Origin of the sequence: Aeromicrobium sp. Leaf245, from assembly GCF_942548115.1 — a bacterium.
Taxonomy (GTDB): Bacteria; Actinomycetota; Actinomycetes; order Propionibacteriales; family Nocardioidaceae; genus Aeromicrobium.
This window is the reverse complement of the sequence record NZ_OW824151.1, coordinates 224433-336363: the sequence shown is the minus strand read 5'-3', so window position 1 is coordinate 336363 and position 111931 is coordinate 224433. Positions and strand designations below refer to the sequence as shown.

The 111931-nt window shown below is 72.1% G+C and carries 105 protein-coding genes and 3 tRNA genes (2 of these 108 only partly in view); 51 read left to right on the top strand and 57 right to left on the bottom strand.

Translation table 11 applies throughout. From position 1 onward, the window contains the following. The 3 genes in view from NBW76_RS01630 to NBW76_RS01620 are tightly spaced (at most 4 nt apart) and all read right to left on the bottom strand, a layout consistent with a single transcriptional unit that may run on beyond the window. On the bottom strand, positions 1-1130 hold the 5' portion of the coding sequence (locus NBW76_RS01630) for a PP2C family serine/threonine-protein phosphatase (protein WP_082482080.1). 172 nt of this gene lie to the left of the window's left edge; only the first 1130 of its 1302 coding nucleotides appear in the window; its start codon is at positions 1128-1130; the stop codon falls past the left edge of the window. Positions 1131-1134: 4 nt separating this feature from the next. Beyond that, positions 1135-1623, bottom strand: coding sequence for an FHA domain-containing protein (locus tag NBW76_RS01625; protein WP_055962090.1), 489 nt, complete (start codon positions 1621-1623; stop codon positions 1135-1137). Continuing rightward, complete coding sequence (locus NBW76_RS01620) at positions 1623-2345, bottom strand: DUF3662 and FHA domain-containing protein (protein ID WP_055962086.1); 723 nt, start codon at positions 2343-2345, stop codon at positions 1623-1625. The genes NBW76_RS01625 and NBW76_RS01620 overlap by 1 nt, the downstream gene beginning before the upstream one ends. 292 nt (positions 2346-2637) lie before the next feature. Here NBW76_RS01620 and NBW76_RS01615 point away from each other — a divergent pair. Further along, positions 2638-2720 (top strand) — tRNA-Leu (locus NBW76_RS01615). A gap of 243 nt (positions 2721-2963) precedes the next feature. Beyond that, positions 2964-3134 (top strand): hypothetical protein, encoded by a 171-nt coding sequence (locus tag NBW76_RS01610; RefSeq protein ID WP_156364908.1) that lies wholly within the window; start codon positions 2964-2966, stop codon positions 3132-3134. A 142-nt stretch (positions 3135-3276) separates the two neighbouring features. Here the strand turns inward: NBW76_RS01610 and NBW76_RS01605 are convergent, their stop codons facing one another. The 5 genes from NBW76_RS01605 to NBW76_RS01585 all read right to left on the bottom strand — a co-directional run bounded on the left by NBW76_RS01605 (position 3277) and on the right by NBW76_RS01585 (position 5386). Beyond that, entirely contained in the window at positions 3277-3438 is a 162-nt protein-coding gene (locus NBW76_RS01605; protein ID WP_156364909.1) for a hypothetical protein, read from the bottom strand. A 69-nt stretch (positions 3439-3507) separates the two neighbouring features. Next, positions 3508-3816, bottom strand: coding sequence for a hypothetical protein (locus NBW76_RS01600; RefSeq protein WP_056557068.1), 309 nt, complete (start codon positions 3814-3816; stop codon positions 3508-3510). A gap of 12 nt (positions 3817-3828) precedes the next feature. Continuing rightward, positions 3829-4221: a universal stress protein gene (locus NBW76_RS01595; RefSeq protein WP_055961890.1), complete on the bottom strand. Its 393-nt coding sequence runs from the start codon at positions 4219-4221 to the stop codon at positions 3829-3831. Then, positions 4218-4874 (bottom strand): class I SAM-dependent methyltransferase, encoded by a 657-nt coding sequence (locus NBW76_RS01590; protein ID WP_056557071.1) that lies wholly within the window; start codon positions 4872-4874, stop codon positions 4218-4220. Before NBW76_RS01590 ends, NBW76_RS01595 begins: the two co-directional genes overlap by 4 nt. 41 nt (positions 4875-4915) lie before the next feature. Continuing rightward, a complete protein-coding gene (locus NBW76_RS01585) occupies positions 4916-5386 on the bottom strand; it encodes a DoxX family protein (RefSeq protein ID WP_082480630.1) in 471 nt (156 codons plus the stop codon). Positions 5387-5540: 154 nt separating this feature from the next. Here NBW76_RS01585 and NBW76_RS01580 point away from each other — a divergent pair, with 154 nt between their 5' ends. Then, positions 5541-6161, top strand: a complete 621-nt coding sequence (locus tag NBW76_RS01580) for a LysE family translocator (RefSeq protein ID WP_055966039.1) — start codon at positions 5541-5543, stop codon at positions 6159-6161. 3 nt (positions 6162-6164) lie between these two features. On the opposite strand, the gene NBW76_RS01575 is transcribed toward NBW76_RS01580, so the two are convergent. Continuing rightward, positions 6165-6638, bottom strand: a complete 474-nt coding sequence (locus NBW76_RS01575; protein ID WP_056557073.1) for an NUDIX domain-containing protein — start codon at positions 6636-6638, stop codon at positions 6165-6167. An 85-nt stretch (positions 6639-6723) separates the two neighbouring features. On the opposite strand from NBW76_RS01575, the gene NBW76_RS01570 reads away from it, so the two are divergent. The 3 genes from NBW76_RS01570 to NBW76_RS01560 all read left to right on the top strand — a co-directional run bounded on the left by NBW76_RS01570 (position 6724) and on the right by NBW76_RS01560 (position 8363). Continuing rightward, complete coding sequence (locus tag NBW76_RS01570; RefSeq protein WP_200914466.1) at positions 6724-7644, top strand: NADP-dependent oxidoreductase; 921 nt, start codon at positions 6724-6726, stop codon at positions 7642-7644. Between the two features lie 121 nt (positions 7645-7765). Beyond that, positions 7766-7933 carry a hypothetical protein gene (locus tag NBW76_RS01565; RefSeq protein WP_156364910.1) on the top strand — a complete coding sequence of 56 codons (168 nt, stop codon included), beginning with the start codon at positions 7766-7768 and terminating at the stop codon, positions 7931-7933. 118 nt (positions 7934-8051) lie between these two features. Beyond that, positions 8052-8363, top strand: a complete 312-nt coding sequence (locus NBW76_RS01560; RefSeq protein ID WP_055966037.1) for a DUF4235 domain-containing protein — start codon at positions 8052-8054, stop codon at positions 8361-8363. Between the two features lie 85 nt (positions 8364-8448). On the opposite strand, the gene NBW76_RS01555 is transcribed toward NBW76_RS01560, so the two are convergent. Then, positions 8449-9009, bottom strand: a complete 561-nt coding sequence (locus tag NBW76_RS01555) for a DJ-1/PfpI/YhbO family deglycase/protease (RefSeq protein ID WP_056557076.1) — start codon at positions 9007-9009, stop codon at positions 8449-8451. 31 nt (positions 9010-9040) lie between these two features. Next, positions 9041-9337, bottom strand: a complete 297-nt coding sequence (locus NBW76_RS01550; RefSeq protein WP_055961873.1) for a WhiB family transcriptional regulator — start codon at positions 9335-9337, stop codon at positions 9041-9043. Between the two features lie 183 nt (positions 9338-9520). Here NBW76_RS01550 and NBW76_RS01545 point away from each other — a divergent pair, with 183 nt between their 5' ends. From NBW76_RS01545 to NBW76_RS01535, 3 genes are all read left to right on the top strand, one after another. Beyond that, positions 9521-10501, top strand: coding sequence for a MerR family transcriptional regulator (locus tag NBW76_RS01545; RefSeq protein WP_200932699.1), 981 nt, complete (start codon positions 9521-9523; stop codon positions 10499-10501). Positions 10502-10538: 37 nt separating this feature from the next. Continuing rightward, positions 10539-11342 (top strand): crotonase/enoyl-CoA hydratase family protein, encoded by an 804-nt coding sequence (locus tag NBW76_RS01540; protein ID WP_055961864.1) that lies wholly within the window; start codon positions 10539-10541, stop codon positions 11340-11342. 89 nt (positions 11343-11431) lie between these two features. After that, positions 11432-12193: a class I SAM-dependent methyltransferase gene (locus tag NBW76_RS01535; RefSeq protein ID WP_055961861.1), complete on the top strand. Its 762-nt coding sequence runs from the start codon at positions 11432-11434 to the stop codon at positions 12191-12193. A gap of 78 nt (positions 12194-12271) precedes the next feature. Here the strand turns inward: NBW76_RS01535 and NBW76_RS01530 are convergent, their stop codons facing one another. After that, positions 12272-13402: a glycerophosphodiester phosphodiesterase gene (locus NBW76_RS01530; RefSeq protein WP_056557083.1), complete on the bottom strand. Its 1131-nt coding sequence runs from the start codon at positions 13400-13402 to the stop codon at positions 12272-12274. A gap of 62 nt (positions 13403-13464) precedes the next feature. Beyond that, positions 13465-13992 (bottom strand): TetR/AcrR family transcriptional regulator, encoded by a 528-nt coding sequence (locus NBW76_RS01525; protein WP_055961854.1) that lies wholly within the window; start codon positions 13990-13992, stop codon positions 13465-13467. A gap of 206 nt (positions 13993-14198) precedes the next feature. On the opposite strand from NBW76_RS01525, the gene NBW76_RS01520 reads away from it, so the two are divergent. Together NBW76_RS01520 and NBW76_RS01515 are read left to right on the top strand one after the other, a co-directional pair. Beyond that, the gene (locus NBW76_RS01520) at positions 14199-15713 is read left to right on the top strand and encodes an MFS transporter (protein ID WP_250246810.1); all 1515 of its coding nucleotides are present in this window, start codon (positions 14199-14201) and stop codon (positions 15711-15713) included. A gap of 19 nt (positions 15714-15732) precedes the next feature. Further along, entirely contained in the window at positions 15733-17322 is a 1590-nt protein-coding gene (locus NBW76_RS01515; RefSeq protein WP_056557086.1) for an FMN-binding glutamate synthase family protein, read from the top strand. Between the two features lie 20 nt (positions 17323-17342). Here the strand turns inward: NBW76_RS01515 and NBW76_RS01510 are convergent, their stop codons facing one another. Then, on the bottom strand, positions 17343-18236 hold the full coding sequence (locus NBW76_RS01510) for a LysR family transcriptional regulator (protein WP_056557301.1): 894 nt from the start codon (positions 18234-18236) through the stop codon (positions 17343-17345). Positions 18237-18308: 72 nt separating this feature from the next. Between NBW76_RS01510 and NBW76_RS01505 the strand changes: the two genes are divergently transcribed. After that, positions 18309-19205, top strand: coding sequence for an EamA family transporter (locus NBW76_RS01505; protein ID WP_082482083.1), 897 nt, complete (start codon positions 18309-18311; stop codon positions 19203-19205). Between the two features lie 37 nt (positions 19206-19242). Here NBW76_RS01505 and NBW76_RS01500 read toward each other — a convergent pair whose 3' ends face one another. Continuing rightward, positions 19243-19791 carry a TetR/AcrR family transcriptional regulator gene (locus tag NBW76_RS01500; protein ID WP_056557304.1) on the bottom strand — a complete coding sequence of 183 codons (549 nt, stop codon included), beginning with the start codon at positions 19789-19791 and terminating at the stop codon, positions 19243-19245. Between the two features lie 46 nt (positions 19792-19837). On the opposite strand from NBW76_RS01500, the gene NBW76_RS01495 reads away from it, so the two are divergent. Genes NBW76_RS01495 through NBW76_RS01480 form a run of 4 tightly spaced genes read left to right on the top strand, consistent with a single transcriptional unit; the run spans position 19838 to position 25785 of the window. Further along, a complete protein-coding gene (locus tag NBW76_RS01495; protein ID WP_056557090.1) occupies positions 19838-21478 on the top strand; it encodes a carboxyl transferase domain-containing protein in 1641 nt (546 codons plus the stop codon). Between the two features lie 7 nt (positions 21479-21485). Further along, the gene (locus tag NBW76_RS01490) at positions 21486-23348 is read left to right on the top strand and encodes a biotin carboxylase N-terminal domain-containing protein (RefSeq protein WP_056557093.1); all 1863 of its coding nucleotides are present in this window, start codon (positions 21486-21488) and stop codon (positions 23346-23348) included. Next, the gene (locus NBW76_RS01485) at positions 23345-24304 is read left to right on the top strand and encodes a hydroxymethylglutaryl-CoA lyase (protein ID WP_200932700.1); all 960 of its coding nucleotides are present in this window, start codon (positions 23345-23347) and stop codon (positions 24302-24304) included. The genes NBW76_RS01490 and NBW76_RS01485 overlap by 4 nt, the downstream gene beginning before the upstream one ends. Positions 24305-24360: 56 nt before the next feature. Then, complete coding sequence (locus NBW76_RS01480) at positions 24361-25785, top strand: NAD(P)/FAD-dependent oxidoreductase (RefSeq protein ID WP_056557096.1); 1425 nt, start codon at positions 24361-24363, stop codon at positions 25783-25785. Here NBW76_RS01480 and NBW76_RS01475 read toward each other — a convergent pair. Next, positions 25782-27356: an FAD-dependent oxidoreductase gene (locus tag NBW76_RS01475; protein ID WP_056557099.1), complete on the bottom strand. Its 1575-nt coding sequence runs from the start codon at positions 27354-27356 to the stop codon at positions 25782-25784. The genes NBW76_RS01480 and NBW76_RS01475 overlap by 4 nt on opposite strands. 65 nt (positions 27357-27421) lie before the next feature. Between NBW76_RS01475 and NBW76_RS01470 the strand changes: the two genes are divergently transcribed. Beyond that, positions 27422-27991 carry a helix-turn-helix domain-containing protein gene (locus tag NBW76_RS01470; RefSeq protein ID WP_056557102.1) on the top strand — a complete coding sequence of 190 codons (570 nt, stop codon included), beginning with the start codon at positions 27422-27424 and terminating at the stop codon, positions 27989-27991. 18 nt (positions 27992-28009) lie between these two features. On the opposite strand, the gene NBW76_RS01465 is transcribed toward NBW76_RS01470, so the two are convergent. Continuing rightward, positions 28010-29008, bottom strand: a complete 999-nt coding sequence (locus tag NBW76_RS01465; RefSeq protein ID WP_056557105.1) for a DMT family transporter — start codon at positions 29006-29008, stop codon at positions 28010-28012. Positions 29009-29047: 39 nt separating this feature from the next. Between NBW76_RS01465 and NBW76_RS01460 the strand changes: the two genes are divergently transcribed. Both NBW76_RS01460 and NBW76_RS01455 read left to right on the top strand, forming a co-directional pair. Further along, a complete protein-coding gene (locus tag NBW76_RS01460; protein WP_055961822.1) occupies positions 29048-29587 on the top strand; it encodes a CGNR zinc finger domain-containing protein in 540 nt (179 codons plus the stop codon). Then, positions 29584-30204, top strand: coding sequence for a GyrI-like domain-containing protein (locus NBW76_RS01455; protein ID WP_056557108.1), 621 nt, complete (start codon positions 29584-29586; stop codon positions 30202-30204). The genes NBW76_RS01460 and NBW76_RS01455 overlap by 4 nt, the downstream gene beginning before the upstream one ends. 101 nt (positions 30205-30305) lie before the next feature. On the opposite strand, the gene NBW76_RS01450 is transcribed toward NBW76_RS01455, so the two are convergent. Next, positions 30306-30986: an EcsC family protein gene (locus NBW76_RS01450; RefSeq protein WP_055961816.1), complete on the bottom strand. Its 681-nt coding sequence runs from the start codon at positions 30984-30986 to the stop codon at positions 30306-30308. Positions 30987-31063: 77 nt separating this feature from the next. Between NBW76_RS01450 and NBW76_RS01445 the strand changes: the two genes are divergently transcribed. From NBW76_RS01445 to NBW76_RS01435, 3 genes are all read left to right on the top strand, one after another. Then, a complete protein-coding gene (locus NBW76_RS01445) occupies positions 31064-32023 on the top strand; it encodes a phosphotransferase (RefSeq protein ID WP_056557111.1) in 960 nt (319 codons plus the stop codon). 17 nt (positions 32024-32040) lie between these two features. Further along, positions 32041-32730, top strand: a complete 690-nt coding sequence (aat, locus tag NBW76_RS01440) for a leucyl/phenylalanyl-tRNA--protein transferase (RefSeq protein WP_082482085.1) — start codon at positions 32041-32043, stop codon at positions 32728-32730. 85 nt (positions 32731-32815) lie between these two features. Next, positions 32816-33088, top strand: a complete 273-nt coding sequence (locus NBW76_RS01435) for an HU family DNA-binding protein (RefSeq protein WP_200914486.1) — start codon at positions 32816-32818, stop codon at positions 33086-33088. A 111-nt stretch (positions 33089-33199) separates the two neighbouring features. On the opposite strand, the gene NBW76_RS01430 is transcribed toward NBW76_RS01435, so the two are convergent. Further along, positions 33200-33505 carry a rhodanese-like domain-containing protein gene (locus NBW76_RS01430; RefSeq protein ID WP_235493094.1) on the bottom strand — a complete coding sequence of 102 codons (306 nt, stop codon included), beginning with the start codon at positions 33503-33505 and terminating at the stop codon, positions 33200-33202. 117 nt (positions 33506-33622) lie between these two features. On the opposite strand from NBW76_RS01430, the gene NBW76_RS01425 reads away from it, so the two are divergent. Together NBW76_RS01425 and NBW76_RS01420 are read left to right on the top strand one after the other, a co-directional pair. Continuing rightward, a complete protein-coding gene (locus NBW76_RS01425) occupies positions 33623-34066 on the top strand; it encodes an ATP-binding protein (RefSeq protein ID WP_162239236.1) in 444 nt (147 codons plus the stop codon). A 47-nt stretch (positions 34067-34113) separates the two neighbouring features. Next, positions 34114-34959: a DUF5926 family protein gene (locus tag NBW76_RS01420; RefSeq protein WP_055961796.1), complete on the top strand. Its 846-nt coding sequence runs from the start codon at positions 34114-34116 to the stop codon at positions 34957-34959. A gap of 9 nt (positions 34960-34968) precedes the next feature. Here NBW76_RS01420 and NBW76_RS01415 read toward each other — a convergent pair whose 3' ends face one another. Together NBW76_RS01415 and NBW76_RS01410 are read right to left on the bottom strand one after the other, a co-directional pair. After that, positions 34969-35436 carry a hypothetical protein gene (locus NBW76_RS01415; RefSeq protein WP_055961793.1) on the bottom strand — a complete coding sequence of 156 codons (468 nt, stop codon included), beginning with the start codon at positions 35434-35436 and terminating at the stop codon, positions 34969-34971. A 36-nt stretch (positions 35437-35472) separates the two neighbouring features. Beyond that, positions 35473-35928 (bottom strand): hypothetical protein, encoded by a 456-nt coding sequence (locus NBW76_RS01410; protein WP_055961790.1) that lies wholly within the window; start codon positions 35926-35928, stop codon positions 35473-35475. A gap of 134 nt (positions 35929-36062) precedes the next feature. Between NBW76_RS01410 and NBW76_RS01405 the strand changes: the two genes are divergently transcribed. Continuing rightward, positions 36063-37565, top strand: a complete 1503-nt coding sequence (locus NBW76_RS01405; RefSeq protein ID WP_056557114.1) for a cytosine permease — start codon at positions 36063-36065, stop codon at positions 37563-37565. Then, positions 37562-38083 carry a cysteine hydrolase family protein gene (locus NBW76_RS01400; RefSeq protein ID WP_056557117.1) on the top strand — a complete coding sequence of 174 codons (522 nt, stop codon included), beginning with the start codon at positions 37562-37564 and terminating at the stop codon, positions 38081-38083. The genes NBW76_RS01405 and NBW76_RS01400 overlap by 4 nt, the downstream gene beginning before the upstream one ends. Before the next feature lie 3 nt (positions 38084-38086). Here NBW76_RS01400 and NBW76_RS01395 read toward each other — a convergent pair whose 3' ends face one another. The 7 genes from NBW76_RS01395 to glgX (NBW76_RS01365) all read right to left on the bottom strand — a co-directional run bounded on the left by NBW76_RS01395 (position 38087) and on the right by glgX (NBW76_RS01365) (position 50382). Further along, positions 38087-39277 (bottom strand): arginine deiminase, encoded by a 1191-nt coding sequence (locus NBW76_RS01395; protein ID WP_056557119.1) that lies wholly within the window; start codon positions 39275-39277, stop codon positions 38087-38089. 194 nt (positions 39278-39471) lie between these two features. Next, a complete protein-coding gene (locus NBW76_RS01390) occupies positions 39472-40806 on the bottom strand; it encodes an HNH endonuclease signature motif containing protein (protein ID WP_250246809.1) in 1335 nt (444 codons plus the stop codon). 163 nt (positions 40807-40969) lie between these two features. Continuing rightward, the gene (gene glgB / locus NBW76_RS01385; RefSeq protein WP_082481829.1) at positions 40970-42874 is read right to left on the bottom strand and encodes a 1,4-alpha-glucan branching protein GlgB; all 1905 of its coding nucleotides are present in this window, start codon (positions 42872-42874) and stop codon (positions 40970-40972) included. Between the two features lies 1 nt (position 42875). Further along, entirely contained in the window at positions 42876-44303 is a 1428-nt protein-coding gene (locus NBW76_RS01380; RefSeq protein ID WP_162239207.1) for an aminoglycoside phosphotransferase, read from the bottom strand. Beyond that, positions 44300-46033, bottom strand: a complete 1734-nt coding sequence (gene treS / locus NBW76_RS01375; protein ID WP_200931209.1) for a maltose alpha-D-glucosyltransferase — start codon at positions 46031-46033, stop codon at positions 44300-44302. Before treS ends, NBW76_RS01380 begins: the two co-directional genes overlap by 4 nt. 136 nt (positions 46034-46169) lie before the next feature. Beyond that, positions 46170-48140 (bottom strand): maltotransferase domain-containing protein, encoded by a 1971-nt coding sequence (locus NBW76_RS01370; protein WP_056553565.1) that lies wholly within the window; start codon positions 48138-48140, stop codon positions 46170-46172. Positions 48141-48243: 103 nt separating this feature from the next. Then, positions 48244-50382, bottom strand: a complete 2139-nt coding sequence (glgX, locus tag NBW76_RS01365; protein ID WP_055961760.1) for a glycogen debranching protein GlgX — start codon at positions 50380-50382, stop codon at positions 48244-48246. A 59-nt stretch (positions 50383-50441) separates the two neighbouring features. Here glgX (NBW76_RS01365) and glsA point away from each other — a divergent pair, with 59 nt between their 5' ends. After that, complete coding sequence (gene glsA, locus NBW76_RS01360) at positions 50442-51374, top strand: glutaminase A (RefSeq protein WP_056553568.1); 933 nt, start codon at positions 50442-50444, stop codon at positions 51372-51374. Positions 51375-51380: 6 nt separating this feature from the next. Here the strand turns inward: glsA and NBW76_RS01355 are convergent, their stop codons facing one another. The 7 genes from NBW76_RS01355 to malQ all read right to left on the bottom strand — a co-directional run bounded on the left by NBW76_RS01355 (position 51381) and on the right by malQ (position 61436). Continuing rightward, the gene (locus tag NBW76_RS01355) at positions 51381-51983 is read right to left on the bottom strand and encodes a hypothetical protein (RefSeq protein ID WP_056553571.1); all 603 of its coding nucleotides are present in this window, start codon (positions 51981-51983) and stop codon (positions 51381-51383) included. A gap of 12 nt (positions 51984-51995) precedes the next feature. Next, positions 51996-52151: a hypothetical protein gene (locus tag NBW76_RS01350; RefSeq protein ID WP_156364729.1), complete on the bottom strand. Its 156-nt coding sequence runs from the start codon at positions 52149-52151 to the stop codon at positions 51996-51998. 3 nt (positions 52152-52154) lie between these two features. Beyond that, positions 52155-53849: a malto-oligosyltrehalose trehalohydrolase gene (gene treZ / locus NBW76_RS01345; RefSeq protein WP_056553574.1), complete on the bottom strand. Its 1695-nt coding sequence runs from the start codon at positions 53847-53849 to the stop codon at positions 52155-52157. Between the two features lie 2 nt (positions 53850-53851). Then, a complete protein-coding gene (locus NBW76_RS01340) occupies positions 53852-54856 on the bottom strand; it encodes an aldo/keto reductase family protein (protein WP_055961746.1) in 1005 nt (334 codons plus the stop codon). A 177-nt stretch (positions 54857-55033) separates the two neighbouring features. Next, positions 55034-57328 carry a malto-oligosyltrehalose synthase gene (treY, locus tag NBW76_RS01335; RefSeq protein WP_056553577.1) on the bottom strand — a complete coding sequence of 765 codons (2295 nt, stop codon included), beginning with the start codon at positions 57326-57328 and terminating at the stop codon, positions 55034-55036. Continuing rightward, complete coding sequence (gene glgX, locus NBW76_RS01330; RefSeq protein WP_056553580.1) at positions 57325-59436, bottom strand: glycogen debranching protein GlgX; 2112 nt, start codon at positions 59434-59436, stop codon at positions 57325-57327. Before glgX (NBW76_RS01330) ends, treY begins: the two co-directional genes overlap by 4 nt. A 38-nt stretch (positions 59437-59474) precedes the next feature. Next, positions 59475-61436: a 4-alpha-glucanotransferase gene (malQ, locus tag NBW76_RS01325; RefSeq protein ID WP_056553672.1), complete on the bottom strand. Its 1962-nt coding sequence runs from the start codon at positions 61434-61436 to the stop codon at positions 59475-59477. A 141-nt stretch (positions 61437-61577) separates the two neighbouring features. Between malQ and NBW76_RS01320 the strand changes: the two genes are divergently transcribed. From NBW76_RS01320 to NBW76_RS01305, 4 genes are all read left to right on the top strand, one after another. Further along, positions 61578-62288: an HAD family phosphatase gene (locus NBW76_RS01320; protein WP_055961735.1), complete on the top strand. Its 711-nt coding sequence runs from the start codon at positions 61578-61580 to the stop codon at positions 62286-62288. Next, positions 62288-64840, top strand: coding sequence for a glycoside hydrolase family 65 protein (locus NBW76_RS01315; RefSeq protein WP_082481831.1), 2553 nt, complete (start codon positions 62288-62290; stop codon positions 64838-64840). The genes NBW76_RS01320 and NBW76_RS01315 overlap by 1 nt, the downstream gene beginning before the upstream one ends. Positions 64841-64918: 78 nt before the next feature. Beyond that, positions 64919-65347, top strand: coding sequence for a hypothetical protein (locus NBW76_RS01310; protein ID WP_156364731.1), 429 nt, complete (start codon positions 64919-64921; stop codon positions 65345-65347). Next, the gene (locus tag NBW76_RS01305; RefSeq protein ID WP_056553584.1) at positions 65344-66399 is read left to right on the top strand and encodes an adenosine deaminase; all 1056 of its coding nucleotides are present in this window, start codon (positions 65344-65346) and stop codon (positions 66397-66399) included. Before NBW76_RS01310 ends, NBW76_RS01305 begins: the two co-directional genes overlap by 4 nt. Before the next feature lie 16 nt (positions 66400-66415). Here the strand turns inward: NBW76_RS01305 and NBW76_RS01300 are convergent, their stop codons facing one another. Next, entirely contained in the window at positions 66416-68020 is a 1605-nt protein-coding gene (locus tag NBW76_RS01300; RefSeq protein WP_082481834.1) for a diacylglycerol kinase family protein, read from the bottom strand. A gap of 141 nt (positions 68021-68161) precedes the next feature. Between NBW76_RS01300 and NBW76_RS01295 the strand changes: the two genes are divergently transcribed. Next, the gene (locus tag NBW76_RS01295; protein ID WP_056553587.1) at positions 68162-69562 is read left to right on the top strand and encodes an LPXTG cell wall anchor domain-containing protein; all 1401 of its coding nucleotides are present in this window, start codon (positions 68162-68164) and stop codon (positions 69560-69562) included. 74 nt (positions 69563-69636) lie between these two features. Here the strand turns inward: NBW76_RS01295 and NBW76_RS01290 are convergent, their stop codons facing one another. Both NBW76_RS01290 and NBW76_RS01285 read right to left on the bottom strand, forming a co-directional pair. Beyond that, positions 69637-70743, bottom strand: a complete 1107-nt coding sequence (locus tag NBW76_RS01290; RefSeq protein WP_055961716.1) for an inositol-3-phosphate synthase — start codon at positions 70741-70743, stop codon at positions 69637-69639. 58 nt (positions 70744-70801) lie between these two features. Next, positions 70802-71371 (bottom strand): PadR family transcriptional regulator, encoded by a 570-nt coding sequence (locus NBW76_RS01285; protein ID WP_055961713.1) that lies wholly within the window; start codon positions 71369-71371, stop codon positions 70802-70804. Between the two features lie 273 nt (positions 71372-71644). On the opposite strand from NBW76_RS01285, the gene NBW76_RS01280 reads away from it, so the two are divergent. Continuing rightward, positions 71645-73804, top strand: coding sequence for a transglycosylase domain-containing protein (locus tag NBW76_RS01280; RefSeq protein ID WP_056553592.1), 2160 nt, complete (start codon positions 71645-71647; stop codon positions 73802-73804). A 483-nt stretch (positions 73805-74287) separates the two neighbouring features. On the opposite strand, the gene NBW76_RS01275 is transcribed toward NBW76_RS01280, so the two are convergent. Both NBW76_RS01275 and NBW76_RS01270 read right to left on the bottom strand, forming a co-directional pair. Continuing rightward, the gene (locus tag NBW76_RS01275) at positions 74288-75334 is read right to left on the bottom strand and encodes an alanine racemase (RefSeq protein WP_055961707.1); all 1047 of its coding nucleotides are present in this window, start codon (positions 75332-75334) and stop codon (positions 74288-74290) included. 115 nt (positions 75335-75449) lie between these two features. Further along, positions 75450-76598 carry a peptidoglycan bridge formation glycyltransferase FemA/FemB family protein gene (locus tag NBW76_RS01270; RefSeq protein WP_056553595.1) on the bottom strand — a complete coding sequence of 383 codons (1149 nt, stop codon included), beginning with the start codon at positions 76596-76598 and terminating at the stop codon, positions 75450-75452. Positions 76599-76722: 124 nt separating this feature from the next. Here NBW76_RS01270 and NBW76_RS01265 point away from each other — a divergent pair, with 124 nt between their 5' ends. Further along, on the top strand, positions 76723-77646 hold the full coding sequence (locus NBW76_RS01265; RefSeq protein ID WP_056553598.1) for a siderophore-interacting protein: 924 nt from the start codon (positions 76723-76725) through the stop codon (positions 77644-77646). A gap of 48 nt (positions 77647-77694) precedes the next feature. Here NBW76_RS01265 and murJ read toward each other — a convergent pair whose 3' ends face one another. Next, the gene (gene murJ / locus NBW76_RS01260) at positions 77695-79458 is read right to left on the bottom strand and encodes a murein biosynthesis integral membrane protein MurJ (RefSeq protein WP_082481839.1); all 1764 of its coding nucleotides are present in this window, start codon (positions 79456-79458) and stop codon (positions 77695-77697) included. Then, complete coding sequence (locus tag NBW76_RS01255) at positions 79451-81541, bottom strand: DUF6049 family protein (RefSeq protein WP_055961698.1); 2091 nt, start codon at positions 81539-81541, stop codon at positions 79451-79453. The genes murJ and NBW76_RS01255 overlap by 8 nt, the downstream gene beginning before the upstream one ends. Before the next feature lie 146 nt (positions 81542-81687). Here NBW76_RS01255 and NBW76_RS01250 point away from each other — a divergent pair, with 146 nt between their 5' ends. From NBW76_RS01250 to NBW76_RS01240, 3 genes are all read left to right on the top strand, one after another. After that, entirely contained in the window at positions 81688-83094 is a 1407-nt protein-coding gene (locus NBW76_RS01250) for a CCA tRNA nucleotidyltransferase (protein ID WP_369814974.1), read from the top strand. A 483-nt stretch (positions 83095-83577) separates the two neighbouring features. Next, positions 83578-84522: a DUF808 domain-containing protein gene (locus NBW76_RS01245; RefSeq protein ID WP_056553607.1), complete on the top strand. Its 945-nt coding sequence runs from the start codon at positions 83578-83580 to the stop codon at positions 84520-84522. 99 nt (positions 84523-84621) lie between these two features. Then, complete coding sequence (locus tag NBW76_RS01240; RefSeq protein ID WP_055961691.1) at positions 84622-85299, top strand: hypothetical protein; 678 nt, start codon at positions 84622-84624, stop codon at positions 85297-85299. 168 nt (positions 85300-85467) lie between these two features. On the opposite strand, the gene NBW76_RS01235 is transcribed toward NBW76_RS01240, so the two are convergent. The 6 genes from NBW76_RS01235 to NBW76_RS01210 all read right to left on the bottom strand — a co-directional run bounded on the left by NBW76_RS01235 (position 85468) and on the right by NBW76_RS01210 (position 92367). Continuing rightward, positions 85468-86754, bottom strand: a complete 1287-nt coding sequence (locus tag NBW76_RS01235; protein ID WP_055961688.1) for an ABC transporter substrate-binding protein — start codon at positions 86752-86754, stop codon at positions 85468-85470. Positions 86755-86830: 76 nt separating this feature from the next. Continuing rightward, entirely contained in the window at positions 86831-87979 is a 1149-nt protein-coding gene (locus NBW76_RS01230) for a branched-chain amino acid ABC transporter permease (RefSeq protein WP_055961685.1), read from the bottom strand. Then, positions 87976-88872 (bottom strand): branched-chain amino acid ABC transporter permease, encoded by an 897-nt coding sequence (locus NBW76_RS01225; protein WP_055961682.1) that lies wholly within the window; start codon positions 88870-88872, stop codon positions 87976-87978. The genes NBW76_RS01230 and NBW76_RS01225 overlap by 4 nt, the downstream gene beginning before the upstream one ends. Continuing rightward, positions 88869-90710, bottom strand: coding sequence for a long-chain fatty acid--CoA ligase (locus tag NBW76_RS01220; RefSeq protein WP_056553610.1), 1842 nt, complete (start codon positions 90708-90710; stop codon positions 88869-88871). Before NBW76_RS01220 ends, NBW76_RS01225 begins: the two co-directional genes overlap by 4 nt. Continuing rightward, complete coding sequence (locus tag NBW76_RS01215) at positions 90707-91591, bottom strand: ABC transporter ATP-binding protein (RefSeq protein ID WP_056553613.1); 885 nt, start codon at positions 91589-91591, stop codon at positions 90707-90709. The genes NBW76_RS01220 and NBW76_RS01215 overlap by 4 nt, the downstream gene beginning before the upstream one ends. Continuing rightward, positions 91588-92367 (bottom strand): ABC transporter ATP-binding protein, encoded by a 780-nt coding sequence (locus NBW76_RS01210; protein WP_056553616.1) that lies wholly within the window; start codon positions 92365-92367, stop codon positions 91588-91590. Before NBW76_RS01210 ends, NBW76_RS01215 begins: the two co-directional genes overlap by 4 nt. 107 nt (positions 92368-92474) lie before the next feature. On the opposite strand from NBW76_RS01210, the gene NBW76_RS01205 reads away from it, so the two are divergent. Then, complete coding sequence (locus NBW76_RS01205) at positions 92475-93089, top strand: TetR/AcrR family transcriptional regulator (protein WP_056553619.1); 615 nt, start codon at positions 92475-92477, stop codon at positions 93087-93089. A 95-nt stretch (positions 93090-93184) separates the two neighbouring features. On the opposite strand, the gene NBW76_RS01200 is transcribed toward NBW76_RS01205, so the two are convergent. Next, entirely contained in the window at positions 93185-94162 is a 978-nt protein-coding gene (locus NBW76_RS01200; RefSeq protein WP_056553622.1) for a hypothetical protein, read from the bottom strand. 240 nt (positions 94163-94402) lie between these two features. On the opposite strand from NBW76_RS01200, the gene serS reads away from it, so the two are divergent. After that, the gene (serS, locus tag NBW76_RS01195; protein ID WP_056553625.1) at positions 94403-95674 is read left to right on the top strand and encodes a serine--tRNA ligase; all 1272 of its coding nucleotides are present in this window, start codon (positions 94403-94405) and stop codon (positions 95672-95674) included. Next, a complete protein-coding gene (locus NBW76_RS01190) occupies positions 95671-96453 on the top strand; it encodes an HAD family hydrolase (protein WP_055961666.1) in 783 nt (260 codons plus the stop codon). The genes serS and NBW76_RS01190 overlap by 4 nt, the downstream gene beginning before the upstream one ends. Positions 96454-96567: 114 nt before the next feature. Here the strand turns inward: NBW76_RS01190 and NBW76_RS01185 are convergent, their stop codons facing one another. Together NBW76_RS01185 and NBW76_RS01180 are read right to left on the bottom strand one after the other, a co-directional pair. Continuing rightward, positions 96568-97131: an HTH domain-containing protein gene (locus NBW76_RS01185; protein ID WP_055961664.1), complete on the bottom strand. Its 564-nt coding sequence runs from the start codon at positions 97129-97131 to the stop codon at positions 96568-96570. 35 nt (positions 97132-97166) lie between these two features. Continuing rightward, entirely contained in the window at positions 97167-97733 is a 567-nt protein-coding gene (locus tag NBW76_RS01180; RefSeq protein WP_055961663.1) for a bacterial proteasome activator family protein, read from the bottom strand. Positions 97734-97812: 79 nt separating this feature from the next. Between NBW76_RS01180 and NBW76_RS01175 the strand changes: the two genes are divergently transcribed. Next, positions 97813-98970 (top strand): acyltransferase family protein, encoded by a 1158-nt coding sequence (locus tag NBW76_RS01175; protein WP_056553629.1) that lies wholly within the window; start codon positions 97813-97815, stop codon positions 98968-98970. 4 nt (positions 98971-98974) lie between these two features. On the opposite strand, the gene NBW76_RS01170 is transcribed toward NBW76_RS01175, so the two are convergent. Further along, positions 98975-99946: an NAD(P)H-quinone oxidoreductase gene (locus NBW76_RS01170; RefSeq protein WP_056553633.1), complete on the bottom strand. Its 972-nt coding sequence runs from the start codon at positions 99944-99946 to the stop codon at positions 98975-98977. 111 nt (positions 99947-100057) lie between these two features. Between NBW76_RS01170 and NBW76_RS01165 the strand changes: the two genes are divergently transcribed. From NBW76_RS01165 to NBW76_RS01145, 5 genes are all read left to right on the top strand, one after another. Further along, positions 100058-101527, top strand: a complete 1470-nt coding sequence (locus NBW76_RS01165) for a cryptochrome/photolyase family protein (RefSeq protein WP_056553636.1) — start codon at positions 100058-100060, stop codon at positions 101525-101527. 76 nt (positions 101528-101603) lie between these two features. Beyond that, the gene (locus NBW76_RS01160) at positions 101604-102398 is read left to right on the top strand and encodes a carbon-nitrogen hydrolase family protein (RefSeq protein WP_056553639.1); all 795 of its coding nucleotides are present in this window, start codon (positions 101604-101606) and stop codon (positions 102396-102398) included. Next, complete coding sequence (locus NBW76_RS01155; protein WP_055961651.1) at positions 102395-103474, top strand: hypothetical protein; 1080 nt, start codon at positions 102395-102397, stop codon at positions 103472-103474. The genes NBW76_RS01160 and NBW76_RS01155 overlap by 4 nt, the downstream gene beginning before the upstream one ends. A gap of 50 nt (positions 103475-103524) precedes the next feature. After that, a tRNA-Ser gene (locus NBW76_RS01150) sits at positions 103525-103612 on the top strand. 280 nt (positions 103613-103892) lie between these two features. Beyond that, on the top strand, positions 103893-104297 hold the full coding sequence (locus NBW76_RS01145) for a hypothetical protein (RefSeq protein WP_056553642.1): 405 nt from the start codon (positions 103893-103895) through the stop codon (positions 104295-104297). An 88-nt stretch (positions 104298-104385) separates the two neighbouring features. Here the strand turns inward: NBW76_RS01145 and NBW76_RS01140 are convergent, their stop codons facing one another. Continuing rightward, complete coding sequence (locus NBW76_RS01140; protein ID WP_056553645.1) at positions 104386-104838, bottom strand: DUF5994 family protein; 453 nt, start codon at positions 104836-104838, stop codon at positions 104386-104388. Positions 104839-105096: 258 nt separating this feature from the next. On the opposite strand from NBW76_RS01140, the gene NBW76_RS01135 reads away from it, so the two are divergent. Both NBW76_RS01135 and NBW76_RS01130 read left to right on the top strand, forming a co-directional pair. Further along, positions 105097-106221: a glycosyltransferase family 4 protein gene (locus NBW76_RS01135; RefSeq protein ID WP_055961642.1), complete on the top strand. Its 1125-nt coding sequence runs from the start codon at positions 105097-105099 to the stop codon at positions 106219-106221. Continuing rightward, entirely contained in the window at positions 106218-107345 is a 1128-nt protein-coding gene (locus NBW76_RS01130; RefSeq protein WP_082481843.1) for an acyl-CoA desaturase, read from the top strand. Before NBW76_RS01135 ends, NBW76_RS01130 begins: the two co-directional genes overlap by 4 nt. A 376-nt stretch (positions 107346-107721) precedes the next feature. On the opposite strand, the gene NBW76_RS01125 is transcribed toward NBW76_RS01130, so the two are convergent. Beyond that, positions 107722-107808 (bottom strand) — tRNA-Ser (locus tag NBW76_RS01125). A 70-nt stretch (positions 107809-107878) separates the two neighbouring features. Further along, positions 107879-108313, bottom strand: coding sequence for a VanZ family protein (locus NBW76_RS01120; protein WP_056553648.1), 435 nt, complete (start codon positions 108311-108313; stop codon positions 107879-107881). A 17-nt stretch (positions 108314-108330) separates the two neighbouring features. On the opposite strand from NBW76_RS01120, the gene NBW76_RS01115 reads away from it, so the two are divergent. Together NBW76_RS01115 and NBW76_RS01110 are read left to right on the top strand one after the other, a co-directional pair. Next, positions 108331-109188 carry an MBL fold metallo-hydrolase gene (locus tag NBW76_RS01115; protein WP_056553651.1) on the top strand — a complete coding sequence of 286 codons (858 nt, stop codon included), beginning with the start codon at positions 108331-108333 and terminating at the stop codon, positions 109186-109188. Next, on the top strand, positions 109188-109484 hold the full coding sequence (locus NBW76_RS01110) for a Dabb family protein (RefSeq protein ID WP_055961631.1): 297 nt from the start codon (positions 109188-109190) through the stop codon (positions 109482-109484). Before NBW76_RS01115 ends, NBW76_RS01110 begins: the two co-directional genes overlap by 1 nt. On the opposite strand, the gene NBW76_RS01105 is transcribed toward NBW76_RS01110, so the two are convergent. After that, entirely contained in the window at positions 109460-110872 is a 1413-nt protein-coding gene (locus tag NBW76_RS01105; RefSeq protein ID WP_056553653.1) for a CDP-glycerol glycerophosphotransferase family protein, read from the bottom strand. The genes NBW76_RS01110 and NBW76_RS01105 overlap by 25 nt on opposite strands. 41 nt (positions 110873-110913) lie before the next feature. Here NBW76_RS01105 and NBW76_RS01100 point away from each other — a divergent pair, with 41 nt between their 5' ends. Beyond that, positions 110914-111381 carry an adenylyltransferase/cytidyltransferase family protein gene (locus tag NBW76_RS01100; protein WP_055961626.1) on the top strand — a complete coding sequence of 156 codons (468 nt, stop codon included), beginning with the start codon at positions 110914-110916 and terminating at the stop codon, positions 111379-111381. Positions 111382-111397: 16 nt separating this feature from the next. Here the strand turns inward: NBW76_RS01100 and rfbA are convergent, their stop codons facing one another. Then, positions 111398-111931: the 3' portion of a glucose-1-phosphate thymidylyltransferase RfbA gene (rfbA, locus tag NBW76_RS01095; RefSeq protein WP_055961624.1), read on the bottom strand. The gene runs 330 nt beyond the window's last position; only the last 534 of its 864 coding nucleotides appear in the window; its start codon lies off the right edge, out of view — the gene reads right to left on this strand; it ends in the stop codon at positions 111398-111400.

Sequence of the window (111931 nt, the reverse complement as noted above, 5' to 3'; positions counted from 1 at the left end):
AGGGTGTCGAGCTCGATGTCGGTGACCTCGTCGACGCGCTGCAGCGTGACGAGCGGGATGTCGGCCTGCACACCGCGGTAGATCGTGACCTTGCCGTCGGACGCGGCCACGTAGTACTGGTCCTGCGTCCACTGGTAGGCGTAGAAGAGACCCGCGGCGATCGCCCCGACGACCACGGCGAGCGCCACGAGCCGACGCACCCAGCGCCACTTGCTGGGCGGGACCGGTGCGTAGCGCAGCTCCTCGGGGTCGGGCTCACGCTCACGCTCGCGCTTGGCCTCGCCGCGGGTGCGGGACTTGCCGGTGCCGCCGGAGGCCTGGCCGGTCCGGGGTCGCGGACCGCCGGACGCCGCGCCGACCAGCTGCGGCTGGCCGTCGGACGACGACAGGTTCTCGTCGGGCTCCCCGTCGTCCTCCACGAGCTCGCCGATGACGACCGTGACGTTGTCGTACCCACCGTTCTCGAGGGCCGTGCGGACCAGCTCGGAGGCGGCGGCGTCGATGGTCTCCGAGGACAGGAGGCGCTCGATCGTGGCGTCGTCGACCATGTCGGACAGGCCGTCGCTGCACAGCAGGAAGCGGTCGCCCAGCTGGCCCTCGAACCAGTCGAAGTCGGCCTCGTTGTCGTCGCGGCCGAGCATGACGCGCAGCAGGAGCGAGCGGTGCGGGTGCACACGCGCCTCCTCGGGCGTCAGCTTGCCCTCCTCCACGAGGCTCTGCACGAAGGTGTGGTCGGTGCTGATCTGGGTGAGCTCGCCGTCGCGCAGCAGGTAGGCGCGGGAGTCGCCGATGTGGGCGGTGGCGAAGCGCTCGCCGTCCCACAGCATGGCCTCGAGCGTGGTGCCCATGCCCTCGACCGAGGGGTCGTCCTGCACCAGCTCGCCAAGTCGGTGGTTGGCGTGGGCGACGGCCTTCTCGAGGGCCTCGAGCGGGTCGATGTCGGGCAGCTCGCGGTCGAGCTGGCGGATGACGTTCATGGCTTCGGCGGAGGCGAGGTCGCCGGCCGCTGCGCCACCCATGCCGTCGGCGACGGCGATGAGCCGGCCGCTCGCGTAGCCGGAGTCCTGGTTCATCGAGCGGCGCAGGCCGACGTCGGTCAGCGCGACGTAGCGCAAGGTCAGGGAGGTCATCGCCCTACTTCCGCAGCTCGACGATCGTCTTGCCCAGGCGGACCTGCAGTCCGAGGCCGACGGGCGTGGGTGAGGTGATGCGCTGGCTGCCCAGGTAGGTGCCGTTGGTGGAGCCGAGGTCCTCGACGAACCACTGCTCGCCGTTGGTGGCGAAGCGTGCGTGGCGCGTGGACACGTAGTCGTCGTCGAGGCGGATGGCGGCGTCGGTGCCGCGGCCGAGCAGCACCGGGCCCTCGCCGAGGGGGACGCTCTGGCCGGAGTTGGGACCCGACACGACCTGCAGCTTGGTGGGCGCGCCGCGCGGGGTGCGCTGCTTCTTGCCGCCCTTGGTCGGCTTGGGCGCCGCCGCGGCCTTGGGCTGGCGCTTGGCCTTGGCCGCGGGGGCCTTCGCGCCGAAGATGTCGGAGCGGATGACGGAGACGGCCGACAGGACGAACAGCCACAGGACGGCGAGGAAGCCGATCTTGATGAGGGTGAGGGTCAGGTCCGACATCAGGCCTCGCTCGTCGTGATGCGGATGGTGAGGGTGGTGTTGCCGAGGCGGATCTCGGACCCGTCGCGGACCGACGCGGTCTGCACGCGCTGCCCGTTGAGGATGACACCGTTGGTGGACTGCAGGTCGGTGACCGTGACGCTCGTGTTGCCGCCGGACTCGTGGACCTTGATGTCGGCGTGCCGGCGCGAGATGCCCGGGTCGTCGATGCGCAGGTCGGCCTCGCTGCCGCGCCCGACGACCACGCCGGGCGGGGTGAGGGGGTGCTTGAGGCCGTTGACCTCGAGCACCACCTGCGAGCTGCGGACGGCGGTCTCGGTCATCCGCTGGCCCTCGACGGGGCGGACCGACGCGTTGGTGCGGCTGCGGACGCGGAACCGGCCGGTGCCGAGCTCGGTCGCCATCACCAGTTGGATGCTGAGCGGGCCTGCCAACGTGTACCGCTGCTCGGTCACGTGCTCCTGGACGAGCGTGGCCAGCTCCGTGGTGAGCGTGTCGCCGAAGGGAGAGAGCCGCTCGTGGTCGACGGCGGACAGCTCGACCGTGAAGTCGTTGGGGACCAGCATCCGCTGGCGCGACAGCACGTGGGCGGAGTTGTCGACCTCGCGCTGGATGGCGGCGGCGATCTCGACGGGCTGCACGGCGCTGCGGAACGCGCGGGCGAACGCACCGGTGACGGCGCCTTCGAGTCGCTGCTCGAAGCGGCTCAGCACTCCTGCCATCAGGTGTCGCTCCTGCCGGTCGGGTCGCGGGTGTCGTCGGTGGTCCCGACGATCGTATCGGCAGGGCCGCAGCACGCGAACTCGCACGCGAACGCGTTCCACCCCGTCATCGGTGGATTCGCAGCATCAGGCCCTCGGGACGGCCCCCATCGGTGGATGTTCGACCCCGGCGGCGCCTCTGCAGTCGAGGATCCACCGATGACGGCGACGGTGGGCGGGTGCTCCGCGCCCCGCGGGCGATCGGCCCGCACGCCTCCTGTTAGACTCGGCGATCGGTTCCTCCGGGAACCATGCGCGAGTGGCGGAACGGCAGACGCGCTGGCTTCAGGTGCCAGTGTCCGCAAGGGCGTGGGGGTTCAAATCCCCCCTCGCGCACACCGAACGACCGAGCCCCGGCAGCACTGCTGCCGGGGCTCGATCGTTGAACGGGCCCGGTCGTTCGGTGTGCATCGGCGGTGTCGGGGATTTGAGGAGGAGGTCGCTCAGCGACCGACGGAGTCCCCCCTCGCGCACACCGAACGACCGAGCCCCGGCAGCACTGCTGCCGGGGCTCGGTCGTCGCTGGGGCCCGAGTAGACCGGACTCGTGCGCGGTGAGGGCTGAACTACCGTGGCGGGCATGGGAGTCTTCTCGCGGACCAGCGCCTTCTTCGGCGTCGATCGGGTGGCAGTTCTCGCGGGCTTCCGCCTGACGACGCGCGGGGTCAGGATGCCCACCTGCCTCACCTGCGGTGCGGTCGTCGCCTACGAGTCGCAGGCCGAGCACTCCGAGTGGCACCAGCGTTCCTGAGGTCGTCGGCGAGCTGACGTGGCGAGCGGGCCCGGGGGGCCGTCCACGGGCGCTCGGCACCGGACGTCACCGAGCCTTTCGGCGACGTGCTGGACGGCTGAGGCTCTCCGCGAGGGCGGTTGCCCGGGTGGGCGGTGATCGACTACTTCCGCCGGCGGCTGTTGTTGTAGCTCGGGACGGACAGCGACAGCAGGCCCGCGGCGAGGAGAAGCAGGGCGATGGTCGTGGTCCCGCTCACGAGGCTCACGATGCCGGCGACCACGAAGAGGAGTCCGGCCACGTACCAGAGGGTGGGGCTGTTCATGGCGTCACGCTAGGACCGGGTGCCGGGGGGCGCCACACGACGACGTCGCTCGTGCAGCGGGCGCACTCGTCAGTCGTCGAGTGCGTCGAGCTGCTCCAGCGCCTCGCGGGCCCGGGCGCGACGGGCGTCGGGGTCGTCCTCCCACCAGCGCGGGCCGCGCTCGCCGAGGCCGTGCTTCGCGAGCCCGACGCGACGACGCGCGGCGGCCACGGCCTCGTCGTCACCGTCCTTCTTCGCCACGCGGACTCCGGAACGGCCGCGGCCGAGGTGCGACGTGAGCGCCTCGACCACGTCGTCGGGCAGGCAGGGGTCGGTACGGCGCCACCGCCGGCCCTTGACCACGAAGAAGTGGTCGTCCTCCACCGGTCCGTCACCCACGGCCGCGTCGTCTCAGTGCGGGACCTTGACCGCCACGACCGGGGCGTCGGCCTCGAGCAGGATGCGCTGGGACGTGCTGCCGAGCACCAGCTTGCCCACGGGGGAGCGGCGACGCTGCCCGATGACCACGAGCGAGACGTCGTCGGCCTTCGCGTGGTCGAGGATCGAGTCGGCGGCCCCGCCGGCGCCGCGGAAGTGCACGACCTCACCGGTCACGCCGTCCTCGGCCAGGCGCGACTCGAGCGCGTCGATCTGCTGCTCCTCGGAGATCGCCTCGTCGGTGTCGGCGCCGGGCGTGGCCACCACGACCACCCGCGAGCCGTCCCTCTTGGCCTGGGCCAGGGCCCACGCCAGCGCGGCCTCGCCCTCGGGGGTCGGGACATATCCCGCCACGATCGTGCTCATGTCATCTCCTCGTCGTCGACGTCCCCCACCGTAGTCGCCGTGGCCACGGCGGTCGTGACGAAAGCCCACGGGCGTCCCATCGGCGGGACCGGGAGGTAGCCCTGGTCGAGCCGGTTCGTCGCGAACCCGGCGCGCTCGAGTATCTCGACGGGGTCGCGCGTCAGGTGGCAGCCCCCGAACGACCGCTGCTGCACGCCGTCGAGCCGACGCTGCCAGCGCACGACGCCCGCGTCGGGAGCGAGCCCGTGCTCGGCCAGGTGCAGGGCGCCGTCCGGGCGCAGCACACGACGAGCCTCGGCCAGGACGGCGGCCGGGTCCTCGACGGTGCAGAGCGTGAACGCGAACAGGACCGCGTCGACCGACCCGGTCCCGACGTCGACCCGGGATCCGTCGATCCCCACACGCCGGACCGCCGCCGAGCAGTCGCCGCGCCGCCCGGCGGACAGCTCCCACGCCACGTCGGAGGGCTCGACGGCCAGCAGCTCGTCCACCGCCGGGGGCAGGAAGCGACAGCTGGTGCCCGAACCGAAGCCGATCTCGAGCACACGGCCGCGCAACCCGCGGGCGACCCGCACGCGGACGTCGTCGAGCTGCGCGTCACCGCAGGCGCGGTCGACGATCCGTGGCACCACGTGCCGGTCCCACCAGCCCATGGGCCACCGTAGGCCGCCGCGGGAGTCAGGCGGGACGGGAGTCAGGCGGGGCGGGGGCGCGCGAGCAGGGCGTCGACGCTCCAGCGTCCGGGCCCGACGAGCGCCAGCAGGAAGGCCGCGGCCGCCAGCACGATCACGAACTCGGCGCCACCGTCGGCGACGAGGAACGCGTCGCGGTGGGCGAACCAGGCCGCGCCCAGCATGGCCACGCCGAGCAGCGGTGCCACGACCGTGGTCAGTGCGCCGGCGACGAGCAGGACGCCGCCCGCCACCTCGAGCGTGGCCAGGAGCACGGCGGTGACGTCGGCCAGCGGCACGCCCATCTGAGCGAACCCGTCCTGCGTGCCACCGATCCCGGCCGACCACTTCTGCCAGCCGTGCACGACGAAGACGACGCCGACGACCACCCGCCCGAGGAGCAGACCGGCGTCGCGGGCGACGGCGGGCCGGTGGTGGTCGAGCGTGCGAGCGAGGCCGGACGTGGCCCGGGTCGATGTGGACTGAGTGGACATGGGACCCCCGAGGTCGTGTGGACGGTACGAGCGGTGGGACGAACGGCCCGCCCCGACCGTTCCGGGGGCCGGTGTGAGCCGGGTCGCGTCGACGCAGGCCTCAGCCCCCTCGGAAGCGGTCACGACCACGGTCGCGGGGCCCTACGCTCTTCCCGTGGCCACGTACCTCTCCTTCCTGGCGTTCGCGGCGCTGCTCGCCGTCGCGCCGGGACCCGACACGTTCCTGACCCTGCGCGCCAGCGTCGTGGGCGGACGTCGGCGCGGGATGTACACGGCCGCCGGCATCACGGCCGCCGGTGCGGTCCAGGGACTCCTCGCCGCGATGGGACTGGGTGCGGTGCTCGCTGCCTCCGAGCCGGTGTTCCTCACGATCCGGTGGGCCGGGGTCGTCTACCTCACGTGGCTCGGGGTCACGGCCCTGCGCTCGGCCCTGCGCCGCGACGGGAGCGCCTGGGCCGTCGGCTCGGGCCGTGCCCAGGTGCGGCGTCGCACCGCCGTGCGCCAGGGCTTCGTCTGCAACATCACGAATCCCAAGGTGCTCGCCTTCAACCTCGCGGTGCTGCCGCAGTTCGTGGGCCGCGACCAGGGCGTGGCCGTGCTCGCTGCCTATGCGCTGACCCTCGTGGCGGTGGGCGCCGTGGTGCTGCTCGTGGTCGTGCACGGGGCGTCCGCCGCCGCGTCACGGATCGCCCGTCCGGGGTTCCGGCGCGGCATCGACGGCGGCACGGGCGTGGTCATGCTCGGCTTCGCGACCGCCCTGGCCGCCGAGTCCTGAGGCTCAGGCCCCCGACCAGCCGAAGGTCGTCGGACCGTCCTCGAGGGCGGCGGCCACGCGACCGCGCATGTCGGCGGTCATGTCCGGCAGGTCGTCGAGGGCGAACCAGCGCGCCTCGGTGTTCTCGCCGTCGGCGGGGTGCGGCTCGCCCGAGACCCACCGCAGGCCGAAGGTGATGTCCGTGTACTGGGTCCGGTCGCCGTTGGCGTAGACGACGACGTCGGTGACCCCCACGCGCGCGACGCGCACCGGCTCCGCCGCGACGCCGGCCTCCTCGAGGGTCTCCCGCACCGCGGCGTCGGCAGGCTCCTCGCCGGGGTCGATGATGCCGGTGACCGGTGTCCACGTGCCGTCGTCGGCCCGGCGGACGAGCAGGACGTCGTCGCCGCGCGTGGTCACCGCCGTGACGCCGGGGAGCCACAGCGGGTCGGTCCCGATCTTCTCGCGAAGGGCGAGGATGAAGTCCGGGGTGCTCATGGGACGAGGGTAGGCGGCACGACTCCCTCCGGGGCGCGGATGGAATGGTCCGCCGCCGTGGTCCGTTGACCATGACATGCGTGCCATGACCTATGCCCAGTACGGAGACGACGACGTCCTCGAGCTCACCGACCAGCCGACCCCCAAGGTCGGACCGGGTGAGCTGCTCGTGGAGGTGCGAGCGGCCTCCGTGAACCCCGTCGACTGGAAGCTCATGAGCGGTGGCCTCGACGCCCTCATGGACGTCCGGTTCCCCGTGGTCCCGGGCTGGGACGTCGCCGGTGTCGTGGCCCAGGTGGGCATCGACACGCCCGAGTTCTCCGTGGGCGACGAGGTCGTGGCCTACAACCGCAAGGACTACGTCCACGGCGGGACCTTCGCCGAGTACACGACGGTCCCGGTGCGTGCCGCCGCCCGCAAGCCGGTCGACGTGTCGTGGGAGGAGGCCGCGTCGCTCCCGCTCGCCGGCCTGACCGCCTTCCAGGCGCTCGAGCGGCTCGAGGTCGGCCCGGAGGACACGGTCCTCGTGCACGGTGCCGGCGGAGGCGTCGGCTCGTTCGCGGTGCAGCTGGCCGCGCGGGCCTTCCGCGCCCGGGTGATCGGATCGGCGTCCAGCAGCCAGCACGACCGCATCCGCGAGCTCGGTGGGGAGCCGGTCGAGTACGGCGACGGCCTGGTCGAGGCCGTGCGCGGGCTCGCCCCCGACGGCGTCTCCGTGGTGCTCGACCTCGTCGGCGGCGTCGTGGACCAGACCACGGCGCTGCTCGAGGAGGACGGCCGTCACGCCTCCATCGCCGACGACGCCGTGCTCGGTGCCGGCGGCGCCTGGTTGTGGGTGCGCCCCGACGCCGACGACCTGGGTCGGCTCGTCGGGCTGGTCGACGACGGCACGCTGCGCATCGAGGTGGAGGACACCTACCCCCTCGAGGAGCTTCCCGCGGCCTTCGCCCGCAGCCAGGAGGGTCACGTGCACGGCAAGCTCGCCGTGCGCGTCAGCACCGACTGACCCCTTCGGCTCCTTCCCGTGCGCCGGGTGGGCCCGCAGGCCCACGTCGGTTGAGCCGCTCGACCCTCGCATCGTCCTGTCCGGGCGCGACACAGTGGATGCGACGACGAGAGGAGACACCGTGGAGCGCATCGCCGCACCTGCCCACCGCAGGTCCGAGATCGAGCGACGCCGACGCCAGGTGCGCCGCGTCGTCGCCACGGCCGCGCTCGAGGCCGCCCTCACCCATCCGGCGACGGCGGGACACCGTCGCCGGCCGACCGTGCTCTCCGGACACGGTCGTTCCTGAGGCCGCGTCGTCGCCCTCCTCCAGGGGGCGGCGACGCGTCCGGTCCGCGACGCCCGTCCGCATCGGGGGGACGGGCGTCGTGATGCGGATCGAGGCGTCCGTGGCTACCGTCGGGACCATGCCGTCCAGTGCCCCGCAGAAGAAGCCCAGCACCTCCGCCAAGGTCCTCTACCGGCCCGTCGGGCTCGTGAGCTCCATCCTCGGCGGCCTGTTCGCCAGCATGATCTTCAAGCAGGTCTGGAAGCGGGTGAGCCCCTCGACGGACGCCAGCGGCGACGTCCCCGGTCCGCTGCAGAGCGAGTACCCGTTCAAGGAGATCATGCTCGCCGCCGTGCTCCAGGGGGCGATCTACGCCGCCGTCAAGGCCGTCATCGACCGCCAGGGCGCGCGCACCTTCGAGAAGGTCACCGGGGAGTGGCCCGGCTCCTGAGGCCCGACCGACCCGCACGACGAGGCGCCACCCGCTCCACGGAGCAGGTGGCGCCTCGGTGCTGTCCGGGTGGGCGTCGGGGGCGTCAGCCCGCGAAGACCTCGACGAGCTTCGCGTCGAACGCGGGCAGGTCGTCGGGGTTGCGCGAGGTGACGAGGTCCCAGCCGTTCGTCGGGCAGTGCACGACCTCCGCGTCCTCCCACGTGCCGCCCGCGTTGCGGACGTCGGTGGTCAGCGACGGGAACGACGTGAGCGTCTTGCCCGGCAGCACGCCGGCCTCGACGAGGATCCAGGGCGCGTGGCAGATCGCCGCGATCGGCTTGCCCGCGTCGACGAACGCCTTCACGAGCGCGACGGAGTCGGCGTCGGCACGCACCTTGTCGGCGTTCACGGTGCCACCGGGCAGCACGAGCGCGTCGTAGTCGGCCGCCGAGGCGTCGGCCACGGCCACGGTGGCCTCGAAGGTGGCGTCCTTGTCGACGTCTCCGACCATGGACTGCACCGTCGAGGCCTCGGGTGCCACGTGGACCGGAGTCCCGCCGGCGTCGAGGACGGCCTGCCACGGCTGCTCGAGCTCGGGCTTCTCCACCCCGATCTGGGCGGTGAGGAAGGCGACGGTCTTGCCGTTCAAGGACGTGTCGGACATGTCTGTCCTCCTGTTCGTTGGGGGCGACGTCTCAGGCGACGTCGGTGGTGCGGGGGCGACGCTCGAGGATCTCGCGGCGCTCGGCCTCGCTCAGTCCGCCCCAGACGCCGTACGGCTCCTGGACGGTGAGCGCGTGCTCGCGGCACTGCTCGATGACCGGGCAGCGGGCGCAGAGCGCCTTCGCCGCCTCCTCGCGTCGGGCCTTCGGTGTGCCGCGCTCGGCCTCGGGGGAGAAGAACCCCTCCGGGTCGACATCGCGACAGAGGCCGTCGTACTGCCACTCGTAGGTCTCCTGCAGTGGCATGGGGAGTCGTTTGATGCTGACCATGATCGTGCCCCTTCTCGGCGGACGTCGGAAGCTCCGACCTGTCTCACCTCGATGGGCCCGAAGCGGTGTGCTCCACCTCGAACGCAACTTCTTCACAACCTATCCAGGTGGCTCCCCGAATGGCAACCCTGCGCAAGAGGCCTACAGTGGCAGCAAGGCCCGACGCGGCCGGGAGGTGACGTGGTGAAGGACTCGCCGGGACGTCCCGACGAACCGCGCCCGACGGCCGGGGAGTGGGTCGACGTCGCTCACGCCGGAGGCGATCTCACGTGGGGCGTCGGCGCCGTGGCGTCGCGTCTGGGCGTTGCCGCCTCCACGCTCCGCACGTGGGAGCGCCGCTACGGCATCGGTCCCAGCCATCGCACCCACGGTGGTCACCGTCGCTACACCGAGCGCGACATCAGTCGGGTCGAGCTGGTGCGACGCATGGTGGCCCGAGGGGTCTCCGCCCAGGACGCCGCCCGCGTGGCGCGCCACCTCGACCGCGACGACCTGTCGTCGGCCCTGCGGGGCGAGTCGCCCAGCCAGACCGACCTGGCGACCGACGACCTGCTCGACTCGTTGCTGGCCGCCGCCACGGCGGCGGACGAGCAGCGGCTCCACGACCTGCTGCTCGCCATGCTGGCCGGCACGCCGGTGCTGGAGGTCTGGCGTGACGTGCTGTCGCCGACCCTCGGCCGACTGACCCACGAGGTCTCCCGCGGTGCGGTCACGCCCGAGTCCCAGACCCTCGCCCGGAAGGCCGTGCTCGAGCACCTGCACGACGTCCGCGGCACCCAGGACGCTCATCGCCGCAACGGCGTCAAGGCGCAGGTGCTGCTCGCGACGTTCGTCGACGAGGCGAAGGCCCTGCCGTTCGTCGCCTGGGGGGCGGCGCTCGCCCAGGCCGACATCGGCCTGCGGATCGTTGGCCCCGACGTCGACCTGCGCGAGGTGCTCGACCTCGCCACGCACCTGTCGCCGTCCGTCGTGGTCACGTGGGGCGCCCCCGCGGAGTCCGCGTCGCTCGTCCGTCGTCACCTCGACGCCGGCCAGTCCGGCTCGTTCATCCGGGCGTCCGGCGCGTGGCCCGACGAGATGAGCATCCGGTTCGGGCTGGAGGCCCCCGAGATCCCCACCGACGTCCACGGTGCGGTCCGGCAGGTCCTCGACCGCGTCCGCTGACGGTCGGCCCGGCACTACCGGCGGGTAACCTGAGGTCATGACCAGTGCCGCCGTCACCACCCGCATCGAGGGCCACCTCGCCTACGTGAGCCTCAACCGGCCCGAGAAGCTCAACGGGGTCGACTTCGAGGTGCTCGACGGGCTGCTCGAGGCCGCGGCCGAGCTGCGCCGCAACCGCGAGGTCCGCGCGGTCGTGCTCCAGGGCGAGGGCAGCTCCTTCTGTGCCGGACTCGACTTCGCGACGGTCAGCCCGCAGAGGAAGAAGGTCGCCGCGTTCTTCCTCACGCCTCCGTGGCGGGCGACGAACGGGTTCCAGCAGGCGCTCTGGGCGTGGCGGGAGCTCCCCGTGCCGGTCATCGCCGTGACGCGCGGCCACGTGTTCGGGGCGGGGATCCAGCTGGCCCTCGCAGCCGACTTCCGGTTCACGACGCCCGACGCGCAGTGGTCCGTGCTGGAGGCCAAGTGGGGCCTGGTGCCCGACATGAGTGGGACGGTCCCCCTCGTCGAGCTGGTGGGCGCCGACGTCGCCAAGCGGCTCGCCATGACGGGCGAGGTCGTGAGCGGGTCGGAGGCGGTCGAGATCGGCCTGGCGTCCGGCGTGGCCGACGACCCGCTGAAGCCGGCGCTCGAGCTGGTCGACGCGATCGTCGCCCGCTCGCCCGACTCGGTCGCCGCGACGAAGAAGCTGCTGAACGGTGTGCGGCTCGGTGGTCTGCGGTCGGCGTTCCGGCGTGAGCGGGTCTACCAGCTGCGGATGTTCCGCTCGCCCAACACGGCCATCGCTCGCCGTGCCGGGATGAAGCGTGAGACCCCCGAGTTCGGCCCCCGCACGTTCGACTGAACCCGACCGAGCACAGCAACCCAGCGGTTCGGGTCCTGCACCCGTCGGCGCCGGTCGGGCCGCTGGCTGCCGTTGTTAGGCTGACGCGCGTGACGGACGAGAAGCGCAAGAAGGTCGCCGACCAGTACGACCGCGGCTACGACTACACGACGTACTGGGACAACCGCGACTACGAGCACGCTGCCGAGGAGGCCGCGATCCGACGCCTGCTCGACGGCCGGCACTTCGGTCGCGCGGCCGACGTGGGCGGCGGCTTCGGCCGTCTCTGCCTGCTGCTGCGCGAGTACGCCGACCACGTGACGCTGGCCGAGCCGAGCCGCACCCAGCTGGAGGCCGCCGAGCGCGTCCTCGCCGGCACCGACATCGCCCAGGTGCAGATGCAGGCCGACGACCTGCAGTTCGACGACGCCTCGCTCGACCTGCTGACGATGGTCCGGGTCATGCACCACATCCCCGAGCCGTCGACGGAGTTCGGCGAGATCGCGCGCGTGCTCAAGCCCGGCGCGACCGCGCTGATCGAGGTCGCGAACTACGGCCACTTCCTGAACCGTCGCCGGTTCAAGAAGCAGGGCACGCCGCTGCCGAAGGAGCCGGTGAGCATCCGCACCGCCACGGCCGAGGAGCCCGACGCGATCGCCTTCGTCAACCACAACGTCGACACCGTGGTCGCCCAGCTGTCCGACGTCGGCCTCGGTCTCGAGCGCAAGCTGTCGGTCTCGAACCTGCGCAGCGAGAAGCTCAAGAAGGCTCTCCCCACGCGGCTGCTCGTGTCGGTCGAGAAGGCGCTGCAGGAGCGGCTCGCCGCCAACGACTTCGGCCCCAGCATCTTCCTGGAGCTGCGCCGCCGCTGAGCGGCACCACCCGACGCGCACGACGACGGGCCGGTCCTTCCTCGGAAGGGCCGGCCCGTCGTGCGTCTCGGTGAGGTGTCAGCGGCGCTTGACCCAGGCGGCGCGAGCCGCGACCGCGGTGTCGGGGTAGTCGGCGAAGACCCCGTCCACGTCGGCCTCGAAGTAGCGGCGCAGCTCGGTGGCCACGTCTCCGCGGGCGTTGGGGTCGGACCCGGTGCGCAGGTCCGTCGGCAGGAACCGGTTCTCGTCGCGGATCGTGTAGACGGCCACCTTGAGGCCGGCGCGGTGCGCGTCGTCCACGAGCGACGTCGGCTCGGTGTGGGCGCCGGAGGCGTCGCGGGGGATGACCTGGCTCTTCTCCGGGCCGATCCACCGGGCGTAGCGGGCCACGTCGCGCAGGCCCTCGGGCGTCAGGAGGTCCGCGTAGGTGGTGCTCCTGCCCTGCGCGACCAGGTCGTACGGAGCGCCGGACCCCGACGTGAGCTGCACCAGGGGGACCCTCGTCCAGCGAGCCAGCTCGCGGAGGTTCGACGTCTCGAACGACTGGATGACGACCGGGGCGTTGCGGCGGTCCCACCCGGCCTGGCGCAGCGACCGCACGAGGGGCTTGGAAAGGTCGAGGCCGATGGAGCGGAAGTACGTGGGGTGCTTGGTCTCCGGCGCCACCGAGATGGTGCGGCGTCCGCGGCTCTCGCGCCGGGCCAGCTCGATCACCTCGTCGAACGTGGGGACCTCGTAGCGGCCGTCGTAGACCGTGTTGCCGGGACGGACCTGGGGCAGGCGCTCGATGGCGCGCAGCGTCTTCAGCTCGGCCAGGGTGAAGTCCTCGGTGAACCAGCCGGTCACGTCCACGCCGTCGATGACCTTCGTGGTGCGCCGGTCCGCGAACTCCGGGTGGGAGGCGACGTCGGTGGTGCCGCTGATCTCGTTCTCGTGGCGGGCGACGAGCACGCCGTCCTTCGTGCTGACGAGGTCGGGCTCGATGACGTCGGCGCCCTGACGGATGGCCAGCTCGTAGGCGGCGAGGGTGTGCTCGGGCCGGTAGCCGGAGGCACCGCGGTGCGCGAACACCGTGATGCTGCGGGTGGGCTTCTTCGGTCCCTGCGTGGTGGTCGGCTTGTCGACGACCGGAGCGGAGGGTGCGGCGACGGCCACGCTCGGCGTGGCGATGATGCCGGCTGCGGCGATGCCGATGGCGAGGAGCTTCATGACTCCAGGGCAACCGCTGCGGGTGAACGCCGGGCGACGTGCGTCCGCCGGGCGCGTGACGGTCAGAGGGCGTCGAGGCGGCGCAGCACGTCGCGCACGTGCCCGAGGGCGTTCTTCTCGGCCAGGCCCGTCGTGTCGTCGAAGTACAGCCCGTCGCCGATCAGCTGGATGGTGCGGGCCAGCGACTCGTCGCCGAGGTGCTCGCGCAGGACGACGAACCAGCCCTCGCGCAGGTCGGCCAGCGCGTCGGAGGCGCGTGCGTCGTTCTCCTGGGCGATGCGTCCGGCTGCGATGAGGGCGCGGTCGAAGTCGCTGCCGGAGTCGACCGAGGTCTCGAGGTAGTAGTCGACCGGACCCTTCGGAGCACGGCTCATGGCGTCGGCGTCGCGGGCTCCCTGCTCGCGCAGGCGGGTCAGCATGCCGTCGACCAGCTCGTCCTTGCTGTGGAAGTGGTAGAGCAGGCCGCCCTTCGACACCTCGGCGAGCGCGGCGACGGCGTCGAGGGTGGCTGCGCGGCTGCCCTGCGTGACCAGGAGCGTCTCGAAGGCGTCGAGCACGCGGTCACGGGTGGAGCGTTCGGCCGACGGCATGGCGCGAGCCTACCTGCGGCGGTGCGACGAGGATCACCGCCGCGCAGCACCGGAGAGGGTGGTGACTGTACCGGCTGGACGGTATAGTGGTGCTCGGCCCGGACGACCGTCCGGGCCGTTCGCCGTCCGCCGGAAGGAGGCCCGCCATGACCACCATCGATCCCCGCTCGAGCTCGACTGCCCCGTCATCTGCACCACTGCCCGAGGTGCCCCCCGTCCGTGCGGGCCTGCGCGAGTGGTGTGCCCTCGCCGTCCTGATGATCCCGGTGCTGCTCGTCTCGGTCGACAACACCGTCCTCAGCTTCGCGCTGCCCTCCATCAGCACCGAGCTGCGCCCGACCGGCAACCAGCTGCTGTGGATCGTCGACGTCTACGCACTGATGCTCGCCGGTCTGCTCATCGCGATGGGCAGCATCGGCGACCGCGTGGGTCGGCGCCGTCTGCTGGTCATCGGCGCGGTGGGCTTCGGCGCGGCCTCGCTGGTCGCGGCGTACGCGAGCAGCGCCGAGACGCTGCTCGTCGCCCGTGCGCTGCTGGGCTTCTTCGGCGCCACGCTCATGCCCTCGACGCTGTCGCTGATCCGCAACGTCTTCCACCACGCCCAGGACCGGCGTCTGGCCATCGCAGCCTGGGCCGCCATGTTCTCCGGTGGCGCCGCCCTGGGCCCGGTGCTCGGCGGGTACCTGCTCGAGCACTTCTGGTGGGGCTCGGTCTTCCTCATCAACGTGCCGCTCATCGTGCTGCTCGTCCCGCTGGCCCTGTGGCTCGTGCCCGAGTCCAAGGACCCGAGCCCCGGCCCGCTCGACCCGACCTCGATCGTGCTGGCGGTCGTGGCGATGCTGCCCGTCGTCTACGGGATCAAGCACCTCGCCAAGGCCGGCATCGACGACGTGACGCTCGGCTCGTTCGCCCTGGGCATCGCTGCCGGCGCGCTGTTCGTGCGTCGCCAGCAGCGCAGCGCCTCGCCCATGCTCGACCTGTCGCTCTTCCGCAACCGGGTCTTCAGCGGTGCGCTCGCGGCCAACCTGCTCAGCCTGATGGGTCTGACCGGGTTCCTGTTCTTCGCCGCGCAGCTGCTGCAGCTGGTGCTGGGCATGTCGCCCATGGACTCGGCCATGGTGCTCCTCCCGGGTCTCGTCGTGACGATGGCCGCCGGCTTCCTGGCCGTGCGTCTCGTGCGCCGCTTCCCCGTGCGGGTCCTCGTGAGCCTCAGCTTCGTGGCGTCCTCGGCCGGCTACGCCGTGGCGGCCTTCACCGGCCACCCGACCGTCGCGACCGTGCTCGTCGCCTTCGTGGTGATGGGGGTGGGCATCGGCCTGGCCGAGACGCTCACCAACGACCTCGTGCTCGCGGCGGTGCCCCCGCACAAGGCGGGGTCGGCGTCCGCGATCTCCGAGACCGCCTACGAGATCGGCGCCGTGCTGGGCACCGCCGTGCTGGGCAGCATCCTCACGGCCACCTACCGCGCCGAGCTGACCGTGCCGGCCATGCTGCAGCACGGCGAGCGCGACCACGCCTTCGAGACGCTCGGCAGCACGCTCACCATGGCCGAGCGCTACCCCAACGAGATGGGGGCGGCGCTCGCCGAGTCGGCACGGGCTGCCTTCGACCTCGGGGTCCAGCGCACGTCGGGGCTCGCGATCGGCATCGCCCTGCTCGCTGCGCTGGTCTCGTGGCGCACGCTCAAGCACGCGCCGGCGGTCGAGGGCGTCCAGCACTGATCCGTGCCAGCATGACGGCATGATCCGGTGGCTCGCGGTCCTCGCGCTGGTGGTGGCGGCTGCGGTCGGGTGGGTGCTCGCACTCGGGACGTCCGCGCTGTGGTGGTGGGCTGCGGCCCCGCTCGCCGTGCTGGCGGCGACGGGGCTGCACGACCTGCTGCAGCGTCGGCACAGCATCCTGCGCAACTACCCGGTGCTCGGGCACGCCCGCTTCGCGATGGAGCGGCTGCGGCCCGAGATCCAGCAGTACTTCATCGAGTCCAACACCGGTGGCACGCCCTTCGACCGCGAGACCCGGGACCTCGTCTACGACCGGGCCAAGGGCAACCACGGCGAGGAGCCGTTCGGCACCGAGCGCGACGTGAACGCCGTGGGCTACGAGTTCGTGGCCCACTCGATGCGGGCCCGCACCAAGCCCGACGTCCGCCCGACCGTGCGGCTCGGTGGGCCGGAGTGCACGCAGCCCTACGACATCGCCCTGCTGAACGTGTCGGCCATGAGCTTCGGGTCGCTGTCGGGCAACGCGATCGAGGCGCTCAACGGCGGTGCGGCGCTGGGAGGCTTCGCCCACGACACCGGCGAGGGTTCCATCTCCCGGTACCACCGCAGGCGCGGCGGCGACCTCATCTGGGAGATCGGGTCGGGCTACTTCGGGTGCCGGACCGAGGACGGTGGCTTCGATGCCGCGAGGTTCGCCGAACGGGCGGTCGACCCACAGGTGAAGGCGATCTCGATCAAGGTGTCGCAGGGCGCCAAGCCGGGCCTGGGCGGTCTGCTGCCCGGCGCGAAGGTGAACGACGAGATCGCCGAGGCGCGAGGCGTCGCGATCGGCACCACGGTGGTCTCCCCGCCCACGCACCGTGCGTTCGACACGCCCCTCGGGCTGGTCGACTACGTCTCTGAGCTGCGTCGGCTCAGCGGCGGCAAGCCGGTGGGGTTCAAGCTGTGCATCGGCTCGCGGCGGGAGTTCCTGGCGGTCTGCAAGGCCATGGTCGAGCGCGACAGCACTCCGGACTTCATCATCGTCGACGGCTCCGAGGGCGGGACGGGGGCCGGGCCGGTCGAGTTCGAGGACCACGTGGGCATGCCGCTCACCGAGGGCCTCATGTTCGTGCACAACGCCCTGGTCGGGACCGGGCTGCGCGACCGGGTCAAGATCGGCGCGAGCGGCAAGGTCGCGACCGGGATCGACATCGTGAAGCGGATCTGCCAGGGCGCCGACTTCACGCTGGCGGCCCGCGCCATGATGTTCGCGGTCGGGTGCATCCAGGCCCAGACCTGCCACACCAACACCTGCCCGGTGGGCGTCGCGACGCAGGACCCGTGGCGCGCCCGGGCCCTCGTGGTCGACGACAAGGTGCACCGGGTGCGCGACTTCCAGGCCAACACGGTCAACAGCGCACAGCAGATCGTCGCGTCGATGGGGCTGGACTCCTTCGACGACCTCACCCCGCGCAAGCTGTTCCGGCGCGTCGACCCGCAGGTGACCCAGACCTACGCCGAGCTCTTCGAGTGGCTCGAGCCCGGCGCCCTGCTCGCCACGCCGCCGGAGGGCTGGGTGAGGGACTGGACCACGGCCTCGCCGGAGACGTTCGAGCCGAAGCTCTAGCGCCGCCGCGGATCGCCGGTTCAGCCCACGACGTCGACGAGGAGGTCGTGGAGCAGTCGTCGTGCGGGGTGGTCGGTGGTGGCGCGCCGCCAGACGAGCTGGACGCGTCGCTCGGGCACCGGGTCGACGACGGGCACCGTGACGACCTCCGGGGGCAGGGGCCCGCGACCCATCCGTGGGACGAGCGCGACGGCCACGCCCGCAGCGGCGAGCGCGAGGTGCGAGGCGTACTCGTGGTCGATGTAGCGCAGCTCGGGCCGCAGCGCGTGACCGGCGAACATGGCCACGAGCCAGTCGTGGCAGATGCTGCCGGCAGGCGTGCACACCCACTGCTCCCGCACCAGGTCGCGCGGGGTCACCGACGTCCGGGTGGCGAGCGGGTGGTCGCGGTGGACCACGAGGTCGGCCCGGTCGGTGAGCAGGAGCGCCGCGTCGACGCCCGGGGGGATCTCGAGGTGGACGGACTCCCAGTCGTGCACGAGCCCGGCGTCGGCGGTGCCCCTGGCCACCTGGAGCACGACGTCGCGCGGGTCCGCCTCGACCACCGTGACCCGCAGCTCCGGCGCCTCGACGGCCAGGCGCGCGAGCAGGGGTGCCACGAGCCCGCGGTTCGCCGTCGCGAACGTGGCCAGGTGGAACGGACCCTGGGGGCGGCTGCCGTCGCGCCCGAGGTTCGACAGCGACTCCAGCTCGTCGAGCACCGCCGACCCACGCTCGGCGAGCAGTCGGCCGACGTCGGTGAGCACGACGCCGCGTCCCACTCGTTCCAGCAGGGGGCGGCCCTGCTGCCGCTCCAGGCGCTTGACCTGCTGGGAGACCGCCGACGGCGTGTAGCCCAGGGCGTGGGCCGCGGCCACGACGCTGCCGTGCTGGTGCACGGCGAGCAGGGAGCGGAGGGCGCTCAGGTCGATCATGCAGGAACCGTACATGGAATCGTGAAGAAAGCATCGCTGGACGTACACGGTCTCGACCACCAGACTGGCTCGGTGACCCGCCGTGACAGCCTCCTCGCCGTGCTCGTCGCCGTCCTGTGGGGCGGCAACTTCGTGGCCATCCACCTCGGCCTCGAGGGCGGTGACGGTGAGGACTTCCCCCCGTTCCTGTTCCTGGCGATCCGCTTCGTGCTGGTGGCCCTGCCTCTGGTGTTCCTGGTCCCGCGGCCGAAGGCGTCGTGGCAGGCCGTGGTCGCCGTGGGCGCGTTCATGAGCCTCGGCCAGTTCGGCCTGCTGTACCTCGCGCTCGCCACCGGCATGCCGGCCGGTCTCGCCTCGCTGGTGCTGCAGGCCCAGGTGGTGCTGACCATCGTCATCGCGGCGGTCGCCCTCGACGAGCGGCCGAGCCGGCGCCAGGCGGCCGGGGCCCTGGTCGGCACGGCGGGGCTGGTCGTCGTGGCGGTCGGCTTCGGCGCCGGTGCGTCGATCGTGCCCCTCGTCGTGACGGTGGGCGCCGCGCTGTCATGGGCGATCGGGAACGTCGTCGCCCGTGCGGCCAAGGTCGAGTCCGGACTCTCGCTCGTGGTGTGGTCGGCGCTCGTGGTCCCCCTGCCGTGCCTGGCGGTCTCGTGGGTCGTCGACGGCCCCGACGTCATGGTCGAGGCGATGGCCGGTTTCGGCTGGGCGGCGCTGCTGAGCACCCTGTACACCGTGGTCGGCGCGTCGCTCGTGGGCTACACGATCTTCAACGGCCTCATGGCGAAGCACCCCGCGTCGTCGGTGGTGCCGTACATCCTGCTCGTGCCCCCGGTCGGGATGCTCAGCGCCTGGCTCGTGCTGGGGGAGGTGCCGAACGTGCTCGAGGCGGTGGGTGCCCTGGTCATGCTGGTGGGCGTGACGGTCGCGGTGACGTCGAGCCGGCGACCCGCCGTGGTGGCGGCCCCTTCCTGATCGCCCCCTCCTGACGGTCCAGCGGCGCGACCGGGCGTCAGCCGAGCAGCGCGGCCCGCGCCATCCGTGCGAGCAGGACCCGCAGGTCGGCCTCGGCGATGCGTGCGCTGTGCGGGGTGGAGTTGAGCAGACCGAACGTCGCCTGCACGGCGGCGCGGGCGGCGGTACGGGTGAGGTCGTCGCGGAGCGTGCGCACGACGTCGACCCACACGTCGACGTAGGCCAGCTGGAGGGCTCGCACCTCGGCACGGGCGTCGGCGTCGAGGGAAGACCACTCGCGCTCCTGCACCACGATGTAGGCGGGGTGGGTGACGGCGAAGTCGATGTGCCAGTCGATGAGAGCGTCGAGCCGACCCGGTCCGTCGGGTGCGGCGGACACGCGTGCCCGACCGGTCTCCAGCAGCTCCGTGCTGATGTCGACCAGCGCCTGGGCGAGCACTGATTCCTTGCTGCGGAAGTGCTTGTAGATGGCCGGGCCCGAGATCCCCGACGCCGCGCCGACGTCGCCGACGCTGACGCCGTGGAAGCCGCGGTCGGCGAACAGCTCGACCGCGCTGCGGGCGATCTCGCGACGGCGGTCGGACATGGCACGACCGTACCGCATCTGGTTAATGGGTGTTAACCTCAGGCGCATGAGCACCGGCTCCCCCTCCACGCTGCGCGACCTCGTCGACGAGCTGCACGAGCGCACCGCCCGCGTCCGCCGCGGCGGCAGCGACGCCTCGCGCGAGCGGCACGTCGCCCGCGGCAAGCTCCTTCCGCGTGACCGGGTCGACCGGCTGCTCGACCCGGGCTCGCCGTTCCTCGAGATCGCGCCCCTGGCGGCCTACGGGATGTACGGGGGCGACGGGCCTGCGGCTGCGGACGAGTACGCCGTGCCGAGCGCGTCGATCATCACCGGCATCGGCCGCGTGGCCGGCCGTGACGTGATGGTGGTGGCCAACGACGCCACCGTGAAGGGCGGCACCTACTACCCGCTCACGGTCAAGAAGCACCTGCGCGCCCAGACCGTGGCGCTGCAGAACCGGCTGCCCTGCGTCTACCTCGTCGACTCCGGGGGCGCCTTCCTGCCGATGCAGGACGAGGTGTTCCCCGACCGCGACCACTTCGGCCGCATCTTCTTCAACCAGGCGCAGCTGTCGGCGCGCGGCATCGCGCAGGTGGCGGCCGTCATGGGCTCGTGCACGGCCGGCGGTGCGTACGTGCCGGCGATGAGCGACGAGTCGGTCATCGTCAAGGAGCAGGGCACGATCTTCCTCGGCGGGCCGCCGCTCGTGAAGGCCGCGACGGGCGAGGTCGTGACGGCCGAGGACCTCGGTGGCGGCGACGTGCACGCCCGCACGTCCGGCGTCGTGGACCACCTGGCCGACGACGACGCGCACGCCCTCGACATCGTCCGCTCCATCGTCGGCACCCTGGGTCCGGCCCGCACCCACCTGGAGCCGCAGCCGGCGCTGCCGCCGCGCGAGGACCCCGAGACGCTGCTCGACGTCGTGCCCGTCGACGGACGCACGCCCTACGACGTGCGCGAGGTGATCCGCCGCGTCGTCGACGACTCGCGCCTGCACGAGTTCAAGCCCCTCTACGGTGACACGCTCGTGTGCGGGTTCGCCCACGTGGAGGGCTATCCCGTCGCCATCGTCGCGAACAACGGCATCCTGTTCAGCGAGTCGGCCCTCAAGGGTGCCCACTTCGTGGAGCTGGCCAACCAGCGCGGCATCCCGTTGCTGTTCCTGCAGAACATCACGGGCTTCATGGTCGGCCGCGAGTACGAGAACGGCGGCATCGCGAAGGACGGCGCGAAGCTCGTCACCGCCGTCGCGTCCAGCGTCGTGCCGAAGCTGACCGTGATCATCGGTGGCTCGTTCGGTGCGGGCAACTACGGCATGTGCGGCCGGGCCTACGACCCCCGCTTCCTCTGGACCTGGCCCAACGCGCGCATCTCGGTGATGGGCGGCGAGCAGGCCGCGTCGGTGCTCGCAACCGTGCGTCGCTCTGCCATCGAGGCGGGGGGCATCGAGCAGAAGGGCGGCGCGTGGTCCGCCGAGGACGAGGAGGCGTTCAAGGCGCCGATCCGCGACCAGTACGAGGAGCAGGGCAACCCCTACTACGCCACCGCGCGCCTGTGGGACGACGGCATCCTCGACCCGCGCGAGACCCGCCGCGTGCTCGGGCTCGCCCTCCAGACCTGCGCGAACGCGCCCGTGCCGTCGTTCGCCGACCGACCCGATCTCGACGGTGGAGCCCCCGGCTTCGGCGTCTTCCGGATGTGATCCCCGCATGACCACCCTCCAGACCGTCCTGATCGCCAACCGCGGCGAGATCGCCCGCCGCGTGGTCCGTGCGTGCCGGACCGCCGGCCTGCGCAGCGTCGCCGTCTTCACCGACCTCGACGCGCACGCGCTCCACGTGGAGGAGGCCGACGAGGCCGTGCGCATCGGCTCCTACCTCGACGTCGAGGAGGTCGTGGCCGCTGCCGTGTTCTCAGGTTCCGACGCCGTGCACCCGGGCTACGGCTTCCTGTCCGAGAACGCCGCCTTCGCGCGTGCCGTGGAGGCCGCCGGGCTCGTGTTCGTGGGTCCGTCGCCCGACGTCATCGAGCTGATGGGTCGCAAGGACCGGGCCCGCGAGGTCGCCGAGCGGGCCGGCGTTCCGGTGACCCCGCGGTACGAGACCGACGACGTCCCCGCCGACGCCTACCCGGTGCTCGTGAAGGCCGCGGCGGGCGGTGGCGGCAAGGGCATGCACGTGGTGCGCCGCCCCGAGGACCTCGCCGACGCCGTGGCCACCGCTCGTCGAGAGGCGGCGTCGTCGTTCGGCGACGACACCCTGCTCGTCGAGGCCTACGTCGAGGGCGGCCGCCACGTGGAGGTGCAGGTCTTCGGCGACGAGCACGGCACCGTCGTGCACCTCTTCGAGCGCGACTGCTCCGCGCAGCGTCGCCACCAGAAGGTCGTCGAGGAGGCGCCGGCCCCGGGTCTCGATCCGGCGCTGCGCACGTTGCTGCACGACTCGTCCTTGGCGCTGTGCCAGGAGGTCGGCTACGTCGGCGCGGGCACCGTCGAGTTCCTCGTCGCGGACTCCCCCGAGGGGCAGACCGCCTACTTCCTCGAGATGAACACGCGCCTCCAGGTGGAGCACCCCGTGACCGAGCAGGTGACGGGCCTCGACCTCGTGCAGTGGCAGCTCGACGTCGCGGCGGGCCTGCCGCTGCCCCTCGCGCAGGACGAGGTCACGTGCACCGGCCACGCCGTGGAGGTGCGCGTGTACGCCGAGGACCCGTACACCGGGTTCCTCCCGCAGGCCGGGCACGTGCTCGACGCGCGCTGGGGCTCTGTCGATCTGCCGCCCACGGCCCGGCACCCCCGCCGGGCCGAGGTCCACGCCTCGATCGAGGGGGAGGCGGTCGTCTCGTCGGCGTACGACCCGATGCTGGCCAAGCTCGTCGCCCACGGGCCCGACCGCGACGCCGCGGTCGACGCGCTGCTCGACGTCGTCGACGCCTCTGCGGTGGAGGGCATCGAGACGAACCTCGGCTGGGTGCGGCGGCTCGTCGACTCGCCGGAGTTCCGCGCCGGCGAGGTGCACACCGGCTGGCTCGACGCCTACGAGGGCCCGCTGCTGGAGCGGCCGTCGGTCGCGCCCGAGGCGCTGCGATCCGCGGCGCTGCTGCTCGGCGAGGCCGACGACGAGTCGCCGTTCGGTCGCGGCGACGGCTGGCGCTCGGCCGGTCCTCCCGTGCCGCTGACGGTGCACGTCGCCGAGCCCGACGGCACGACGCACGACGTCGTCGAAGATCCCGGTCTCGCGCATGCCGACGCGACCGCGCGGGGGCGCCGCGTCTGGGCCACCTGGCAGGGGCAGACGTGGGTGCTCGAGGCCGCCGACGCCATGCGACGCTCGTCGGTGGCGGCCGCCGGCACCGCCGACGTCGTCTCGCCCATGCCCGGTGCGGTCGTGGCGCTCGACGTCGCGGTCGGCGACGCGGTGACGGCGGGTCAGCGGCTCGGCGCCGTGGAGGCCATGAAGATGGAGCTCGCACTCGTCGCCCCCCACGACGGCACCGTCACGCACGTGGGAGCCGCCGTCGGCGACCAGGTGGCGATGGGCCACGTCGTTCTGCACGTGGAGGAGGACGCATGACGCTCCCGGAATCCCCTGCCGCCCAGGGCCCGGCACCCCTGCCGATGGTCGTGCCAGAGCCGGGACTCCCCGACCGCGTGACGATCTACGAGGTCGGCCCTCGTGACGGCCTCCAGAACGAGAAGGCCGTGGTCCCGCTGGAGGTGAAGGCCGCGTTCGTGCGTCGCCTCGTCGCAGCCGGGCTGTCCGTCGTCGAGGCCACCAGCTTCGTCCACCCACGGTGGGTGCCGCAGCTGGCCGACGCCGCCGACCTGGTCGAGGCCCTGCGAGAAGGGCCTCGGTTCGAGCACCCGGTGCTCGTGCCCAACGAGCGCGGCCTCGACCGAGCGCTGGAGGCCGGGTGCAGCCACGTGGCCGTGTTCGCCAGTGCCACCGAGACCTTCGCGGCCAAGAACCTCAACAGCGCCCTCGACGCCCAGATGGCGATGTTCGAGCCCGTGGTGCGACGTGCCCGCGAGGCCGGCGCCGACGTCCGTGCCTACGTGTCGATGTGCTTCGGCGACCCCTGGGAGGGTCCGGTCGACCCCGACGTGGTCGTCCGCGTGGGCAGCGACCTGCTCGAGCTGGGTGCGGTGCAGCTGTCGCTCGGCGACACGATCGGCGTCGCGACCGCCGGCCAGGTGGGCGACCTCGTGCGTCGGTTCGGGGCGGCCGGGGTGGGGCCCGAGCGGCTGGCCCTGCACTTCCACGACACCTACGGCCAGGCCCTCGCCAACGTCCACGCCGGGCTGCAGGCCGGCGTCACGACCTTCGACGCCGCGGCCGGTGGCCTGGGCGGGTGCCCGTACGCGCAGAGCGCGACCGGCAACCTGGCCACCGAGGACCTGGTGTGGTTCCTGACCGGTCTCGGCATCGAGCACGGCGTCGACCTCGACGCGCTCGTGGCCACCAGCTCCTGGATGGCCGAGCAGCTGGGCAAGCCCCCGGCCAGCGCCGTGGTCCGCGCCCTGTCCTGAGCCGTGCGGCCTTGCGGCCGGGCTGCGGGCGTCTGGGGCGGTGACAGGATGGAGCCATGACGTCGGCGGTGGTGGTGGGCAGTGGACCCAACGGGCTCGCGGGCGCCGTGCGCCTGGCGCAGGAGGGTCTCGACGTGACCGTCCTCGAGGCCGCCGACCGCGTCGGCGGTGGGACGCGCACCAGCGAGCTGACCGTGCCCGGGGTGCTGCACGACGAGTGCTCGGCGTTCCACCCGATGGGCGTCGCCTCGCCCTACCTCGCGTCCCTGGAGCTCGAGCGGAACGGCCTGCGCTGGCTCTGGCCCGAGGTCGACCTCGCGCACCCGCTCGACGACGGTCGCGCCGGGGTGGTCAGCCGCGACATGGAGCGCACGGCAGCCTCGCTCGGCGCCGACGCGCGCTCGTGGAAGAAGCTGTTCGGCCCGATCACGCGAGACTTCGACGACCTGCTCGCCGACGTGCTGCGTCCCGTCGTGCACGTGCCGTCGCACCCGCTCACCCTCGCCCGCTTCGGGCTCCAGGCGGCCCTGCCGGCGAACGTGCTGGTCCGTCGCTTCGACGACGAGCCCGCCCGCTCCCTGTTCATGGGCGTGGCCGCGCACGTGTTCGGTCGGCTCGACACGCCGCTCAGCGCCTCGGTGGGCCTCATGCTCGGCGCCGCGGGCCACCGCTACGGCTGGCCGGTCGCCGAGGGTGGCTCGGGATCGATCGCAGCAGCGCTGGTCGCCCGTCTGGAGGAGCTCGGAGGCACCGTGCGCACCGGCGTCGAGGTCACGAGCATGGGCCAGCTGGCCGAGGAGATCGGCACCCGACCCGACGTGATCCTGCTCGACACCTCGCCGCGCGGCGCCCTGGGCATCGTCGGCGACGCGATCCCGCCCCTCGTGGCCCGGCAGCTGCGGGGCTACCGCTACGGTCCGGCGGCGTTCAAGATCGACGTGGCGATCGACGGCGAGATCCCGTGGACCAACGACGAGGTCCGCCGCGCCGGCACCGTCCACGTCGGCGGGTCCGCAGCCGAGATCGTCGACGCCGAGGGACGCACCGCGCGGGGAGTCATGCCGGACCGTCCCTTCGTGCTGCTCGGCCAGCAGCACCTCGCCGACCCCAGTCGCTCGCGCGACGGGATCAACCCGATCTGGGCGTACGCGCACGTCCCGCACGCGTGGCCGGGTGACGCGACGGACCTGATCCTGGGCCAGGTCGAGCGTTTCGCCCCCGGCTTCCGTGACCGGGTCGTGCAGGTGGTCTCCAAGGGCACGGCGCAGCTCGAGGCCGGCAACGCCAACTACGTGGGTGGCGACATCGGCACCGGCGCCAACACGTGGCGCCAGATCCCCCTGCGCCCCCGCCCCACGCTCGACCCGTACTCGCTCGGCGTCGACGGCGTGTACCTGTGCTCCGCCGCCACCCCGCCCGGCGGCGGCGTGCACGGCATGGGCGGCTTCAACGCCGCCGAGGCCGCCCTGCGGCGCCTCTAGGTCGCCCGCGTCGCGACGAGGATGCTGTCGCGGACGGTGTGGGCGCCCATGCCGGTGTGGGTGCGCTCGACGACCTCGGTGCGTGCGTCCCACCCGTCGCCGAGGGCCGGCAGCAGCGCCTCGGGCACGAAGAGGTCGTCGCGGTCGCGGATGCCCGCCGGCACGTCGCCCGGGTGGTGCCCCACGACGAGCAGCGTGCCGCCCGGCGCCACCGCCGCCGAGAGCCGGCGCACGACGTCGAGCATCGGCTCGGGCGGCAGGTGCACGTAGTGCGCGGTCACGAGGTCCCAGCGCTCGTCGCCCGGCTCCCAGGTGCGGATGTCGCCCACCCGGAACGACGTCCGCTCGGCCACCCCCGCCTCCTCGGCGTGCTGCCGCGCCCGGTCGAGACCGGTGGGCGAGAAGTCCATGCCCGTCACGTCCCACCCGTGCTGGGCCAGCCAGATGACGTCGGCACCCTCGCCGCAGCCGACGTCGATCGCGCGGCCCGGCGTGAGCTCCGACGCCTTCACCGGGACCTGCGGGTTCACGCGACCGCTCCAGACCGGAGCCGCCTCGCCGTACCGCTCCTCCCACGCCTCGGGCTCGCGCATCGCGGCGCGCGCGGCCTCCACGGCGGTGTCGGTGTCCTCGGCGACGAGCTGGGCGTTGAGGAGGGCGCCGGTCTGCATGCCGGCCGCGGCCGCGCCGATGACGGTCGCCATCGGTGCGGCGGCGTTGCCGACCGCAAGAACGCCGGGCACGGGGGTCGCCCCGGTCGCGTCGACCTCGAGACCCACGGCCATCGGGGTCCCGTTCATCTCGACCTGCGCCGTCGGCACGCCGAGCAGGTCGGCGACGTCGGTGCGGGCGCGTGGGAACGACGCGACGGCGATCGCGTCGAGCTCCACCACGGTGCCGTTGGCGAGCCGCACGCCCGAGAGTCGGTCATCGGTCACCAGCACCTCGACCACGACGTCGTCGACCACGCGGTGGCCCTTGGCCCGCAGCGGCTCACGCTGCCCGTGGTCCAGTGCGACGCCGTTCGCCAGGACGGTCAGCTGGTCGGTGAGCTGGCCGAACAGGCCGGCCTGGTGCAGGCCCAGGGGGCTGGTCAGCAGCACGCCGACGCGCTGGTCGCGCACCTCCCAGCCGTGGCAGTAGGGGCAGTGCAGCACGTCACGCCCCCACCGCTCGGCCAGGCCGGGGACGTCGGGCAGCTCGTCCACGACCCCGGTGGCCAGCACCACGCGGCGCGCCACGAACCGGCTCCCGTCGTCGACGGCGATGGCGAACGAGGGAACCGCTCCGGGGAGCGCCTCCGCGCCGGTGACGCGACCGCGCACGACGGTCGCACCGTAGGACTCGACCTCCTCGCGACCGATCCGGGCGAGCTCGAGCGGCGGGGTGCCCTCGCGGCCGAGGTAGTTGTGCATGTGGTCGGCCGGGGCGTTGCGCTGCTCGCCAGCGTCGACCACCACGACGGAGCGTCGCGAGCGGGCGAGGACCAGCGCGGTGCTCAGACCGGCGGCACCTCCGCCCACCACGACCACGTCGACGGCGGTGGTGTCAGGAGTGGAGTTCAGGCTCATGGGACGAGCCTGCCCCGCGCGTGCTGACTTGACAAGCAGTGTTGCCGCAATGGCAAACTGGTCCGATGGAAGCCTCGGACCTCGGCGACGTGCTGGCCGGCGTCGGCCCGCGCCTGCGCCAGCTCCGCCTCGAGCAGGAGGCCACGCTCACCGACCTGGCCGATCAGACCGGGATCTCCGTGAGCACCCTCTCGAGGCTGGAGTCCGGGCAGCGCAGGCCGACGCTGGAGCTGCTCCTGCCGCTGGCCGCCGCCCACGGCGTGGCCCTCGACGAGCTGGTCGACGCACCCGAGACCGGCGACCCGCGGGTCCGTGCCCGCCCGGTCGTGCGGCACGGGCGCACCTTCGTGCCGCTCACGCGACGCCCCGGCGGGCTCCAGTCCTACAAGATCGTCATGCCGCCCGAGCCCGGCGCGGAGCCGACCCTCCAGACGCACGAGGGCTACGAGTGGATGTACGTCCTGTCCGGGCGGGTGCGCCTCGTGCTCGGCACCCGTGACCTGACGATCGGGCCGGGAGAGGTGGTGGAGTTCGACACCCGGACCCCGCACTGGGTCTCCTGCCCCGGGCCCCACCCCGCCGAGGTGCTGGCCATCTTCGGCCCCCAGGGCGAACGGATGCACGTGCGCACCTGAGTCGGTCGACGTGGAGGGTCAGGCGCCGGGCGGGACCGGCTCGACGGTCGGACCGACCGACGTCGCGACGCTGCGCTCGCCCAGCTTCACGAGCACCACGCCGGCGAGCACCAGTGCGCCACCGACCAGCTGGGCCGGACCGGGCAGCTCGCCGAGCAGCAGCCAGGCGAAGACGACGGCCAGCAGCACCTCCGACAGCGCCACGAACGACGCGACCCGCGAGCCGAGCCGCCGACCGGCCGCGATGCCGGTGACGTAGGCGAGGGCGGCGGTCACCACGCCGAGCAGCAGCACCGGCACCCACCAGTCGACGGTCGCGCCACCCAGGGCCACGTCGCGGGTGGAGGCCGTCATGGGCAGCACGCCGACGAGGCCCCCGAGGCCGAGCACCGCGGTGCCCACCATCAGCCCACCGCCGGCGAGCGCGAGCGGCGGCACCGCCACGCGGTCGTCGGCCGAGACCAGGAAGTAGGTGGCGGCGCCGACCGTCGCGCCGAGCGCCCAGAGCACGCCGATGCCGTCGAGCGAGACTCCGGAGACCACGCCGAGCACGAGGGCCAGGCCGCCCATGGCCACCACGGCGCCGGCCACCGTGAGCCGACCCGGGCGCTCGCCCCGCGCCACCCACAGGAAGAGCACGACGGCGACCGGTGCCATGTACTCGACGAGCAGCGCCACGCCCACCTGGAGCGTCTGCACGGCGTAGAAGAAGCACAGCTGGGCTCCGGCGACGGCGAGGATCCCGTAGACCACCACGGCGGGCCCGGCGGCCCGGGCGCGGTGCCACCGTCCGCGCATCGCGAGGGCGGCGGGCACGGCCACGACGAGCGCGGCCACGCCCATGCGGATCGTCGCCGCGGCGCCCGCGCTCCAGCCGGTGTCGAGCAGCCCGCGAGCGAGCGACCCCGAGAGCCCGAAGGCGGCGGCCGAGACGAGCGCGAAGACCAGGCCGCTCGAGGTGTGGCCGGACCCGGAGGTCGACGACCGTCGAGTCCCGTCAGGAGCGTAAGTGGTCATGGCTCATGACGGTAGGGCGTCGTGGCATAAGGTGTCAACATGGTTTTCGCTCCTGACACCGAGGCGAACCTCGTCGCGGCCGTCGAGCTCGTGAACACGGCGTCGGATCCCGACACGCTGACCTCGGTGAGCGCGCTCGACGCGTACTACGCCCGGCACGGCTACACCGGCCGGCACGACCGCGACCGCGCGGAGCTCGACGCCGTCCGTGCTCTGCGTGCCGACCTCCGTGCGCTGTTCACGGCCTCCGTCGACGACGCCGTCCGCCGGGTCAACGCCCTGCTCGACGAGCATCCTGCGCGGCTCCGGCTGGTCAACCACGGCCGCCTCGGGCACCACCTGCACGTCGCCGACGACGACAGCCCGCTCCCGTCCCGCATCGGCGTGGAGACGGCCGTGGCCTTCGCCGACGTCGTCAGCGCCGGCGAGCTGTCGCGGTTCGGCGTGTGTGCGGACGACGGCTGCGACGGCATCGTCCTCGACCTCACCCGCAACCGGTCACGGCGCTTCTGCAGCACCACGTGCGGCAACCGGTACGCGGCCGCGGAGTACCGGGCCCGGCAGCGGGAGCAGGAGTGAGCCTCGACCGGAAGTCCGAGCTCGACTGCTACCGCGCCCGGAAGGGCGAGTTCCGTGTGGTCGACGTCCCGTCGCTGACCTACCTCGCGGTCGACGGCCGGGGCGACCCGAACACCTCGCCCGCCTACGCCGAGGCGCTCGGCGCGCTCTACCCCGTCGCCTACACGCTGCGGTTCGCCGGCAAGGCGCTCGGCCACGACGAGGTGGTCATGCCGCTCGAGGCGCTCTGGTGGTCCGACGACATGGCCACGTTCACGACCTCGCGGGACAAGAGTCGATGGAGCTGGACGGCGATGATCCTGGCGCCGACCTGGGTCGACGACTCCGCCCTCGCCGACGCCGTCGCCGCGGTGACGCGGAAGAAGGATCGGCCGGTCGGGCTGGAGCGGGTCACGCTCCGGACGCTCCACGAGGGCCCGTGCATGCAGACGCTCCACGTCGGTCCGTACGACGACGAGGGACCCGTGCTCGCCCGCATGCACGACCACGAGATCCCGGCCGCCGGACTACGGATGACGGGCCACCACCACGAGATCTACCTCGGTGACCCGCGGCGCACCGCGCCGGAACGGCTTCGCACCATCCTGCGTCAGCCCGTGGAGCGCGGCTCGGGCTGATGGGACGGTGCGGATTCCACCGTCTCGGCGGCCTGAGGGTGGAATCTCCACCTCCCGATGCACGTGGGGCTCGTTCGGTGGAGAAGTCACCGCGCGGGGGGCTAGGCGGAGCGGATGTTGCGGTCGCGCAGCTCGCGGGCGGCGTACTGCCCGATCTGGCGCGTGGCCCAGCCGTCGCTGCCGGCGCCCACGGCGCCGCCGATGAGCGGGACGCGCCGCGCGACGAGGGTCACCGCCCGACGTCCGACGGTGCGCGTGACCAGCTCGGCCGTGACCTCCTGGGAGATGATCCGGTCGAGCTCGGGAGAGTGCATGGGCGACGTCGCGAGCGTCATCGGCGCCGAGGGCAGCTTGCCCGAGCGCAGCAGGTCCTTGACGGCGTCCTCGCCGAGCATGCAGACCAGGATCGCGTTGCGGACCCGCGGGTCCTCGAGGTCGTAGCCGCGCAGCGCCGCGATGCCGGCCACCATGTGGGCCTGGACGAGCGTCACGCCGACGACGTTGGCCGGGACGGCGACCGCCACGGCAGCGATGCCGCCGAGGTTGGTCACGAAGCCCTGGGCACCCGCGAGCGCCGTGTGGCGACGGACGTGGCGCGCGATCGCCTGCTCCACGTCGCCGTCGCTGTCCACGAGGTGCGCGTCCGCGGCCTTGCGCGCCGACGGGAGCGGTCCGAGACCGTCGATCGCCCGGTCCAGCACCTGGCGGACGAAGCCGCCGGCGACCTGGGGTGCGATCTTGTTGGTGGCGGCCACAGCCGCCTTGCCACGTAGTCCTGCCATGCCCTCATCCTAGGGACGCGGGCCGCGGCCGCCCGCCGAACGTGGGCGTGGACGGCGGGTGGCCCTACGCTCACCCCATGTACCAGGCGTTCAGCCAGCGGGTCACCTCGCGCGGCTGGCTCGACGAGGCGCACGCCTGGGTGCACGAGCGCGCCGAGGAGGCGGGGCACGTGCTCGCCGGACCCATCCAGCAGCCCCGCGTGCGGCCGTGGTCCACCCAGCTGGTCGTGCCGACCGACCGTGGACGGCTGTGGTTCAAGGCGAACTGTCCGTCGATGGCCTTCGAGCCCGCCCTGCACGAGCTGCTGGCCGGGATCGCCCCCGACCAGGTCGCGGCGCCACTCGCGATCGACCCGGGCCGCGGCTGGATGCTCACGGTCGATCGTGGCGAGACCCTCGGCGACTCGCGCGAGCCCACGCTCGCCGACTGGCGGGGTGTGCTGATCGCCACCGCGCGCCTGCAGCGCCGCCTCGCCGACCACCGCGACGACGTCCTCGCCACCGGCGTCCCGGACTGTGCCCCCGTCACCGTGCCCGACCGGTTCGACGCGCTCCTCGACCTGCTCCGGTCGGTGCCGGCGGACCACCCGTCCTTTGTCGATGCCGAGACCGCCGAGCGGCTGGCCGCGCGACGCGACGAGCTGGTGGAGGCCGTCGCCCGGCTGGCGACGTCGGCGATCCCCGTGACGGTCCAGCACGGCGACGTCCACCCCTGGAACGCCTTCGCCGACCTGCGCGTCTTCGACTTCGGCGACCTGCAGTGGGCGCACGCCCTCGAGGTCCTGAGCGTCCCGTACGGCTGGATCACCTCGCGTACCGACATCGCGTGGGACGAGGTCATGGCCACCTACGCCGAGATGTGGTCCGACGTGGCGAGCCCGCGTGACGTCGCCGAGCTGTACGCGGCCACGGCGTTCACCCAGGCCGTCAACCGCGCGCTCACCTGGTGGGAGTCCCTCGAGACCGCGACGCCCGAGGAGTGGACCGAGTGGGGCGACGCCCCGCGGCACCACCTGCTCCGGGTCCTGGAGGCCTGACCGATGGGCCCGGCCCGATGAGCCCGACACCCCTCCCGCGGTCGATGTGGGAGTTCCACCCCGACGAGTGGCCCGACGGCGACTGCGTGGCCGCGGGCGCCGACCTCGACCCGTCCACCGTGGTGGAGGCCTACCGGTGCGGAGCCTTCCCGATGCCCCACGACGACCGCCTCTACTGGTGGTCGCCGACGGAGCGTGGCGTCCTGGAGCCGTCGGCCCTGCGGGTGTCGCGGTCGTTGCGCCAGTCGGTCCGGCGCTACGAGGTCACCGTCGACACCGCCTTCGCCGAGGTCGTCGACGCGTGCGCCGACCCGAGCCGGCCCGGGGCGTGGATCGACCAGGGCGTCCGCGACGCGTACGTGCGCCTCCACGAGCTGGGCTGGGCCCACTCGGTCGAGACGCGCGACGACGACGGCGCGCTCGTGGGCGGGCTGTACGGCCTGTCGGTGGGGCGGCTGTTCGCGGGGGAGTCGATGTTCCACCGCGCCCGAGACGCCTCGAAGGTGGCCCTCGTCGCGCTGGTCGACCTGGTAGGGCCCGACGCCCTCGTCGACGTGCAGTGGTCCACCCCGCACCTGGAGTCGCTCGGCGTCGTCACGTGGCCGCGCGAGCGCTACCTCGACGCCCTCCCGGCGCTCGTGGACGCCCCCGGACCGGCCTGGGAGTCGCTCCGAGGCCCGATATCACGGGGACGAGGCACGCCGTAGGGCCCGGGGTGCCGCGGAATGTCGGTGTTTCCTCCCTAGACTGACAAGCGCACAACATCCGAATCTCCTAGGAGTCCCCGTGGCTATCTCCCGCAGCGACCTCGTCTCGGCTCTCGCCGAGAAGGCCGACACCACCAAGACGACCGCCGACGACGTGCTCAGCGCGCTCGCCGACGTTCTCATCGACGCCGTCAGCAAGGGCGAGAAGGTTGCCATCCCCGGCATCCTCTCGGTCGAGCGCGTCTCCCGTGCCGCGCGCACGGGCCGCAACCCCGCGACCGGCGAGACCATCGACATCCCCGCCGGCTTCGGCGTGAAGGTCAGCGCCGGCTCGAAGCTGAAGGCTGCCGCCAAGTGAGCTAGGGCGTGCACCGCACGCCCGGCAACGCCACGGCGAGGCCCCCGGACCACACGGTCCGGGGGCCTCGCCGCGTCCGGGCCCTGGCGTGGGCCGAGACGTGGAGCCGGGTCAGGTCGTCGGCCGCCCTGCGGCCTCCCACGCGTCCATGCCGCCGGCGAGGTTGACGACGTCGTGGCCCTGCTGGGACAGCCAGGCCGTCGCGCGGGCCGAGCGTCCACCCAGGTGGCAGACCACGAGCGTGCGGGCCTGCGGGTCGAGCTCGCCGACGCGCGTCGGCAGGTCGCCGAGCGGCACGTGCGTCGCGCCGTCGACGTGCCCGGCGTCCCACTCGTGCTGCTCGCGCACGTCGAGCACCACGAGGTCGTCGGGCAGGGGGTCGGGCAGGTCCTCGACGGTCGTCGTGGGGACGTCCACAGGTCTCACTCCTCGTCTGGTGGGGCGTCCCGCCCGTCCCACCGGCATCGTCCGTCTCGGGAGGCGAGTGGGGCCAGGGGGTGGAAAACCAGGGGGGACATGGTTACTTTGGACTATATGCGTGCAGACGGAGAGAGCGGAGCCGGCGCCACACCGGCGTCGTCACGCCCCTCCGCGACCGTGCGACTGCCGTTCGAGCCGTCCACGCCGAGCATGGCGCGCACCAAGCTCGCGGGCTTCCTGACCGTCCATCGCGCCAGCCCCGGCACCATCGACGACGCCCTCATCGTGCTGAGCGAGATGGTCGCGAACGCCGTGGCCCACGGCCGGCCCGCCGCCGACGGCACCATGGAGATCGGCTGGACGATCGACGTCGATCGCCAGCTGCTCGAGATCAGCGTGCACGACGGCGGCGAGGGCGCCTCGCTCGAGCCGATCGACTTCGACGAGGACTCCCTCAGCGGTCGTGGCCTGTCGATCATCAACCGGGTGGCCGACCGCTGGTGGGTCGACATGTCGGCCGGCACGCGCGTGGGCGCCGAGCTCGCCCTCGACCACTGACGACCCTCTCCTCCGCAGACCTCGGCCCCGCTCGTTAGGGTGCGGCCATGGGAAAGAAGTCGCGCCGCACCAAGGCCCCGAAGCCTGCCCGCATGCCGTTCGTGGCCCGCACGTTCGAGGGACTGCCCGGGGAGGGTGACTGGATCGCGCTGCGCGAGTTCGTGCCCGCAGCCACGGCCACGGTCACGCTCAACGACGGCGAGCAGGTGCGCGTGTGCTCCCTGCTCCCCGGCAGTGGGGCCGGCATCCGCCGTCCCGACGGCGAGATCTGGCTCGGTCTGCAGGTGCTGCACAACCACGGCGACGTGAGCCGCGACCTCGCCGGCACCATCGAGACCGCCCGCGAGACCGAGCCCGGCAACCCCGTCCCCGTGCGCGACCCCGGCGTGGGCGACCGGCTGCAGCAGGTCGTGGACCCGGCGTCGTCGTTCGACGTCGAGGTGCACGACGGCTTCGACTTCTGGGTGGAGGGCACCGATGCCGAGGGCTCCGACGCGCTCGCCCAGGCCAACGAGTCGGTCTCGCCGACCGAGCGTCTGACCTCCGTCGAGGCCGCCTACTGGGTGCGCATGGCCGACAAGCGCTACCTGCGCTGGGTGGTCACCAAGAACGAGGACACGGTGCTCGACGGCTTCGCCCGGCTGGCCGCCGCCGGTGAGGAGACGCTGGGCGAGGGCACCAAGCTCATCGGCATGTTCCGCGCGCACGGCCTGCTCGTGCCGGTGTGGGAGATGGACCCCGCCGTGGTCGACGACGGCGCTGCGGCCCTCGACGCCCCCCTCGCGGCGCTGTCCGAGCGTCTGGACGCCGCCATCGCCGACGACGCCCCGCTCACGTCGGAGCAGCGCAACGCCCGCTCCAACTTGACGAGCCGCCAGCTCACCATCCGCTGAGCCGGGCGGTCAGCAGGCGCCGACGACGCCGGTCTTCAGTCGCTTGGCCACGATCGTGCCGTTGACGCGCGTGGAGAACTTGCCCGAGGCGTACCACTGGACGCGGCCGCTGCCCTGGGCTGCGGACGTCTGGGCGACGTCGCGCTGCTCGCCGAACCAGCCGTCGGCGTCGGGGGCGTAGGCCACGCGTGTCCAGCTGCCGCCGCAGGGGCGTCGGAAGAGCGCCAGCTGGGTGACGGCTCCCTGGCCCGGCTCGGGGCGGGACAGCCCCTTGGCCGTGCCTCGCTTCGCGGTGCGGTCGAACTCGACGAAGACGCACGGCTTCGACGCGAGCATGGCGACGTACTGGGAGGCGGTGAGCCCGCTGCCGTCGTTGCCGTCGCAGTTGACCTTGCTGACGGTGTCGGCGTGGGCGGGGGCGGCCGCGAGGGCCGTGGACGCGACGGCAAGGGCGGTCGCGGAGAGCAGGCGCTTCATGAGGGGGTCCTGGGTCCTCTCGTGGTGGGGCGCGGCTCAGCAGGAGCCGAAGACGGGGGTCGTGCGCACGGAGCTCCCGCGGGTGCTGGGGTAGCCGGAGACCTTCCACGACACCACGGCCTTCGCGCGCCACTGACGACCGGTGAGTCCGGCCGAGTACGCCGGGGAGCCGACGGTGTCGAGCACCGCGTAGCCGTCGGGGTCGGCGTCGTAGGAGACGGTGCTCCACGACCCGCCACACGTGCGGCGCTGCAGGGTGAGCTCGGTGACCGCGCCGACCTTGGGGTCGCCCTTCGACCAGGCGAGGCCGATCGCGCGGACGTTCCGGTCACTCGCGTCCCACTTCAGGCTGACGCAGCCGGCGCGCAGCGTCTGGTTGGAGAAGCAGGACTCCTTGGTCACGTCGACGGGGTTGGACGCCGCCGCCGGACCGGCGGTGGTGGCGAGGGCGACGGCGGCCGACGCGGTCAGGGCGAGGAGGGTGCGCTTCATGGGAGTCTCCGAGGGGGATGGGCTCCGGGGGCCGGTGCCGGTGAGCGAGGCTAGGCCGCCCGGACGGCTGGGCACCCGGGCCCGTGGGCCCGATGGTGGGCCCACGTCGGGCCCGACCGTGGGACGCTGGGTGCATGAACGAGCAGCCCACCGCAGGTCCGTCCGGTCTCGAGGCCGTGCGGCGTGCCGGCATCGAGGTCACCGGCATCGAGGTCATCGACGAGTCCGACCGCACCGCCAAGCCCTCCGACCTGTTCTGGCCGTGGTTCGCGGCCAACGTGTCGGTGTTCGGCATCTCCTACGGCAGCTACGTGCTGGGCTTCGGCCTCTCGCTGGTGCAGGCCGTCCTCGTGACCGTGCTCGGCGTGGTGGTCTCCTTCGCCGCGTGCGGTCTCGTGGCCATCGCGGGCAAGCGAGGGTCGGCGCCGACCATGGTCCTGAGCCGCGCGCCCTTCGGCGTCGTCGGCCAGAAGGTGCCCGGCGTGTTCAGCTGGCTGATCTCCATCGGGTGGGAGACCTTCCTCGCGATCATGGCGACGCTCGCGACGGCGACCATCTTCCGGGAGCTCGGCTGGGGCGGTGGCACCGGCACCAAGGTCGTGGCGTGCGTCGTGATCGCGGCGCTGATCGTCGCCGCGTCGGTGGCCGGCTACCACCTGATCATGCGAATGCAGTCGGTCCTCACGTGGCTGACCGGGGCCGTGACCATCGGCTACATCCTGCTGACCTTCGACCAGATCGACCTCGACCGCGTCACGGCGCTGCCCGGCGGCTCGGGCCAGGCCGTCGTCGGCGCCTTCGTCATGGTGATGACGGGCTTCGGCTTCGGCTGGATCAACATCGCCGCGGACTGGTCGCGCTACCAGCGGCGTGACACCCCTGGTTCGCAGATCGTGCTGTGGAACACGATCGCCGGCGCTCTCGCCCCGGTGGTCCTCGTGGTCTACGGCGTGCTGCTGGCCGGATCCTCGGACACGCTCAGCGCGGGCATCGTGGACGACCCCATCGGCACCCTCGCGTCCGTCCTGCCCACGTGGTTCCTCGTGCCCTTCCTGGTCGCGTCGGTGCTGGCCCTCGTCTCGGGTGCGGTGCTCGGCATCTACTCCTCGGGCCTCACCCTGCTCAGCCTGGGCGTGCGGATCCCCCGCCCCGCCGCGGCCGGCATCGACGGCGTGATCCTGACGCTCGGCACCGTCTACGTCGTGTTCGTGGCGGAGACGTTCCTCGGCCCGTTCACGAGCTTCCTCATCACGCTCGGGGTCCCCATCGCCGCCTGGGCCGGCATCATGATCGGCGACATCGCGCTGCGTCGGCGCGACTACGACGACGCCGCCCTGTTCGACGCCTCCGGCCGCTACGGAGCCGTCGACTGGACGTCGGTGGGCACCATGCTCGTGGCCTCGGTCATCGGCTGGGGCCTGGTCGTCAACCAGGTCTCGGGCACAGCGTGGAACGACTGGCAGGGCTACCTCATCCAGCCGTTCGGCCTGGGCACCCGCCTGCCCGACGGTGCCGGCTGGGACGGTGCCTGGCCGTACGCCAACCTCGGCGTCCTCGTGGCCTTCGCCCTCGGTCTGGTGGTCACGCTCGTCGCCCGCCGCTCCGTGGTCCGCCGCCAGGAGGCGCTGGTCCCGTGATCGACCGCTGGCTGGTCGTCGTGGACCCGCAGCGGGTGTTCGCCGACCCGGACTCCCCGTGGGGGTCGCCGATGTTCGCGGACACGGTCGAGCCGATCCGGGCGCTGGCCGCCGCTCTGCCCACGATCGTCACGCGATGGGTCCCGGCCCCGGACGCCGAGCGCATCGGGTCCTGGCGCACCTACTTCGACGCATGGCCCTTCGCCGATCGGCCCGCCGACGACCCGATGTTCGACGTGGTGCCCGACCTGGCCGACCTCGCCGCCGAGGCCACGGCCGCGTCCGCGCCGACGTTCGGCAAGTGGGACGCGGTCCGGTCCGTCACCGGGTCCGCGCCGACGCTGGTGGTGGCCGGGGTGTCCACCGACTGCTGCGTGCTCTCGACGGTGCTCGCTGCCGCAGACGCGGGCGCGACCGTCGAGGTCGTGGCCGACGCCTGCGCCGGCTCCTCGGCGGAGAACCACCGCCGCGCCCTCGACGCCATGGCGCTCTACGGCCCGCAGGTCACGATCGTCTGAGGGTCAGTCGCGCAGGATCGGGCAGCTCATGCAGCGCGGGCCACCGCGGCCCGACCCGAGCTCGGAGCCGCTGATCGCGACGACCTCGATGCCGTGCTCCTCGAGCCGGGCGTTGGTCTGCTCGTTGCGCTCGTAGGCCACGGCGAGACGGGCGTCGATCGCGAGGGTGTTGTTGCCGTCGTCCCACTGCTCGCGCTCGGCCGTGACCGGGTCCAGGCCGGTGTCGATGCGGTGCAGCGCCTCGATGCCCATCGCCTCGGCCGCGGCCTCGAAGAAGGACCGCTCGGCACCCACCACCAGCGTGCCGTCCTCGTCGTCGCTCGCCGTGACGGCGATGGCGCGCAGCTCGTCGGCCATGTTGGGGTAGATGACCACGCTGTCCACGTCGACCATCGTGACGATCGTGTCGAGGTGCATCGTGGCGCGCTCCTGCGCGATCGGCACCGCGAGCACCGTCCGTGCGAGCCCGGTGGAGAGCACCGTCGAGGCGAACCGCTCGAAACCCGCCGGGGTGGTGCGCTCGCCGACGCCGACGGCGATCACGCCGGGGGCGAGCAGCAGCACGTCGCCGCCCTCGAGGTGCTCCAGGTGCGGGCCGTGGACGCGCTCGGCGCCGGCGAACCGCGGGTGGTGGGTGTAGATCAGCCCGGTCAGCTGCGTCTCGCGCACGCGGGCCGGCATGGCCAGGCTGGTCACGGCCACCCGGTCCGGCAGCCACACCGAGGAGTCGCGCGTGAACAGCAGGTTGGGCAGCGGGTCCACGAGGAAGTCGTCGGGGCGCAGCAGGCTCGTGACGATGCTGCGGTGCGCGATCTCGTCGTTGCGCAGGCCGGCGGTGACGACCGCGGCCAGCTCGTCGGCAGGCAGGTCGGTCAGCGCCGACACGAGGTAGCGGCGCAGGCTGTCGCCGAGGTGCAGCGTGGCCGTGGTGCTGGCGATGATCTCGGCCCGCGCCTCGGGCTGCTCGAGCGTCTCGACGAGCAGCTCCACGAGGTACAGCACCTCGACGTCGTGGTCGCGCAGCGCCTGCGCGAACGCGTCGTGCTCGTCCTGCGCGCGCCCCAGCCACGGGATGCCGTCGAACAGCAGCGAGTCGTTGTTGCGTGGCGTCAGCCGCGCCAGCTCCTGGCCCGGCCGGTGCAGCATGACCGTCCGCAGACGTCCGACCTCGCTCGATGCACCCCACGTCGTCATGGTCGTCAGCCTAGGTGCAGCCGGCCGGGTGGTCGCGGCACAGTGCCGCGGCGCCGATCCCGACCCGGTGGTCGAGTGCCTCCACGAGCGCCAGCGAGGGGAGGTGTATCGAGACCAGTCCTGGGCGGTTCAGCGGTCGCTGGGCAGCACGAGTGCCCCGATGGTTTGGTCGGGGTGTCGTGATGGGACGGGGTTCAGGGTCGCCAGCGGGTGTTGCGTTGCCAGGTGTCGGAGCCTGGGAGCTTCCACTCGACGTGTCCGTCGTCGGGGTTGATCCTCCCGACCCAGCCCTGTTCGTGGGCTCGGTGGTGGTGGAACGGGCAGAGCAGTGCGCCGTCTCTGATGTCGGTGGTCTTGGAGATGGCATAGGGGTTGAGGTGGTGAGCCTCGGTCCACCGGGCGTCACGATCGCAACCTGGTGTGGTGCATCCGCCGTCGCGCTTCTCCATCGCCCGGCGGGATGACCGGTTGAAGTACCGATTGGCGGAGCCAAGGTCGAGGGGGAGAGGCTTGCCGTTGAGGACCATCGGGACGATCTGGGCCGAGCAGGCGAGCCGGCGGGCTTCGCCGGCGCTGATCCGGGTGCCGTCAGAGAGGCCGGCGGCCTTGATGCCGCCCATCAAGGTGTCGAGGTCGAGGTTCACGGTCACGACAGCGCTGACGCCACCGTTGGTGGGGAGGCGGTCGGCGGGCAGGTGCTCGATCAGGGTGGCGAAGGCGTGCCCGAGGCGCTGGGGGTAGGACTGGCCGAATCCCACTTCGTCCATCCCGCCGGTGGCGGCGTTGACGGTCCCGACCTTCTGGTGCGGGGCTGCGAGGGCGTCGAGCGCGGTCTTCAGCATCGCGCCCTGGGCTTCGGGGAGGGTAAAGCGTCCGGTGACGGTGCCGTCGTTGTTGTCCCACATGGAGAACGACGTCTTCTTGCGGGCTTCGTCTTCGCGGCGACGGAGGATCTCGTCCTCGTCGGCGTCGACCTCATCGGTCGTCTTGCGGTAGGCCTCGGTGATCCGGGCGGCCCTGCGGCGCAGGTCCTTGAGCGTCAGCTTCTGCGCGTCCTTCAGCAAAGTCTCTTCGCATCGCTGACGCTGTTCTGCGGTCACGTCGTCGGGCAGATTGGCCAGGGCGCGGGAGATGAGGTCGGCCTGCTTGGTGCTGATCACTCCGGCGGCGAGCGCGTTCTCGATGAGGGTGGTCTGCTCCTCGATCCGCTGCGCGGTGTTCACGAGCGCGTCGGCGCCGCTGCGGTCCCCACCGAAGTCGAACGAGATCGTCGCGCCGGTCGAGGTGCCCGCCCCGGGGCGTGGTCCGTCACCGTTCGCCGCGGCCTTGCGGGCCTTCTCCAGTACCCGGGCGGCGGCCATCTTGTGGGCCGACAACCGAGCTTCGGCGCGACCGATCTCGGCCAGGAGCCGTCGGACCTCGGCGGGGTCCAGGCCGTCCCACGCCGCGGTGGAGACCGTGTCGAGCAGGGCGTGGAGTCCGTGCACGCACGACGGCACCGGGTGGGTGTCGAGTGCGACGACGCTCATGCTTCCTCCTGCTGATCTACCCCCATTCTAGAGATAGAATGAGACAACAAACAAGCACATGTTCGAATACAAGCAGAACGTCCCGGCGGTCCACAGACCTTCGGCCCCACTCCGTGCGGAGCGGGGCCGAAGGGTGGTGCGCAGGGCGCGGACCGGGCCCGACCTACTGCTGCTCGGGCACCAGCCAGAGCACCCCGGCCGGGGGCAGCTGGACCTCGGCGGATGCCGCGAACCCGTGGTGCGGCACCATCTCGGCCTCGACGCTGCCGAGGTTGCCGACGCCGGAGCCGCCGTAGGACTCGGCGTCGGTGTTCAGCACCTCGCGCCACGTGCCGGGCAGGGGCAGGCCCACCCGGTAGTCGTGGTGGGGGCTGCCGGAGAAGTTGGCCAGGCAGGCCAGCTGCGAGCCGTCCGAGCCGATCCGCAGGAAGCAGATGACGTTGCCCTGGGTGTCGGAGGCGTCGATCCACCGGAAGCCCTCGGGACGCGCGTCGGCCGTGAACAGGGCCGGGGTGTCGCGGTAGGTGAGGTTGAGGTCGCTGACCAGCTCGAGCACACCGGCGTGCAGCGGGTCCTCCAGCGCGTGCCAGTCGAGACCGCGCGACTCGGCCCACTCGCCCTCCTGGCCGAACTCCCCGCCCATGAACAGCATCTGCTTGCCGGGGTGCGCCCACATGAAGGCCAGCAGCGCGCGCACGCCGGCCGCCTTGTTCCAGGCGTCGCCGGGCATCCGGCCCCACAGCGAGCCCTTGCCGTGCACGACCTCGTCGTGCGAGAGCGGCAGGACGAAGTTCTCCGTCCAGGCGTAGTCGATCGCGAAGGTCATCTCGCCGTGGTGGTACGAGCGGTGCACGGGATCCTGCCCCAGGTAGGACAACGTGTCGTGCATCCAGCCCATGTTCCACTTGAGGCCGAAGCCGAGACCGCCGGCGTCGGTGGGCGCGCTGACGCCGGGCCACGCGGTGGACTCCTCGGCGATCATCATCACGCCGGGGTGGTGCTTGTAGACCGTGGCGTTGAGCTCCTGCAGCAGCTGCACGGCCTCGAGGTTCTCGCGACCGCCGTGCTTGTTGGGCACCCACTCGCCGTCGTTGCGCGAGTAGTCCAGGTAGAGCATCGAGGCGACGGCGTCGACGCGCAGCCCGTCGAGGTGGAACTCCTCGAGCCAGTAGAGCGCGTTGGCCACGAGGAAGTTGCGCACCTCGTTGCGGCCGAAGTCGAAGACGTAGGTGCCCCAGTCGGGCTGCTCGCCGCGACGCGGGTCGGGGTGCTCGTACAGCGGGGTGCCGTCGAAGCGGGCGAGGGCCCACTCGTCGCGCGGGAAGTGCGCGGGCACCCAGTCGACGATCACGCCGATGCCGCGCTGGTGGAGCTCGTCGACGAACCAGCGGAAGTCGTCGGGGGAGCCGAAGCGCGACGTGGGGGCGTAGTACGACGTGACCTGGTAGCCCCAGGACCCGCCGAACGGGTGCTCGGCCACGGGCATGAGCTCGACATGGGTGAAGCCCATCTCGACGAGGTAGTCGCCGAGCTCGTCGGCCAGCTCCCGGTAGGACAGCCCCGGTCGCCACGACCCGAGGTGCACCTCGTACACGCTCACCGGCGCCTCGAGCCACGCGGTCGCGTCGCGTCGGGCCACCCACGCGTCGTCGCGCCAGCGGTGCTGCGGCTCCACGACGACGGACGCCGTGGCCGGGGGGACCTCGGTGCCGAAGGCGAGCGGGTCGGCCTTCTCGTGCCACGCACCGTCGGGACCCTGGAGGCGGAACTTGTAGCGCGCGCCCGCGCCGACGTCCGGGACGAAGAGGTCCCACACGCCCGAACCGCCGAGGGCCCGCATCGCGTGGGCCCCGCCGTCCCAGCCGTTGAAGTCGCCGACGACCTGCACGGCCTGCGCGTTCGGCGCCCAGACGGCGAAGGAGGTCCCGCCCACCGGCCCGGACGGCCCCTCGTGCGTGCGCACGTGCGCACCGAGGACCTCCCAGAGCCGCTCGTGGCGGCCCTCGGCCACCAGGTGCAGGTCGAGGTCACCCACCGCGGGGGGCCAGCTCGTCGTGGACTCGCTCATGTCACTCACCCTCACGCAGGATCCGGGCGATCGACCCCAGCGGGACGCTCGACCAGTCGGGTCGGTTGGCGTGCTCGTAGGACGCCTCGTAGACGGCCTTGTCGAGCTCGAGGCCGCGCAGCAGGTCGGCGTCGTCGCGTGGATCGCGGCCGGCCGCCTTGGCGTAGCCGTCGCAGAACGCCAGCCGGTTGTGGCGCGCCCAGGCCGCGGCCCGCTCGGTCTGCTCCTCGTCGGCGGGCTGGCCCACGAGCAGCTGCTGGGCCGCGTAGTCGAACGAGCGCAGCATGCCGGCGACGTCGCGCAGGGGCGAGCGCAGCGCCGACCGCTCGGCCAGGCTCGAGGCGGGCTCGCCCTCGAAGTCGAGCAGCAGCCAGCCGTGGACGGTGCGGAGCACCTGGCCGAGGTGCAGGTCGCCGTGCACGGGCTGGAGCGGCAGGGTCAGCTCGATGCCGTGCAAGCGGTGGAACGCCTCGCGGATCCCGTCGACGTGGGGCGCCAGGTCGTCGACCTCGGCAGCGACGCGGTCGAGCCGTGCCTCCATGGCCGCCACGGTGCGCTCGAGGTCGTCGTCGGCCGCCGGCTCGGTGCCCAGGGCGCGGGCGAGGTCGGCGTGCACGTCGGCCACGGCCCGGCCCAGCCGGTACGCCTCCCCGGCGAAGTCGCCGCCCAGGTCGCCGGGCGGCAGGCCGGAGTCGTCGGCCATGAAGTCGCGGACGCTCGTGGTGGCCATGACCCAGCCGTCGGCGGCGTCGGGCAGGAACCGTTGCAGCATCCCGAAGCTGACCTCGTCGTCGCCGATCCGTCCGCTGATCGCACCGAGCGGCTCGGCCACGTGCGCGGAACCCACCTGCCGCAGGGCGCGGTGCAGCACGAGGTCCTTGTTGACGCCCGGGGTGAGCTTGCGGAACAGCTTGAGGATGTACTGGCCGCCGTAGACGAGCGACGTGTTGCTCTGCTCCGAGGAGATGGGGTGCGCGCGCAGGCCGGTGGTCAGCTCCACGCCGGGCTCGGGGTCGAAGCGCAGGTCACCGACGCGCTCGGCCGCGGCGACGTGGTCCAGCAGCACGCCCGTGAGGTCGGCGTCGCCGCTGGCCTCGTACCAGACGGGACCGTCGCCCGCGGGGATCGCCGCCGCCGCCGGGACGTCGGGCAGTCCGTCGCTGCGTCGACCGAGGAGCAGCTGGTAGGCCTCGGTCCGGTCGCCCTGCTGCACCTCCACCACGAGGTGCACGAGAAGGGGCTCACCGGGCAGGACCACGGTCCAGTCGACGGTGCGCGTGCCGGTGACGGGTCGGTCCTTGCCGCCGAACCACCGCTGCGCGGGAAGCCAGTCGGGCAGGGCCGCCACCACGCGGTCGACGTCGGCGGCCCCGACCTCGTGGCCCTGGTCGGGAGTGCCCTGGTCGGGAGTGCTCACGGGATCGCTCATGTCATGCTCCTTCGTTCGCCCTCGTCGCCGAGCTCGGACAGCTGGAACCAGTAGAAGCCGTGGCCCGGCAGGGTGAGCAGGTACGGCAGCTCACCGACGCGGGGGAAGCGGACGCTGCCGGTCAGCTCGACGGGGGTGCACCCCTCGTGCTCGCCGAGCTCGAGCTCGACGGGCTGGGGGAAGCGGGACAGGTTGTTGACGCAGAGCACGACGTCGCGTTCCCCGTCGGGACGGGTCCACACGCGCTGGTAGGCGAGCACGCTCGGGTTCGAGCCGCCCAGGTCGGTGAAGTCGCCCTCGGCGAACGCGAGGTGCTGCTTGCGCACCTCGATCATGCGTCGGGTCCACGACAGCAGCGAGGCGCTGTTGCCCATCTGCGCCTCGACGTTGACCGCCTCGTAGCCGTAGGTCGGGTCCATGATCGGCGGCAGGTACACGCGGCCGGGGTCGGACCGCGAGAAGCCGGCGTTGCGGTCGGGGGACCACTGCATGGGCGTGCGGACGGCGTCGCGGTCGCCGAGCCAGATGTTGTCGCCCATGCCGATCTCGTCGCCGTAGTAGAGGACGGGCGAGCCGGGCAGGCTCAGCAGCATGGCGGTGAACAGCTCCAGCTGGTTGCGGTCGTTCTCCAGCAGGGGCGCGAGACGTCGGCGGATGCCGATGTTGGCCTTCATGCGTGGGTCGCGCGCGTACTCGCGGTACATGTAGTCGCGCTCGTCGTCGGTGACCATCTCGAGCGTCAGCTCGTCGTGGTTGCGCAGGAAGATGCCCCACTGGGTGCCCGACGGGATGGGCGGCGTCTGCGCCAGGATCTCCGAGATCGGGAAGCGCGACTCGCGCCGCACCGCCATGAAGATGCGCGGCATGAGCGGGAAGTGGAAGGCCATGTGGCACTCGTCGCCGCCGACCGCAGGGTCGCCGAAGTACTCGACGACGTCGGACGGCCACTGGTTGGCCTCGGCCAGCAGCACCCGACCGGGGTACTCGCGGTCGATCGTCGCGCGCACCTCGCGGAGGTACTCGTGCGTGCGGGGGAGGTTCTCGCTGCTCGTGCCCTCCTCCTCGAACAGGTAGGGCACGGCGTCGAGGCGGAAGCCGTCGATGCCGAGGTCGAGCCAGAACCGCAGGACGTCGAGCATGGCCTCGCGGACGGCGGGGTTCTCGAAGTTCAGGTCGGGCTGGTGGCTGAAGAAGCGGTGCCAGAAGAACTGGCCGCGCACGGGGTCGTACGTCCAGTTCGACGTCTCGGTGTCGACGAAGATGATGCGCGCGTCGCTGTACTCCGTGCCGTCGTCGCTCCACACGTAGAAGTCGCCGTACGGGCCGTCGGGGTCCTGCCGCGACGCCTGGAACCACGGGTGCGCGTCGGACGTGTGGTTGAGGACGAGGTCGGTGATGACGCGGATGCCGCGCCGGTGCGCCTCCTCGAGCAGGTGCACGAAGTCGTCGACGGTGCCGAACTCCGGCAGCACGGCGCGGAAGTCGCTGATGTCGTAGCCGCCGTCGCGCAGGGGGGAGGCGTAGAACGGGGGGAGCCACAGGCAGTCGACGCCCAGCCACTCGATGTAGTCGAGCTTGTCGGCCAGGCCGCGCAGGTCGCCCGTGCCGTCGCCGTTGGAGTCGTTGAACGCCCGGACCAGCACCTCGTAGAAGACGGCGCGCTTGAACCAGTCGGGGTCGGCGGGCACCTGCTCGGCGTGCTCGAAGTCCTCCGAGCTCGGCTCGGTCATGGTCCCGTCGGCCTCGACGCTCTCGCCGGTGTGGGGGGTCTGCTCGAGTCCGTCGAGGGCGGCGTCCGGTGCGGTGTCCTGGCGGGTGGGGTCGTCGGTCATGCGATCACCTCGGTGGGATCAGGGGGAAGGGATGTCATCGGGACGTGACGTGCACGACGTGCGCGCACGTGCGCGCGGGGTCGAGGCGCACGTAGTTGGCCGCGCCCCAGTCGTAGGTCTCGCCGGTCACCTCGTCGTGGGCGACGAGACGCGCGTCGTGGTCGAACCCGAGCTCGTGCAGGTCGAGGAACAGGGTGCCCTCGCGCGCCTCGTGCGGGTCGAGCGAGAGCACGACGACGACGGTGTCGCCCGTGGCGGGGTCCTGCTTGGACCAGGCCAGCAGGGCGTCGTGGTCGACGTGGTGGAAGTGCAGCGTGCGCATCTGCTGCAGCGCCGGGTGAGCACGGCGGATCTCGTTGAGCCGGGTGAGCCACGGCTCGAGGGAGCGGCCCTCGGCCAGGGCCCCGGCGAAGTCACGCGGGCGCAGCTGGAACTTCTCGGAGTCGAGGTACTCCTCGGCACCCGGTCGCAGCACCGCGGACTCGAACAGCTCGTAGCCGGCGTACACGCCCCAGGTGGGGGCCAGCGTCGCCGCGAGGGCGGCGCGCAGGGCGAACATGCCCGGTCCCCCCACCTGCAGGTGCGCGGGGAGGATGTCGGGCGTGTTGACGAAGAGGTTGGCGCGCCCCTCGTCCCAGTGCTCGCGCAGGTCCTCTCCGAACTCGGTGATCTCCTGCTTGGTGGTGCGCCAGGTGAAGTACGTGTAGCTCTGCGTGAACCCGAGCCGGGCCAGGCCCCACAGACGCGCGGGGCGGGTGAAGGCCTCGGCAAGGAACAGCACGTCGGGGTGGTCGGCCTTGACCGACGCGATCAGCCACGCCCAGAAGTCCGGCGGCTTGGTGTGCGGGTTGTCGACGCGGAAGATGCGCACCCCCCGCTCGACCCAGTGCAGGGTGACGCGCAGCATCTCGGCGTAGATGGCGTCGCGGTCGAGGTCGAAGTTGAGCGGGTAGATGTCCTGGTACCTCTTGGGCGGGTTCTCGGCGTAGGCGATCGTGCCGTCGGGCAGCGTCGTGAAGAACTCGGGGTGCTCGGCCACCCAGGGGTGGTCGGGCGCCGCCTGCAGCGCCAGGTCGAGCGCCACCTCGAGGTCCAGCTCGCGGGCGCGCTCCACGAACGCGGCGAAGTCCTTCTCGGTGCCCAGCGCGGGGTGGATCGCGTCGTGACCGCCCTCGGCCGCGCCGATGGCCCACGGCGAGCCGACGTCGTCGGGGCCGGGGGTGAGGGTGTTGTTGGGCCCCTTGCGGTTGTCGCGGCCGATCGGGTGGATCGGGGGCAGGTAGACCACGTCGAACTTCATCGCGGCGACGCGGTCGAGCTCCTTCGTGGCCGTGGCGAACGTGCCGTGCACGGGGGTGCCCTGGGCGTCGACGCCACCGGTGGAGCGGGGGAAGAACTCGTACCAGGAGCCGAACGCGGCGCGCTGCCGGTCGACCCAGACGTGCCGCTCGGGCCCCTGGGTGACGAGGTCGCGGACGGGGTGCTCCTGCATCGTGCGGCGGACGTCGTCACCGAGAGCGGGCCCGACCCGTGCGCCGAGCGGCAGGGTGTCGTCGCGCAGGGCCGACGCCGCGCCCAGCAGCGCCTTCTGCTCGGCGCGACGGTCCTTGCGGTCCGCGACCTGCTCGAGCAGACGTGCGGCCAGCTCGAGGTCGTTGGCGAGCTCGGCGGGGGTCTGCCCGGCGGCCAGCTTGGCGTCGAGGGCGTGCGCGGTGGTGGCCCACGGGTCGCTCCACGCATCGACGCGGAACGTCCACAGCCCCTCGGAGTCGGGGACGATCGTGGCGGCGAAGAGGTCCAGGCCGGTGCCCTGCTCCTGCATGCGCACGGTGCGCTCGGCGCGGTCGCCAGGGCCGCGCCACGCGACGGTGGCTCCCACGGCGTCGTGGCCCTCGCGCCAGACCGTGGCCTGCACGGGCACGTGCTCGCCCACCACCGCCTTGGAGGGGTAGGTGCCGTCGCCCGAGAGGGGCCGCACGTCATCGATGCCGAGCCGGTCCGTCATGCGAGTCACTCCCGTCGATCGCTGCGTTCGGTGTCCCTTCGAACGTAGCGGTGAACGTGGACGGGCGCGATTCCCGCGGGACCGGTCCCCGGTCGCGGGCCCGTCAGTCGTGCCGGGGAGCCTTGAGCAGCAGCAGGGAACGCGCCGCCAGCGTGGTGCGGCTGCCGGCCGCGAAGGCCTCGGTCGAGGCCGGGCTGCCGTCGGCCGACGTGGTGTCGAGCGTCGGCTCGAACGTGGCACCGAACTCCTGCCCCGGGAGCACGACCTCGAGCGGCTCGGCGCCGGCGTGCAGCAGCAGGAGCCACGAGTGGTCGGTGAGCAGCTCGCCCTCGCGGGTGCGGGACTGGCTGTTCGACCCGTCGATCCACATGCCGAGCGTCCGGCGCTCCGGGTCCTGCCAGTCCGGCTCGGTCATCTCCTGGCCGTCGGGCCGCAGCCAGATCAGGTCGGGCCGGCCGGTGGGCGTGGTGCGGCCGTCGAAGAACTCGGCCTGGCGCAGGGCAGGACTCTTCGCGCGCAGGTGCACGACCCGACGGGCGAACGTCAGCATCGCGTCGCTCTCGGGGGTCACGGTCCAGTCGACCCACGACGTCGGGTCGTCGAGGCAGTAGGCGTTGTTGTTGCCGCCCTGGGTGCGCCAGCGCTCGTCGCCGGCCACGAACATGGGCGTACCGGTCGAGAGCAGCAGCGTCGCCAGCAGGTTGCGGGCCTGGCGGGCACGCAGCGACGTGATCTCCGGGTCGTCGGTCGCGCCCTCCACGCCGTGGTTCCAGGAGCGGTTGTCGTCGGTGCCGTCGCGGTTGTCCTCGCCGTTGTCCTCGTTGTGCTTGTGGTCGTAGGAGACCAGGTCACGCAGCGTGAAGCCGTCGTGCGCGGTGACGAAGTTGATCGACTGCCAGGGTCGGCGCAGCGTGTGGTCGTAGAGGTCCGACGAGCCGGACAGCCGATAGGCCAGGTCGTCGACGCCGCCGGCGGCGCCGCGCCAGAAGTCGCGGACCGTGTCGCGGTAGATGCCGTTCCACTCCGCCCACTGGGCGCCGAACGCGCCCACGCGGTAGCCCTCGCCGGTGGCGTCCCACGGCTCGGCGACCAGCTTGCAGCGCGACAGCACGGGATCGGTGGTGATCGCGGTCAGGAGCGTGCTGTCGCGGTCGAAGGCGCCGCCACCGGGACGGCCCATCGTGGAGGCAAGGTCGAAGCGGAACCCGTCGACGCCGAGCTCGGTCGTCCAGTAGCGCAGCGAGTCCGTCACGAGGCGCACGACCTCGGGGGATCCGGCGTCCAGCGTGTTGCCGCAGCCGGTGATGTCGGCCATGTTCCCGTCGTCGTCGTGCAGGTAGTACGCCGGTGCCTCCAGCCCGCGGAGGCTGAGGGTCGGTCCGTCGGGGCCGCCCTCGCAGGTGTGGTTGTAGACGACGTCGACGATGACCTCGATGCCGGCAGCGTGCAGGGCCGCGACCATCGTGCGGAACTCCTCGACCTCACGTCCGGGCTCGCTCGCGTACCCGGGATGCGGTGCGAAGTAGCCGAGGGGTGAGTACCCCCAGTAGTTGTGCCGGCCGGCGGCCACGAGCGAGGGCTCGTCGGTGAAGGCCTGCACGGGCAGCAGCTCGACGGCGGTGATCCCGAGCCGCAGGAGGTGCTCGACGACGGCCGGGTGCGCCAGGCCCAGGTAGGTGCCGCGCAGGGGCTCGGGCACGTCGGGGTGCTGCTGCGTGAACCCCTTGACGTGCAGCTCGAGCACCACGGTCTCCTCGAACGGCACCTCCGGCTTCGTGCCGGTGTCGGGCCCGCCGGGGCTCGTGACGACGGCCAGCGGCACGTGGCCCAGGGAGTCGACGGTGGACGGCTCGGGACCGTCCGGACCGTCGGGGCCGTCGGCGTAGCCGAGCGCGGCCGCCATGTCGGTGAGCGAGCCGCGGATGCGGCGGGCGTAGGGGTCGAGCAGGATCTTGTGCGGGTTGCAGCGCATCCCGGTCTTCGGCTCGTAGGGGCCGTGCACGCGGTAGCCGTAGGTCTGGCCGGGCAGCACGCCCGGCACGAGCCCGTGCCAGACGCCGAACGTCCGCTCGGTCAGCTCGATGCGCCGCTCGGTGCCGTCGTCGTCGACGAGGCACAGCTCGACCCGCTCGGCCACGCTGCTGGCGATCGCGAACCTGACGCCGCCGGCCTCGGGGTGGGCGCCCAGCGGGAACGGTCGTCCGGCGAGCACGTGCAGGCCCTGCGGAGGGTGCGTCGTCATGGCGCCCAGTGTGTCAGGCGTCTCGGGGTCGCCCGGCCGTTCCCGGGTACCCACGGGGGGTGGACATCGACGAGCGGATCCGGACCTTCGACCTCGACCAGCTGCACGCCTCCGTCGCGGAGTCGCACGACGGCGAGGTCGACCGGAGCGTGCCCGAGCACGCCGACGCCGACAGCGGCCTGTTCGGGCTGGCCGTGTGCGACCGGTCGGGCGACGTGCGCCAGGTCGGCGACACGGACGTGACCTTCCCGATCCAGTCCGCGGTCAAGCCGTTCGTCTACGCCTTGGCGCTGGTCGACGCAGGGGCGACCCACCTCGAGGAGATCGGGGTGGAGCCCACGGGCGAGGCCTTCGACGCCGTGCGCCTCCAGAGCGACACCGGTCGGCCGCCGAACCCGATGGTGAACGCGGGTGCCTTGCTGACGGCGAGCCTGGTGGCGGGTGACGGGCCGCAGGACCGCGCGGGACGGATCCTCGCGGGGCTCTCCGCACTGGCGGGCCGGCCGCTCGTGGTCGACGAGCAGGTGAGCCGCTCGGAACACCTGAGCGGCGACCGGAACCGTGCCCTCGGGTACCTCATGCACTCCGCCGGGACGCTGCACGTGGACGTCGAGGACGCGATCGAGGTCTACGCCCGCGTGTGTGCGGTGTCGGTGAGCGCCGAGACCCTCGCCGTCATGGGAGCGACGCTCGCCTTCGGCGGTCGGAACCCGGTGACGGGTGACCGGGTGCTCCCGGTGGAGGTGGTCCGCAGCACGCTGAGCGTCATGGCCACGTGCGGCATGTACGACGGGTCGGGCCGGTGGATGCACCGCGTGGGCATGCCGGCCAAGTCCGGAGTCGCGGGCGGTGTGGTGGCGGCCGCTCCGCGGCACCTCGGCATCGGTGTCTACAGCCCGCCGCTCAACGAGCGCGGCAACAGCGTGCGCGGCGTGCTGGCCTGCGAGCGGCTTGCCGACGATCTCGGTCTGCACGCCTTCACGGTGGCGTGAGCGCGGTCAGAGGAGCAGCAGCAGGACCGCGGCCAGGAACAGGACACCGGCCACGCCCAGGAGGGCCAGGAGCGCGGCGCGCCCGGCTCGGCCGTGCCCGCTGCTCCCGAGCACCTCGGCGCGCGGATCACCGAGCACGAGCCGCTGCTGCTCGGCGAGGAACGTCTGGAACACCCCACCCCACGTGATGTTCCCCCGGTGGGCGGCGTGCCGGCCCGTGTCGGGCTCGACGAGCATCGGCAGCGCGACGACGGCCCACCGTCGGCGGGGTGGTGCCGCCGCCTCGTCGCGTGCCTGCTCGTCGGCGGCGCCGCACACGAGGACGGGGAGCACCGCGATCCCGTTGCCGGACCGTCGGCGGGCCCGGCCCGAGAGCGACCCGGCCCGGCCGGCCGTGGTCTCGGTCAGACGGTCGATGTGGCCGGTCGTCGCGTGGTCCACGGGGAGGAGGACCACGACGGTGTGCAGACGGGACAGGAACCAGCCGACCCTGCGGTCGCGACGGCGCAGGACGCGCGTCCCGACCGGCCAGTCGTCACCGGCGTCCAGCGCCTCGTACCCCGCGGCGAGGAGCCGGGAGGTGGCCGCGTCGGACCACGCTTGGTGCACCTCGGCGGTCCCTCAGGAGTAGGGGCCCGAGAACGGGGCGGGGGCGTCGGGGTCGTCGACGTCGCCCTCGGTCTCGTGGTCCTGCTTCTGGTGCTTCGGGTCGTCCGTGGGCTCCGCGGAGTCGCGCGGGTCCTCGCTGGGGATGTCGCTCTTGCCGTTGTCGCTCATGCCTCAGTGTGCGTCGGACGCCGTGGGTCCGCCCGTCGACGCCCAGACGACGTCGCCGTCGCGCAGCACCACGGCGCGCGCGGCGTCCAGGTCGACCTCGACGCGGAACGGGCCACGGTGCATGACGACGTGACGGTCGTCGTCGGAGACCTCGACGACGAGGTCGGCCAGGGACGGGTCGCGCAGCTCGGGGTGCTCCCGCCGCAGGGCGACGAGGGAGCGGTAGGTCTCGAGGACCGCGCGGTGGGCGGGGTCGTCGAGCTCGTCCCAGCGCAGCGTCGAGCGCTCGACGGTGGCGTGGTCCATCGGGTCGGGCACCTCGGACTCGCCCCAGCCGTGCCGGCCGAACTCGCGTCGACGTCCGGTGCGCACGGCGTCGGCGAGCTCGGGGTCGGGGAAGGAGGCGAAGAACTGCCACGGGGTGCTCGCGGCCCACTCCTCGCCCATGAAGAGCATCGGTGTGAACGGGCCCAGCAGCACCAGGGCGGCGCCGCACGCCACCAGGTCGGGCGGGACGGTGGCCGAGATCCGGTCGCCCTGTGCGCGGTTGCCGATCTGGTCGTGGTCCTGCAGGTAGGTCACGAACGCCGAGCCGGGCACCGTCTCGACGTCGACGGGCCGCCCGTGGCTGCGCCCGCGGAACGACGACCAGGTGCCGTCGTGGAAGAAGGCGCCGCGCAGCACCTTCGCGAGCGCGCCGGGCGTCGCGAAGTCGGCGTAGTAGCCGTCGGTCTCGCCGGTGAGGGCCACGTGCAGCGCGTGGTGCACGTCGTCGCACCACTGCGCGTCCATGCCGAGGCCTCCGTGGGCGCGGGGCGTGACCATGCGGGGGTCGTTGAGGTCGGACTCGGCGATCAGCGACAGCGGTCGACCGAGCGCCTCGGACATCCGCTCGGTCTCGGCGGACAGCTCCTCCAGGATCGGCAGCGCGCGGGTGTCCGCCAGCGCGTGCACGGCGTCGAGGCGCAGGCCGTCGACGTGGAAGTGCTCGAACCACGCCATCGCGTTGTCGAGCACGTAGCGGCGCACCTCGTCGGAGCCCTCGGCGTCGAGGTTCAGGCCGGGTCCCCAGTCGTTCTGGCCGGCGAAGTAGGGGCCGAAGCGGTCGAGGTAGGCGCCGGACGGGCCCAGGTGGTTGTAGACGACGTCGAGCACCACGCCGAGGCCGCGCGCGTGGCACGCGTCGACGAACCGCTTGAAGCCGTCGGGGCCGCCGTAGGGCTCGTGCACCGCGCCCCAGAGCACGCCGTCGTAGCCCCAGCCGTGCGGGCCGTCGAAGCTGTTGACCGGCAGCACCTCCACGAGGTCCACGCCGAGGTCGACGAGGTGGTCGAGCCGCTCGACCGCCGCGTCGAAGGTGCGCTCGGGCGTGAACGTGCCGACGTGGAGCTCGTAGACGACCGACCCCTCAAGCGCCCGGCCCGACCAGGCGCCGTCGCTCCAGTCGAAGGCGGCGTGGTCGTAGACACGTGAGGCCGCGTGCACGCCCTGGGGCTGCCACGACGACCGCGGGTCGGGCAGCGGGGTCTCGTCGTCACCGAGCAGGAACGCGTAGTCCGACCCGGGGGCCAGCTCGGTGTCGAGCCACCACCAGCCCGAGCGCAGCTCGCCGGGCTCCCACGCCTCCATCGGGTGGTCGACGCCGTCGATGCGGACCCGGACCCGCTCGTGGTCGGGCGCCCAGACGGTGACGGTCACGCTCAGACCACCCGGGTGGGCGGGGACTTCGTCTGGCCGGGGTCGGTGGTCGGGATGCCGCCGAGCGCCTCGTCGACCTTCGCGAGGACGTCGGCGTCCAGGGTGACGCCGCTGGCGGCCGCGTTGGACTCCACCTGCTCTGGGCGGGAGGCACCGACGATGGCGCCGGCGACGTTGTCGTTGGCCAGCACCCAGGCGATGGCCAGCTGGGCCATGGTGATGCCGAGGTCGTCGGCGACGGGCCGCAGCTTCTGGACGGCCGTGAGCGTCTCGTCGGTCAGGAAGCGCTTGATCATGTCCGCGCCGCCCTTCTCGTCGGTGGCGCGGCTGCCCTCGGGCAGGTCGGCGCCGGGCTCGTACTTGCCGCTGAGCACGCCCTGCGCGATGGGCGACCACACGATCTGCGAGACGCCGAGCTCACGGCTGGCGGGCACGACCTCGCCCTCGATGACGCGCCACAGCATCGAGTACTGGGGCTGGCTCGAGATCAGCTGGATGCCGAGGTCCTGCGCCAGGGCATGCCCGGCGCGGAGCTGGTCGGCGGTCCACTCGCTGACGCCGATGTAGTGCGCCTTGCCGGCGCGCACGACGTCGGCGAAGGCCTGCATCGTCTCCTCGAGCGGCGTCTCGTGGTCGTAGCGGTGCGCCTGGTAGAGGTCGACGTAGTCGGTCTGCAGCCGCTGCAGCGAGCCGTCGATGGACTCCATGATGTGCTTGCGCGACAGGCCGGTGTCGTTCGGTCCGCCGGGGCCGGTGGGCCAGTAGACCTTCGTGAGGATCTCCAGCGATGCGCGACGCTCGCCCTTCAGCGCCTCGCCGAGCACCGACTCGGCCTTGCCGTTGGCGTAGACGTCGGCGGTGTCGAACGTCGTGATGCCGGCGTCGAGCGCCGCGCGGACGCATGCCGTCGCCGCGTCGTTCTCGACCTGGGACCCGTGGGTCAGCCAGTTGCCGTAGATGATCTCGCTGACCTTGAGGCCGCTGTTCCCGAGGTACCTGAACTCCATGCCCCGAGCCTAGTTCCGGTGCCCCACTGCGCGACTCGGACGGACGCGCCGGCCCCGTCCCGGGCGTCTCGACGACGTGAGGTCGATTCCTGGGCGCGGAATCGTCGTCACGTCGTCAGGACGCGGGGCCGGGGCCGAGGGCCCGGGTGCGGCGCTGGTGCTGCTCGCCAGTGGCCGTCAGGTCTGTCGGGTGAGCAGGGCGACGGGGTAGGTCCGCAGCAGGTCGGCCAGCGCGACGTCGCCGCCCTCGAGCACGGCACCGGTGAGCGCGTCGGTCCACGTCCCCTCGGCCAGCGGGAGGGTCGTGTCGGCCCAGCCGCCGCGCGCCTCGAGGCCCACGGGCAGGCGGGTGACCACGGCGACCAGGTCGTCGCTGCGACCGAAGGCGAGTGCGTGGTCGGCGGCAGGGCCCCGGGCGGCCACCGCGACGTAGCCGCGGAACAGCTCCGGCCGGTCGCGGCGGAGCGTCAGCACCCGACGCACGAGCGACGTCTTCACCGCCCCCGACGCGTCGACCTCCGGCAACCAGCCGTCGTCGAGCCGGCGGAGCACCGCGCGGAAGGCCTCATGGTCGACCGGGCGACGGTTGTCGGGGTCGACGAGGGAGAGGTCCCAGCCCTCGGTGCCCTGGTAGACGTCAGGGACACCCGGACCCGCCAGCTGCAGCAGCTTCTGGCTCAGCGAGACCGTCCGGCCTGGGGCCTCGATGCGGTCGACGAGCGCCTGCACCTCGTCGCCGACCTCGGCCCGCACGCGGGTGGGCCAGGCACGGATCGACTCCTCGAAGGCCTCGTCCGTCTCGGTCCAGGTGGTGCGGATCTTGGACTCCCGCGCCGCCTTGAGCAGGTAGTCGGTCAGTCGCTCGTCGCTGATCGGCCAGGCCCCGAGCAGGGTCTGCCAGGCCAGCAGGTCGAGCGCCGGCTCGTCGAGCCCGCAGCGGGCCGACCAGCCCTCGATCGCCGACGTCGCCTCGTCGCCGAGCTCGGCCAGCACCAGCATCCTGGCGCGGGTGTCCTCCGAGCGCTTCGTGTCGTGGGTGGTGAGCGCTGTCATGGCGGACGGGTGGTCGGCCTCCCTGGCAGCGGCGAGCGCGTGGAAGCCCTCGACGTCGACACCCCACACGTCGGGGGAGCCGCCCACCTCGTTGAGCGCGGCGAAGCGCGTGAACCGGTAGAAGGTCGTGTCCTCGGTGCCCTTGGCCACGACCATGCCGGACGTCTGCTGGATGCGGGTGGCGAGCTCGCCCTGCGGGTCCGCGCGGACCTGCGCGTCGAGCGCGGACAGGGCCTCGTCGACGTCGGGCCGACGGCTGCGCGCCGTGTCGATCGCCTGGGCCCAGTCGTCCTCGCCCTCGGGCAGGTAGGACCGGTAGACGCCGAAGGCCACCATCGTCTCCGCGACGGCCGTGCGCGCGGCGTCCTCGGGCACGTCGCGCAGCAGGCCGGCGATGCGACGGACCTCGGCCACGAGCACCTTCTGCGTCACCATGCGCCGTGCGTCCTCCTCGACGGCGGCGTAGTCCGACGGCGCTCCGAGCCGCTCCGACAGCGCCTGCCAGGGAGCCTCGCCTGCGGGGTCGAGCAGCACGCCCTCGACCTCGCGCATGGCGTCGTACCCGGTGGTCCCGTCGGCGGGCCAGCTCGCGGGCAGGTCCTCGCCGGGGTGCAGGATCTTCTCGACGACGAGCCACGCGTCGGGCGCGGCCTCGTGCAGGCGCCGCAGGTAGCCACCGGGGTCGGACAGCCCGTCCGGGTGGTCGATGCGCAGCCCGGTGACCCGGCCGTCGGTCACCCAGCGCAGCACCTCGCGGTGTGCGTCGTCGAAGACGGTCGGGTCCTCGACCCGCACGGCGGCCAGCGTCGTGATGTCGAAGAACCGGCGGTAGTTCAGCTCGGAGGCCCCGCGGCGCCATCCGACGAGCTCGTAGTGCTGCCGGTCGTGCACCTGCTGCGGCGTCAGCGACGCGAACCCCGGGTCGGCCAGCGTCGCGGCGTCGATGGGGAACCGGTGGTCGTGGTACGTGAGCTCCTCGCCGTCCACCGCCAGCTCCGCGACCTCGGCGTCGTCGCCGAGGACGGGCACCAGCACCCGGCCGCGCGACCAGTCGACGTCGAAGTGCCCGGCCCACGGCGAGCGCTCTCCCTCGGCGAGCACCGACCACCACCACGGGTTCGCCCGCGGCACCTCGACCGACATGTGGTTCGGCACCACGTCGACTACGAGCCCCATCCCGGCGTCGCGCACGGCGTCCGTGAGGGAGTCCCAGCCGTCGGGCCCACCCAGCTCGGGTCGTGCCCGCGTGGGGTCGGTGACGTCGTAGCCGTGCGTCGACCCGGGTGTCGCGTCGAGCACCGGCGACACGTACACCGCGCCGACGCCGAGGTCGCGCAGGTACGGCACGAGCGCCTCGGCCTCCGCGAACCCGAAGCCCGGCCGCAGCTGCAGCCGGTACGTCGACGTGGGCGTGCTCACGACTCGACCCGCTGCAGCACCACCAGCGAGCGGCCCTCGAGCTCGATCGTCGCGCCGCCCTCGACCAGCTCGTCGCCCGGCTCGGTGACCGTGCCGCTCGCGGTGTCGACCACGACCGCCCACGTGCTGGCGTACTCGCCGTCCGGCACGGTGAACTCGATTCCCTCGTGGTGGGCGTTGAACGCCATCAGGAAGGAGTCGTCGACGACGCGCTCGCCCCGCTCGTCGCGGTCGGCGATCGCCCGGCCGTTGAGGAACACCGCGATCGAGCGGCCGAAGCCGTCGTCCCAGTTCTGCTCGGTCATCTCCTCGCCGGCCGGCGTGAACCAGGCGATGTCGCGCAGCTCGTCGCCCTTGCGGATCGGCTTGCCCTGGAAGAACCGGCGGCGCCGGAACACCGGGTGGGCCGTGCGGAAGGCGGCGAGGGCCGACGTGAACCCGAGCAGCGAGTGCTCGTGCTCGTCGAGGTCCCAGTCGACCCACGCGACCTCGTTGTCCTGGCAGTAGACGTTGTTGTTGCCGCCCTGGCTGCGGCCAAGCTCGTCGCCGTGCAGCACCATCGGCACACCCTGCGAGAGCAGCATGGTGGCCAGGAAGTTGCGACGCTGCCGGCGGCGCAGCTCGAGGATCTCCGGGTCGTCGGTCGGACCCTCCACGCCGCAGTTCCACGACCGGTTGTCGTCGGCGCCGTCGCGACCGTCCTCGCCGTTGGCCTCGTTGTGCTTCTGCTCGTACGACACCAGGTCGTTCAGCGTGTAGCCGTCGTGGGCCGTCACGAAGTTGATCGACGCGTACGGGCGCCGGCCGTTGTCCTGATAGAGGTCGGACGAGCCGCTGATCCGCGACGCGAACTCGCCCAGCGTCGACGGCTCGCCGCGCCAGAAGTCGCGCACCGTGTCGCGGTAGAGGCCGTTCCACTCCGTCCACAGCGGCGGGAAGTTGCCCACCTGGTAGCCGCCGGGTCCCACGTCCCACGGCTCGGCGATCAGCTTCACCTGGCTGACCACCGGGTCCTGCTGCACCAGCTCGAAGAAGGTGGCCAGCTTGTCGACGTCGTAGAACTCGCGCGCCAGCGTGGCCGCCAGGTCGAAGCGGAACCCGTCGACGTGCATCTCGGTGACCCAGTAGCGCAGCGAGTCCATGATGAGCTGCAGCGGCGTGGGGTGGCGCACGTTCAGCGAGTTCCCGGTGCCGGTGTAGTCCATGTAGTGCTGCTCGTCGTCCTCGACGAGGCGGTAGTAGGCCTGGTTGTCGATGCCGCGCATCGACAGCGTCGGCCCGAGGTGGTTGCCCTCCGCGGTGTGGTTGTAGACGACGTCGAGGATGACCTCGATGCCCGCGGCGTGGAGCGCGCGGACCATGCCCTTGAACTCCTGCACCTGGCGACCGGGCTGGGAGGTGTAGGCGTCGTGCGGGGCGAAGAAGCCGATCGTGTTGTAGCCCCAGTAGTTCGTCAGATCCTTCTCGACGAGGTAGTGGTCCGTGACGAACTGGTGCACGGGGAGCAGCTCGATGGCGGTCACGCCGAGGCCGGTCAGGTGCTCGATCACGGCGGGGTGCGCGAGCGCCGCATAGGTGCCGCGCAGCTCCTCGGGGACGTCGGGGTGGGTCATCGTGAGCCCCCGGACGTGCGCCTCGTAGATGATCGACTCGTTGTAGGGCCGGCGCGGCGGGCGGTCGTCGGCCCAGTCGAAGAACGTGTTGACCACGAGCGAGAACGGCACGTGGCCGGCGGAGTCGTCGTCGTTCGGCTCGTCGGGCGAGCCCATCTCGTAGGCGAAGAGCGACGGGTCCCAGTCGGGCTGGCCCTGCACGGCCTTCGCGTACGGGTCGATGAGCAGCTTCTGCGGGTTGCAGCGCAGGCCGTTCTCGGGGTCCCACGGACCGTGCACGCGGTAGCCGTAGCGCTGGCCGGGGCCGATGCCGGGCAGGAAGCCGTGGTGGACGAAGCCGTCGACCTCCTCGAGGCGGACGCGGGTCTCGGTGCCCGACTCGTCGAAGAGGCACAGCTCCACGAGGTCGGCGACCTCCGAGAACAGGGCGAAGTTGGTGCCGGTGCCGTCGTACGTGGCACCGAGCGGGTAGGGCGATCCGGGCCAGGGGCGCACGGGGGTTCTCCTCGGATGGGGTCGTGCCGGTTGGGTGGTCAGGTGGGGCGGGCGGCGCGCAGCGGGGCGACGGCGGCCTGCACCCGGGGGTGGTCGAAGAAGGCGTCGAGGTCCACGGGAAGGCGGACCTTCCAGTTGGGGTACTCGTCCACGGTGCCCGGCAGGTTCGGCTGACGCACCTGGCCGACGGCGTCGGCGGGTGAGCTCAGCACCAGGCGCGACGCGGCCGGGGCGATGACGGCGTGCAGCGCGACGAGCAGGTCGTCGGTGTCGACGCCCTCGGCGCGCAGCAGGTCGAGCAGCGCCTCCTTGTCGGCGGCCGCGGTGGCGAGCGCGTCGTCCACCGGCTCGCCCAGCAGGTCGAGCCGGTCCTGGACGTGGATGCGTTCGTCGCGCAGCCAGCCCTCGACCGTCGGCAGGTCGTGGGTGCTGATGCTCGCCATGGTCTCGGGCTCCCAGGCGCGGGGCGGTACGTGCGGCTGCCCCGGGGCGTCCCAGTCGCGCTCGAACCACAGCACGGCCGAGCTGAGGATGCCGCGCGCGTGCATGGTCTCGGTGACCACGTCCTCGACGGTGCCGAGGTCCTCGCCGACGACGATGGCGCCGGCGCGGGTGGCCTCGAGCAGCAGGACGGCGAGCATCACGTCGGCGTCGTAGTACACGTAGGTGCCGCGGTGCGCGGGCTCGCCCGGCGGGATCCACCACAACCGCCACAGACCCGCCACGTGGTCCACGCGGATGCCGTCGCCGTGGCGCAGCACGCTGCGGACGACGTCGCGGAAGGGTGCGTAGCCGGTCTCGAGCAGGCGGTCCGGCCGCCACGGCGGGAGGTCCCAGTCCTGTCCGAGCGGGTTGAAGGCGTCGGCCGGGCAGCCGACGCGCACGTCGGATGCGAACACGCTCTGCAGGGCCCAGGCGTCGGCGCCACCGGGGTGCACGCCCACCGGCAGGTCGTGCACGAGTCCCACGGCCATGCCGGCGTCGTGGGCCGCGTCGCGGGCGGCGTCGAGCTGCTGACGGCACAGGTGCTGGAGCCAGGCGTGGAAGGCGACGCGGTCGGCCAGGTCGTCGCGGGCCCGGGCCACGGCCTCGGAGGTCGGGTCGCGCAGCGGCTCGGGCCAGGTCCGCCAGTCGGCGCCGTGCTGCTCGGCCAGGGCCGAGAACGTGGCGAAGGCGGCCAGGTCGGGCTCGGCGTCGAGGTCGACGTCCTCGTCGGCGGGGGCGAAGGGTCGCAGCAGCTCCAGGGCCGCGCGCTTCGCCTCCCACACGGCGTCGTGGTCGAGCAGGTCGTCCGCAGGATCGGGGTCCGGTGCTAGCCGTAGCACCTGGTCGCGGACCGACGGGTCGGCCGCGGCGAAGGCGTCGACGTCGGTCACGCGCAGGTAGAGCGGGCTCGCGAACCGTCGGCTCGACGGGGAGTAGGGGGAGCGGACGAGCGGCGTCGACGGCACGAACGCCTGCACCGGGTTGACCAGCAGCACGCCGGCGCCCTGCTCGGTGCCGGCGCGTCGGGCCAGGTCGGCGAGGTCGACCAGGTCGCCCATCTGCCACGACCCGGCCGAGTGCAACGCGTACAGCTGGAGCATCCAGCCCCACGTGCGCGGCACCTCCGGCAGTCGGGCCGGGGCGACGACGAGCGTCACGTCCTGGGCGTCGGTGACGAACCGGTGCCAGCCGAGCGGCAGGTCCGCGGGCAGCGTCCCCTCCACGTCGAGGTGGCCGCCGTCCTCCAGCAGCACCCGACCCGCCACGCCGACCTCGCGGGCCACGCCCTGCGTCGCGGCGATGGTCGACTCGAGCGGTCGGGCGTCGGCCGCGGCGCGCTCGAGTGCGTGACCGACCGCCTCCGGGGTCGTGGCGTCGACGCCCAGCTGACCGAGCACGGCCACGACGATCTCGCGGTCCACCTCGACGGGGCGCCGGTCCGAGCCCTCGTACGCGACCGCGACGCCGTGGGCCGCGGCGAGGCGCGCGAGGTCGTCAGCGTCGGAGGGGGGCATGACGTCCAGCATGGTCGCGGACGGCCCGGCCCACCACTTCGGGGCACGAGGGAGGGGTCACACCCGGGGAGTACCCGCCGGCCCGACCCGCAATCGGACGCCGTTCACATCGGCGACACGAGGCGGGCCTACGCTTCTCGGGTGGACTGGAGCGACTACGACGCGGCCCTCTTCGACCTCGACGGTGTCATCACCCCGACGGCCGAGGTGCACATGCGCGCCTGGAACCAGATGTTCAACGACTTCCTGACGGCGCGGGGGGTCGAGGAGCCGTACACCGACGACGACTACTACCGGTACGTCGACGGCAAGCCGCGCTACGACGGCGTGCGCTCGTTCCTGGCCTCGCGCGACATCGAGCTGCCCGAGGGCACGCCCGACGACGCCCCCGAGGAGGAGACCGTCGGCGGGCTCGGCAACCGCAAGAACGTGGCCTTCGAGGAGGTCCTCGACCGCGACGGCGTGGTCGCGTACCCGGGCTCCGTGGCGCTCGTGGAGCAGCTGGCCGCCGCCGGCACGCAGATGGCGATCGTCTCCAGCTCGCGCAACGCCCCCAAGGTGCTGCGCGCCGCCGGGCTCATCGACCACTTCCCGGTGATCGTCGACGGCGTCGTGGCGGGGGACCGCCAGCTCGCCGGCAAGCCCGCGCCCGACACCTTCCTCTTCGCCGCGCAGCAGCTCGACGTCGAGCCGTCGCGAGCCGTGGTGCTCGAGGACGCCACCTCGGGCGTCGCCGCCGGCCACGCCGGACGCTTCGGCCTGGTCGTGGGCGTCGACCGCGGCGCCGGAGCCGACGCGCTGCGCGAGCACGGAGCCGACGAGGTCGTGAGCGACCTGCGAGACCTGCTCTGATGTCGCCGCTCGACCAGCCCGCGCCCGGCACCGACGAGGACCGCGGCTTCGGCCCCTCGCACGAGGCGCCGCCGGTGCGCGACTTCCTCGACCGCTCGCGCTTCCCCGTGGACCCGTGGAAGCTCACCGAGGTCCGCTACGACAGCAGCGACCTGGGCCTCACCGAGACCGTGTTCGCCGTCGGCAACGGCTACCTCGGCCTGCGCGGCAACGTGGAGGAGGGTCGCGACTCCCACACGCACGGCACGTTCGTGAACGGCTTCCACGAGACGTGGCCGATCCAGCACGCCGAGGAGGCGTTCGGGTTCGCCCGGGTCGGCCAGACGATCGTCAACGCCCCCGACGCCAAGATCATCCGGCTCTACGTCGACGACGAGCCGCTGCTGCTCTCGGTGGCCGACCTGCTCGGCTATGAGCGCAGCCTCGACCTGCGCGAGGGCGTGCTCCGGCGGAGCCTGCTGTGGCGGACCCCGTCGGGCAAGCGGGTCCGGATCGAGTCCACCCGCATGGTCAGCCTGGCGCAGAAGCACCTCGCGATCATGACCTTCGAGGTCACGCTGCTCGACGACTCCGCGCCGGTGGCCATCTCGTCGCAGATCCTCAACCGCCAGGACGGCGAGGACGAGTACCACGTGCGCGCCAGCGCGATGGGCGAGGGCAAGGTCGGCGAGGGCAACGACCCCCGCAAGGCCGAGCGGCTCCAGCGCCGTGTGCTCGAGCCCCACGAGCAGCTCGGCGAGCCCGACACCGGACGCGTGGCGCTGGGGTACCGGTGCGCCGAGAGCGGCATGACGCTCGCCGTGATGGCCGACCACGACCTGCAGACCGAGAACATGGTCACGAGCCGCGTGGTCACCGGCGACGACCTCGCGAAGACGACGTTCCGGATCGCCGCCGAGCCCGGCGTGCCCATCCGGCTCACCAAGACGGTGGCGTACCACACGTCGCGCGGGGTGCCCTCGCGCGAGCTGCTCGACCGCTGCCGACGCACTCTCGACCGGGTGCGCGAGCAGGGCGTGGAGCAGCAGACGAGCGACCAGCGCGACTGGCTGACCGCGTTCTGGCAGCGCGCCGACGTGGAGGTCCCGGGCCAGCCGGAGATCCAGCAGGCCATCCGCTGGAACCTGTTCTCGATCGTGCAGGCGTCGGCGCGGGCCGAGGGCCAGGGCATCCCCGCGAAGGGGGTCACCGGCTCGGGCTACGGCGGCCACTACTTCTGGGACACCGAGGTCTACGTCATGCCGTTCCTGACGTACACGACCCCGAGCGCGGCCCGCAACGCGCTGCGGTTCCGCTACTCGCTGCTCGACGCGGCCCGCCGTCGCGCCGACCAGCTCGCCCAGAAGGGCGCCCTGTTCCCGTGGCGGACCATCAACGGTGAGGAGGCGTCGGCGTACTACGCGGCCGGCACCGCGCAGTACCACATCGACGCCGACATCGCGTACGCGCTGAGCCAGTACATCGGCGCCACGGGCGACACCGAGTTCCTCGACCGCCAGGGCATCGACATCTTCGTCGAGACGGCCCGGCTGTGGGCCGACCTCGGCTTCTGGCGCAGCGAGGAGGGCGGGACCTTCCACATCCACAGCGTCACCGGTCCCGACGAGTACACGACGGTCGTGAACGACAACCTGTACACGAACGTCATGGCGCGCTTCAACCTGCGCCGGGCGGCCGAGGCGGTCCGCACCCTCCAGCACGCCAACCCCGCCGCCTACGAGGCCGCGGCCGAGCGGCTCTCGCTCACCGAGGAGGAGGTCGAGGAGTGGGGACGTGCCGCGCGTGGCATGAGCATCCCGTTCGACGAGCACCTCGGCATCCACCCGCAGGACTCGCACTTCCTCGAGCGCGAGATGTGGGACCTCGACCACACGCCGCTCGACAGCCGCCCCCTGCTGCTGCACTACCACCCGCTGGTCATCTACCGGTTCCAGGTGCTCAAGCAGGCCGACGTCGTGCTGGCGCTGTTCCTGCAGGGCGAGGACTTCACGCCCGAGCAGAAGCGCGCCGACTTCGAGTACTACGACCCGATCACCACGGGCGACTCGACGTTGTCGGCCGTCGTGCAGTCGATCATCGCGGCCGAGGTCGGGTACCACGACCTGGCGTACCGCTACTTCCTGTCGGCGCTCTTCGTCGACCTGGCCGACCGGCACGGCAACACGTCCGACGGCGTCCACGTGGCGTCGACCGGTGGCGTGTGGAGCGCCGTGGCCGCCGGGTTCGGCGGGTTCCGCGACCTCGGCGCCGGCCAGTGGTGCATCGATCCGCGCCTGCCCGACGACTGGGAGTCGCTCACCTACCGGGTCACGCTGCGCGGCACCCGGGTGCGCGTGACGGTGCGCCCCGACGAGCTCGACCTCACGGTGGAGGACGGCGACGGCCACCTCGCGTTCGACGTGCGCGGCACCGAGGTCGTCGTGGGCCCGGGCGAGCCGGTCACGGTCGCCCTCGCGGGCCAGGGGCCGCGGCTCGAGGGTGAGCCGCCGAACCCGGCCGGCACGCGCCGCTCCGACGGCACCGTCATCACGGCGATCGTCCCCGGCGCCTGAGGCGGTGCCGGACGGGTCGCGCGCCGGGCGGGTGCACCGTCCGGTCGCGCCTGCGGGCACCTGCCTAGACTGACGGACGTGTTGATCGTGAGGTACGAGGTCAGTGACGGCAGGTCGGGCGAGGACGTCGTGCTCGTCGACCAGAAGTGGTCGTTCGGGCGTTTCGGTGGTGAGGAGACCCCCACCGTCGAGACCGACGACCGGCGGGTCAGCCGCGGCGCCCTGGTGATCCGCGACAGCGGCCCCGGCCCGGTCGTCTTCCGGGGGCAGCGCGGCGAGCAGGCCCGGGTGGGCCTGGTCTCCGACGACGGCAGCACCGAGTGGCTCGAGGAGGGCAAGGCCGGCAACCTCACGGCCACGGCCCGTCGGGTCACGTTCGACCTCGACGACGAGAACGTGCTCACGCTCGAGGTCGACTTCGCCGACCGCGGCAGCGTGGTCGAGCGCCAGCAGCAGGCGGCCCAGCCCCACCTCTCGGTGGTGCCCGAAGCGACCGACGTCCCATGAGCGGACGGAGCGCCGACGACGCCGGAGCCGCCCACACCGGTTCGGTCGACATCGCGTTCCTCCAGCAGCTCCCGAAGGTCGAGCTGCACGTGCACCACGTCGGGTCGGCATCGATCGAGGCGGTCTCCACGCTGGCCCAGCGCCACGAGGGCAGCACGCCCGTGCCGACCAACCCCACCGCGCTCGCCGACTACTTCCGGTTCACCGACTTCGCGCACTTCATCGAGGTCTACCTGTCGGTCGTGGACCTGCTGCGCACGCCCGACGACCTCTGGACCCTCACCCACCAGGTGGGCACCGATCTCGCGGCGCAGAACGTGCGGTACGCCGAGCTGACGCTCACGCCGTACACGTCCATCGTGCGCGGCATCCCCGCCGAGGCCTACCTCGAGGCCGTCGAGGACGCCCGCCGTCGGGTGGAGGCCGAGACCGGCCTGGTGCTGCGCTGGATCTTCGACGTCCCCGGCGAGTCCGGGGTGGAGGCGGCCGACGTGACGCTCGACGTCGCGCTGCGGCTGCGGCCCGACGCGCTGGTGGGCTTCGGCCTGGGCGGCCCCGAGGTCGGCGTCCCGCGGCCGCAGTTCGCACGGCACTTCGACGCCGCCCGCGCCGCGGGGCTGCGCAGCGTCCCGCACGCGGGTGAGTCCACCGGCCCGCAGACGATCCGCGACGCGATCGAGCACCTCGGGGCCGAGCGCATCGGCCACGGCATCGCGGCGGCGCAGGACCCCGAGCTCATGGCGCTGCTCGCCGAGCGCGGGATCGTGCTCGAGGTGTGCCCCACGTCGAACGTGTGCACCCGTTCCGTCCCGTCGCTCGCCGAGCACCCGCTGCCCACGTTGGTGGCCGCCGGGGTCCCGGTGACGATCAACAGCGACGACCCGCCCATGTTCGGCACCACCTTGTCGCGCGAGTACGCGGTGGCCGCCGACCTGCTCGGCCTCGACCGCGCGGGCGTCGTCGACCTGGCGAGGGCCGCCGTGGACGCGTCCTTCGCGCCCGAGTCGGTCACGGCCGCCCTGCGCGCCGAGCTCGACGCCGTCGACGCCTGACCCCCTCGGCCGGGGGCTACGCCTTGGTGGTGGGGACGACCGGGACGCGGACGAGGAGCACACCGGGACGGACCTCCGCGGTGATCTCGGTGCCCTCGTCGACGGGGTCGCCGTCGAGCTGCATGGGGGTGGGGCCCGAGGCCTTCACGTGCACACGTCGGCCGGTGAAGCGGTCGAGGCGGTCGTTGGTGCGCTTGCGGCGGGCGATCACGCGCAGGGCGATCGAGACCCAGCCGAACAGCCGACGCGGTGCGATGACCACGACGTCGAGCTCACCGTCGTCGACCTGGGCGTCCGGCAGCAGGGGCAGACCGGCCTGCAGGAAGCCGACGTTGCCGATGACCACGGTGCGGGCACGGAAGGTCCGGGGCTCAGCGTCGTCGACGGTGATGGTGACCTTCATGCCCGGGAAGCGCAGCGCCTTGACGCCGGAGACGAAGTACGCGGCCCAGCCGACCTTCTTCTTGAGCTCGTCGTTGACGCCGGTCATGATCATGGCGTCCATGCCGAGGCCGGCCATGACCAGGAAGCTGGTGTCGACACCGGCGTCGGTGGTGAACCGGGCCAGGTCGATGGCCTTGTCCTGGCCGCCGAAGGCGACCTCGAGCGCGTCGCGCGGGTTGAGCGGCACGCCGAGGTTGCGGGCCAGCAGGTTGCCGGTGCCGTGCGGGATGATCGCCACCGCCACGCCCGTGCGGGCCGCCTCCTCGCACACCGCGCGGACGGTTCCGTCGCCACCGGCGGCGACGATCAGGTCCACGTCGGCCTCGAGCGCCGCCTGCGCCTGCCCGTAGCCGGGATCCTCCACGGTGGTCTCGAACCACAGCGGCTCGTTCCACTCGTTCTGGTCCGCCACGAGTCGCACGCGCGTCTTGAACTCCTCGACGTCGGCGACCTTCGACGGGTTCAGCACGACGGCGGCACGCTTGCGTCCGGTCCCGGTGAGCACGGCGAGCTCCGAGGGCAGGCGGCTGGCGTCGGTGGCGACGACCAGCCAGAGGGCCACGGCCACCAGGGCGCCGAAGGCGAGACCCGCCGTGACGTCGGTGAGGTAGTGCACCCCGAGCAGCACCCGGTCGGCCGCGGTGACGAGTGCGAGCAGGGTCCAGAGGGAGAGCAGGATGCGACGCTTCCAGCCGCGGCCGGTGGCCACGATGGTCAGCATCGCCAGCACGGTGAACAGCACCCCGGCGCCGGCGGCATGGCCGCTCGGGAACGAGTACCCGCCGATCTCGTGGACCGGGTCCTCCCAGGCCGGACGGGGTCGCGCGAAGACGAGCTTGACGAGTGCGTTGCCGCCGATGGCCACCACACCGCTCAGCACGACCCAGATCCCGATGCGCCACTCGCGGCGCCCGAACGCGATCGCGGCGACGACGGCGAGCGCGATGCCCACACCGACGTTCGACAGCACGAGCGCGATCACCTCGAGCAGGTCGACCAGCCACGGACGCGAGTAGCTGATGTCGAAGGCGGCCTGCGCGACCTCGCCGTCGAGGTCCTGCGAGGCGTCGGTGACCACGAGCGTGGCCAGTGCCGCGAGGAGCACCACGAGCGCGACGAGGACGGCGGCGTACACGCCACCACGCACGGACTCGGCGCGGCGCAGGTCGATCGACACGGTCGAACCTTATCGACAGCTCGGTGCTTCCTCGCGTCGAGACCGATCCAGGGTGGTGCGGGACCATGCCGAAGGACCCCGGAGCTGGACGAAGAGTTCAAAACACGTATGGGGGCGCAGCGATCGACCTAGTCTGCGCTCATGACCCACCTCCCCCGCGCATCTGCGCGTGCTGCCGCCCTCCTGGCCGGCGCCATGCTCTGCGTCGTCGTGACCCCCGGCGCAGCCCTGGCGGACGAGTCCGCCGAGCCCATCACCACGACCGAGTCGGCCCCGGCGCCCGAACCCGCCAGCGAGTCGGCCCCCGAACCCGCCACCGCCTCCGCGCCCGAGGCGGCACCCGCCTCCGCCTCGGCACCCGAGGCGGCACCCGCCTCCGCCTCGGCACCCGCGGCGGCACCTGCGCCGGCCTCGGTCGGCCGGAGCGCCGAGGGGCCCGTGACCGCCCTGGCCGCACCCGATCCCACCGACGCCTGCTTCCCCGGCGCGTGCATCAGCAACGGCACCGTCCATCTGGGCGTGAACGACGAGGGCTCGCTGATCGTGTACGACGGCGAGGCCGGGGAGCTCGTCGGCCTGCAGCAGGAGTCGACCGGCAACGACGGCCTGCGAGCCGGCGGACCGTACGAGGGATGGGGCGTGGGTGACGCCGGGACCGGTGTCAGCGGTCAGAGCCTGAAGGCCCTGGGTGGCAGCAGCAACCTCACCGTGGAGTCCTTCGACGTCACGCCGACGACCGCCACCTCCGTCGTCACCGTGGGTGACCCGCAGGCGCCCACCTTCCGGGTGACCCATGCCTTCACCCCCTCGCTGCTCGACCCGAACGTGTACGTCATCCGCGTGCGCATCGAGAACCTGACCGACGGCACGCTCGACGACGTCCGCTACCGCCGCGTCATGGACTGGGACGCCGAGCCGACGGCCTTCTCCGAGCTCGTCAGCGTGGTGGACCGTGACGTGGCGGTCGTCGGTGCCGGCACGGACTTCGTCGACGCCAACGTGCTCGGGAGCGACTTCGGCACGGAGCAGGGCGACGTCGACGACCGGGGTCCCGACGACCTGGTCGCCCACTTCGACCTGGGCTTCGGCTCGCTGGCTGCGGGCGACTTCGTCGAGTTCTTCCTCTTCTACGGCGTGGCACCGACGGAGGCCGAGGCACTGGACTCGCTGGCCACCGTCGGCGCCGACTCCTACTCGACCGCGCGTCCGTCCAGCAGCGACGACGGCGCCCCCGGGACCTACTTCTTCGGGTACAACCCGTTCCCCGAGGGCCTCGAGGAGGCGCCTGTCGACCCGACCGACCCGACGGACCCGACCGACCCGGTCGATCCGACGGACCCGAGCGACCCGGCCGTGTCCGACGGGGGCGACACCTCGAACCGCGTCACGCCGGCCGCGGCGACCGTGCCCGTGTCGGCCGCGGCGCAGCTGCCGGCCACGGGTGCCGACTCGATGGCACCGTTCGTGGTCGCCGGCGTGGCGCTGCTCGCCGGCGGCGTCGCGATGGTCGGTCTCGGCCGTCGCCGCGTCGAGCAGGCGTGACGCACCACCCGTAGACGCGACGGGGCCCGGACACCGTCAGGTGTCCGGGCCCCGTCGTCGTCAGGGGGGAGCGCTCAGCGCTCCTCCTCCCCGCGGATGAACGCCTCGAGCTTCGAGCGGCCGAGGTCGTCGGGGCGCTGCTCCGGCGGGCTCTTCATCAGGTACGACGAAGCGCTCAGCAGGGCGCCGCCGATGCCACGGTCCTTGGCGATCTTCGCCGCACGGATGGCGTCGATGATGATGCCGGCCGAGTTGGGCGAGTCCCACACCTCGAGCTTGTACTCCAGGTTCAGGGGCACGTCGCCGAACGCACGACCCTCGAGGCGCACGTAGGCCCACTTGCGGTCGTCGAGCCACGCCACGTAGTCCGACGGGCCGATGTGCACGTTGCGGTCGTTGGCGCCCACACCGGCGAGCGAGCCGGTGAGGTTCGACGTGACGGCCTGGGTCTTCGAGACCTTCTTGGACTCCAGGCGCTCACGCTCGAGCATGTTCTTGAAGTCCATGTTGCCGCCGACGTTCAGCTGGTAGGTGCGGTCGAGCGAGACGCCGCGGTCCTCGAACAGCTTGGCCATGACACGGTGCGTGATGGTGGCACCGACCTGGCTCTTGATGTCGTCGCCGATGATCGGGACGCCGGCGTCCTCGAACTTCTTGGCCCACTCGGGGTCGGAGGCGATGAAGACGGGCAGGGCGTTGACGAACGCGACCTTGGCGTCGATGGCGCACTGCGCGTAGAACTTGTCGGCCTCCTCCGAGCCCACCGGGAGGTAGGACACGAGCACGTCGGCCTGCGTGTCCTTGAGCACCTGGACGACGTCGACGGCGGGGGCGTCGGACTCCTCGATGGTCTGCAGGTAGTACTTGCCGAGGCCGTCGAGCGTGTGGCCGCGCTGGACCGTGACGCCGGTGGGCGGCACGTCGGCGATCTTGATGGTGTTGTTCTCGCTGGCGGTGGTGGCGTCGGCCAGGTCGAAGCCGACCTTCTTGGCGTCGACGTCGAACGCGGCGACGAACTCGATGTCGTTGACGTGGTAGTCGCCGAACTGGACGTGCATGAGCCCGGGGACGGTGCCCGCCGGATCGGCGTCCTTGTAGTACTCGACGCCCTGGATGAGCGACGTGGCGCAGTTGCCGACGCCGACGATCGCGACGCGGATCTGGTTGGTGGCCGAACCCATGGGTTCTCCTTCGTGACGGGTGATGACGGGTGGATGGATGGTCGTGCGGATGAGGGGGTCAGGTGGGAGGAGGTGGCGGCTCGTCCTGCGGCTCGCGCTCGCGCTCGATGAGCTCGGTGAGCCAGCGGACCTCGCGCTCGACGGACTCCAGGCCGTGGCGCTGCAGCTCGCGGGTGTAGGCGTCGGCGCGGTCGCGGCCGCGCTGGGTGGCCTCGCGCACGTTCTCGAGCCGCTCCTGCAGTCGGCTGCGCCGGCCCTCGAGGATCCTCATGCGCGTGGCACGCTCGGTGCGGGCGAAGAAGGCGAACCGGACGCTGAAGGTCTCGTCGTCCCACGTGGCGGGCCCGGAGTCCTCCATGGCATGGGCGAAGTGCTCCTTGCCGGCGGCGGTGAGGTGGTAGACGATCCGGTTGCGGCGGCCGCGGACCTCGACGGCCGGGTCGTCGTCGGCCTCGATGAGACCGGCCCGCACCAGCGACTTCAGACAGGGGTAGAGCGTGCCGTAGGACAGCACGCGGCCCCAGCCGAGCAGGCTGATGAGCTCCTTGCGCAGCTCGTAGCCGTGCATGGGCGTGTCGTGCAGCAGACCGATGGTGGCGAGCTCGAGGGTCGCTCCGCGACGGGGCATCGCGATCCTCCTGGCCGGCTCGAGAGACGTCGTCGTGACGACTCGGTATATCGGGACGATACATCAGCGCGGCATGACATGAAAGACCGTATGTCAGGTCGGGTGGGTAGGGCGAGACCGTCTGGACGAGACACGTGCCACAGAGCAGGGGGACCGTGCATCATGGCCTTCTCAGGTTGGTCAGGCACACTGGCCTGATGCCGCGCCGTGTCCCGGGCGCACGCACAGCACCACGCCCTGCCAGGAGCAGGGCCGAGACGGAGGAAGTGGTCCGTGGCCACCAGCACGCATCGAACCAAGGCGAAGAGCACCCCGAGCAAGCCGGGCCTGTTCCGTCGCATCAGTGGCGACGGCCCGCGCTGGAAGCAGGTGCTGCGCTGGTTCGCGGTGCTCGTCGTGCTCGGGATCCTGGGCGGCGCGCTGCTGTTCTTCGTGCTCTACCGGGTCATCGAGATCCCCGACGCGAACGCCGACTTCCAGACCCAGACCACCAAGGTCTACTACTCCGACGGCAAGTCCGAGCTGGGCGACTTCGCCATGCAGGACCGTGAGAGCGTCCCGCTCGACGAGATCCCGGCCGTCATGCAGGCCGCCGTGATCGCGGCCGAGGACCGCACCTTCTACGAGAACCGCGGCCTCGACTTCAAGGGCATCGTCCGCGCCGCGCGCGACAACGCCACGAGCGGCCAGATCACCGGCGGCGGCTCCACCATCACGCAGCAGTACGTGAAGGTGCTCTACCTGAACCAGGACCGCTCCTACAAGCGCAAGGTGCGCGAGGCGATCCTGTCGATCAAGATCCACAACCAGCTGAGCAAGTCCGAGATCCTCGAGGGCTACCTCAACACCATCTACTTCGGCAACGGCGCGTACGGCGTCGAGGTCGCGGCCGAGACCTACTTCGACAAGCCGGCGTCCGAGCTGAACTACCCGCAGGCCGCGATGCTCGCGACGGTCATCAACAACCCGACCTACTACGACCCCTACACCGAGGGGGCGGAGGAGCGGATCCTGCCGCGCTACCGCTACGTGCTCGACGGGATGGCCAAGTCCGGTGCGATCACGGCCGAGGAGGCCGCGGAGTTCCAGGAGCGGCTGCCGAAGTTCGCCGAGAAGAAGAACGCCAACCGCTTCAAGGGCACCAAGGGCTACCTGCTCGCCCTCGTGCAGAAGCAGCTGCAGGACGCCGGCTTCAGCGACAACCAGATCCTGGGTGGCGGCCTGCGCGTCGTCACGACCTTCGACAAGCGTCTGCAGGCCGACGCCGTCGACGCGGTGGAGAACACCGTCCCGCAGGACCTCGACGAGCTCAACGTCGGCCTGGTGTCGGTCGAGCCGGGCACCGGTGACGTCAAGGCGATGTACGGCGGCAAGGACTACCTGGAGAGCCAGCTGAACTGGGCCACCTCCAGCGTGCAGCCGGGCTCGACGTTCAAGGTGTTTGCGCTCGTGGCGGCGCTGGAGGACGGCTACAGCCTGCGCACGACCCTCAACGGCAACTCACCGGTGCGCATCGGTGGTGCCGAGGTCGGCAACCAGGGCGACAGCGGTGGTCAGTCCTTCGGCCGGGTCACGCTCGAGTTCGCCACGCAGAAGTCCATCAACACCGCCTTCGTCGACATCACCCAGCAGATGAGCGGCGGCGCCGACGCCGACATCTCGGTCGGCGCCCGCAAGGTGCTGGAGGCCGCCAACGACGCCGGCATCCCGGCCACGGTGACCGACCAGATCGACCCGGTCGCCGTCACGTCGCTCGGCTATGCCGGCGTGCCCGCGGTCGACATGGCGAACGCCTACGCGACCCTCGCTGCCGAGGGCGAGCGCGCGGAGTGGCACGTGCTGTCGAAGGTGACCAGCGCCCAGGGCGACGAGCTCGAGCTGCCGGCGCGGGAGACCAAGCGCACGATCCCCGAGGACGTCGCCGCCGACACCCTCGCGGCACTGCAGAAGGTCACGCAGGCGGGTACCGGCACGAGCGGGCGCACGATCTGCCCGACGGCCGGCAAGACGGGCACCGCGACGGCCGGCGCCGACGACGACCAGCGCGTCTCGTCGTCGTGGTTCGTCGGGGCCACGCCCAAGCTGGCCACGGCCGTGACGCTCAGCCGCGGCGTGGGCAACGAGGACCTCGAGGGGTACCTCGTGCCCTTCTTCGGTGGCACCTACCCGGCGCAGACCTTCAAGGCGTTCATGGACCCGGCGCTCGAGGGCACCGAGTGCGGCAGCTTCCCGGCCCCGGCCAACATCCGGGCCGACAAGGGCAACACCTACGTCCCGCCCGCGCCCAGGCCGAAGAAGACCGAGAAGCCGAAGCCGAAGCCCGAGCCGACGACCCCGAAGCCGACCACGCCGGCCCCGACCGAGCCCGAGCCCTCCGAGCCCGAGCCGACGCCCACCTTGCCCGGCGGTGGCGGCGGGGGCGGCAACGACTGACTCGTCAGAGGTAGGTCTCGCACCGAATCGGGCAGTCGGAGGTAGGTCTCGCACCTCATGCCTCCGCCATCCGGTGCGAGACCTACCTCCGACGGACCCATCGGGCGAGCGGTAGGTGAGCCGCGGAGTGCCCGTCAGAGGTAGGTAGGCCGCGGAATCGTGACGCCGGCGGTAGCCGAACCGCGGTATGAGGCCCGGTATCCACGCGCCACCTACCTCGGCCCTGCTGATTGCGCGCGCCACCTACCTCCGACGGCTCCCCACGGCGCCGAAGGAGGGCGCGAGGACGACCTAGGCTCCCGCGCGCCCCGAAGCCGGGGTGCTCGGCGAGCCTCTGGCCCGGCCGGCCGGTCGAGGCCTCTCGGGGAGCAGGTCGACCCGGAGCCGCAGCGGCGCAGCCGCAGGGCAGGACCCGACCGGGCCGACGCACCCGCAGGGCAGGACCCGACCAGGCCGACGCGGCCGGCCGATCGGGGCGGGCCGTCAGTCCAGCACGACGCGGTCGAACGTGGCCGTCGTGTACCGCACCGCGCACGACACGGCGTCGCCCACGGCGGGTGCCGCGGCCGAGGCGGGCAGCAGCACCTGCGAGGCGTGCATGTGCGGCGGCTCGGCGAACCAGCGCTGCCGGCCGTCGACGGTGAAGGGGCTCAGCGCCAGCCCGGCCGCCTCGAGGCTGCCCTTGGCGAACGTCTTGCCCCGCTGGACCACGCCCACGCCCGCGCGGGGCGCCTCGAGGCCGACGCCGTGGCTCGTGCCGCCGGAGATCACCAGCAGGTAGCCGTCGCGCGGCATGGGGCGTTGGCGGTACCCGACGCGCTCGCCGCGCGAGACGCGGTGGACGTCGAGCACCCGGGCACGCACGTCGAGCGCTCCGAGGTCGCCGAGCCACAGCGACGTGCCCACGCGGGGCCGCACCGTGAGGCCGGGGCGCCGCTCGCGCAGCTGGTCGAGCTCGCTCGGACCGAGGTGCGACACGAAGAACGTCGAGGTCTCGAGCTGCGAGGCCTCCAGGGCGGCGGCCCACGACTCGGCCTCGGCGAGGTTGCTGCCGGTCATCGGCAGGTGGGCGGCGAAGCCCTCGACCTGCAGATCGCCGAGGGCGGCGACCGCCGCGGCCAGCTCGTGCCGGTCGAGCCCGTGGCGGGCCATGGAGGTCTCGCCCTCCACGACGACCCGGGCCCCCGGGCGCACCCGTGCCAGGGCGGTCACGTCCTCGACGCGACCGACCGTGTGCACGACGCGTGGGTCGGCGAGCGCCTGCTCCACGGCCGAGCCGTCCAGGAACGGACGCCACGGGCCGAGCACCATCACGTCGCCGCCGAAGGTCGCCAGCGCCTCGGGCACCTCGGCGTACACGCCGACCGCCACGGTGTCGGCACCCAGCGCGGTGCTCTCCGCCGCCAGTCGTTCGCGACCGAACCCGTACCCGTTGCCCTTGATCACCGGGACCAGCCCGGGCAGCCGCGCGGCGGTGGCCGTCAGGTGCCGACGCCACCGCTCGGTGTCCACGTGCAGCTCGAACGTCATCCTCGTCTCCTCATGTCGACGACTGCGTCGCCGCATTCGTCGCTCGGACGAAGCGCGATCACGCGCGCAGTGGGTGCGTGCGTCGAGAGGGCGTGGACGGCGCGTGCGTCGCGCTTCATCCTCGTCTCCTCATGTAGGCCGTGAAGGCGGCGTAGAGGGGGCGGTTGAGGGGGAGGTCCCACTCGCCGAGGTACTCCACCGCCTGGCCGCCCGTGCCGACCTTGAACTGGATGAGGCCGACGTGCGGGTCGTCGGGGTCGAGGGTGTCGGTGATGCCGCGCAGGTCGTAGACGGTGGCGCCGGCGGCCAGGGAGTCGCGCATCATCTGCCACTGCACGGCGTTCGAGCCGCGCACCTCGCGCTTGGCCGACGTGGACGCGCCGTAGGAGTACCAGGCGTGCGTGCCGACGCGGACGAGCGTCGTGGCCGCCACCAGGTCGCCCTCGTGGTGCGCCAGGTACAGCCGCATCCGGTCGGGGTCCTCGGCGTTCAGCGCGTCCCACATCGTCAGGAAGTAGCCGAGGGGGCGAGGCGTGAAGTGGTCGCGCTCGGCCGTCTCGGTGTAGATGCGGTGGAACGCCTCCACGTCGTCGCGCGAGCCGAGCGTGACCTCCACGCCGGCCTTCGCCGCCTTGCGGATGTTGCGGCGCCACAGCTGGTTCATCCCCGCCAGCACCTGGTCCTCGGTGAGTGCGGTGCCGTCGGCGTCGGCGAGCGGGAGCCAGAAGTTGTACTGCGGCTGGCCCGCGCTGAACCCGCCCTCCGTGGCGAGCCGTCGCCAGCCGAGGTCGCTCAGCCGGTCGGCGACGGCCAGCGCGTCGGCGTCGTTGACGTCGGCCGGGACCTCGCCGAGCGTGCCGAGGGCGGAGTCGGCCACCGCGGCCTTGACGGTGGCGGCGTGCCAGCGTCGGGTGACGACGGGCGGGCCCATCCGGATGCCGAACGCCTTCTTGGCCTTGAGGTGCGCCGCGAGCGGTGCGAGCCAGGCGCCCAGGTCGTCACCGGCCTCGAGCCACGGCAGCACGGGCCCCTCGGGCAGGTAGGCGAGGAAGCGCTTGACCTTCGGGACCTGGCGGTAGAGCACGAGCGCGGCGCCGACGACGGCACCGGACGCGTCGACCCAGCCGACGGACTCCGCACCCCACTCGGCCTTGACCTGCGCCCACGCGGGGGTCTGCAGGAAGGAGACGGAGGGGCGGCTCGCGACGAAGCCGAGGTGCTCCTCGCGGGTGATCGTGCGGACGGTCACGGATGCGGGGCTCACCCGGCCGAAACTACCAGCGTCGAGCACGGCCGCAGAATCAGTTAGGCTAGCCTAAGCAAGTCCGTCGGGCGCCCCGTGCGCGGCGCTCGCGGCCACGCACCGCTCCCCAGCTCTCGGAGGAACCATGCCCACCGCCGCACCGGCGATCTGCACCGCCACCGTCGTCCGGAAGGTGCGGCTGTCGGCGCACCTGGTCACCGTGACGCTGCGACCGGACACCTTCGTCTCGACGGGCGTCCCGGACGAGTACGTACGGCTGCTGATCGCCCCCGCGGGCGCCGAGCTCGCGATCCAGGAGTACGACGAGAACTGGGTCATGACGCTGCCGGAGGGCGGTGTCGAGCCGGCCGCGCGGGTCTACACCATCTCCGACCACCGGGTGGTCGACGGAGCACCGGAGATCGACATCGACATCGCCGTGCACGAGCGCGGCGTCGGCTCGGACTGGGCGCGCAGCTGCGTCACCGGCGACCGGGTGGGCCTCATGGAGCCGCACGGCCTGTACGCCGCCCCCGACGACACGGCCTGGCAGCTGCTCGTCGCCGACATCACCGGTCTTCCGGCGCTGGCCCGCATCCTGCGTGGGCTGCGGCCGGGGCAGCAGGTCGAGGCCGTCGTGGTGATCACCGACGACCGCGACCGCATCGCCCTGCCCAGCCCGGCCGACGTCGACGTCCGCTGGGTGGTCGTGGACCGAGAGACCGACATCTGCGGCGCCCTCGAGGCGGCCGTCACCGAGCGGGACCTGCCACGCGGGGGCGAGGTGAGCGCCGACGTCCCGGCCAGCCGGTACGTGTGGCTCGCCGGCGAGGCCAGGGCCAGCCGCGGCGCGCGACGTCGGCTCCGGCGCGACCTCGGCTGGCCACAGGCGGACTTCTACACCTGCGGGTACTGGCAGATCGAGGCCGAGCAGTGGAACGCCCGCTACGAGCAGGTGGCCGAGGAGGTGGACGCGCAGGCCCGGCAGGCGTACGTCGAGCTGGCCGACACCGACCAGGGCGCCTACCTCGACGCCATCGAGGAGATCTACGAGAAGGCCGGCCTCTGACGGGCCACGGACGACCGGACCGCCGCGGTCACGGACCGGGGGTCGCACCTAGCGACGCAGGAGCGACCCGACGAGGTGCGACAGCTCACGCATCCTCACCACGCGGGCGGCGGCGAGGTAGCCGAGGCCACCCAGCGCACCGCCCACCGCGAGCACGAGGAGTCCGCCCTCAGGGGTGTCCCGCGGCACGCCGACGGAGTCGAGCGCGGCGGTGGCGCCGAGCATGAGCGCGGCGGCGACCCCGCACGCGACCACGAGCTTGAGCAGGAAGCGGCGGGTCTCGGCATCGACCAGACCGCCACCCAGCCGACGCGACAGCAGCGTCGTCGACAGCACGGCCCCCACGGCGTAGGCGACGCCGAACGCGAGGGCGAGCCGGGGCGCGAACTCGTCGGGCTCGGCCCCCCGCGTGAAGCCGATGGCCGCGGCGACGTTGACGGCGGCGATCACGACCTGGACGAGGAACGGGGTACGCGTGTCCTCGTCGGCGTAGAAGCCGCGCAGCACCATGTAGTGGATCGTGAAGAACAGCAGCGCGAGGGCGAACGCGGCCATGGTGGCGCCGATGGCCGGTGCGCTGACCCGCAGCGTGGGCGCGAAGCCGAGCACGGCCGCGGCGGGGACGCCCAGGCACGCCAGGGCGGCGGCCAGCGGGGCGATCACGGCCAAGGTGATGCGCGCGGTGCGCTGCAGCTCGAGCACCATCCGGTCGTACCGGTGGTCCTGGGCCAGGGCGGAGATCGTGGGGATGATCGCGGTCACGAGCGAGACGGTGATGACGCCGTGCGGCATCTGGCTCACGAGGTAGCCGAGGGCGTACACGTTGGCCCCGGCGCCCTCTGCGCCCTGGCTGGCTCCGGTCAAGGTGCCCTTCGAGCCGAGGCGCTGGACGACGATGTAGGCCACCTGGTTGGCGGCGATGAAGCCGAGCGTCCACAGCCCGAGCCGCAGGGTGTGGCCCAGTCCGACGCCGCGGAAGTCGAACCGCGGCGAGAACCGGAACCCGGCGGCACGCAGTGAGGGCAGCAGTGCAAGGAACTGCGCGACGATGCCGGCCGTGGCGCCCAGGCCCAGCAGGACCGCCTCGTTCGTCGTGAAGCCGCCGCTGCCCGCGGCGTGGCCGTGGACGACCAGGAACACGCCGAGCGACAGCATGGCCACGACGTTGTTGACGATGGGCGCCCACATCATCGGCCCGAACCGGCGGCGAGCATTGAGGATCTGGCCCACCAGCACGAACGCGCCGTAGAAGAAGACCTGCGGCATGCACAGGTACATGAGCAGCTGCGCCGACTCCCGCTGCGCGGCCAGCTCGGGCTCGAACAGCTCGGCGTCGAACACGACCCGCATGATGAGCGGGACGAGCGCGACGAGGGCGAGGGTCGCGACCCCGAGCACGAGCATCCCGAGGGTGAGGATGCGGTTGGCGTAGGCGTCGCCGCCGTCGGCGTCGGAGCGCATGGCGCGCACGAGCTGGGGGACGAGCACGACGTTGAACACGCCGCCGGCCAGCAGGATGTAGAGGGCGTTCGGGACGGTGTTGGCGATCTCGAAGAGGTCGCCGTTCAGCGCCGCACCGATCGTGAAGGCCAGCAGGAAGCTGCGACCCAGGCCGGTGAAGCGCGAGACGATCGTGCCGAGCGCCATCCAGGCGCTCGCCCGCGCGACGTCCGACTGGGCGGGTGGGTCCTCGCCGGAGGGATGCTCGGGAGGCAACGGTGCCTCGGGGGCTGCGGCCTCGTGGGCCGGGGCGTCGGCCGACTCGGTCTCGCCGGCATCGCCGCCGTCGTGGGGGCGGGGAGTCTCACTCATCGGGCTCGCCCCGTTCGAGCGCGTCGCCCCGGCCGCGACCGCGCAGGAACCGGCGGCCCAGCGCGAACAGCACGAACAGGCCCGCCGCCCCCATCAGGGCCCACAGCGCCATGCCGACCCGGCTGGAGCGCACGTTGAACGAGTCGGCCTGGCCGACCGGGGTGCCGCCGCTGGTGATGAGCTGCGCGGTGAAGGTCGACGACGTCTGCTCGCCGACGTCGACGGTGACGGTGAGCGTGCGCCGCTCACCGGCCTCGACCTCGACGGGCTCGACGTCGGGCACCGTGAGCGCCGGGTTGCTCGTGCTGATCCGCACCCCGACGCGGACGGGGTCGTCGGTGTCGTTGCTCACGGTGAGCGGGAACGTGCCCTGCGAGCTCGACAGCGTGATCGCCGGCGGCCCCTCGACCTGCAGCCCGTCGAGCGCGGCACGGGTGCGCCGCAGCTGGTCGACGGCGGCCTCCGCGCCCGTGTCGCGGTCGCGGCGCCACGCCACCGAGAGCAGCTCGGCGACGGTGCGGTCGGTGCGCGCCGTGACGTCGTCGGCGTCGACCACCAGGTCGGAGACGACCGATGCAGCACGCACGAGGTCCTCGACGGCACGCAGCTGTCGCCCACGAAGCGGCGTGGCGTCGGAGGTGCGCGGGACGGACCCCGTGTACGACGCGCGGCCGGTCGAGAGCAGGTCCTCCAGGTCGCTCGGCGTGACGAAGTCGGGCGTGAAGGCACCCGAGAACGACCCGGCCTCGGCGTCGCCGGGATTCCAGGTGGGGTCGAGGAGGACGAAGGCGTCGGCCTTGGACTGCCGGTCGCCCCGACGTTCGAGCGAGGCGAACGCGGCCTCGCTCACCAGCCGCTGGCGCAGGGTCGCCACGGTCTTGGAACCGGGCACGCCGACGTCGAGCCCGGCGTTGACGAACAGCGGGACCGGGCCCTCGTCGGTCCGGCGGGTGACGATGGAGCCCAGGCGCGGCTCCCAGTCGGGCACGGCGTCGCGGGTGACCACCACCGGCCGTTCGCCGCCGTCACGCACCTCGCTGAGCAGGCGCGACGTGACACCGGTGCGGGTGGGCCAGGTGACACGTCGCCCGGTGAGCTGGAACCGGGCCAGCGTGCCGGACGTGGCGCGGTCGACGGTGGCGGCGAGCTGGGCGGCGTCGTCGGACGTGCTGATGGCCAGCACGTCGGGTCGGGCGTAGTCCAGGGACCAGGTGGTGACCCGGCGGGAGAGCTCGGTCAGGTCCGTCAGGAAAGTGCGGGCAGCCGCACGCTGGACGGCGGTGACCTGCACGCCTTCCGGCAGTCGGCGGCCCTCGGCGAGGTCGTCGAGCCCGACGAGCAGGGCCGGGTCGAGCACGATGGTGGTGCCCGGGCCCGGGGCCTGCCGAGCCCGGTCGAGCAGGTTGCGCAGCTGGCCCCCGGGCGAGACGCGCTCGGCCAGGTCGGGTGCGTCGAGGTAGGTGCCGTCGGGGCCGATCCGGTCCGGCATGACGAACGGCCACACGAGACCACCCGGCACGCGGGGCGAGGTGTCGTCGATGCGCGGCAGGAACGTGGTGGCCCGCGCGATGGCGTTGGTGTCGCGGGTGCCGTCCTCACCGGTCGCGAGCACCTGCACGCCGACCGGGTAGACGCCCTCGGCGCCGTTGATCCTCAGGTCCTCGTAGGGCACCTGGACGCGGAACGGCCGGGTCGAGCCCGGCTCGAGGGTGCCCACCTCGTCGATCGCGTCGAGCTCCACGACGCGCTGGCCGGTGTAGGTGGCCTCGCTCTCCACGGCGTCGGTGACCTGCTGCCGGGTCGTGAACGGGGCGGGCGCGATCACCAGGTAGGCCTGCGCCTTCGTCCAGCGCTCGTCACCGGAGTTCGTGACGAGTCCGCTCAGGGTCACCGTGGCGCCGTCGCGCAGCTCGGTGGGGCTCACGCCGGTGATGCGGATCGAGACGTCGGGGTCGATGGCGGCCTGGGCGGCCGGCGCGCCGACGAGGACCGCACCCCAGCCGACCACGGCCGCGAGGACGGCGGCGACCCGGCGGTGGAGGGAGCGCGGGCCCGGACGCAGACGTCGGCCCGGGTTCGTCACCCGGCCCATCGTAGTGGCCGCACCTGTGCGCCCCGGGGACGCGGCACGTCGGCAGCGCCGCGCCCACCACGCACCCCGGCACCGGTGCCCGGACACTAGACTCTCCCCCCGTGCCCGACCCTCAGCCGACGACCGACGCCCCCGCCGTGCGCGCGGCCGTGGCCGCGGTGCTGGACGAGCACCCCGTGCTCGCCGACCTGGGTGCCCTGTTCGAGGCCGCCGGGCACGAGCTCGCCCTCGTCGGCGGCCCCGTCCGCGACGCCCTGCTCGGCCGCGCGGTCAACGACCTGGACCTGACCACCTCGGCGCGCCCTGACGACGTGGAGCGCATCGTGGCCGGCTGGGCCGACGCCGTGTGGGACGTCGGCCGCGAGTTCGGGACGCTCGGCCTGCGCAAGGGTGGCGACCAGATCGAGATCACGACGTACCGGGCCGACGCCTACGACGTGTCGTCGCGCAAGCCGCAGGTGGCCTTCGGGGACCGGCTCGAGGGGGACCTGTCGCGCCGCGACTTCACGGTCAACGCGCTCGCCGTGCGGCTCCCGTCGGCGGAGTTCGTCGACGAGTTCGGGGGCCTCGCCGACCTCGCGGCCGGGCTGCTGCGCACGCCCGTGACCCCGGAGCAGTCCTTCAGCGACGACCCGCTGCGGATGATGCGCGCGGCCAGGTTCGCCTCGCAGCTGGGCTTCGGGGCCGACGACGCGACGGTGTCGGCCATGACCGCGATGGCCAACCGGATCGAGATCGTGTCGGCCGAGCGGGTGCGCGACGAGCTCGTGAAGCTGGTGTGCGGAGGCGACCCGGTGGCGGGGCTCCGCCTCCTCGTCGACACCGGTCTGGCCGAGCACGTGCTGCCCGAGCTGCCGGCGTTGCGGCTGACCGCCGACGAGCACCACCGTCACAAGGACGTCTACGAGCACTCGCTCACCGTGCTGGAGCAGGCGATCGAGCTGGAGCACCGGCTCGACCACCGGCCCGACTTCGTGGTCCGGTTCGCCGCGCTCGTGCACGACATCGGCAAGCCCCGCACCCGACGCTTCGTCGACGACGGCACGGTGACGTTCCACCACCACGACGTGGTGGGCGCCAAGATGACGCGCAAGCGGATGAAGGCGCTCCGCTTCAGCAACGACCAGATCGACCAGGTCAGCCTGCTCGTGGAGCTGCACCTGCGCTTCCACGGCTACGGCTCGGGGGAGTGGACCGACGCGGCCGTCCGTCGCTACGTGCGCGACGCGGGCGACCAGCTGGAGCGGCTGCACATCCTCACCCGCGCCGACTGCACCACCCGCAACCGGCGCAAGGCGCAGCGTCTGCAGCGCACCTACGACGACCTGGAGCGCCGCATCGAGGTCCTGGCCGCCCAGGAGGAGCTCGACGCGATCCGCCCCGACCTCGACGGCAACCAGATCATGGAGATCCTCGGCATCGGTCCCGGTCGCGAGATCGGCGAGGCGTACCGATTCCTGCTCGACCTGCGGATGGACCGCGGACCGCTCGGTGAGGACCTGGCTGCCGAGGCGCTGCGCGCGTGGTGGTCGGCGCGCGGCTGAGAGGCCTGCTCGTCCGCTCCTCGCGTCTCGCCGGCGGCTGACGTCGCACGGACCTGCGGCTGCGTCGACGCGGCTCGACGTGGGGGCGTTCCCCGAAAGGCCTCGACGGGGCGGTGGCGCCCGGGGCGGCCGAGCCCTCCGGCTGCCCCCATCGGTGGATCGTCAACATCTGGCGGGGTCCTGCGGTTGCTGAGCCACCGATGCCCCCCGAGCGGTGACTGCTCCACTCGTCGGCCCCACCGAGCGGTGACCTCTCCACCCCCTCAGCGCTGAGAAGGTGGAGAACGCACCGCCCGGGTGGGCGGGCGACGGCCCCACCCCACCGAGGAGCCGCGCCGGCGCAGCCCCACCCCACCGAGGAGCCACACCGCCGCCCCACCCTCGCGGCAGCGGACCCCCACCCGGACGCGGAACCACCGCAGCACGGCCCGTACCCCCGCCGACCACCTACCCTTTCCCCATGACTGCAGTGAGAGCTCTCTGATGGCCGGCGGACTCGTCGCGCTCCTCGACGACGTGGCGGCCCTGGCGCGGCTGGCTGCCGCGTCCATCGACGACGTCGGTGCTGCGGCGGGACGCGCCAGCGCGAAGGCGGCCGGCGTGGTCGTCGACGACACCGCCGTCACCCCGCGCTACGTGCACGGGCTCGACCCGAAGCGCGAGCTGGCGGTCATCGGCCGCATCGCGAAGGGGTCGCTGCGCAACAAGCTGCTCGTCATCCTCCCCGCCGCCCTGCTGCTCAGCCAGTTCGCGCCGTGGCTGCTCACGCCGATCCTCATGCTGGGCGGCACGTACCTGTGCTTCGAGGGCGCCGAGAAGCTCTGGGAGAAGGTCTCGGGCCACCACCCGCCCGAGGAGCCGTCGTCGTCGCAGGGCGAGGACCAGGAGGCCACGGTGGTCTCCAACGCCGTGCGCACCGACTTCATCCTGTCGGCGGAGATCATGGTGATCGCGCTCAACGAGGTCGCCGAGGAGGCGTTCGTCTCCCGCGCCGTCATCCTGGTCGTGGTGGCCATTGGCATCACGGCGCTCGTCTACGGCGTGGTCGCGCTCATCGTGAAGATGGACGACGTCGGCCTCGCCCTCACCGAGCGCACGTCGAGCGTGGCGCAGAAGGTCGGCCGCGGTCTGGTCAAGGCCATGCCCAAGGTCCTCGCCACGCTCGCCACGGTGGGCGTCGTCGCCATGCTCTGGGTCGGCGGGCACATCCTGCTCGTCGGCACCGACGACCTCGGTTGGCACGCCCTCTACGACCTCGTGCACCACGCCGAGGAGGCCGTGCACGACGCCGTCTCCGGCGGCCTCGGTTCCGTGCTGGCGTGGCTCACCAACACCTTCTTCTCCGCAGTCATCGGGCTCGTCGTCGGTGCCGTGGTCGTGGCGGTGCTGCACCTCGTCGCGCGTCGGCGCGGCGCGGCCGCCCACTGACACGAGCGTCACGTCCCGGCCCGACGGCCGTGGTCACGTGCGGCGTTCCCGACCGCTAGGGTCCTGAGTGGGAAGAACACTCAACAATCGGGAGACACCATGACCATCCGTCGCGCGGGCATCGCCGCCGTCGCCACCATCGCGCTGCTGGGCCTGAGCGCCTGCGGCTCCGACGAGCCCGAGAGCGAGCCGACGTCGGCCGCCTCCGAACCGAGCGAGGAGGCCACGGAGGACGCCCCGGCGGCCACCGAGGGCTCACCGGCCTGGGCCAAGCCGTTCACGACCCCGGGCGAGAAGATCGCCACCGTCGAGGCGGGCGACGTGACCGTCGACGTCTACCAGGTGGGCACCGCCAAGGCCACCAAGACCGGCAACTTCGTCGACCCGGAGAAGAACGAGCCGATCATCGACGAGGGCGACGAGATCGTCTTCGTCAACTACGTGGTGACGAACAACGGCGATCCGATCGACCTGGGCTCCTCGCTGGTCGACGTCGAGTCGCGCTACGTCGACTGGCCGTACCTGCAGGGCATGGACGGCATCACCGACAGCGCGCTCTACGAGGAGCAGGACGTGCAGACGCTGGGCGTCTCCGAGATCGCCGATCCCGCCGTGTACACGCTCGGCAAGGGCGAGACCTTCGCCTACGGCGAGAACTTCCGGTACGAGAAGGGCACCGAGCTCGAGGTCGAGGTGCGCTACACGCCCGTCGACGCCCAGGGCGAGCTGCTGCACGACGACCGCGTCGAGGGTGAGGGCAAGGGCACCATCTCCTGATCCCTCCACCCACCATCGGAATCCCCCGCTCACCTCGGAGGGCCTCCGAGGGTGAGTGGGAGAGAACCGTGGTGAGCTCGCGATTCCCATCAGGTGATGGGAATCGCGAGGCCGCTGGGAACGACGAAGGGGCCCGGACCGCCATGGTCCGGGCCCCTTCGCGTCAGGTCACTGCAGGCTGAAGCACGGCTTGGAGAAGTCGTACGCCTCCGCCGTGGGGCCCGTGGTGAGGTCCTGCTCGAGCGACACTCCCGTGGGGGCGTCCTTGTCGACCTTGCTGATGACGCTCGATCGGAACGCCGACTCCGCGGGCTCGCCCGTGTTCTTGCCGGCCTCGTTGGGCAGCATGCCCTCGTAGTCGACCTCCTCGAGCGACTTCGCGGCCTCGACGAGGCTCTCGCGGGTGATGCCGCCGTCCTCGTCGGCCTGCTTCAGGGCTGCGAGGAGCGGGTAGCTCCAGGCCCAGCCTGCCGTGTAGCCGTCGCTCGGCGTCACGTCGCCCAGGGCCTCGCGCATGGCCTCGTGGCCCGGGGTGTCGGTGCCGAACGGACCCCACGGGCCCGCCTGGAAGTACAGCGCCTCGATGGCCGGAGCGGCTGCGGACTGCAGCAGCGCCGGGTTCCAGGTGGGGCTGGAGCCGACGACGGTCCCGTCGAAGCCCTCGGCCGCAGCGCCGCCGACGATCGCGGCCATCTCGGCCGGACCGGTCGAGATCACCAGGAGGTCGGGATCCTCACGGAGCACCGACGCGACCGTCTCGGCCTGCTGGTCCTGGCCGGGCGGTGCCTTGATCTCGACGTACTCGAGGTCGTTGGCCTCGGCCGCGGCCTTGACGCCGGCCGCGGCGTCTCCGCCGTAGTCGTTGTCGTAGCCGACGGCGGCGATCTTGCCCGCGACGTCGCGGTTCTCGACGGCCCAGTCGACGCCGTTCATGGCCTCGAAGCAGTAGTTGGCGCCGCTCTCCAGGATCTGGTCCTCGAACTCCCAGGCCGAGTTCCACGAGGCCGGCACGCCGATCACGTCGTCGGCCTTCATGTCCTCCAGGATCGCGAGGGTCTGCGACGAGCCGAGCGTCTGGCCCAGCGCCAGGATGTCCTTGCGGATCTCCTGGTACTTGCGGTTGTGGATCTCGGGGTTGTACTCGGCGTCCTGGACGTACTTCGTCACGTCCACGTCGTAGCCACCGACGCCGCCGTCCTCGTTGACCTTCTGCCAGAACGCCTTCTGCGCGTCCGTGATGGGCACGGCGAGCGGGGCGAACGGGCCCTTGGTGAGGTCGGAGATCACGCCCAGGTAGATGCAGCCGTTGTCGTCGTTCACGGCCTGCGGGCAGGCCTCGTCGGTGATGCCGTCGGCGGCGGAGTCGCTGCCGCCGGAGCTGCGGCAACCGGTGAGCACGAGTGCCGCCACCGCGGCACCGACGCCGGCGCGCAGCAGGTGTCGAGAGATTCTCATGACGTTCCTTTCGAGGGTGGCGAGGCGCGTCGTGCGTCCTCGTTCGGGGGATTCCCGCAGGTGCGGGGGACCGACGTCAGTAGGAGAAGGGCCACCCCTTCCAGTAGTTCCGCACCCGCATCCAGATGCCGAAGAGGCCGCGGGGCTCGAACACGAGGAAGAAGACGATGAGGGCGCCGTAGATGATCGCCTCGAGCTGGAAGACGGTCAGCAGGCCGCCGCCGACGGCGCTCGTGCTGATCAGCGGCACGTAGTGGGCGATCTCGGTGGAGATCCGCGGCAGCAGCGCGATGAACATCGCGCCCATGATCGAGCCGCTGATCGTCGCCACGCCGCCGATGAGGATCATCGCGAGGTACTGGATGCTCAGCAGCAGGCTGAAGGCGCCGGGCTCGAAGACGCCGACCACGGCGAAGTAGAGGGCGCCCGTGACGCCGGCGAAGAACGAGCTCATCGCGAACGCCATGACCTTGTACTTCGTGAGCGCCACCCCGATGACGGCCGCGGCGACGTCGCGGTCGCGGATGGCACCGAACGCGCGACCCACGCCCGAGCGGGCGATGTTGCGGCCGATGATCGCGAACACGATGAGGAACACGAGCCCGAGGAAGAACTGCTTCTGCTCGCGCGACATCTCCATGCCGAGCAGCGGCCCGGCCTGGGCGAAGTCGATGCCGAACAGCTCCAGCTCGGCGCCACGTCGGCCCACGCCGGCGCCGCCGGTGATGTCGCGGGCGTTGCGGAACACGTGGTCGCCGATGAAGACGATCCCGAGGGTCACGATGGCCAGGTAGAGGCCGCGCAGCCGCACCGCGATGGGCCCGACGACCAGGCCGGCCACGGCGGCGACGACGCCGGCGGCCGGCAGCCAGATCCACATCGGCAGCCCGTAGCCGAGCACCGGTCCGTCGGGGTTCCCGCCCAGCACGGCACCCGTGTAGGCGCCGAGGCCGATGAAGAACGCGTGCCCGAGCGAGACCTGTCCGGCGTACCCGGTGACGAGGTTCAGCCCGATGGCGCCGACCGCGGAGATCATGCCGAGCGCCAGCACCTGCAGCAGGTCGTCGGCGACCAGGAACGGCAGCAGGAACGAGAGCACCAGGATGACGACGAGCGAGCGTCGCTTGCCGGGCGTGTTGACGAGCGCGATGTCCTGCGCGTAGTCGGTGCGCGCGAGCGGACGGCTGCGCAGGCCGCCGCGTCGGAACGGGGAGGTGATGCTCATACCCGCTCCACCTCCTTGGTGCCGTAGAGCCCGTACGGTCTGACCAGCAGCACCACGAACATGAGGGCGTAGGGGACGACGAGGGCGAAGTTGGTGCCCAGCCACGGTGCGTACTCGGGCTGGTAGGTGGCGGTGATCGCCTCGACGATCCCGACCGCGAGCCCACCGATCACGGCACCCTGCACGCTGTCGAGGCCGCCGATGATGATCGCCGGCAGCGCCTTGAGCGCGATCGTCCAGCTGGTCTGCTCGATGCCCGCCGCGCCCGCGGCCACGAAGGTCCCGGCGATGGCGGCGAGGCCACCGGCGATGCCCCAGGCGATCGCGAAGATCGTGCCCACGCGGATGCCCTGCGCGAGGGCCGTCTCCTGGTCGATCGCCGTGGCCCGCATGGCCAGCCCGGTGCGGGTGGCGCGGAAGAAGACGACGAGGCCCACGACGCACAGCGCCGTGACCGCGATCAGCCCGATCCGCTGGTAGGAGATCGACAGCCCGAGCAGCTCCAGCCGCTCGCTGCCGCTGGGGTAGGTGACGATCTTGGGCTGCGCGCCGATGTAGCGGTTGGCCACGATGCGCAGCACGATGTCGATGCCGATCGTGATGATCGCCAGCGTGAAGACCGGCTTGCCCACCATGGGGCGCAGGGCCACGCGCTCGACCAGCATGCCGACGAGCGCGCCGCAGACGATGCCGAGGAGCATGCCGATCCAGAACGGCAGGCCGAACTCGACCGTGAAGTGGTAGGTGAACAGACCACCGATGATCATCAGCGCCGGCTGGGCGAAGCTGATGACCTTCGTGGCCTTGTAGATCATGACGTAGCCCAGCGCCAGGAGGGCGTAGATCGCACCTTGGCCCACACCGTTCAGCACGGCCTGCAGGAACTCGGTCATGCGCGGCTCCGGTCGGTTGCGTACAGCTGGTCGATGAGGTCCTCGAACTGGGCGGTCACGGCCGAGCGGCGCACCTTCTGCGTGGCCGTCAGCTCGCCGTCGTCGTGGTCGAGCTCCTTCGGCAGCAGCGCGAAGGCCTTGATCGTCTCGACGCTGGCGAACTTGGTGTTGGTCTCGTCGACGACCTTCTGCACGAGGGCCCGGACCTCCGGCTTCTGGCTGAGGTCGCGGTACGTGGTGAACGGCATCTTCTGGCGCTGCGCCCAGTCGCCCACGGTGTCGAGCTCGATGCCGATGAGGGCGGTCAGGTACTTGCGCCGGTCGCCGATGACGATGGCCTCCTTGACGTACGGCGACGCCTTGAGGCTGTTCTCGATCTCGCTCGGGGCGATGTTCTTGCCGCCCGCGGTGATGATGATGTCCTTCAGCCGGTCGGTGATGCGCACGTAGGTGCCGTCGACCCACTCGCCGACGTCGCCCGTGTGCAGCCAGCCGTCGGCGTCGACCGTGGAGGCCGTGGCCTCGGGGTTGTTCCAGTACCCGGCGAAGGTGCCCTCGTGCCGCGTGAGGATCTCGCCGGTCTCGTCGTCGATGCGCAGCTCGATGCCGTCCTGGGGCTCGCCGACGGTGCCGAGCAGGACCCGGCCGCGGCGGTTGGCGGTGGCGATCGCACTGTTCTCGGTCATGCCGTACACCTCGTGCATCGGCAGGCCGAGGCCCATGAAGAACTCGAGCACCTCAGGGGCGATGGGCGCGGCGCCGGACGCGGCGTACCGCACCTTCGACAGCCCGAGCCGCTCGCGCAGCGCGCGGTAGAGGAAGACCCAGCCGACGGCGTAGGCCGCGCGGGTGGCCAGGGTGTGCCGGCCGCGATTGGCCACGAGGGTGCGACCGATCCAGCGCGAGACCCTCATCCAGAGCGCGAAGTTGGCGCGCTTGAGCCGCGATGCGCCCGACATCCGGATCTGCACGCCGGCCACCAGCTTCTCCCAGATGCGGGGGACGCCGAACAGCAAGGTCGGCTGGATCTCGCGCAGGGCCACCTGCACCGTGTCGATCGACTCGGCGAAGTTCATCTGCACGCCCGACGCGGCGCTCGTCCACACCGTGAACAAGCGCTCCGCCACGTGGCACAGGGGCAGGTACGAGACGGCGAGGTCCTTCTCGTTCGCGGCGGGGTCGATGAGCGCGTCGGTGCGCAGCCGCTCCACGACCCAGGCGATGTTGCCGGTCGAGAGCATGGCGCCCTTCGGCGGACCCGTGGTGCCCGACGTGTAGACGAGGGTGGCGAGGTCGTCGGGCTGTGCGGCGTCGACGAGCGACTCGACCGCGCCCGGGTGCTCCTGCGCGTGCGCACGCCCCGCGGCCATGAAGTCGTCCCACGAGACGAGTCGTCGGTCGTCGTAGCGGCCCCGGATGCCGCGCGGGTCGAGGTAGACGATCGTCCGCAGCTCGGGCAGGTCCTCGATCACCTCGAGCGCCTTGTCGAGCTGCTCCTGGTCCTCGGCGATGAGCAGCGACGAGCCGGAGTCGCGCAGCACGTGCAGCACCTCGGGCGCCGGGTTCGTCGTGTACAGGCCCACCGTGGCCGCGCGGACCGCGGTGATGCCGACGTCGCAGAACAACCACTCGGGCCGGTTCTCGCTGTGCACGGCCACGCGCTCGCCGACCGGCACGCCGGCGGCGAGGAGGGCGTGTCCCACGAGAACCGACTGCTCCCAGTAGTCGGCCCAGGTGATCTCCTCCCAGAGGCCGAAGTTCTTCTCTCGCATCGCGACGGCGTCGGGGCTGGTGACGGAGCGTTCGCGCACGGCCTGCGCCAGCGTCGGGCGGCTCATCGCTGCTCTCCTGTGCTCGGGTCGGTGCTGGCCTCGGGCGGGGCGTCGTCGGACAGGGGGGTGTCGTCGCCGACGCCCAGGTACGCGGCGATCACGCCCGGGTGGTCCTGCACCTCGGCGGGCGTGCCCGTGGTGATCGGCTTGCCGAAGTCCATGGCCATCACCCGGTCGGCCAGGTCCATGACCAGGCCCATGTCGTGCTCGACGAGGATCATGGCGATGCCGAGCTCGCCCGCGACGTCGAGGATGAACCGGGCCATGTCCTCGGTCTCCTCGCCGTTCATGCCGGCGACCGGCTCGTCCAGCAGCAGGAGCTTGGGGTCCATGGCCAGGGCGCGGCCGAGCTCGATGCGCTTCTGCACGCCGTACGGCAGCATCCCGACGGGCAGCTGGCGGTAGGCCTCGATCTCGAGGAAGTCGATGATCTCCTCGACCTCGCGGCGGTTGCGCACCTCGGCCTTGCGGGCGCGGCCGAGCCAGGCGAGCGCCGACGGCCAGCCGTAGCCGAGCGCGTGGTGGCGCCCGAGCATGAGGTTGTCGACGACGTCGAGGTTGGCGAACAGCTCGATGTTCTGGAACGTGCGCGCCATGCCCATCGCGGCGATCGCGTGTGGCTTGGAGCCGAGGATCTCCTGCCCGAGGAAGGTGACCGATCCCTTCTGGGGCCGGTACACGCCCGAGAGCACGTTGAAGATCGACGTCTTGCCGGCGCCGTTGGGGCCGATCACGGCGAACAGCTCGCCGTGGTGCACGTCGAGGTCGACGCCCTGCAGCGCCTTGACCCCGGCGAACGCCAGCTCGACGCCGCGCAGGCTGACGACCGGCTCGGCCGTGGCGCCGGCGTCGGGACGGGGCGTGGGTTCGGTGAGCGAGTGGGTCACGAGAGCCACCTCTTGCGTCGCTTGTAGTGCTTGACCTCGCGGTAGGAGGTCGCGAGCTCTCCACGCCCCAGGTAGAAGTCGCGGATGTCGTCGTCGGCGAGCAGCTCGGCGGCCGGCTTGTCCATGACGACCTTGCCGTGCTCGAGCACGTACCCGTGGCTCGCGATCGACAGTGCCATGGTGGCGTTCTGCTCCACGAGCAGCACGGTCGTGCCGCGTCGGTTGATCTCGACCACGATGTCCTTGATCTGCTGGACGATGCGCGGCGCGAGGCCCAGGCTCGGCTCGTCGAGGAGCAGGTAGTCGGGCTTGGCCACGAGTGCACGGCCCATGGCCAGCATCTGCTGCTCGCCACCGGACAGGTAGCCGGCGATGTTGCGTCGGCGTTCGCGCAGCACCGGGAACAGCTCGTAGACCTCCTCGACGGCGTCGGCCAGGCTGCCCTTGCGGGTGTGACCGCCGACCTTGAGGTTCTCCTCGACGCTGAACTCCGAGAAGACCCGGCGTCCCTCGAGGACCTGCCCGAGGCCCGCCGCCACGATCTTCGGCGCGGTGAGCGTGTGCAGGGGGACGTCGTCGAGCGTGACCTGGCCCTTGGTGATGGCGCCGTCGTGCACGTCGAGCAGCCCGGACAGTGCGCGCAGGAGCGTCGTCTTGCCGGCGCCGTTGGCTCCGAGCAGGGCGACGATGCTGCCGCGAGGCACCTGCAGGCTCACGCCACGCAGCACGAGGACGACGTCGTTGTAGACGACTTCCAGGTTCTTGACCGCCAGCACAGGGTCCCTCTCGTCGGCTGCGGGGTTGCGGCGAACCTAGGCCATGACGTGGGTCACAAGCAATATGCACCTGGTGTGAATGTTCACTCGGGGTGCATGATGGTTGCGTGAGTCGACCAGAGGCGTCGCCGCTCCCGGAGCGGGAGCAGCGGGACGGACGGGTGGCGCGCGGCAACCGGACCCGTCGGGCCATCGTCGAGGCGCACGCGGAGCTGATCCGCGGAGGCGACCTGCTGCCCACCGCCGCCCAGGTGGCGGAGCGCGCCGGTGTCTCGGTGCGCACGTTGTGGGGTTCCTTCGGCGACATGGAGGGGCTGCTGCAGGCCACGACCGGCTACTGGTTCGAGCAGGACTCGGCCCTGCGCGGCGAGGTCGACCCGTCGGCCCCGCTGCCCGAGCGCATCGAGCGCTTCTGCGCCGAGCGGGCACGTCGGCTCGAGAACATCTCGCCCGCAGCCCGCGCAGCGCAGCTGAAGGAGCCGTTCTCGCCGACGTTGCGCTCGAGCCGGCTCGGTCACGTGGAACGGGTGGTGCACGACATCGAGCAGGCCTTCGCCGGTGAGCTCGACGCGGCGGCGGACCGCGCGGCGCTCCTCGACGCCCTGGTCGGGTCGACGTCGTGGAACGCCTGGTCCCTCCTGCGCGACGACCTCGACCGCTCCGTCGCCGCCGCCCACGCCGCCATGCTCCACACCGTCCGCGCCCTCCTCTCCTCCCCCTGACCCCCCGCCTCGACTCGTCAGAGGTAGGTGACGCACCTGTCCGACTGGTCAGAGGTAGGTGACGCACCTGATGGGTCCGCTGAAAGGTGCGAGACCTACCGCCGCGGAGCGACCGGCGTCCACACGGTGAGGTCGGGTGCGGCGGCCATCGCCTCGCGGGGCGTGCGGTTCAACGCCTGGAACGCGACCCCGAACCTGGGCGACGGTCCCGAGTACCCGCCCGCGACGAGGGCCTCGTGCACCCGACGTACCACCGTGCGGGGCGTCACCTTCAGCTCGCGGGTGATCTGGCGATACTCGATGTCCGCCGAGCGATACAGCTGGTACCGATCGATGTCGGCGACGTACTGACCGCGGTTGGTCTGGTGCTGACTTCCCTCGTACTCGGAGGCGACGCGGAACAACCGCCACCACCAGTCCGGAGTGAGCAGGGTGCCGGCGACGTCGACCGGCACGTTCACCTCGGGCCGCGGCAGCCCGGCCGCTTGGAAGTAGAGCCGGACATGGCTCTCGGGGACCGATCGGGAGCGTCCGTCGAGGAGTCGAGCGACCCACCGCGCCTGTTCCGCTCCGTCGCGCCAGGGCTCGTCGTGGCAGAGGCGCGCGAGGACCTCGGGGTTCAGGAGACCTTGCTTGATCAGCCAGTCCCCGGCGGCCACCGCATCGAGGACCGTGAACCAACGGCACACCTCGACGAACACGGCTTCGGGACTGACGGCGACGTCGTCGTGCGCAGGCATGACGTCGCTGCGGTGCAGGAAGACCTCGGGGCAGTCGCGATGCAGGTCGCGACCCACGACCATCTGCAGCGGTCGGTGTGGGCCGAGGTCGAGTCCCAGCTGCTGCAGCCGGGTGGCGCCGGTGAAGCGCGCGTCGGCGGGCGCGTACTTGCGAGCCGCCACCCACCAGCGTTCCTCGGTCATCTCGAGGTCGGCAGGTGCCCAGACCGCTGGAAGGAGTCGACGGTAGGCCTTGCCCGCGAGGCGTCGGTGCGAGACGCCGAGCGCGAGCGCCTCGCGTACGTGGAACGGCTCGTGTGCGAGCGGGGCGGGGATCTGTGCGCGCGGGGGCATGTCCCCATCCCAGCGCTCGACCGGCGGGCACGGAATGCCTCGCCGGAACCCTGTGGACGAGTACCGGACTCCGGCGAGAGCGGGTGGGGAAGATGCATGCGCTGGAGGTAGGTCTCGAACCTCTCAGTGAGCCCATCACGTGCGAGGCCTACCTCCGGTGGCGTCGTCAGGTGCGTCACCTACCTCTGACCAGTCATCGCCGGGGGGAGGGGGCGGGAGGGGCCCGGATAGGCTGACGGGGTGATCGACGCCAGGCTGTTGCGAGACGACCCCGAGGCCATCCGAGAGGCGCAGCGACGCCGTGGGGAGGACCCGTCGGTCGTCGACGCGCTGGTCGAGGCCGACGAGCGCCGACGCTCCACGATCGCCGCGTTCGAGGCGTTGCGCAGCGAGCAGAAGTCGATGGGCAAGCAGGTCGCGCAGGCCCAGGGCGACGAGAAGCAGCAGCTGCTCACGCGCACCAAGGAGCTGAGCGCCCAGGTCAAGGCCGCCGACGCAGAGCAGACCGCGGCCGGCGAGGCCTTCACCGCACTGCTCAAGGCCCTGCCCAACCCCGCGCCCGACGCCCCGCCCGGCGGCGAGGACGACTTCGTGCTCCTCGAGGAGGTCGGCACGCCCCGCGACTTCGCGGCCGAGGGCTTCGAGCCGAAGGACCACCTCGAGCTCGGCCAGCTGCTCGGCGCCATCGACGTCGAGCGCGGCGCGAAGGTCAGCGGCTCACGCTTCTACTTCCTCACCGGCGTCGGCGCGCAGCTGGAGCTGGCGCTCACCCAGCTGGCCATGCAGAAGGCCGCCGCGTGGGGCTTCACGCCGATGATCCCGCCGGCGCTCGTCAAGCCGCGCGCCATGGAGGGCACGGGCTTCCTCGGCCAGGCCGCGGCCGACGTCTACCACCTCGAGAAGGACGACCTGTACCTCGTGGGCACGTCGGAGGTGCCGCTCGCGGCGTACCACTCCGACGAGATCCTCGACGGCCCGAAGAAGTACGTCGCGTTCAGCCCGTGCTTCCGTCGCGAGGCCGGCTCGCACGGCAAGGACACCCGCGGCATCGTGCGCGTGCACTGGTTCGACAAGGTCGAGATGTTCGTCTGCACGTCGCTGGAGGAGTCCTACGCCCAGCACGAGCAGATCCTCGGCTACGAGAAGGAGTGGCTCGACCTGCTCGAGCTTCCGTACCGAGTCATCGACGTCGCCGCGGGCGACCTCGGCCTCTCCGCAGTGCGCAAGTTCGACTGCGAGGCGTGGATCCCCACCCAGGGCAAGTACCGCGAGGTCAGCTCCGCGTCGAACTGCACCCAGTTCCAGGCCCGCCGCCTCGACATCCGCAACCGGCTCGACGACGGCGGCACCGAACCCACCGCCACGCTGAACGGCACGCTGTGCGCCATGCCGCGCATCATCGTCGCCCTGCTCGAGAACGGCCAGCAGGCCGACGGGTCGGTCCGCCTGCCCGCAGCCCTGCACCCGTTCCTCGGCGAGGTACTGGAGCCGGTCGCGAAGGTGGGCGCATGACCTGGCGGCCGAAGCTCGTCGCGCTCGACGTCGACGGCACCCTGGTCGACTGGGAGAACCGGATGACCGACGTGGTCCGCGACGCCGTGCACGCCCTGAAGGACACCGGCGTGCACGTGGTCATCTCCACCGGTCGTGCCATCCCCGGGGTGATCGACGCCGCCGAGAACCTGCGGCTCGACGACGGCATCGCGGTGGCCAGCAACGGCGCCGTGGTGCACACCTACAGCCCGGTCGACGTGATCCACACGGTCACGTTCGATGCCAGCGAGGCGGTCCGCCGGGTGCTCGAGCACGTGCCCGACGCGCTCGTGGCGGTCGAGGAGGTCGGCACCGGCTACCGGATCAGCGCGCCCTTCCCGGAGTGGGAGATCAGCGGCGACGTGAAGATCCAGGACGTCGACGAGCTGGTGGCCGAGCCGGTCACGCGGGTCATCATCCGCGCACCGGAGCACGACGTCGAGGAGTTCGGCGCGCTCGTGCACGGGCTGGGCCTCAACGAGGTGAACTACAACATCGGCTACACGGCCTGGCTCGACATCGCCCCCGAGGGCGTCTCGAAGGCTTCCGGCCTGGAGGTCGTGTGCGCGCGGCTGGGGGTCGACCAGGCCGACGTGCTGGCCGTGGGCGACGGCATGAACGACTACGACATGCTCCGCTGGGCTGGTCGGGGTGTGGCCATGGGCCAGGGCTCGGACGAGCTCAAGGCCGTGGCCGACGACGTCACGGGCAGCGTGGTCGACGACGGTCTCGCCGACGAGCTGCGTCGCTGGCTCTGACCGGCGGTGCGGCGGGCGGCAGGTCTCGCACCTCACCAGCGTCGGATTCGGTGCGTCACCTACCTCTGACGGCCGGATCAGGTGCGTCACCTACCTCTGAGGAGGAGAGGCGGGTCAGGCGAGCTGGCTGGACTCCAGGGAGTCGAAGGCGTCGAGGACCTCGTCGACCGACGGGATGCGTCGGGGCAGGTCGGCCACGGCGGCCAGCGCCGACGCCTGCTCGGCGGCCTCGGCCCGGGCGCGCCGCAGATGGCGCTTGATGGTCGACGTGGAGCAGCCGAGCCGCTCGGCGAGCTGCTGGCAGGTGTCCTTCGGGTGCGCGGTGCGCGCCGCCAGGACGGCCTCGTGGCTCACGGGACCGGCGCCGAGCCGGGCCGGCCCGTACGATCCGGACTGGTTGGCGTCGACGACGATGCCGAGGCTGTCGCGGATGCTCGCGCGGTCGGCCTCGGTCGTGCAGGCCACGAAGCCCGAGACGTCGACCTCGACGACCGCCCGGTAGAGGCAGTCGACGAGCATGGGGCAACCCGCGCAACGGCGGTGGGCCTGCGCCAGGATCTCCCCCAGGCCGACGCGCGATGCGGCGTCGAGCTCGTGGGCTCCTGCGTACAGGCGTTCGTCGCGGAACACCGGCTCACGCGTGCACGGAGGTGCAGCGATGTCGGTCACGATGGTCATGGGTCCCTCTCCCGGTCGCATCCTTTCGCGTCACACTAGAGGTACATCCCGCCCGCAGGACCGTTTTGCGCCGACTCAGTACTTTGGTCACTTTCTGGACCGTTTGACGGCGGCAGGGCGAGCCTCATGTTCTGGAACTGCGCCTGTGCCTGCACCTGCTGGGCGTACAGCGCGGCCTGGATGCCGTGGAACAGACCCTCGAGCCAGCCCACGAGCTGGGCCTGGGCGATGCGCAGCTCGGCGTCGGACGGCGACTCGTCCTCGAACGGCAGGCTCAGGCGCTGCAGCTCGGCCACCAGCTCGGGGGCGAGACCGTCCTCGAGCTCCTTGACGGACTGGCGGTGGATCTCGCGCAGCCGGGTGCGGCTGGCGTCGTCGAGCGGCGCGGCCTTCACCTCGTCCAGGAGCTGGCGGATCATGCCGCCGATGCGCATGACCTTGGCCGGCTGCTCCACGAGGTCACCCAGCGGTGTCCCGCGCTGGGCCGTCTCCGGGGTCGCGGCGCCGGGGGCCTCGACGGGGGTGCCGTCGGGGCCGATGACCTGCGGCGACGGCGTCGACAGCTGCGTCGACCGGTGGGGCTCGGACTCAGGTTGGCTCATGCGTCCAGCCTATGAGAGACCGCCCACACCGGCCCGTCACGGTTTGAAACCGGCTCGCGGGCCTGGTTCAGTCGTGCGGATGAGCACCACGAGCGAGGTCAGGAACGGGTCGACGTCGGCCCCCGCGCGACGCCGCGACCCGCGGCTCGACGTGCTCAAGGGCGTGCTCATCGGCGGGGTGGTCCTGGGCCACTTCCTCGAGACGTCCGGCGGACAGGCACCCGACGGCCTGTACTCGGGCTGGTCGAGCGAGCCGCAGCGCGCCGTCCTCACCGCCCTCTACATCGTCCACATGCCCTTGTTCGTGCTGCTGGCCGGCGTCACCGCCAGCACCCGACGTCGCGCCCACCGCATCGCGCAGATGGTGGGGCTGTACCTCGTGCTCCAGGTCGCGCTCCTGACCCTGCGGGGCGCGGACGTCACCCCCGAGACGCTCGTGCACCCGGTGTACGGCATGTGGTTCCTCCTGGCGATGGCGTGGTGGCTGGCCGTCCTGCCGGTCGTGAAGCGTCTCGGCCGGGCGGCGCTGCCGGTCGCCACGCTCGTCTCCCTCGTGGCGGTCACGGCACCCGTGGCCGACACCGACGTCGTGGCCTGGGCGCGCGCGGCCTGCTACCTGCCGTTCTTCGTCGCGGGCCACCTCCACGGCCCGGCGCTGCTCCGCCGGACCGCCGACGTGGGCAGCGCGCTCGTCGGACCCGCCGTGCTGGTGCTCGGCGGAGTCACGAGCGCCGTTCTGGTCTGGGGCGTCGACCCTCGCTGGTACCGCGGGGCCGACACGGCCGGCTCCATGCACGACTCGCCGACCGTCGCCCTCGCTGTGCGTGTCGTCTGCTTCGCGGCCGCGGTCGTGTGCTCCCTCGCCCTGCTCGCGCTCGTCCCACGGCGTCAGCGGGTGGCCGAGGTGCTCGGACGCCGCAGCCTCGCGATCTACGCGCTGCACGTGCCGTTCGTCTTCGCGGCGCAGTGGTGGTTCGAGGGCCGCGGCATCGACGCATGGCCGGCGTCGGCGATCGCGGTGCTCATGACGGTCGCGTCGCTCGCGCTGCTCGCGCACCCGGCGTTCGACACCGTGCTGCGTCGGGTGGGCGAGCGCATGGCCGACGTCATCGTCTCGACGGTGCGGTCGTCGGCCGGGGCGTCCCGCACCACGGCGCTGCAGGGTCCGGCCGACGACGCCGACCTGCGCCACCACCCGCACCGCCAGCCCTCGGGCCCGCAGCAGCTGATCCTCTGACGGCTCAGAGGGTCAGCAGCACCTTGCCGGTGTGGCTGGAGTCCTCGAGCACCTGGTGGGCGTCGCGCACCTGGTCGAGGGGCATCCGGGCGTGGACGATCGGGCGCACCGTGCCGTCGGCCACCAGCGGCCACACCTGGGCCACCATCGCCGACACGATCGCCGCCTTCTCCTGCGTGGGACGGGCGCGCAGCGACGTGGCCATGACCGCGGCACGCTTCATGAGCAGCCGGTTGAGGTTCAGCTCGCCCTTCACGCCGCCCTGCAGGCCGATGACGACGAGCCGGCCGGCGGTGTTGAGGGCGCGCACGTTCTGGTCGAGGTACTTGGCGCCGACGATGTCGAGGATGACGTCGGCCTTGAGCCCGGCCTCGTCGAGCGCGTCGACGAAGTCGGTCTCGCGGTAGTTGATGGCGAGGTCGGCGCCCAGCTCGCGGCAGAACGCGGCCTTCTCGGCGCTGCCGACGGTGACGACGACACGGGCCCCGAAGGCCTTGGCCAGCTGGATGGCCATGGTGCCGATGCCGCTGGCGCCGCCGTGCACGAGGAGCGTCTCGCCGTGCTGGAGCTTGGCCATCATGAACACGTTGGACCACACGGTGGCCGCGACCTCCATGAGCCCGGCGGCGTCGACCAGGTCGACCCCGCGCGGTGCGACGGCCACCTGGCCGGCCGGCACGGCCACGTACTCGGCGTAGCCGCCGCCGGAGAGCAGCGCCACCACGTGCTCGCCCTTGCTGAACTCGGTGACACCCTCGCCGAGGGCCACGACGTCGCCGGAGCACTCGAGGCCCAGGACCGGGGTGGCGCCCTCCGGCGGGTCGTAGAACCCCTGGCGCTGCATGAGGTCGGCACGGTTGACGCCCGCGGCGGTGACCCGCACGAGCACCTCGCCAGGCCCCGGCTCGGGGGCTTCGACGTCGACGACCTGCAAGGCCTCGACTCCACCGGGTTCGGGCACGACGACAGCACGCATGGGCCGAGGCTATCGGCGGTCGCCGGCAGCTGCCTCCGCGCCTCGACGGCGGGCGACGTGCGAGGCGCGCTGGGCGAGCGCACACGCCGGTGCCGCCCTAGCGTTGAGGCCGTGGACGATCGACGTCGGGCGGTGCGCCTCGTGCTGCCGCACCAGCTGTTCGTCGAGCACCTCGACGTCCCTGCGGGCACGTCGTTCGTGCTGGTGGAGCACGACCTGCTGTTCCGCCAGTACGCGTTCCACGCACAGAAGCTGGTGCTGCACCGGGCGTCGATGGAGCGGTTCGCACAGCGGCTGGAGTCCGCCGGACACGACGTCGTGCGGGTGCGGACCGACGGCCGCACCACCAGTCGGGCCGCCCTGGCGCGCGTGCTCGAGGGTGCCGCCGCGGTCAGCGTGTTCGACGTGGTCGACGACTGGCTCGAGCAGGACCTCGACGCGACCGCCGCCGACGTCGGGCTGGAGCTGGAGTGGCTGGAGTCGCCCAACTTCCTGACCACGCGCGAGCAGGTGCGCGAGCAGCTGGGCGGGAAGCGGCCGCGCATGCAGCACTTCTACGCCTGGCAGCGCACGCGCCTCGACGTGCTGGTCGACGGCGACCAGCCGGTCGGCGGGAAGTGGTCGTTCGACGAGGAGAACCGCAAGAAGCTGCCGAGGTCGGTCGACGTGCCGGACGTGACCCGGCCCGAGCGCGTGGCCGAGGTCGACGACGCGATCGCGTGGGTGCGGAGCGCCTTCCCTGACGCGCCGGGTCGGCTCGAGAGCTTCGCCTGGCCCACCGACCACGCCGAGGCCGAGGCGATGCTCGAGGAGTTCGTGACGGAGCGTCTCGACACCTTCGGCCCGTACGAGGACGCGATCACGACCCGCTCGGCGACGGTGTTCCACTCGGTGCTGACCCCGGCGCTCAACATCGGCCTGCTGTCGCCCGCGCAGGTGCTGGGCCGGGTGCTCGACCACGCCGACGAGCACGACGTGCCGCTGGCGTCGCTGGAGGGCTTCGTGCGCCAGCTCATCGGCTGGCGGGAGTACATGCGCGGCGTGTACGTGACCCACGGCCGACGCATGCGCACCGCCAACCACCTCGCGCACACCCGCTCGCTCGCCCCGGGCTGGTGGGACGCGACCACGGGGCTCGACCCGGTGGACCTGGTCGTGCGGAGGGTGCTCGACGACGGCTGGTGCCACCACATCGAGCGGCTCATGGTGGTGGGCAACGCCATGAGCCTGCTGCGGATCGACCCCGACGAGGTCTACGAGTGGTTCATGGCCCTGTTCGTCGACGCCTACGACTGGGTGATGGTGCCCAACGTGTACGCGATGAGCCAGTTCGCGGCCGGGCCGGCGATCACGACCAAGCCGTACGTGTCGGGCTCGGCCTACCTGCGGCGGATGTCCGACGTGCCGAAGGGCGACTGGTGCGAGGCGTGGGACGGCCTGTACTGGACGTTCGTGCGCGACCACCTGGACGTCTTCGCCACGAACCCGCGCTCGCGCATGATGGCCCGCTCCTACGAGGCGATGGACCCGGCGACGAAGGCGGGCCACACACGCGCGGCCGCGCCCTGGCTCCAGGACTGAGCGCGCAGAGGGCTGGAACGGCGGGGCTCGGCCGGTCTCATCGGCCTCTCAGACCGGTCCTGACACACTGGGTTGCATGCGTGTGGCCGCGGTGCAGCTGGCGTCGACGATCGACTCCGCCGAGAATCGGAGCCTCGTCGACGCACGCCTGACCGCTCTCGAGCCCGCGGTCGACCTGGTGGTGCTGCCCGAGGCGACGATGCACGACTTCGGTTCGCCCGACCACGACCTGGCCGCCGCGGCCGAGCCGCTCGACGGTCCGTTCGTCGACCTGGTCGCGGGCCACGCCCGACGGCTGGGTGCCACCGTGGTGGCGGGCCTGTTCGAGCGCACCGACGACCTGCCCTACAACACGCTCGTGGTGCTGGGCCCCGACGGGGACCTGACGGCCACGTACCGCAAGATCCACCTCTACGACTCGTTCGGCTACGCCGAGTCCGACCGCCTGCGCGGCGGCGCCGTCGAGCCCGTGACGGTCGACGTCCCCACGGCCGACGGCTCGTCGGCCCGGGTCGGCCTCATGACCTGCTACGACCTGCGGTTCCCCGAGCTGGGACGGGCCCTCGTCGACGCCGGGGCCGAGGCGTTCGTGGTCCCTGCGGCCTGGGTGGCCGGCGAGCACAAGCTGCACCACTGGCGCACGCTCCTGGCGGCCCGCGCGGTCGAGGACGTGGTCGGCGTGGTGGCGGCCGCCCAGGGTGGCGAGCGCTACACGGGGCACTCCCTCGTGCTCGACGCCTGGGGCACTACCCTCGCCGAGGGGGATGCAGGAAAGGACGATCTGGTGACGGCTGACCTCGACCTCGCCGACGTCGCCCGCGCACGTGAGGTGAACCCCTCGCTGGCCAATCGCAGGATGGGCCGCGCATGACCCCGACGCGTCAGGCCGTCCAGCGCGGGTCGGCACAGCCGGGACGGCGTCGGCTCGACACGTCGGTCCCGGCCGACTACGACGTCCCGACCCGACAGCCGCGGCTCGAGTCGCCGACCACGGCGCGCTACGCCTTCGCCGCCACGTTCCTGGCGTGGGTGGCGGGCGTGGCGGTCGCGGGCACCGCCGTGGTGGCGGTGCCGCACCCGGCCTGGATCGAGCGGTGGGGCGCGGCCCTGCTGCTCGTGGTGTTCAGCATCGGCCTGACGCACCGCGGCGGCGGCCACATGCGCATCTGGACGGTCGCGGCGGGCGTGCTGGCGCTGTCGGCGGTGGTGACGGAGCTGAACCTGCTGGTGGCTGGGGCTGCCGCGGTCTCGGCGATCCTCGCCAGCGTGTGGGCGGTGGTGATCACCCGGCCGGCTCGCAGCGCGATCGGGGCGTTGAAGGAGTTCGTCCTCGCCCTGGCGGTCGCGCTCAGCGGCACGCTCGCCGTCGCGGCCTGGAACGCGCCCGTGGCCTACCAGCGCTTCAACCTGGTGGTGCTCGCCGCGGCGCTGACCCTCGCCATCGCCTTCGTGTGGAACCTCGGGGCGGGTCTGCACGGGCTGGGCAAGCAGAACATCGCGATCATCGCGGCCGTGGCAGCGGTGCTGCTGGTGCTGCTGGCGTACTCCAGCTTCGTCCGCACGCACGGCTCGGAGACTGTGGTGGAGGGCATCACGAACTTCGTCATCTGGATGCGCGAGACGGTCGGTGGGGTGCCGCGTCCGGTGGAGGTCTTCATCGGGTTCCCGGCGCTCATCGTGGGGGTGTCGTTGCGCTCGAAGCGTCGTGACGGCTGGTGGGTGCTGGTGTTCGCGGTGCTGGGCACGGGCGTGCTCACGACGTCGTTGGTCTCGCCGGGCGCCTACCCGTCGTACATCGCCCTGTCGACGGTGTACTCCGTGGTGCTGGGCGTCGTGGTGGGTCTGGTGGCGCGCTACGTGGCGATGCGGCAGCGCGGTTCGCGGGCGTCGCGGTCGCTGGAGCCGACGTCGCGCTCCGAGCCTGGACGGCTCGCCCCTCTCAAGTAGTGCGAGAATCGGCGGTGGCGTCGGCGTGGCTTCGGCCGCGGTGACGCCGAGGAGGGGTGCCGGAGTGGCCGATCGGAACCGCCTTGAAAGCGGTCGTAGCGAGAGCTACCGCGGGTTCGAATCCCGCCCCCTCTGCCATTCGCGCGAAGCGCTCATCTGCAGAGGGCTCCGGATTCGGGGAGGCGTGGCGAGGAACGAGCCACGACGGAGTCCCGCCCCCTCTGCTCAGCGCCGCGAAGCGGCCCCTCGCAGAGGGCTCCGGATTCGGGAGGAGCCGCGAGGAACGAGCGGCGACGGAGTCCCGCCCCCTCTGCTCAGCGCCGCGAGTCCCGCCGCCTCTGCTCGTCGTCGGCACTCCGCCGCCCGCCGGGTCCGCCCCAGTAGATTGGCCTCGCCCGTACCGACCCCCGAAGGACCCATGACCACGTACCGCCTGGACCGTGCCCCTGCCCTGGCCATCGCTGGGGTCGCGTTCGTCGTGGCCGCCTTCACGGGCTTCATCGCCTTCGTGGCGACGTCGTGGATCGCAGGTGTGGTGACCGTGCTCGCGGTGCTGGTCGCGGCGATCGTGGTGCTGCGCCCTCCCGTGGTGGCGCGCCTCGACGAGCACGGCATCCGCACACGTCGGGCGCGGGAGCGCTGGGTCGACGTGGAGGACGTGACGGTCCGCGAGGGCCTGCTGCTGCTGGCCCTGGACGAGGCCGGAGACGAGCAGCGGGTGCTGCGACTGTCGCTCGCCACCTTCGGTGCGCGGGCCCCCGAGCTGGTGCGCGAGGTCCACGACCGGCTCAACACCGCGCACGGCTACCGCCGCTTCGGCTGAGCCCGGCGGCACGAGCGCGGGAGCACGCCCTCCGACTGCCCAGGCCCCGGTGCTCGATGCCGGACCTACCGCCCGAGGCCGTGCAAGGTCAGAGCGAGCCGCCCTCGCCGTCCCAACGGGGGATCTGGTCTCCGGTCGGCGCGTCCGACGCACGAGGGTCGCCGTCGAGGGCCCGCTGTGCGGCGTCGTCGGCCGTGCCCGGGGCGATCACGCGGATGAGGTGGTCGGTCCGGTCCTCCATGCTCACGGTCAGCACGTGGGTGTCGTCGCGGGGGAAGGTGCCGGTCTTCACGCGTCGGCCCGGCACGTTCACCGAGTGCGGATGGTCGTCCCAGTCGGGCGAGGAGTAGAGGATGCGCTGGATCCGGCCGCGGTCGGTCGGCCACGCGGCGAAGAACGCGGGGAGCTCGTCGGCGAGGATGCGGCTTCGCGGCCACCACGCGCCGTCGGTCTCGGGAGCCGTCTGGGCCGACGCGCTCGGTGCGAACACGGTGCGTGCCGACGTGCGGGAGGCCGTCTCGGCCGGGGATCGGAGGGCCATGAGGCCACCACCTGTGGTCGCCGTCGGCGCCGGCATCGATGATGACCCGACGTTCACGGTCGTGCCTCGAGCCTAGCCCGGCGGTCCTCGCCGGGGCGGCGCGCAGGTCGTCGGGAGGCCGGGGCTGTGAACAGGGCTATCGTGAAGGGAAGACTGCAGGTCCACGGGACGCCAAGCGGCGGATCGCGACGACGAGGCTCCCGTGGCGGCAGCGAACCTAGGCGGTCGTGAGATGTTCTCACTCCCAGCACGATCTCGTTGATCTCCTTCGTGTGGGCTCCGGGCGAACCCCTGCCGGCGGGCACCGGCGGGTCGGAGAACTACACCGTGGGCCAGGTCCGTGAGCTGCACCGGCGCGGGGTCGCCGCGCAGGTGGTCACCACCGGGCTCGGCGTGCACGACGGCCGCGACGGGTTTCCGGGCGTGCCGTTCCACTCCGTCGCGCGACCGGCCGACGTCGGCCAGATCGATGGCACTCTCGTCTTCGTCACGGAGTTCCCGACCGTGCGCACGCGCCGGCCGGCGTTCCAGATGCTGCACGTGCCGCCCCCGGCCGGCGACCGACGTCGGGAGGCGATGCGTGCTCAGACCCGCGACCGCCACCCGGTGGCCACGAGCCGCTTCGCCGCACGCCTGTGGGCAGACTTCCTCGACGTCGACGTGGCCACGATCGACGTCGTGCACCCGTTCGCGGAGACCGTGTTCGCCGCCGAGCCGCGCTCGACGCGCCGGCCCGGTGTGGTGCGGGTCCTCTACGCGGGCCGGTTGAGCCCCGAGAAGGGGATCTACACGCTGCTGTCGATGCTCCACCACGAGCTGATCACCGACCTCGTCGACGAGGGGGTCGAGATCACCTTCACCGTCACGGCGGCCGGAGCGGACAAGCCTCAGGGCCGGATCATCCACCGGATGCTCGAGGCCCACGCCGGCATCACCCTGATCGACGCCGCCCGGACGCCCGAGGCGATGGCGACCCTCATGGCCGAGCACGACGTGGTGCTCATGCCGTCGAACGGCCAGTACTGGCACGAGACGTTCGGCATCGTCTCGATCGAGGCCCAGCACGCCGGTTGCCGGGTCGTGGCGTCCGACGACGGTGGACTGCCGGAGACAGACTGCGGGCTGGTCACGCTCGTGCCGGCCGACGACGCGTCCGCGCTGGCCGTCGGGCTGCGGCACGCCATCACGCTCGGACCCGCCGGCGACGCCGAACGCGCCCACGCCACGACCCGCTTCACGCTCGAGCACTCGGTCGACGAGCTCGTCGACGTGCTGGGACGGGTACGTCCCCCTACGCCGGCGCAGGTCGTCGACCAGCTGGAAACGCTCGTCGCAGCGCCCTCACTGCCACCACGACTCATCGGGACAGGAACCTCCGCATGACCGACACCGAACAGATCCACGAGCGGACCGCGACACCCCGACCGCCCGCACCGGCAGCGACGCCGCCCGGTGCGTCGTCCGGCGAGGCCCGCTACGTGAGCCAGTACACCGAGCTCGCGGCGGCGATGCGCGAGTCTGGCCTCCTGGAGCGGCGACACCTCTACTACTGGGCCCAGATCACCGTCGCGGTCGGGTCCTTCGTCGCGATCTGGGTGGGCTTCTTCCTGCTGGGCGACTCGTGGTGGCAGCTGCTGCTGGCCGCCGCGCTCGGGGTGCTGGTGGCGCAGTTCGGCTTCCTCGGCCACGACGCGGCGCACCGCCAGATGTTCTCCTCGAGGACCTGGAACGCGTGGACGTCGCGCATCCTGGCCGGCGCCTTCGCGGGCCTGAGCTACACGTGGTGGCGCGGCAAGCACAACAAGCACCACCTCGCGCCGAACCAGGAGGGGATCGACCCCGACATCGGCCCAGGGGCGATCGCGTTCACGCCGGGGATCGTGGCGGAGCGGTCCGGCTTCAAGGGCTGGTTCGCCCGGCACCAGGGCTGGTTCTTCTTCCCGCTGCTGACGCTCGAGGGGATCAACCTGCACGTGCAGAGCGTGCTGGTCGGCCTCGACCGCTCGACCACGACGCCGTGGCGGCGCCTGGAGCTGGGGCTCGTGTCCGTGCGGCTCGCTGCGTTCGTCACGGTGGTCTTCGTCTTCCTGCCGTGGCCGATGGCCGTGGCGTTCCTGGCGGTCCAGCTCGCCGTGTTCGGCGTGTGCCTGGGTGCGGCGTTCGCGCCCGCCCACAAGGGCATGCCGATCGTGCCGCCGGAGATGAAGCTCGACTTCCTGCGACGTCAGGTGATGGTCTCGCGCAACATCCGCGGCAACTGGTTCGTGGACTTCTTCATGGGCGGCCTGAACTACCAGATCGAGCACCACCTCTTCCCGCACATGCCGCGCGGCAACCTCAAGAAGGCGCGCCCCCTGGTACGTGCTCACTGCGAGAAGGTCGGCGTCGACTACATGGAGGTCGGCCTCCTGCACTCCTACGCCCTCGTCATCGGCTACCTGAACAACGTCGGCCTGCGCGCCCGCGACCCGTTCGACTGCCCCCTCGCCGCCCAGCTGCGGAACTGACCCTTCAGACGTCCGACGAGGCCGTGAGAGGTAGGTGGCTCGCGGAATCGGACGTGTGGCGGTCGGTGAGTCGCGGAGTCGCGGCCCGAGTCTGCGGTGCAGCCACCTCCGGGGGTGGTGGAAGCGCGGGTGGGCTACCGCTGGGTGGTCTCGGTGTCCTCGCTGCGCACTTCGGGCCGGCGCACTCGGGGCGCTCGCTCGCGCCTCGCGGGCGCAGGCGCTCGGCGCGCCTTGCACGCGCTCGCTGCGCTCGCGGCGGAGGTGGCGGAGGTGGCGAGAGCCGTCGCTCGCTGGCGCTCGCTCCTCCCAAATCTCGGCATCCTTCTGGAGACGACGAAAGCCCCCAGCAAAGAGCGCTGGGGGCTTTCGTCGTCTGCGGAGGTGGCGAGATTTGAACTCGCGAGAGGTTTGAACCTCAACCCGCTTAGCAGGCGGGCGCACTAGGCCACTATGCGACACCTCCATGCCGCCGCCGAAGCGGCAACCGGTACAGGATAGCCAGCCGTGTGCCCGCGCCACCAATCGGCGTCCGATCAGCCGTGGGAACCGACCGACGCCCGCTCGTGGCGGTGCAGCAGCAGCGCGGCCGCCCCGGCGCCCAAGGTCGCGCCCACCGTGTTCGCCACGACGTCGGACACCGTTGCGAAGCGGTCGGGGCGCAGCAGCGCCTGCCCCACCTCGATGCCCGACGACAGCAGGAAGCCGAGAAGCGCCACCTGCCACCAGCGGGCCCGCGTGAGCGCCACCGCCAGCCAGCCCAGCGGCACGAACAGCACGACGTTGGCCGCGACCTGGACGACGTCGTAGCCCTCGGGGCGGGAGAGGCCGAACGCGGACTCGAGCAGACGCACGGGCCACGAGTTGAGCACGTCGACGCCCTGGTCGACCGGGGACGGCCAGAACGCGATGAATGCCAGGGCCGTCAGGTAGGCGACCGCCAGCGCGACGTGGGTGGGGGAGCGGCGCATCCGTCGAGCGTAGGCAGGTGGACGCACGCGTGCGGTCGTCGGTGACGAACGCCACCAGCACCGCGGGCACCCGTGCCACGATGTGGCCCATGCGCATCGAGCACCTGCGGGCCGCCGTCATGAACCCCCTGACCATGCCCGGCATGCCGGCGCACGTGTTCCTCTGCCACACCGACGACGGCCTCGTGCTCGTCGACACCGGCTTCGGCACGGCCGACGTGACCGACCCCGGCCGCCGCATCGGACCGATCCGCGGCCTGCTGCGCCCCGACCTCGACGACCGCCACACCCTGCTGCGCCAGCTGCAGGAGCGTGGCCACGACGCCACCGACGTCACGCACGTGGTGCTCACCCACCTCGACCTCGACCACGCCGGAGGGCTGTCGGACTTCCCCCACGCCACCGTGCACACCACGGCCGACGAGCACGCGGCCGCGATCACCGACCCCGACGCCCTCGACAAGCGTCGCTACCGGCCGGCGCAGTTCGCGCACGGGCCCGACTTCGCCCTGCACGCCGGTCCCGGCGACGAGTGGCGCTACGGGCTCACCGGCCACGAGGTGCTGCCCGGCATCGTGCTCGTGCCCATGCCCGGTCACTCGCGCGGCCATGCCGTGGTGGCCGTCGAGACCGCCGACGGCGTGGTGCTGCATGCGGGCGACGCGGTCTTCGACGGGAGCCACGTGGCCGACGCGGCGCCCTCGGGCCGACGCCTCGCCCCGGTGCGGGCCGCCCGCGGCTTCGAGATGGTCGTGGGCCGCGACCGCTCGCGCATCCGAGCCAACCACCGCGAGCTTCGACGTCTGGCCTCGCTCCCCGACGTCCTGGTGGTCCCGGCGCACGACCCGCGCATCACCGACGAGCTGGTGGACTGATGGCCCTGCGCCACCTGGTGCTGTTCCGCGTGCACGACGCGGTTCCCGACGCCGACGTGGAGAACGCGCTCGAGCAGCTGGCGTCGCTCGGGACGCTCCCCGGGGTGCTGGAGTGGACGGTGCGGCTGTCCGACGACCGCCGCAAGGGACGCATCCTCGTCGAGAACGGCCTGTTCGAGGGCCGCGAGGCCTTCGAGGCGTTCCGCGTCCACCCTCAGCACGTGCAGGTCAGCACCGTGATGCGAGAGCTGGCCGACTGGTGGATCGGCGACTACGAGGAGCCGGCGGACACCTGACCGCCGTCGGCGAGCTCGCGCACCAGCGCGACGAACCGGGCCGCCGGGTCGGAGCGTTCCGGCCCGCCCAGGTAGTGGTCAGCCCGCTCGGGCCGGATGGCGGCGAGCGGGTCGGTCCCGAGCATCGCGTCGAGAGCGGCGTCGAGCTGCACGAGGTCGCGGTCGATCACGTACGCCGAGACGGCGGTGGGGTGCGCGGCGCGGAACGCCTCGGCGGCGTCCGGTCCGCCGAACTGCGCGGCGTACATGGCGAAAGGCTTCTCGCTGGCCATGAAGTCGACGACGATGCCGGAGATGTCGGAGACCATCGCGTCGCACCCGTTGAAGGCCTCGACGAGCGGGACGTCCATGGCGGTCTCGCTGAGCACGTGGGCCCGCCCGGTGGCCTTCGCGTCGTCGGCGAGCATCCGGTCGACGTGGGCGATCATCGCCTCGGCCTCGAGGTGGTTGCGCCCGGCGAAGTGGCGTCGGAACACCACGGTGCAGCCGCGGGCCAGGAGTGCGGCGACGACGTCCTCGGCGACCGCGAGGGACGAGACGTTGAGGGCGTCGTCGGCGTGGCGCCACGTGGGGGCGTAGAGCACGGTCGGCGAGTCGGGGAGCGGACCGGCCACCGGCTCGATGCCCTCGGTCTGCGGCCGCCCGACGACCCGCAGCTTCGCGGCCGGGACCCGCAGGCCAGCCTGGGCGAAGCGGTCGATGGCGGCCTGCCCGGCGACGGCGACGACGTCGTAGGAGAGGACCCGCTCGGACGCGCTGAGCGGCTTGTCGCTGTCGCCGTGGCCCAGGAACACGTGCGTGACCTCGTCGTGGGCCAGGAACACCGCGTTCTTCTTGGCCCCGTGCGGGTAGAGCGCGCCGCGCACGGAGGCGGGCAGGTGCGTGAGGATCACCGGGTCGTGCGGGTGCAGGCGCACCAGCTCGGCGTAGATGGTGCGGTCGGCCGCCACGATGCACCACGGCACGCCGGCCTGCTCGATCCAGGGCGACCACATGCCGACGTGCACGCCGACCTTGCCGGCATAGGGGACGGCGACCCGGGGTGCGTGGGCGACGATGGCCTGCCGCACACCGCGCGACGCGGTGGCCCAGGCGTGCAGGCGCCACGCCACGGCGGCGGGACCGAGGGCGAGCACCACGGCCACCAGCAGCGCGACGAGGTCCTGCGAGGTGACCAGGGCGACGATCGTGGCCACGGCGGTGCCGGCCACGAGCACGCCGGCCGCGACGACCCAGACCCGCAGTCGGAACGGGCGGGATTTCGGGTGGTCGGGCTGCCCGGGGAAGCCGTGGGCGGTCGGTGCCGGCCTCTGGCGGACGTCGCGCACCGCCGCGAGCCCGGTCGCGAGCCCGGCGGCCACCACGATCCACGCGAGCACCGTCAGCATGGCTCCAGAGTAGAGGTGGGCTCACGGCTACCCTGGCGCCCATGACCACGGTGCTCACCTACGGAACGTTCGACCTCTTCCACATCGGCCACCTGAACCTGATCGAACGTCTGGCGGCGCTCGGCGACCGGCTGGTCATCGGGGTCTCGACCGACGAGTTCAACGCCGGCAAGGGCAAGTCGTCGGTGGTCTCCTACGAGGACCGCGCGCGCATCGTCGGCAGCATCAAGGGCGTGGACCTGGTGGTGCCGGAGCAGTCGTGGGAGCAGAAGGTCCTCGACGTCCAGGAGCACGACGTCGACCTGTTCGTGATGGGTGACGACTGGACCGGCAAGTTCGACCACCTCACCGAGTACTGCGAGGTGCAGTACCTGCCCCGCACGGCGGGCGTGTCGAGCACGGGCATCAAGGAGATGCTGCGGGCGCTGGACCCGGCCCACATCGCCGAGATGCAGGAGGCGCTCTCGACGATGAGCCGGCTGCTGAGCCACTACGAGGACCTCACCTGAGAGACCCTCGTGGGCCTCAGCCGTCGAGGAGCTCGAGCAGGTAGCGGCCGTAGCCGCTCTTGTTCAGTCGCTCGCCACGGGCGCGCAGCTGGTCGTCGTCTATGTAGCCCATGCGCCAGGCGACCTCCTCGGGAGCCCCGACCTTGAGGCCCTGACGGCTCTCCACGGAGCGCACGAAGTTGGAGGCGTCGTTGAGCGAGTCGAAGGTGCCGGTGTCGAGCCAGGCGGTGCCACGCTCGAGGATCTCGACGTGCAGGCGCCCTTCCTCGAGGTAGCGCTCCTGCAGCCCGGTGATCTCCAGCTCGCCCCGGTCGGACGGCTTGAGGTCCCGGGCGAACTCGACCACGTCGTTGTCGAAGAAGTACAGGCCGGGGATGGCGAAGGGACTCTTCGGCTCGGTCGGCTTCTCCTCGATGGAGATGACCCGCCCGTCGTCGGCGAACTCCACCACGCCGTAGTCGCGGGGGTCGGCCACCCGGTAGCCGAAGATGGTCGCGCCGTCCTGGTCGACGAACCGTCCCAGGGTGGTGCCGAGGCCGGTGCCGTAGAA

Bases quoted from the DNA above. Each gene is read 5' to 3' on its own strand.
- NBW76_RS01410 (WP_055961790.1), bottom strand. From the start codon at position 35,928: ATGAAGCGCACCCTCCTCGCCCTGACCGCGTCGGCCGCCGTCGCCCTC.
- NBW76_RS01155 (WP_055961651.1), top strand. From the start codon at position 102,395: ATGACCCCGACGCGTCAGGCCGTCCAGCGCGGGTCGGCACAGCCGGGA.
- NBW76_RS01305 (WP_056553584.1), top strand. From the start codon at position 65,344: ATGAGCGGACGGAGCGCCGACGACGCCGGAGCCGCCCACACCGGTTCG.
- NBW76_RS01145 (WP_056553642.1), top strand. From the start codon at position 103,893: ATGACCACGTACCGCCTGGACCGTGCCCCTGCCCTGGCCATCGCTGGG.
- NBW76_RS01595 (WP_055961890.1), bottom strand. From the start codon at position 4,221: ATGAGCACGATCGTGGCGGGATATGTCCCGACCCCCGAGGGCGAGGCC.
- NBW76_RS01290 (WP_055961716.1), bottom strand. From the start codon at position 70,743: ATGGGTTCGGCCACCAACCAGATCCGCGTCGCGATCGTCGGCGTCGGC.
- NBW76_RS01555 (WP_056557076.1), bottom strand. From the start codon at position 9,009: ATGTCCGACACGTCCTTGAACGGCAAGACCGTCGCCTTCCTCACCGCC.
- NBW76_RS01470 (WP_056557102.1), top strand. From the start codon at position 27,422: ATGGAAGCCTCGGACCTCGGCGACGTGCTGGCCGGCGTCGGCCCGCGC.
- NBW76_RS01570 (WP_200914466.1), top strand. From the start codon at position 6,724: ATGACCTATGCCCAGTACGGAGACGACGACGTCCTCGAGCTCACCGAC.
- NBW76_RS01235 (WP_055961688.1), bottom strand. From the start codon at position 86,754: ATGAGAATCTCTCGACACCTGCTGCGCGCCGGCGTCGGTGCCGCGGTG.
- NBW76_RS01315 (WP_082481831.1), top strand. From the start codon at position 62,288: ATGTCGCCGCTCGACCAGCCCGCGCCCGGCACCGACGAGGACCGCGGC.
- NBW76_RS01220 (WP_056553610.1), bottom strand. From the start codon at position 90,710: ATGAGCCGCCCGACGCTGGCGCAGGCCGTGCGCGAACGCTCCGTCACC.
- NBW76_RS01625 (WP_055962090.1), bottom strand. From the start codon at position 1,623: ATGTCGGACCTGACCCTCACCCTCATCAAGATCGGCTTCCTCGCCGTC.
- NBW76_RS01340 (WP_055961746.1), bottom strand. From the start codon at position 54,856: ATGGAGTTCAGGTACCTCGGGAACAGCGGCCTCAAGGTCAGCGAGATC.
- NBW76_RS01590 (WP_056557071.1), bottom strand. From the start codon at position 4,874: ATGGGCTGGTGGGACCGGCACGTGGTGCCACGGATCGTCGACCGCGCC.
- NBW76_RS01390 (WP_250246809.1), bottom strand. From the start codon at position 40,806: ATGAGCGTCGTCGCACTCGACACCCACCCGGTGCCGTCGTGCGTGCAC.
- NBW76_RS01295 (WP_056553587.1), top strand. From the start codon at position 68,162: ATGACCCACCTCCCCCGCGCATCTGCGCGTGCTGCCGCCCTCCTGGCC.
- NBW76_RS01285 (WP_055961713.1), bottom strand. From the start codon at position 71,371: ATGCCCCGTCGCGGAGCGACCCTCGAGCTCGCCACCATCGGTCTGCTG.
- treS (WP_200931209.1), bottom strand. From the start codon at position 46,033: ATGACCGAGCCGAGCTCGGAGGACTTCGAGCACGCCGAGCAGGTGCCC.
- NBW76_RS01380 (WP_162239207.1), bottom strand. From the start codon at position 44,303: ATGAGCGATCCCGTGAGCACTCCCGACCAGGGCACTCCCGACCAGGGC.
- NBW76_RS01110 (WP_055961631.1), top strand. From the start codon at position 109,188: ATGGCCCTGCGCCACCTGGTGCTGTTCCGCGTGCACGACGCGGTTCCC.
- NBW76_RS01185 (WP_055961664.1), bottom strand. From the start codon at position 97,131: ATGACCATCGTGACCGACATCGCTGCACCTCCGTGCACGCGTGAGCCG.
- NBW76_RS01485 (WP_200932700.1), top strand. From the start codon at position 23,345: ATGACGCTCCCGGAATCCCCTGCCGCCCAGGGCCCGGCACCCCTGCCG.
- NBW76_RS01395 (WP_056557119.1), bottom strand. From the start codon at position 39,277: ATGACGACGTGGGGTGCATCGAGCGAGGTCGGACGTCTGCGGACGGTC.
- aat (WP_082482085.1), top strand. From the start codon at position 32,041: ATGAGCCCGACACCCCTCCCGCGGTCGATGTGGGAGTTCCACCCCGAC.
- NBW76_RS01575 (WP_056557073.1), bottom strand. From the start codon at position 6,638: ATGAGCACCCCGGACTTCATCCTCGCCCTTCGCGAGAAGATCGGGACC.
- NBW76_RS01405 (WP_056557114.1), top strand. From the start codon at position 36,063: ATGAACGAGCAGCCCACCGCAGGTCCGTCCGGTCTCGAGGCCGTGCGG.
- NBW76_RS01610 (WP_156364908.1), top strand. From the start codon at position 2,964: ATGGGAGTCTTCTCGCGGACCAGCGCCTTCTTCGGCGTCGATCGGGTG.
- NBW76_RS01225 (WP_055961682.1), bottom strand. From the start codon at position 88,872: ATGACCGAGTTCCTGCAGGCCGTGCTGAACGGTGTGGGCCAAGGTGCG.
- NBW76_RS01175 (WP_056553629.1), top strand. From the start codon at position 97,813: ATGAGCACCACGAGCGAGGTCAGGAACGGGTCGACGTCGGCCCCCGCG.
- NBW76_RS01585 (WP_082480630.1), bottom strand. From the start codon at position 5,386: ATGTCCACTCAGTCCACATCGACCCGGGCCACGTCCGGCCTCGCTCGC.
- NBW76_RS01275 (WP_055961707.1), bottom strand. From the start codon at position 75,334: ATGACGTTCGAGCTGCACGTGGACACCGAGCGGTGGCGTCGGCACCTG.
- NBW76_RS01510 (WP_056557301.1), bottom strand. From the start codon at position 18,236: ATGATCGACCTGAGCGCCCTCCGCTCCCTGCTCGCCGTGCACCAGCAC.
- NBW76_RS01490 (WP_056557093.1), top strand. From the start codon at position 21,486: ATGACCACCCTCCAGACCGTCCTGATCGCCAACCGCGGCGAGATCGCC.
- NBW76_RS01480 (WP_056557096.1), top strand. From the start codon at position 24,361: ATGACGTCGGCGGTGGTGGTGGGCAGTGGACCCAACGGGCTCGCGGGC.
- glgX (WP_055961760.1), bottom strand. From the start codon at position 50,382: ATGACGACGCACCCTCCGCAGGGCCTGCACGTGCTCGCCGGACGACCG.
- NBW76_RS01350 (WP_156364729.1), bottom strand. From the start codon at position 52,151: ATGAGCGACAACGGCAAGAGCGACATCCCCAGCGAGGACCCGCGCGAC.
- NBW76_RS01515 (WP_056557086.1), top strand. From the start codon at position 15,733: ATGATCCGGTGGCTCGCGGTCCTCGCGCTGGTGGTGGCGGCTGCGGTC.
- NBW76_RS01370 (WP_056553565.1), bottom strand. From the start codon at position 48,140: ATGACGGACCGGCTCGGCATCGATGACGTGCGGCCCCTCTCGGGCGAC.
- NBW76_RS01130 (WP_082481843.1), top strand. From the start codon at position 106,218: ATGACCGACACCGAACAGATCCACGAGCGGACCGCGACACCCCGACCG.
- NBW76_RS01230 (WP_055961685.1), bottom strand. From the start codon at position 87,979: ATGAGCATCACCTCCCCGTTCCGACGCGGCGGCCTGCGCAGCCGTCCG.
- NBW76_RS01465 (WP_056557105.1), bottom strand. From the start codon at position 29,008: ATGACCACTTACGCTCCTGACGGGACTCGACGGTCGTCGACCTCCGGG.
- NBW76_RS01525 (WP_055961854.1), bottom strand. From the start codon at position 13,992: ATGCCGTCGGCCGAACGCTCCACCCGTGACCGCGTGCTCGACGCCTTC.
- NBW76_RS01170 (WP_056553633.1), bottom strand. From the start codon at position 99,946: ATGCGTGCTGTCGTCGTGCCCGAACCCGGTGGAGTCGAGGCCTTGCAG.
- NBW76_RS01550 (WP_055961873.1), bottom strand. From the start codon at position 9,337: ATGGTCAGCATCAAACGACTCCCCATGCCACTGCAGGAGACCTACGAG.
- NBW76_RS01120 (WP_056553648.1), bottom strand. From the start codon at position 108,313: ATGCGCCGCTCCCCCACCCACGTCGCGCTGGCGGTCGCCTACCTGACG.
- murJ (WP_082481839.1), bottom strand. From the start codon at position 79,458: ATGAGTGAGACTCCCCGCCCCCACGACGGCGGCGATGCCGGCGAGACC.
- NBW76_RS01560 (WP_055966037.1), top strand. From the start codon at position 8,052: ATGCCGTCCAGTGCCCCGCAGAAGAAGCCCAGCACCTCCGCCAAGGTC.
- NBW76_RS01190 (WP_055961666.1), top strand. From the start codon at position 95,671: ATGACCTGGCGGCCGAAGCTCGTCGCGCTCGACGTCGACGGCACCCTG.
- NBW76_RS01495 (WP_056557090.1), top strand. From the start codon at position 19,838: ATGAGCACCGGCTCCCCCTCCACGCTGCGCGACCTCGTCGACGAGCTG.
- NBW76_RS01620 (WP_055962086.1), bottom strand. From the start codon at position 2,345: ATGGCAGGAGTGCTGAGCCGCTTCGAGCAGCGACTCGAAGGCGCCGTC.
- NBW76_RS01445 (WP_056557111.1), top strand. From the start codon at position 31,064: ATGTACCAGGCGTTCAGCCAGCGGGTCACCTCGCGCGGCTGGCTCGAC.
- NBW76_RS01460 (WP_055961822.1), top strand. From the start codon at position 29,048: ATGGTTTTCGCTCCTGACACCGAGGCGAACCTCGTCGCGGCCGTCGAG.
- NBW76_RS01100 (WP_055961626.1), top strand. From the start codon at position 110,914: ATGACCACGGTGCTCACCTACGGAACGTTCGACCTCTTCCACATCGGC.
- NBW76_RS01420 (WP_055961796.1), top strand. From the start codon at position 34,114: ATGGGAAAGAAGTCGCGCCGCACCAAGGCCCCGAAGCCTGCCCGCATG.
- NBW76_RS01500 (WP_056557304.1), bottom strand. From the start codon at position 19,791: ATGTCCGACCGCCGTCGCGAGATCGCCCGCAGCGCGGTCGAGCTGTTC.
- NBW76_RS01160 (WP_056553639.1), top strand. From the start codon at position 101,604: ATGCGTGTGGCCGCGGTGCAGCTGGCGTCGACGATCGACTCCGCCGAG.
- NBW76_RS01265 (WP_056553598.1), top strand. From the start codon at position 76,723: ATGCCCACCGCCGCACCGGCGATCTGCACCGCCACCGTCGTCCGGAAG.
- NBW76_RS01200 (WP_056553622.1), bottom strand. From the start codon at position 94,162: ATGCCCCCGCGCGCACAGATCCCCGCCCCGCTCGCACACGAGCCGTTC.
- glgB (WP_082481829.1), bottom strand. From the start codon at position 42,874: ATGAGCGAGTCCACGACGAGCTGGCCCCCCGCGGTGGGTGACCTCGAC.
- NBW76_RS01530 (WP_056557083.1), bottom strand. From the start codon at position 13,402: ATGAAGCTCCTCGCCATCGGCATCGCCGCAGCCGGCATCATCGCCACG.
- NBW76_RS01240 (WP_055961691.1), top strand. From the start codon at position 84,622: ATGACCATCCGTCGCGCGGGCATCGCCGCCGTCGCCACCATCGCGCTG.
- NBW76_RS01540 (WP_055961864.1), top strand. From the start codon at position 10,539: ATGACCAGTGCCGCCGTCACCACCCGCATCGAGGGCCACCTCGCCTAC.
- NBW76_RS01475 (WP_056557099.1), bottom strand. From the start codon at position 27,356: ATGAGCCTGAACTCCACTCCTGACACCACCGCCGTCGACGTGGTCGTG.
- NBW76_RS01415 (WP_055961793.1), bottom strand. From the start codon at position 35,436: ATGAAGCGCCTGCTCTCCGCGACCGCCCTTGCCGTCGCGTCCACGGCC.
- NBW76_RS01180 (WP_055961663.1), bottom strand. From the start codon at position 97,733: ATGAGCCAACCTGAGTCCGAGCCCCACCGGTCGACGCAGCTGTCGACG.
- NBW76_RS01245 (WP_056553607.1), top strand. From the start codon at position 83,578: ATGGCCGGCGGACTCGTCGCGCTCCTCGACGACGTGGCGGCCCTGGCG.
- NBW76_RS01605 (WP_156364909.1), bottom strand. From the start codon at position 3,438: ATGAACAGCCCCACCCTCTGGTACGTGGCCGGACTCCTCTTCGTGGTC.
- NBW76_RS01140 (WP_056553645.1), bottom strand. From the start codon at position 104,838: ATGGCCCTCCGATCCCCGGCCGAGACGGCCTCCCGCACGTCGGCACGC.
- NBW76_RS01425 (WP_162239236.1), top strand. From the start codon at position 33,623: ATGCGTGCAGACGGAGAGAGCGGAGCCGGCGCCACACCGGCGTCGTCA.
- NBW76_RS01450 (WP_055961816.1), bottom strand. From the start codon at position 30,986: ATGGCAGGACTACGTGGCAAGGCGGCTGTGGCCGCCACCAACAAGATC.
- NBW76_RS01105 (WP_056553653.1), bottom strand. From the start codon at position 110,872: ATGCTGACGGTGCTCGCGTGGATCGTGGTGGCCGCCGGGCTCGCGACC.
- malQ (WP_056553672.1), bottom strand. From the start codon at position 61,436: ATGCCCCCCTCCGACGCTGACGACCTCGCGCGCCTCGCCGCGGCCCAC.